This is a genomic window from Acidianus manzaensis (assembly GCF_002116695.1).
Taxonomy (GTDB): Archaea; Thermoproteota; Thermoprotei_A; order Sulfolobales; family Sulfolobaceae; genus Acidianus; species Acidianus manzaensis.
Genome location: NZ_CP020477.1, coordinates 1,068,874 through 1,184,216 on the forward strand (window position 1 = coordinate 1,068,874; position 115,343 = coordinate 1,184,216).

97 protein-coding genes and 1 pseudogene (2 of these 98 only partly in view) are annotated in these 115,343 nt (G+C 30.7%); 56 read left to right on the forward strand and 42 right to left on the reverse strand.

The window, feature by feature from the left end:
- The 5 genes from B6F84_RS05040 to B6F84_RS05060 all read left to right on the forward strand — a co-directional run.
- Positions 1–1,372, forward strand: partial view of an ABC transporter substrate-binding protein gene (locus tag B6F84_RS05040; RefSeq protein WP_236749072.1) — the 3' portion only. The gene continues 596 nt to the left of window position 1, outside the view; 1,372 of the gene's 1,968 nt are visible here — the last part of the coding sequence; its start codon lies off the left edge, out of view; its stop codon occupies positions 1,370–1,372.
- Between the two features lie 225 nt (positions 1,373–1,597).
- Positions 1,598–2,464 carry an ABC transporter permease gene (locus B6F84_RS05045; RefSeq protein ID WP_148691227.1) on the forward strand — a complete coding sequence of 289 codons (867 nt, stop codon included), beginning with the start codon at positions 1,598–1,600 and terminating at the stop codon, positions 2,462–2,464.
- Entirely contained in the window at positions 2,461–2,949 is a 489-nt protein-coding gene (locus tag B6F84_RS05050) for a hypothetical protein (protein ID WP_148691228.1), read from the forward strand. Before B6F84_RS05045 ends, B6F84_RS05050 begins: the two co-directional genes overlap by 4 nt.
- Positions 2,946–3,431 (forward strand): hypothetical protein, encoded by a 486-nt coding sequence (locus B6F84_RS05055; protein ID WP_148691229.1) that lies wholly within the window; start codon positions 2,946–2,948, stop codon positions 3,429–3,431. Before B6F84_RS05050 ends, B6F84_RS05055 begins: the two co-directional genes overlap by 4 nt.
- Positions 3,428–4,426 (forward strand): MupG family TIM beta-alpha barrel fold protein, encoded by a 999-nt coding sequence (locus B6F84_RS05060; protein ID WP_148691230.1) that lies wholly within the window; start codon positions 3,428–3,430, stop codon positions 4,424–4,426. The genes B6F84_RS05055 and B6F84_RS05060 overlap by 4 nt, the downstream gene beginning before the upstream one ends.
- Here the strand turns inward: B6F84_RS05060 and B6F84_RS05065 are convergent.
- Together B6F84_RS05065 and B6F84_RS05070 are read right to left on the reverse strand one after the other, a co-directional pair.
- Positions 4,419–6,971, reverse strand: a complete 2,553-nt coding sequence (locus B6F84_RS05065) for a GH116 family glycosyl hydrolase (protein ID WP_148691231.1) — start codon at positions 6,969–6,971, stop codon at positions 4,419–4,421. The two genes, B6F84_RS05060 and B6F84_RS05065, sit on opposite strands and share 8 nt — an antisense overlap.
- 31 nt (positions 6,972–7,002) lie before the next feature.
- Positions 7,003–8,115: an MFS transporter gene (locus B6F84_RS05070; RefSeq protein ID WP_148691232.1), complete on the reverse strand. Its 1,113-nt coding sequence runs from the start codon at positions 8,113–8,115 to the stop codon at positions 7,003–7,005.
- A 203-nt stretch (positions 8,116–8,318) separates the two neighbouring features.
- Between B6F84_RS05070 and B6F84_RS05075 the strand changes: the two genes are divergently transcribed.
- Together B6F84_RS05075 and B6F84_RS05080 are read left to right on the forward strand one after the other, a co-directional pair.
- Entirely contained in the window at positions 8,319–11,177 is a 2,859-nt protein-coding gene (locus tag B6F84_RS05075; protein WP_148691233.1) for an alpha-mannosidase, read from the forward strand.
- Positions 11,178–11,460: 283 nt separating this feature from the next.
- Positions 11,461–12,942 carry an APC family permease gene (locus tag B6F84_RS05080; RefSeq protein ID WP_148691234.1) on the forward strand — a complete coding sequence of 494 codons (1,482 nt, stop codon included), beginning with the start codon at positions 11,461–11,463 and terminating at the stop codon, positions 12,940–12,942.
- A gap of 24 nt (positions 12,943–12,966) precedes the next feature.
- On the opposite strand, the gene B6F84_RS05085 is transcribed toward B6F84_RS05080, so the two are convergent.
- Entirely contained in the window at positions 12,967–13,929 is a 963-nt protein-coding gene (locus B6F84_RS05085) for a glycoside hydrolase family 43 protein (protein WP_148691235.1), read from the reverse strand.
- A gap of 258 nt (positions 13,930–14,187) precedes the next feature.
- On the opposite strand from B6F84_RS05085, the gene B6F84_RS05090 reads away from it, so the two are divergent.
- Entirely contained in the window at positions 14,188–15,576 is a 1,389-nt protein-coding gene (locus B6F84_RS05090; protein WP_148691236.1) for an MFS transporter, read from the forward strand.
- An 86-nt stretch (positions 15,577–15,662) separates the two neighbouring features.
- A complete protein-coding gene (locus B6F84_RS05095) occupies positions 15,663–16,898 on the forward strand; it encodes a metal-dependent hydrolase family protein (RefSeq protein ID WP_148691237.1) in 1,236 nt (411 codons plus the stop codon).
- Here the strand turns inward: B6F84_RS05095 and B6F84_RS05100 are convergent.
- A complete protein-coding gene (locus B6F84_RS05100) occupies positions 16,889–18,019 on the reverse strand; it encodes an MFS transporter (protein ID WP_148691238.1) in 1,131 nt (376 codons plus the stop codon). The two genes, B6F84_RS05095 and B6F84_RS05100, sit on opposite strands and share 10 nt — an antisense overlap.
- Before the next feature lie 720 nt (positions 18,020–18,739).
- Between B6F84_RS05100 and malA the strand changes: the two genes are divergently transcribed.
- Together malA and B6F84_RS05110 are read left to right on the forward strand one after the other, a co-directional pair.
- Positions 18,740–20,776: an alpha-glucosidase MalA gene (gene malA, locus B6F84_RS05105; RefSeq protein ID WP_148691239.1), complete on the forward strand. Its 2,037-nt coding sequence runs from the start codon at positions 18,740–18,742 to the stop codon at positions 20,774–20,776.
- A complete protein-coding gene (locus B6F84_RS05110) occupies positions 20,773–22,737 on the forward strand; it encodes a GH116 family glycosyl hydrolase (RefSeq protein ID WP_148691240.1) in 1,965 nt (654 codons plus the stop codon). The genes malA and B6F84_RS05110 overlap by 4 nt, the downstream gene beginning before the upstream one ends.
- Here B6F84_RS05110 and nagA read toward each other — a convergent pair.
- Positions 22,710–23,816 carry an N-acetylglucosamine-6-phosphate deacetylase gene (gene nagA, locus B6F84_RS05115; protein WP_236749076.1) on the reverse strand — a complete coding sequence of 369 codons (1,107 nt, stop codon included), beginning with the start codon at positions 23,814–23,816 and terminating at the stop codon, positions 22,710–22,712. The two genes, B6F84_RS05110 and nagA, sit on opposite strands and share 28 nt — an antisense overlap.
- A gap of 33 nt (positions 23,817–23,849) precedes the next feature.
- Here nagA and glmS point away from each other — a divergent pair, with 33 nt between their 5' ends.
- The 8 genes from glmS (at position 23,850) to B6F84_RS05155 (ending at position 35,832) form a co-directional block, all read left to right on the forward strand.
- Entirely contained in the window at positions 23,850–25,616 is a 1,767-nt protein-coding gene (gene glmS / locus B6F84_RS05120; RefSeq protein ID WP_148691242.1) for a glutamine--fructose-6-phosphate transaminase (isomerizing), read from the forward strand.
- A gap of 1,145 nt (positions 25,617–26,761) precedes the next feature.
- A complete protein-coding gene (locus B6F84_RS05125) occupies positions 26,762–27,838 on the forward strand; it encodes a hypothetical protein (protein WP_148691243.1) in 1,077 nt (358 codons plus the stop codon).
- Positions 27,839–27,979: 141 nt separating this feature from the next.
- On the forward strand, positions 27,980–30,487 hold the full coding sequence (locus B6F84_RS05130; protein ID WP_148691244.1) for an ABC transporter substrate-binding protein: 2,508 nt from the start codon (positions 27,980–27,982) through the stop codon (positions 30,485–30,487).
- A 96-nt stretch (positions 30,488–30,583) separates the two neighbouring features.
- On the forward strand, positions 30,584–31,597 hold the full coding sequence (locus tag B6F84_RS05135; protein ID WP_148691245.1) for an ABC transporter permease: 1,014 nt from the start codon (positions 30,584–30,586) through the stop codon (positions 31,595–31,597).
- Positions 31,598–33,223, forward strand: a complete 1,626-nt coding sequence (locus B6F84_RS05140; RefSeq protein WP_148691246.1) for an ABC transporter permease — start codon at positions 31,598–31,600, stop codon at positions 33,221–33,223.
- Positions 33,220–34,179 carry an ABC transporter ATP-binding protein gene (locus B6F84_RS05145; protein WP_148691247.1) on the forward strand — a complete coding sequence of 320 codons (960 nt, stop codon included), beginning with the start codon at positions 33,220–33,222 and terminating at the stop codon, positions 34,177–34,179. The genes B6F84_RS05140 and B6F84_RS05145 overlap by 4 nt, the downstream gene beginning before the upstream one ends.
- Positions 34,176–35,144: an ABC transporter ATP-binding protein gene (locus B6F84_RS05150; RefSeq protein ID WP_148691248.1), complete on the forward strand. Its 969-nt coding sequence runs from the start codon at positions 34,176–34,178 to the stop codon at positions 35,142–35,144. The genes B6F84_RS05145 and B6F84_RS05150 overlap by 4 nt, the downstream gene beginning before the upstream one ends.
- A gap of 94 nt (positions 35,145–35,238) precedes the next feature.
- Positions 35,239–35,832 carry a hypothetical protein gene (locus tag B6F84_RS05155; protein ID WP_148691249.1) on the forward strand — a complete coding sequence of 198 codons (594 nt, stop codon included), beginning with the start codon at positions 35,239–35,241 and terminating at the stop codon, positions 35,830–35,832.
- Positions 35,833–35,859: 27 nt separating this feature from the next.
- Here the strand turns inward: B6F84_RS05155 and B6F84_RS05160 are convergent, their stop codons facing one another.
- The 5 genes from B6F84_RS05160 to B6F84_RS05180 all read right to left on the reverse strand — a co-directional run bounded on the left by B6F84_RS05160 (position 35,860) and on the right by B6F84_RS05180 (position 41,115).
- The gene (locus B6F84_RS05160; protein WP_148691250.1) at positions 35,860–36,333 is read right to left on the reverse strand and encodes a GNAT family N-acetyltransferase; all 474 of its coding nucleotides are present in this window, start codon (positions 36,331–36,333) and stop codon (positions 35,860–35,862) included.
- Positions 36,321–37,604 (reverse strand): NAD(P)-dependent malic enzyme, encoded by a 1,284-nt coding sequence (locus tag B6F84_RS05165; protein ID WP_148691251.1) that lies wholly within the window; start codon positions 37,602–37,604, stop codon positions 36,321–36,323. Before B6F84_RS05165 ends, B6F84_RS05160 begins: the two co-directional genes overlap by 13 nt.
- 101 nt (positions 37,605–37,705) lie before the next feature.
- Positions 37,706–39,037, reverse strand: coding sequence for an APC family permease (locus B6F84_RS05170; RefSeq protein WP_148691252.1), 1,332 nt, complete (start codon positions 39,035–39,037; stop codon positions 37,706–37,708).
- Positions 39,038–39,454: 417 nt separating this feature from the next.
- Positions 39,455–40,249 carry a hypothetical protein gene (locus B6F84_RS05175; RefSeq protein ID WP_148691253.1) on the reverse strand — a complete coding sequence of 265 codons (795 nt, stop codon included), beginning with the start codon at positions 40,247–40,249 and terminating at the stop codon, positions 39,455–39,457.
- Positions 40,237–41,115, reverse strand: a complete 879-nt coding sequence (locus tag B6F84_RS05180) for an aldo/keto reductase (RefSeq protein ID WP_148691254.1) — start codon at positions 41,113–41,115, stop codon at positions 40,237–40,239. Before B6F84_RS05180 ends, B6F84_RS05175 begins: the two co-directional genes overlap by 13 nt.
- Before the next feature lie 187 nt (positions 41,116–41,302).
- Between B6F84_RS05180 and pyk the strand changes: the two genes are divergently transcribed.
- Positions 41,303–42,622 (forward strand): pyruvate kinase, encoded by a 1,320-nt coding sequence (gene pyk / locus B6F84_RS05185; RefSeq protein ID WP_148691255.1) that lies wholly within the window; start codon positions 41,303–41,305, stop codon positions 42,620–42,622.
- Between the two features lie 133 nt (positions 42,623–42,755).
- Complete coding sequence (locus B6F84_RS05190; protein WP_148691256.1) at positions 42,756–43,556, forward strand: XdhC family protein; 801 nt, start codon at positions 42,756–42,758, stop codon at positions 43,554–43,556.
- Here B6F84_RS05190 and B6F84_RS05195 read toward each other — a convergent pair.
- The 4 genes from B6F84_RS05195 to B6F84_RS05210 form a co-directional block, all read right to left on the reverse strand.
- Positions 43,548–43,997, reverse strand: a complete 450-nt coding sequence (locus B6F84_RS05195; protein WP_148691257.1) for a hypothetical protein — start codon at positions 43,995–43,997, stop codon at positions 43,548–43,550. The two genes, B6F84_RS05190 and B6F84_RS05195, sit on opposite strands and share 9 nt — an antisense overlap.
- Positions 43,998–44,972, reverse strand: coding sequence for an iron-containing alcohol dehydrogenase (locus B6F84_RS05200; protein ID WP_148691258.1), 975 nt, complete (start codon positions 44,970–44,972; stop codon positions 43,998–44,000).
- A 75-nt stretch (positions 44,973–45,047) separates the two neighbouring features.
- The gene (locus tag B6F84_RS05205; RefSeq protein ID WP_148691259.1) at positions 45,048–46,247 is read right to left on the reverse strand and encodes an RNA-guided endonuclease InsQ/TnpB family protein; all 1,200 of its coding nucleotides are present in this window, start codon (positions 46,245–46,247) and stop codon (positions 45,048–45,050) included.
- Positions 46,248–46,260: 13 nt separating this feature from the next.
- Complete coding sequence (locus B6F84_RS05210; protein WP_236749079.1) at positions 46,261–46,539, reverse strand: transposase; 279 nt, start codon at positions 46,537–46,539, stop codon at positions 46,261–46,263.
- Positions 46,540–46,885: 346 nt separating this feature from the next.
- Here B6F84_RS05210 and B6F84_RS05215 point away from each other — a divergent pair, with 346 nt between their 5' ends.
- Together B6F84_RS05215 and B6F84_RS05220 are read left to right on the forward strand one after the other, a co-directional pair.
- Positions 46,886–47,740 (forward strand): DUF973 family protein, encoded by an 855-nt coding sequence (locus tag B6F84_RS05215; protein ID WP_148691260.1) that lies wholly within the window; start codon positions 46,886–46,888, stop codon positions 47,738–47,740.
- 361 nt (positions 47,741–48,101) lie between these two features.
- On the forward strand, positions 48,102–49,235 hold the full coding sequence (locus tag B6F84_RS05220) for an MFS transporter (protein WP_187152759.1): 1,134 nt from the start codon (positions 48,102–48,104) through the stop codon (positions 49,233–49,235).
- 68 nt (positions 49,236–49,303) lie between these two features.
- On the opposite strand, the gene B6F84_RS05225 is transcribed toward B6F84_RS05220, so the two are convergent.
- The 5 genes from B6F84_RS05225 to B6F84_RS05245 form a co-directional block, all read right to left on the reverse strand.
- On the reverse strand, positions 49,304–50,992 hold the full coding sequence (locus B6F84_RS05225; RefSeq protein WP_148691262.1) for an MFS transporter: 1,689 nt from the start codon (positions 50,990–50,992) through the stop codon (positions 49,304–49,306).
- 113 nt (positions 50,993–51,105) lie between these two features.
- On the reverse strand, positions 51,106–51,525 hold the full coding sequence (locus B6F84_RS05230; protein ID WP_148691263.1) for a hypothetical protein: 420 nt from the start codon (positions 51,523–51,525) through the stop codon (positions 51,106–51,108).
- Between the two features lie 100 nt (positions 51,526–51,625).
- Positions 51,626–52,045, reverse strand: coding sequence for a Zn-ribbon domain-containing OB-fold protein (locus B6F84_RS05235; protein WP_148691264.1), 420 nt, complete (start codon positions 52,043–52,045; stop codon positions 51,626–51,628).
- Positions 52,035–53,234 (reverse strand): thiolase domain-containing protein, encoded by a 1,200-nt coding sequence (locus tag B6F84_RS05240; protein WP_148691265.1) that lies wholly within the window; start codon positions 53,232–53,234, stop codon positions 52,035–52,037. The genes B6F84_RS05235 and B6F84_RS05240 overlap by 11 nt, the downstream gene beginning before the upstream one ends.
- Positions 53,235–53,301: 67 nt before the next feature.
- Positions 53,302–54,963, reverse strand: coding sequence for an oxidoreductase (locus B6F84_RS05245; RefSeq protein WP_148691266.1), 1,662 nt, complete (start codon positions 54,961–54,963; stop codon positions 53,302–53,304).
- Positions 54,964–55,136: 173 nt separating this feature from the next.
- On the opposite strand from B6F84_RS05245, the gene B6F84_RS05250 reads away from it, so the two are divergent.
- From B6F84_RS05250 to B6F84_RS05270, 5 genes are all read left to right on the forward strand, one after another.
- Complete coding sequence (locus B6F84_RS05250; protein WP_148691267.1) at positions 55,137–55,847, forward strand: MupG family TIM beta-alpha barrel fold protein; 711 nt, start codon at positions 55,137–55,139, stop codon at positions 55,845–55,847.
- A 107-nt stretch (positions 55,848–55,954) separates the two neighbouring features.
- Positions 55,955–56,248, forward strand: coding sequence for a helix-turn-helix domain-containing protein (locus B6F84_RS05255; protein WP_148691268.1), 294 nt, complete (start codon positions 55,955–55,957; stop codon positions 56,246–56,248).
- A 134-nt stretch (positions 56,249–56,382) separates the two neighbouring features.
- Positions 56,383–58,443 (forward strand): xanthine dehydrogenase family protein molybdopterin-binding subunit, encoded by a 2,061-nt coding sequence (locus B6F84_RS05260; RefSeq protein ID WP_148691269.1) that lies wholly within the window; start codon positions 56,383–56,385, stop codon positions 58,441–58,443.
- A gap of 90 nt (positions 58,444–58,533) precedes the next feature.
- Positions 58,534–59,223 carry a hypothetical protein gene (locus tag B6F84_RS05265; RefSeq protein ID WP_148691270.1) on the forward strand — a complete coding sequence of 230 codons (690 nt, stop codon included), beginning with the start codon at positions 58,534–58,536 and terminating at the stop codon, positions 59,221–59,223.
- Positions 59,224–59,476: 253 nt separating this feature from the next.
- Positions 59,477–60,412, forward strand: a complete 936-nt coding sequence (locus tag B6F84_RS05270; protein ID WP_148691271.1) for a PEP/pyruvate-binding domain-containing protein — start codon at positions 59,477–59,479, stop codon at positions 60,410–60,412.
- Positions 60,413–60,419: 7 nt separating this feature from the next.
- Here the strand turns inward: B6F84_RS05270 and B6F84_RS05275 are convergent, their stop codons facing one another.
- Complete coding sequence (locus tag B6F84_RS05275) at positions 60,420–60,752, reverse strand: hypothetical protein (RefSeq protein WP_148691272.1); 333 nt, start codon at positions 60,750–60,752, stop codon at positions 60,420–60,422.
- A 317-nt stretch (positions 60,753–61,069) separates the two neighbouring features.
- Positions 61,070–61,750: a peroxiredoxin gene (locus tag B6F84_RS05280; protein WP_236749082.1), complete on the reverse strand. Its 681-nt coding sequence runs from the start codon at positions 61,748–61,750 to the stop codon at positions 61,070–61,072.
- A gap of 177 nt (positions 61,751–61,927) precedes the next feature.
- Between B6F84_RS05280 and B6F84_RS05285 the strand changes: the two genes are divergently transcribed.
- The 4 genes from B6F84_RS05285 (at position 61,928) to B6F84_RS05300 (ending at position 66,947) form a co-directional block, all read left to right on the forward strand.
- On the forward strand, positions 61,928–63,169 hold the full coding sequence (locus B6F84_RS05285) for an NAD(P)/FAD-dependent oxidoreductase (RefSeq protein WP_148692847.1): 1,242 nt from the start codon (positions 61,928–61,930) through the stop codon (positions 63,167–63,169).
- Positions 63,170–63,272: 103 nt separating this feature from the next.
- Positions 63,273–64,808 (forward strand): long-chain-fatty-acid--CoA ligase, encoded by a 1,536-nt coding sequence (locus B6F84_RS05290; RefSeq protein WP_148691273.1) that lies wholly within the window; start codon positions 63,273–63,275, stop codon positions 64,806–64,808.
- Between the two features lie 5 nt (positions 64,809–64,813).
- Entirely contained in the window at positions 64,814–65,581 is a 768-nt protein-coding gene (locus tag B6F84_RS05295; protein WP_236749084.1) for an SDR family NAD(P)-dependent oxidoreductase, read from the forward strand.
- A 163-nt stretch (positions 65,582–65,744) separates the two neighbouring features.
- Positions 65,745–66,947: an MFS transporter gene (locus B6F84_RS05300; RefSeq protein WP_148691274.1), complete on the forward strand. Its 1,203-nt coding sequence runs from the start codon at positions 65,745–65,747 to the stop codon at positions 66,945–66,947.
- 34 nt (positions 66,948–66,981) lie between these two features.
- Here B6F84_RS05300 and B6F84_RS05305 read toward each other — a convergent pair whose 3' ends face one another.
- Positions 66,982–67,527, reverse strand: a complete 546-nt coding sequence (locus tag B6F84_RS05305) for a hypothetical protein (RefSeq protein WP_148691275.1) — start codon at positions 67,525–67,527, stop codon at positions 66,982–66,984.
- Between the two features lie 163 nt (positions 67,528–67,690).
- Here B6F84_RS05305 and B6F84_RS05310 point away from each other — a divergent pair, with 163 nt between their 5' ends.
- Together B6F84_RS05310 and B6F84_RS05315 are read left to right on the forward strand one after the other, a co-directional pair.
- Positions 67,691–68,119, forward strand: coding sequence for a ribbon-helix-helix protein, CopG family (locus B6F84_RS05310; protein WP_222703220.1), 429 nt, complete (start codon positions 67,691–67,693; stop codon positions 68,117–68,119).
- Positions 68,120–68,385: 266 nt separating this feature from the next.
- Positions 68,386–69,792: a 4-hydroxyphenylacetate 3-hydroxylase N-terminal domain-containing protein gene (locus tag B6F84_RS05315; protein WP_148691276.1), complete on the forward strand. Its 1,407-nt coding sequence runs from the start codon at positions 68,386–68,388 to the stop codon at positions 69,790–69,792.
- A 334-nt stretch (positions 69,793–70,126) separates the two neighbouring features.
- On the opposite strand, the gene B6F84_RS05320 is transcribed toward B6F84_RS05315, so the two are convergent.
- Positions 70,127–70,426, reverse strand: a complete 300-nt coding sequence (locus B6F84_RS05320) for a DUF6955 family protein (RefSeq protein ID WP_148691277.1) — start codon at positions 70,424–70,426, stop codon at positions 70,127–70,129.
- A 1-nt stretch (position 70,427) separates the two neighbouring features.
- Entirely contained in the window at positions 70,428–71,660 is a 1,233-nt protein-coding gene (sat, locus tag B6F84_RS05325) for a sulfate adenylyltransferase (protein ID WP_148691278.1), read from the reverse strand.
- A 101-nt stretch (positions 71,661–71,761) separates the two neighbouring features.
- On the opposite strand from sat, the gene B6F84_RS05330 reads away from it, so the two are divergent.
- The 4 genes and pseudogenes from B6F84_RS05330 to B6F84_RS14215 form a co-directional block, all read left to right on the forward strand.
- On the forward strand, positions 71,762–72,484 hold the full coding sequence (locus B6F84_RS05330; RefSeq protein ID WP_148691279.1) for a phosphoadenylyl-sulfate reductase: 723 nt from the start codon (positions 71,762–71,764) through the stop codon (positions 72,482–72,484).
- Positions 72,485–72,486: 2 nt separating this feature from the next.
- Positions 72,487–74,367 carry a nitrite/sulfite reductase gene (locus tag B6F84_RS05335; protein WP_148691280.1) on the forward strand — a complete coding sequence of 627 codons (1,881 nt, stop codon included), beginning with the start codon at positions 72,487–72,489 and terminating at the stop codon, positions 74,365–74,367.
- A gap of 10 nt (positions 74,368–74,377) precedes the next feature.
- Positions 74,378–75,049 (forward strand): uroporphyrinogen-III C-methyltransferase, encoded by a 672-nt coding sequence (cobA, locus tag B6F84_RS05340; RefSeq protein WP_187152760.1) that lies wholly within the window; start codon positions 74,378–74,380, stop codon positions 75,047–75,049.
- Positions 75,050–75,166: 117 nt separating this feature from the next.
- Positions 75,167–75,307, forward strand: a pseudogene (locus B6F84_RS14215) (sulfurtransferase); the annotation flags it as partial.
- Between the two features lie 180 nt (positions 75,308–75,487).
- On the opposite strand, the gene B6F84_RS05350 reads toward B6F84_RS14215, so the two are convergent.
- Together B6F84_RS05350 and B6F84_RS05355 are read right to left on the reverse strand one after the other, a co-directional pair.
- Entirely contained in the window at positions 75,488–77,119 is a 1,632-nt protein-coding gene (locus B6F84_RS05350; RefSeq protein ID WP_148691282.1) for an acyl-CoA dehydrogenase family protein, read from the reverse strand.
- Between the two features lie 20 nt (positions 77,120–77,139).
- A complete protein-coding gene (locus tag B6F84_RS05355; RefSeq protein WP_148691283.1) occupies positions 77,140–78,624 on the reverse strand; it encodes an AMP-binding protein in 1,485 nt (494 codons plus the stop codon).
- 519 nt (positions 78,625–79,143) lie between these two features.
- Here B6F84_RS05355 and B6F84_RS05360 point away from each other — a divergent pair.
- Positions 79,144–79,596, forward strand: coding sequence for a peroxiredoxin (locus B6F84_RS05360; RefSeq protein WP_148691284.1), 453 nt, complete (start codon positions 79,144–79,146; stop codon positions 79,594–79,596).
- Here B6F84_RS05360 and B6F84_RS05365 read toward each other — a convergent pair.
- Both B6F84_RS05365 and B6F84_RS05370 read right to left on the reverse strand, forming a co-directional pair.
- Positions 79,591–80,211, reverse strand: coding sequence for a helix-turn-helix domain-containing protein (locus B6F84_RS05365; RefSeq protein WP_148691285.1), 621 nt, complete (start codon positions 80,209–80,211; stop codon positions 79,591–79,593). The genes B6F84_RS05360 and B6F84_RS05365 overlap by 6 nt on opposite strands.
- Before the next feature lie 227 nt (positions 80,212–80,438).
- Positions 80,439–81,350, reverse strand: coding sequence for an aldo/keto reductase (locus tag B6F84_RS05370; RefSeq protein WP_148691286.1), 912 nt, complete (start codon positions 81,348–81,350; stop codon positions 80,439–80,441).
- A 147-nt stretch (positions 81,351–81,497) separates the two neighbouring features.
- On the opposite strand from B6F84_RS05370, the gene B6F84_RS05375 reads away from it, so the two are divergent.
- The 4 genes from B6F84_RS05375 (at position 81,498) to B6F84_RS05390 (ending at position 85,622) form a co-directional block, all read left to right on the forward strand.
- A complete protein-coding gene (locus B6F84_RS05375; protein WP_148691287.1) occupies positions 81,498–81,971 on the forward strand; it encodes a flavin reductase family protein in 474 nt (157 codons plus the stop codon).
- A 356-nt stretch (positions 81,972–82,327) separates the two neighbouring features.
- Positions 82,328–83,275, forward strand: a complete 948-nt coding sequence (hpaD, locus tag B6F84_RS05380) for a 3,4-dihydroxyphenylacetate 2,3-dioxygenase (protein WP_148691288.1) — start codon at positions 82,328–82,330, stop codon at positions 83,273–83,275.
- Complete coding sequence (locus B6F84_RS05385; RefSeq protein ID WP_148691289.1) at positions 83,272–84,747, forward strand: 4-hydroxyphenylacetate 3-hydroxylase family protein; 1,476 nt, start codon at positions 83,272–83,274, stop codon at positions 84,745–84,747. Before hpaD ends, B6F84_RS05385 begins: the two co-directional genes overlap by 4 nt.
- An 11-nt stretch (positions 84,748–84,758) precedes the next feature.
- Entirely contained in the window at positions 84,759–85,622 is an 864-nt protein-coding gene (locus tag B6F84_RS05390) for a fumarylacetoacetate hydrolase family protein (RefSeq protein WP_148691290.1), read from the forward strand.
- Between the two features lie 50 nt (positions 85,623–85,672).
- On the opposite strand, the gene B6F84_RS05395 is transcribed toward B6F84_RS05390, so the two are convergent.
- Positions 85,673–87,040, reverse strand: a complete 1,368-nt coding sequence (locus B6F84_RS05395) for an MFS transporter (protein WP_148691291.1) — start codon at positions 87,038–87,040, stop codon at positions 85,673–85,675.
- Between the two features lie 747 nt (positions 87,041–87,787).
- Here B6F84_RS05395 and B6F84_RS05400 point away from each other — a divergent pair.
- Together B6F84_RS05400 and B6F84_RS05405 are read left to right on the forward strand one after the other, a co-directional pair.
- Complete coding sequence (locus tag B6F84_RS05400) at positions 87,788–88,621, forward strand: DMT family transporter (protein ID WP_148691292.1); 834 nt, start codon at positions 87,788–87,790, stop codon at positions 88,619–88,621.
- 139 nt (positions 88,622–88,760) lie between these two features.
- Positions 88,761–89,711 (forward strand): alcohol dehydrogenase catalytic domain-containing protein, encoded by a 951-nt coding sequence (locus tag B6F84_RS05405; protein ID WP_187152770.1) that lies wholly within the window; start codon positions 88,761–88,763, stop codon positions 89,709–89,711.
- A gap of 43 nt (positions 89,712–89,754) precedes the next feature.
- Here the strand turns inward: B6F84_RS05405 and B6F84_RS05410 are convergent, their stop codons facing one another.
- From B6F84_RS05410 to B6F84_RS05440, 7 genes are all read right to left on the reverse strand, one after another.
- Positions 89,755–90,285 (reverse strand): nicotinamide-nucleotide adenylyltransferase, encoded by a 531-nt coding sequence (locus tag B6F84_RS05410; protein ID WP_148691293.1) that lies wholly within the window; start codon positions 90,283–90,285, stop codon positions 89,755–89,757.
- A gap of 678 nt (positions 90,286–90,963) precedes the next feature.
- Positions 90,964–91,539: a DUF998 domain-containing protein gene (locus B6F84_RS05415; RefSeq protein WP_148691294.1), complete on the reverse strand. Its 576-nt coding sequence runs from the start codon at positions 91,537–91,539 to the stop codon at positions 90,964–90,966.
- Between the two features lie 101 nt (positions 91,540–91,640).
- Complete coding sequence (locus B6F84_RS05420) at positions 91,641–92,228, reverse strand: TetR/AcrR family transcriptional regulator (protein WP_148691295.1); 588 nt, start codon at positions 92,226–92,228, stop codon at positions 91,641–91,643.
- A 221-nt stretch (positions 92,229–92,449) separates the two neighbouring features.
- Positions 92,450–92,854, reverse strand: coding sequence for an SRPBCC domain-containing protein (locus tag B6F84_RS05425; protein ID WP_148691296.1), 405 nt, complete (start codon positions 92,852–92,854; stop codon positions 92,450–92,452).
- Positions 92,855–92,960: 106 nt separating this feature from the next.
- A complete protein-coding gene (locus B6F84_RS05430; protein WP_148691297.1) occupies positions 92,961–94,568 on the reverse strand; it encodes a long-chain-fatty-acid--CoA ligase in 1,608 nt (535 codons plus the stop codon).
- 203 nt (positions 94,569–94,771) lie between these two features.
- Positions 94,772–95,698, reverse strand: a complete 927-nt coding sequence (locus B6F84_RS05435; RefSeq protein ID WP_148691298.1) for an MBL fold metallo-hydrolase — start codon at positions 95,696–95,698, stop codon at positions 94,772–94,774.
- A 149-nt stretch (positions 95,699–95,847) separates the two neighbouring features.
- Positions 95,848–97,827, reverse strand: a complete 1,980-nt coding sequence (locus B6F84_RS05440) for a 3-hydroxyacyl-CoA dehydrogenase/enoyl-CoA hydratase family protein (protein WP_148691299.1) — start codon at positions 97,825–97,827, stop codon at positions 95,848–95,850.
- Positions 97,828–97,980: 153 nt separating this feature from the next.
- Between B6F84_RS05440 and B6F84_RS05445 the strand changes: the two genes are divergently transcribed.
- The 3 genes from B6F84_RS05445 (at position 97,981) to B6F84_RS05455 (ending at position 101,726) form a co-directional block, all read left to right on the forward strand.
- Positions 97,981–98,889: an alpha/beta hydrolase gene (locus B6F84_RS05445; RefSeq protein WP_148691300.1), complete on the forward strand. Its 909-nt coding sequence runs from the start codon at positions 97,981–97,983 to the stop codon at positions 98,887–98,889.
- A 287-nt stretch (positions 98,890–99,176) separates the two neighbouring features.
- On the forward strand, positions 99,177–100,364 hold the full coding sequence (locus tag B6F84_RS05450) for an acetyl-CoA C-acetyltransferase (protein WP_148691301.1): 1,188 nt from the start codon (positions 99,177–99,179) through the stop codon (positions 100,362–100,364).
- Positions 100,365–100,523: 159 nt separating this feature from the next.
- Positions 100,524–101,726 (forward strand): acyl-CoA dehydrogenase family protein, encoded by a 1,203-nt coding sequence (locus tag B6F84_RS05455; RefSeq protein WP_148691302.1) that lies wholly within the window; start codon positions 100,524–100,526, stop codon positions 101,724–101,726.
- Between the two features lie 383 nt (positions 101,727–102,109).
- Here B6F84_RS05455 and B6F84_RS05460 read toward each other — a convergent pair whose 3' ends face one another.
- Positions 102,110–102,595 (reverse strand): MaoC family dehydratase, encoded by a 486-nt coding sequence (locus B6F84_RS05460; protein ID WP_148691303.1) that lies wholly within the window; start codon positions 102,593–102,595, stop codon positions 102,110–102,112.
- A 106-nt stretch (positions 102,596–102,701) separates the two neighbouring features.
- On the opposite strand from B6F84_RS05460, the gene B6F84_RS05465 reads away from it, so the two are divergent.
- Complete coding sequence (locus B6F84_RS05465; protein ID WP_148691304.1) at positions 102,702–104,102, forward strand: carboxypeptidase M32; 1,401 nt, start codon at positions 102,702–102,704, stop codon at positions 104,100–104,102.
- Positions 104,103–104,272: 170 nt separating this feature from the next.
- Here B6F84_RS05465 and B6F84_RS05470 read toward each other — a convergent pair whose 3' ends face one another.
- A complete protein-coding gene (locus B6F84_RS05470) occupies positions 104,273–105,679 on the reverse strand; it encodes an aldehyde dehydrogenase family protein (protein ID WP_187152771.1) in 1,407 nt (468 codons plus the stop codon).
- Between the two features lie 127 nt (positions 105,680–105,806).
- Complete coding sequence (locus B6F84_RS05475) at positions 105,807–107,132, reverse strand: ATP-binding protein (protein ID WP_148691306.1); 1,326 nt, start codon at positions 107,130–107,132, stop codon at positions 105,807–105,809.
- Positions 107,133–107,387: 255 nt separating this feature from the next.
- Here B6F84_RS05475 and B6F84_RS05480 point away from each other — a divergent pair, with 255 nt between their 5' ends.
- Positions 107,388–108,284, forward strand: coding sequence for a fumarylacetoacetate hydrolase family protein (locus B6F84_RS05480; protein ID WP_148691307.1), 897 nt, complete (start codon positions 107,388–107,390; stop codon positions 108,282–108,284).
- Positions 108,285–108,297: 13 nt separating this feature from the next.
- Here the strand turns inward: B6F84_RS05480 and B6F84_RS05485 are convergent, their stop codons facing one another.
- Positions 108,298–109,881 carry a thiamine pyrophosphate-binding protein gene (locus B6F84_RS05485; RefSeq protein WP_148691308.1) on the reverse strand — a complete coding sequence of 528 codons (1,584 nt, stop codon included), beginning with the start codon at positions 109,879–109,881 and terminating at the stop codon, positions 108,298–108,300.
- Positions 109,882–110,003: 122 nt separating this feature from the next.
- Between B6F84_RS05485 and fabG the strand changes: the two genes are divergently transcribed.
- From fabG to B6F84_RS05505, 5 genes are read left to right on the forward strand one after another with little or no spacing between them, the layout of a single operon-like run.
- On the forward strand, positions 110,004–110,735 hold the full coding sequence (gene fabG, locus B6F84_RS05490; RefSeq protein ID WP_148691309.1) for a 3-oxoacyl-ACP reductase FabG: 732 nt from the start codon (positions 110,004–110,006) through the stop codon (positions 110,733–110,735).
- Positions 110,732–112,261 (forward strand): AMP-binding protein, encoded by a 1,530-nt coding sequence (locus B6F84_RS05495; protein ID WP_148691310.1) that lies wholly within the window; start codon positions 110,732–110,734, stop codon positions 112,259–112,261. The genes fabG and B6F84_RS05495 overlap by 4 nt, the downstream gene beginning before the upstream one ends.
- Positions 112,251–112,406 (forward strand): hypothetical protein, encoded by a 156-nt coding sequence (locus B6F84_RS13835; protein WP_187152761.1) that lies wholly within the window; start codon positions 112,251–112,253, stop codon positions 112,404–112,406. The genes B6F84_RS05495 and B6F84_RS13835 overlap by 11 nt, the downstream gene beginning before the upstream one ends.
- Positions 112,407–112,425: 19 nt before the next feature.
- Entirely contained in the window at positions 112,426–113,583 is a 1,158-nt protein-coding gene (locus tag B6F84_RS05500; RefSeq protein WP_148691311.1) for a thiolase family protein, read from the forward strand.
- A complete protein-coding gene (locus B6F84_RS05505; RefSeq protein WP_148691312.1) occupies positions 113,580–113,930 on the forward strand; it encodes a Zn-ribbon domain-containing OB-fold protein in 351 nt (116 codons plus the stop codon). The genes B6F84_RS05500 and B6F84_RS05505 overlap by 4 nt, the downstream gene beginning before the upstream one ends.
- Positions 113,931–113,934: 4 nt before the next feature.
- On the opposite strand, the gene B6F84_RS05510 is transcribed toward B6F84_RS05505, so the two are convergent.
- Positions 113,935–114,246, reverse strand: a complete 312-nt coding sequence (locus B6F84_RS05510; RefSeq protein ID WP_148691313.1) for a muconolactone Delta-isomerase — start codon at positions 114,244–114,246, stop codon at positions 113,935–113,937.
- Positions 114,247–114,504: 258 nt separating this feature from the next.
- Between B6F84_RS05510 and B6F84_RS05515 the strand changes: the two genes are divergently transcribed.
- Complete coding sequence (locus tag B6F84_RS05515; RefSeq protein ID WP_148691314.1) at positions 114,505–115,065, forward strand: class I SAM-dependent methyltransferase; 561 nt, start codon at positions 114,505–114,507, stop codon at positions 115,063–115,065.
- 226 nt (positions 115,066–115,291) lie between these two features.
- On the opposite strand, the gene B6F84_RS05520 is transcribed toward B6F84_RS05515, so the two are convergent.
- Positions 115,292–115,343: the final stretch of an enoyl-CoA hydratase/isomerase family protein gene (locus B6F84_RS05520; protein WP_148691315.1), read on the reverse strand. It continues 725 nt past the right edge of the window; the window shows 52 of its 777 coding nt (coding positions 726–777); its start codon lies beyond the right edge, outside the window; it ends in the stop codon at positions 115,292–115,294.

A 115,343-nucleotide genomic window follows, 5' to 3' on the forward strand; every position in this document is an offset into this window, starting at 1 on the left:
ATGGAAACCTATAGTAAGCCAGATAGAAGCTAACTTTACTAATTTACAAGATGGAAAGATAAGTCCTAAAGTATTTAGAAATGAAATACATAGTTTTAATCCTACATTGTATGGCCCAGTTTCCGCTTCATATAATGGACCTTTCTATGTAGCTGGTATAACGTCAAGTGAAATAGTATTAGATAAGAACCCATACTATCCTACTGCTAACAAAATACCGTGGAATCAAGTAATAATATATCAATATTCTAGCTCTGATGATTTATTAGCTGCGCTAAAGACTGGCCAGATAGATCTATTATATTCGGGTGCTACATCGCTTCCATCAGCAGACTTTTCAGCATTACCTAGTTATTATAAAACTGTATCAGTACCGAATCCAGGTGGATATGCTCTATATTTCAACTTTAAGAATCCTTGGCTGAGTAATGTTCTAGTTAGGCAAGCTATAGCATATGTACTAAATAGAACATCAATTGCATATGCAGGTGGAGTAAAATACAAACCAGTAGGTATTCCTAATGGAATTCCAGACTTTAGCTACTTTAAAGAGTTTATGACTCCAGCAGTTTCCAATCTTAATCCATATTCTACAAACTTAGCTGAGGCTACAAAATTGCTCGAAGAAGCTGGATTTACGCAGAAGGGTGGAGTTTGGTATACTCCTAACGGATCTCAATTTACTCTTAACATAGTAGATGTAATTTCCAATTCACCTGGTGTTGAAAATATGCTTACTGTTATTGAAGATGAATTAGATAGTTTTGGAATCCATACTACCTATTCGATATCTCTAACAGTGTCAGTAAACCATGAAATGTATGCTACTGGAAAAGGATATGATATTATACTTCAAGATTGGGGAGGATACTATCCTGGAACAGTAGATTGGGGATTACCGTTAAGTTATCTAGGTGGATATCCGTACAATGTCACTCAATGGGATCTTCTAGCTACGTTACCAAATGGTAGTGTATATAATTTAACTAAGCTATACGAAGAAACTACTGCACCAAATTCTACATCCCAATTAATCTCAGCCAATGATGAAATAGCTTATGCAATGAATTATTTCCTACCAATCTTACCATTAGTGGAACAAAGTTATACTATCACTTATAATACTAAGGCATTATCTGTCCCACCATCTACGTCGTCTTTCTGGGAAAATGCGTTATACGGAATAGGTGGTACTGGATTCTTGCAAGTAGGATTTAATTATGGTTATTTAACAACCCCAGTTACAACTACTCATACAACTACTCATACAACTACAACTACATCAATTTCTACAGCTGAATATGCTGCTATTGCTGTAGTAGTTATTATCATAATAGTAGCTGCTATATTATTATTAAGACGTAGAGGTTAAAGATAAAATTGTCTCCTTATAGACTTTTTTTGGCATTTGGATATATTTTTTTATTACTTTCTTTATTTTCACTTATATTTGACTATGAAGATGCTGGATTATTTTTAATTACATTAATTGTTTTATTTATTTCGTTATTTGCGATATTTTTTTCCATTTATAAAATAAGGAAAGAAATAAAAAAGGGAATAAGTTAATAAGGTTGTATTCAATATAGTATATTATATGAATATACTTAAGTATGTTAAGCTTATATGGGGAAATAATAAAAGTAGAATAGGTTTAGTCATTGTATTGCTTTATATATTTATGGGATTTATAGGTCCGTATTTCATACCAAATCCTATAGTTGTTAATGTTAATCCTTTAAATGCGTTCAAACCTCCAGATTTAACTAATTTTTATTATATATTAGGTACTGGACCTATAGGAGAGAGTATTTTAGGAAATATTGTATGGGGTGCTAAATATATATTAATTGTAACTTTCTTGGCTGGTCTCTTCGCTACTCTTATTGGAATTTTGGTGGGAATAACAGCAGGTTATATGGGAGGAATAATTGATACAGTGTTAATGAGTGTAAACGATATAGTTATGACTATGCCTTCTTTGGTTCTATTAATTATATTAGCAGATATGTTTAGAACTACAAATCCTTTCGTTATAGCTGGAATATTAAGCGTTACTGGCTGGACTGGATTAGCCAGAGCTATTAGATCTCAAGTACTTCTTCTTAAGTCAATGCCGTATATAGAAATGTCTAAAGTATTGGGATTAAGTAGCTTCCATACAATTTTTAAAGAAATTATACCTAATCTTGGATCTTATATAGCAATACATTTTATCTTTAACGTAGAAGGTGCAGTTTATGCTGCTGTTGGTTTGTACTTCCTTGGCGTTTTACCAGTAAATCCTAATAATTGGGGATATTTAATAGATCAAGCACTAGCAATGGGTGCTATATATCAAGCTAATGATATATGGTTTTTGCTATTTCCATCATTAGCTGTGATCCTATATATGCTAGGTCTTATATTATTTAGCTATGGTATTGATGAAATTACTAACCCAAGATTAAGGGTAAGAACTTGAATATTCCTTTTTATGTTTACAAAGATATTAGTATTGATGGATTTTTTATAGATAAAATTTCAGCACCAGAAGATAGAATATATCTTATTACAACTCCATGTAAAAATGATGAGAAAAATGGGTTAGCTCCTTTGCCTATACAAAAGGTTTTAGAATTATTAAAAGAAGGATATTCAAATCTTCATTTGGAAAGAAAGCCATTAAGTGCTATTGATATAGCTGAAACGTTTTATAATCAATCCTCCTACATCAGAAGAAGGGAGAATGAAATCAGAATTAATCTATTAACTAAGATGTACATGAATTTATACAATAACCTATTTAAAAAGATAAATTCTGAATATAAGTTAGCATGGTATAAAGTAGAATTAAAAGAGAGCAATACAATCTATATCTGTGAAAGTATGAATAAGTCTTACACTCTTCTTTATTCTAAGGATAAAATATTTAAGAAGAATTTTGATATGTATCTAGGATTAAAATGAACAAGCAGATTATATTATCTTTAGTGATTATAGTTATTGGAGTACTATTATCAATTTTTACCTTTATTATTTCATCTGAAGTACTTTATTCTACGCATGTAAGTGAGAGTTTAGGAGATTATAGCTCTGCTACAGTTAATATTCCGCACCAATATGGGGAAATAAAAATAACGGGTAATATAAATGGTTCTGTTAATTTATATTTATTGAATTATCCTACTGAAGTTAATCTAGGTAATTTTAGTGGAAGATTAGATTTATCTCATATCGATAATGGATATAATGAACTACTTTTTGTAAATAATCAAAATCCTTCTAGCTTAAAGTTAACAATATTGATTACTAATACAGCTTTTGCTACTGCTGGTTATACTCTTTCTTCTCTCGCATTAATCATTGGAGTAATTATTCTAATTTATGGTGTAAAATTGAGAACAGAAAAATCTAAAGCGTATAAAACACAGCATAGAAGGAGAAAATGAATAGGAGAATAGGATTTAGCATATTTCCTGGATGGAAAGAAATTAAAGAAAATCAAATTGAGTTAGTAAAGAAAGCTAGAAATTTAGGCTATTCAGACATATTTTTTGGTATAGGTCCAGGTACTCATTGGAAAACAGAAGTAATAGAAGCTTTTGAAATCGCAAAAGATATTTTGAAGTACGCAGAAGATTATTATACATTTGTCGATATAAATCCAGAAATTCTAAATAAAATAGGGTGTAATCCAAAGGATATTTCAAAGATTACTAAAATAGGATTCAAGGGAGTCAGAGTCGATTATGGATTCAATAAGGAGGAGATTGTAGAGATAAGTAAGCAAGCTAACGTAGAAATTAATCCGATGGAAATTTCTGAGGAAGAAATAAACTATATAATAAAAAATGCTGATCCTGAAAAAATTCAAGCTACTCATAATTACTATCCGGTCAAATATTCTGGTATGTCATTAGATTTTTTCGATAGAATTAATCGTAAGTTTAAAGAATATGGAATAAATATAGGAGCCTTCATATCACATCCTAAGTATAAGCTTAGAACTACGTTAGAAATGTTAAGAGACATTGAACCATTTGACTCATCTAATTTTTTGTTCAAATTTGTAGATAGAGTCATAATAGGAGATCCAATACCTGATGATAAATCATTAAATGATATCGCAAATATAGTTAAGAGTGAAATAACTCAAATAAGAATAAATTTATTAGCTCACGATGAGGAAGTAGAAAAATTCTTAACGTCAGATTTTATAGTTGATGAATACAAGGATATAGGAATAACTTGTCATGGAAGATACAAATATAATAAAAAATGCTTAACCAAAATATTTAAAAAAGGTGTTGCAATATCTGGAAACGATTTAATGGTATTTACTAAGAAAGGAGGTATAGGAGAGTTTTCGTTAATAGGCGAAATAGATGACATTAATCTTGAAATTTTAAGGAGAAGTAAAAAGATTAAAGTTATTCCTAAATGATTTCTAATACATCCCCCTCCTTCAAATTCAGATTAACTAACACTTGCATCCTATCATTCTCTTCCACCTTAAATTCTACATTAACCCCATTCAATTTAATTCCAGTAGGCTTATGTTTCAATTTTAACACATTTAATTTAAGATTCCCACTCACTACAGTAATTGTGATATTAGATCCATTTACACTAATTTTACCCCACGCAGAAGGCAACAACAAAATCCACGCTAACTGATTCACTGCAGGATCTATTGACAAGGAATTGCTAAACGCATCATACACTAAACCCTCAAATGCCGGAATTATCGTAACAGCTGAAAGTGGCCTAAGATAATGAGCTCCCCACTCTAAATGATTCCAGAAGTCTCCAGCCACTGTATATTTATCATAAATTTCTTTAAGCACTCTGACTCCCTCATTCACCATTTTTTCATATATCAAATGAGATGCTACATAAAATTCAACACCACTCCAAGGCGTATCCAACTGAATAGTAGCAGGAAGATTTAGAGCATTTTTATAATTACTTTGTAATGGCCTATACCCATCCGGGTACGCTCCATTAATTACTCCTTCCTCCTCCTTAAAGTTGTAATTCATTATAGACTTCAAAGTCCTTCTAATAGTTTCTTTGTCTAACAAGTTCATATCAAGTAAAGTCATATACCATTCTCCTATTAACTGAGACGCATTAGAAGCTTTATCCCTATATCCTGACAAGGGATCATACCATAGATCGAAATATTCTCCATTCCACAAGTATTTAATGAAAGTCTGCAAAGGTATATCATACTTATAATCTTTTTTCAATTTAAAAGAAGCTTCATTAATAGCGTTTAGAGAAGCCAACCATATTAATGATTCAAAAGATGTGAGTCCAAGCATAGTCCAATCATCGTAAGTTTGCATACTCATCGTAAGCATATCATATCCTAAAATAGGTAAAATATTATTTGATACTCCCCTTATAGAATCCTTAAATTCTTGAAGCAAGACTCTCATCCATTCTATTCCTGCCGGTAAACGATTATATATTAGTCCCTCATATGAATGAGTTCTTAGGATTGAATCTATGGAGTCTTTTGCTTTATCATAAATACTAGCTAAAAGTTCCTTGTCTCCTGTCATTTTTGATGTTAAATACCATAATAATACAAATTCAGGATTAAGATCATTTCTACTATATTCATCTACCTTCAGATTATCTGTAATAAAATGAGGTACTCTTCCTTTAGGATCTTTGCCTGTTTCTTTTACTATTTCTTTTACTGTATTAAGAAGTTTTTCAAAGTTAGTTGGTATTGATGGATCTTTGGATATTTTTTCCAAATATTTCTGTCTATTCTCATTTATAGCTAACGCATATATTATATAATCAAGTTTATTTTCATCTAAGATGTTTGATGCAGTATTTTTGATTATGTTTTTCGCAAATTCTGGAAATAAAACCAAAATTGAATACATAGAATAAAGTAGAACATCTATAGTATTGAGTGCAGTATGCAATGGACCATCTGTATAAGGATATTGGCCATTTTTTCTTACGTCTGCTGTGTTAAAATAACCTTCCCAGATTCCGAAAAATCCATCCTTTCCTAGCCAAGTAGATTTTATTAAAGTAGATAATTGAGATCCTACTAAATCTGATATCCAATTTTCAATACCTTGAGAAAAATACATCAAGTCATGGAATTGAGTTGTTTTCGTCTCTAAGTAATTTAAATTTGAGCTAACGTAATCAACCACGTCTGCACAACTGGAAAAGAAGTTTTCGTAATAATGTCCTATCTTCTTTCCATTTTCTAACAAGTGGTTTGGAAAGTACCAAGAAATAATTATTGTGACTTCTTTCCCTCTGGCACCTATTAAACCTATATTATCACCGCTTCTTACCGTGATTTTTCCTGTTTGTCTGAATTCACTCCATTCTTTTAAATTAGGGAATGAGGTTAATTTAGATGTGAATGGTTTTTCACCTATTATTTTTACGCATAAGTTTCCATTGTACCTAGGGTCTCTATCGCTTGTATTGCCAGAGAATATTATCATATCATCTCTAGTCTCTATTTTTCCGTTTTCAAAAGGATTTTTGATTCCGAAGATAAAGTCTGAGGGTTCGTCTGTACTGATTTTTAGTATTGCTGTTGGTAGGGATGAGTTTTTTATGTCGTGTGGGATGAATGGTGAGAAGGCTTTCATTTTTACGTTGAAGGAGTCTTTGAATGTTAGATAGGCTATTGGTGGTTCGCCTATGTATTCTATTTCTTTTATTGGTTTTAACCATGGTACGTTATAAGGACTTGCTCCGTAATAATAGTCAAAAGATTGTAAAATTCTCGTTTTGCCTTCATTATTTTTAACTGCTATGAATGAATCAAGCTCATTAAGGTAGTAAGTGTATCTTAAGTCTTGTCTTTCTGCGTAGCTTCCGTTATTGAATATTGTCCATTCGTATAGTCTTCCGTCTGCTCTTATGTCAAAAGAGCCTGTTCCTATTCCTCCTAGTGGTACTCCAGAACCTAAAGTATACGAATATGTATATTTCATACTTCAACAATAGTATACTAATATAAATAACTTAATAACTAATCTCCTTTTTACCTCTAGAGAATATTATTGATGCTACAATTAATCCAGGCAAAATCGGGAATATCTGTTCTGGAAGTAAAGAATTACCTATTAATACTTCAATGAGAGAGAAAAATATTCTCCCAGAATTTAGGAATATTTGCCTATTTACTAGAAAATTTGTCAATAAACTTCTGTCCATATTACTCCAATTATAAACATCGATTACAGGATAAATTAATGGAGAAGTAACATAAAATGTAACTAAATATATTAAAGGAAAGAAAAATACTGATATACTAGCTATTGTAATAGCTAAAGAGGAAGTAAAAACTAGTTTAAATTTATTAACTCTATCTATCAGTCTTTGTCTTATTATGTATATTGATAATAGTGAGATCCCAGTTAATATATATGTTATGATAGCAAAATTTGTATAAGATCTAGCGATTTGATATATAAAAATTGTATTTAAATTAGATAAAACATAATTTACACCGCTTACAATAGTTAGGGAAGTCATAGTATATTTATAGGATTTATTCTCGTTAAAGATCTTAAAACTTCTTTTTAAGTTAAATTTATTATCTATATTTGTATTTTCTACTAATAGAACAACAAATATCAAAGTTATTGATGTAATAGAAAACAATATTCCGTATCCAAACTGATGGAAAATAGATAATATACCACCATAAACTAAAGGAGATACTATACTGCTAATAAATCCTAAGTATGAGCTCTTATTAAAAAAACTCATTTTTTCTGGTATTTTATAAAATATAACATCCCAAGCAAACCAATAGCATCCTTGAGCTATTCCATAAAGCATTCCAAGGAAGAGAGTATAATGAAATGCATTAATGTTCAGTAATAAAAGAGTCAAGTAAAATACTATATAGAGACCTATTCCTATCTTATAAAAAGTAAGTATTTTTCTATATATATTAGTTATATACCCTACAAAAATATATCCTAATAAAATGAATACAGATGTAAATAAAATGAAACTCAAAGAATAATAAATTGATGAAGTAACATAAATATATAGACTAAGCAAAGGTGATGAAAAACTATTAGCCAAACCAAATATCCAGGAAGCGATAAGGAAATTTTTCCTCATATAGGCAATGAGCTACTCTATAATCAAATAAGCTTTACTAATACTAGTTAAATACCCAAAATTTTTTTGACTACAAATCATATATCTTGGAATAGCTTGCAATAGAACGTTGATTTTTCCATGCATTTATTATCTTAATTATCAATAGACATCTAATTTTAAACCGAAGCTGTTTTATCCTTATTACTTAATATAGATATGAAATGAGAAACGAGAAAGAAATAAATCAGAGATTATCATATGTTTTAGCTAATTCTTTTAATAATATACAATATTTATCTTGGAATAATCAAAAATTACATATAAATAACGATAAAGAAAATTCATTCCTAATGATTTTTGACTATAAAGGTTCAGGATTAGTGAAAATAAATTCCAAACCATTTTTTGCATTAGATGGATTTCATAATTATTTTCAATTGCCAAAAGGAGATCTAGAAATCACAATAGAAATGTCTCCTTTTAGAGCATTTGGAGAAAAAGTAAAAATTGAATATGGCACTCCAGTGAAATTTAATAGAAACGATTCAGCATACTTACTTTGGATTTACGGAATAACTACTTTAGAATTAGCTAAGGAATCGTCTAATTATTTAAAAGAAGAATTACTACAGATTTTGAGCGAAACCCTAAGACTGGCTCCATTTGTAACCGTATCTAGAGATCAATTATTCTTAGCTAGCAAGTACTGGAATAATTTTCCCTCGTATCTATTGGATTTCTCAGAAGGAATGGACCAAAAGGAAGGAAACGAAGATTTTACAGAAGCATTAAATTATTTGAGAGATAAAATTTCTGAGTTAGGGCCTAAAATTGGATCAGTATATGCAATTGCTCATGCACACATGGATACTGCGTGGTTATGGAATTTTGACGAAACTAGAAGGAAAGTAGCTAGAACTTTTTCCACAGTTCTTGAACTCATGGATAAATACAATTTTACTTATATGCAAAGTATGGCTTTATATTATGATTGGATAAAACAAGATTATCCAGAATTATTTGAAAAAATAAAAGAAAAAATAAATGAAGGAAAATGGCTACTAGGAGCTGGATGGGTAGAGTTTGATGCTAATGTACCATCTGGAGAATCATTAGCCAGACAACTTCTATATTCTCAAGAATTTTATTTGGAGAACTTCGGAAAGACTGCTGAAATATTATGGTTACCTGATACTTTTGGATTTTCAGCACAATTACCTCAGCTCATGAAATTATCTGGAATAAAAACATTTGCTACTCACAAAGTTTTCTGGAATGATACCAACAAGTTCCCTTACTCTTTATTCAATTGGATAGGAACTGATGGAACTAAGATTCCTTCTATTGCGTTTGGAAATGGAGATGGAGGATACAATTCCACTTTTACAGTACATAGTATATTAGAGCAATGGAATAATTGGAAAGATAAAGATCAACCAATGCTATATTCTTATGGTTATGGAGATGGAGGTGGAGGACCAACAGAAGAAATGCTAATAAGATCTAAGGTAATAGATGAATTTCCATATTTACCTAAAATAAATTATGGTTTTCCTAAAATTTCTCCAAAAAATGATTGGTATGGAGAATTATACTTGGAAACACATAGAGGAGTTCTAACTTCTCACTCTAAGATGAAATACTTACATAGGAGAGCTGAATTTTCATTGCGTGAAGCAGAAATATGGTCAAGTATTGCTGGGAATTATGATGAAGAAAAAATAAAATCACTATGGAAAATATTGCTCAAAGATGAATTTCACGATGTACTTCCAGGATCAGCAATAAATGATGTATATAAGACAGTTTATCCTGAATTACAGTATATCGTAGACGAAAGTAAAAAAATTACTAAAGAATCAATAAGAAAAATTTTAGGAGAAGGAGAAAATTGTTACGTATTTAATTCTTTATCTTGGGACAGGGAAGACTACATAGTAGTAAATGAAAAGATGGAAGGCTCACAAAAGGTAGATCAAGGATATTTAATTAGAGTAAAAGTTCCCTCTATAGGTTATTCTTCTTGCATTCCTGAAACGGACGGAGAAGTTAAAGTAAATGGATTAGAAATTGAAAATGAATACTTAAAAATCTCATTAAATTCTGAAGGAGAAATAATTTCCTTGATAGATAAGGAGAACAATAGAGAAATAATGATGGAGGAAGGTAACAAGCTAGTTTTCTACGAGAATATTCCAGGATGGGCTGATGCTTGGGATATTGAGTCATCTTTTAAGGAAACTTCCTTTGAATTAAAGGCATACAAATATGAAGTTATAGAGAATGGTCCACTAAGAGCAGGAGTAAGATTCCATTATAAATTTAGAAATTCAGAAATAATTCAGGAAGTTTATGTTTATGCAAAAAGCAGAAGAATTGATTTTAGAATTATTACAACTATTCCAGATAGAGAATTATTGCTTAAGGAATGGTTTAATTTTAATTTAAACGTTACTGAAGCTACTTTTGAAATTCCTTACGGTGTTATTAAGAGACAGACGATAAAGAACACATCATGGGATCAAGCAAGGTTCGAAGTACCCATGCAAAAGTGGTTAGATATATCAGAAGATGATTATGGAGTAGGTATACTTAATAATGGAAAATATGGAGTTTCAGTAGAAAATGGTAAAGTAGGAATTTCTATATCCAAAACGCCAATTTATCCTGATTACGAGACAGATAAAGAAACAAATGAAACAATAATTTCAATTTATCCCCATAAAGGAAATTGGAAAGATGCAAAAGTATATAGAAAGGCTTACGAATTAAATTCGCCTCTAATTGTAGAAAAGGGTAAAGCATTAGACAAATCTAAGAGCTTTGTAAAAGTTAATAAAGATAATATAATTATAGAAAGCATTAAGAAATCTGAGGATAATCAAGGAATAATTGTAAGAGCATATAACATTCTCAACTCTAAAGGAAAAGCTGAAATAGAATTATGGTTCTCTCCAAGATCAGCAATATCTACTGACATCTTAGAATTAAATGATGTTAAAAGGGTGATAGATACTATTAATAATAAAATAATATTTAACTACTCTAATTATGAAATAATAACTCTCAAGATAACGTAATTTTTTATCTAGCGGTATATAACTTACTACAAAAGTTTATATCCTTACTGTTATACTTAGGTTTATCTATTATAGTATAAGTTTTATTTATACTTGAAATTTAAGATTAGATCCAGTTTATTTATATAACAAAATAAAATTGATGATATAAAGAATACAGAATGATACATCTGACCTTCTCCCTTCCCTAAAAGGCTTGCCCGTTCTTTTGTCAATATTAAAACTCTAACATTTAGAGATGAGTCATAAAAAATAAAAATTAGAGTATTCCATTAATAATTTAATGGATAACCCAGATAAACTTAATAAAAACTCTATTTCACTTTTTGGATTAGCTTTTATAACAATAGCTGGTGTTTTACCTATTATAGCTCCGATAGAAGTAGCTGCATTCATAAGTAACGCTCAAGGTGCTGCAATATGGCCTGTTATTCTTGGTTATCTTCTTTTCTTAGCAGTATCTTTACCTATTTTAGAATATACTAGAATAGCCCCATTTACTGGAGGTTATTATGGATTGGCTGAAATAGGATTTGGAAAAGCTGTAGGAAAATTTACTGCGTTATGTAATTATCTATTTTACAATGCATGGCAAATGGCTAATGCATTCTTTATAGGCTGGCTGATAGTTGATACCTTATATATACTTTATGGCATTTTATTACCATATTATGGATGGATAATACTCTTAGTTTTTACCCTATTAGCTACATTTCTAATAACAATACAACATCCTAAAAATTTAAGTAAGATACTAAGTATTTCTATTTTATTTACATTAATAATAGTCGTCATCTCAGCTGTATATGTAATATCTAGATCTCCTTTTAATTCAACCTATTATTTAACTCCATCCAGTAGTCCGTCAGGATTTACAGGAATTGCATTAGCTACAGCTATAGTAGGATTTTATACTTTTACTGGTTATGCATCTCCATTATTTTATAGTGAAGAAACAGTAGAATCAAGAAAAAACGTGTGGAAAGCAATATATTTAGGCTTAACTATTTCAGCAATAGTTATAGCATTAGTAACTTATTCTGAAGTAGCTTCAGTTCCGCTTTCAAATCTTTCGTCAGTAGGATCTTCATCTATGCCACAACTAGTTAGTTGGATTAGATATATTCCTAGTATAGTACTATTAATAATAAATATCATCATAGGCGCAGTTTCATTAATAGCTTTCGGTGGAGGAAGTGGAGCTCAGGCTAGGTTATTATGGTCTATGAGTAGGGACAATTTCATAAAGAATTCCTGGATAAATAAACTAGATAATAATAGAGTTCCTAGAAATGCAGCACTATTAAATTTAGTATTAGCAATAATAATAGTCCTAGTTGCTTCATCTTTAATGATATATTTTTATGGATATAATGCTAATACTGTAGAATTATCTTTCTATGTAGCTGGAACTCTATCTACAATATTATGGTATTTTCATCACTTCATACCAGAAATGGGATTATATGCTTTCTTAAGGAAACATAAAGAGTTTAAATTCTCCAAATTAAGAAAGATAATTTCAGGTCTAGTAGTACCTATAGCAGGAATAGCTTTCTTTATATATACATTTTATGAAGGAATTATAGGAGATTTTGTACAGCCATATCTAACGGCAGTGGTTATAGGAGCTATACTGATATTATTTTCTATTATTTATACACTATATAAGAGAAATAAAGGAGAATTAGGAGAAAGTGTAGTACTTTATAATATTTCAGAAAATAAAGGTGATATTATAGATAGTATTAAAGCAGAAAAATAAATTAAAAAAATATTTATTTTTTTATTATTTTCTTTTACTGATATATAATAGAACTCTGTCCATTTCGTTATCGGTTCCGACATTTTTCGAATATATTGGATCTATAGCTTCAATTACTATATCCCATCTAGAGTTATTCTCGTCATAAATTACATTACAGTAATTATGTATAGGAAAATCTTGTCTCTCATATTTTGAATCACTTTTCCATTCCGTTATAAATACTTCTTCTAAATTATTGCTTTTTAGATCAATAATATAGGATCCAAAATATTTTGTTACATGTGCGTTCTTATAGAATGTTGTTACAGTACCTATAAACATTGGTCCATATACAGAAGAATAGATATTTCCATTTAACAAAAAAGCTGGGGAAGGATCTTGCTTAACTCCATTTATTGTAGGTAATCCTAGTTTTTTCCAGCTTATTCCATTTTTGCTCACTAATAATTCAGTATATACTTTGTTGTCATTTAACTTTCTAGCTTTACACAATCCTATATACATACCATCTAGAACTTCAATACTACAATCTCTAGCTTCTGCACTATCATACTCTTGATCATTATTTATTACAATTCCTTTACTTTTCCATTCTCCTTTAATATCATCAGATGTTAAAAGAACAGTAACCCATTTTTGAAGGCGCGAATCTATATTTACCGAAGCATAAAGATAATATTTGCCAGTAAGAGGATCTATTATTAATTGAGTATTTTCTATACTATCAACTTCTATTCCAATTTCAGAAGAAATTTCTTCCTTAGAGATAAATCTGTATAATGAAAAATCATTACCGTTATTTGAATGGAAAAATTCTATTCCATATCCCCTTTTTTCAACGTTTCTAGGCCTAGACGTTAACCAATAATCCTTATCATCTATAAGTAATTTACCAGCTCCTCTCCAACTACCTTGAGTTAAAATAGGAGGATCTAGCAAAACCTTATAAAAAACTTTATTTCTAAATATCTCTTGAGGATTCATAAGTATACATAGAAGTTTAATATTAAAGACTTATTCAGACTTCACTTACCAGATTTTATAAATTTTTCCAATAATACATTATACTTAGGCGTTAAATAAATAAAAAACCTTAGGAGATTAACTTACCTCTAATCTATAAAAATCCTAGGAGATCTTCTAACATACAGGAATAGATATTGAAATATAATTGTAAAAATATCCCATAACTTCAATATAATTATAGTTAAGTATTTAAACTTATATATGTTTTAATATAATATGAGTTACAAAAGGGCTTACTTTCCATTTATAGATAGATCTAATGCTACTAATCTATTTAGATTAATTGCAATTTCAGGAGCTTTAGGCGGATTTGCTGCTGGATACGACTTAGGTGTTATAGGGGATGCCCTTAATGTTATATCAATTAAGTTAACTACTGCAGAAATTGGTGTTGCTGCTTCAGGTTTATTGCTAGGATCAATATTTAGTTCACTTCTAGCAGGAGATATTTCAGATAGATTAGGTAGAAAATGGATCTTGGTATTTGATGCTATAGTCTTTACAATAACGCCAATTCTCCTTGCAATAGCTACTTTTAACTTTCTTACATTCTTGACCTGGAGAGTAATAGAAGGATTTGCATTGGGTATGGATAATGTACTATCAGGAATCTTCATTGGAGAGATGGTACCTACGCCTAAGAGGAATAGTTACGTTGCAACCCAACAATTAATGACAGTAATTGCTCAATTTGGGGCATTCTGGATTGGCTATAGTTTAACACCATTAAAAGCTTGGCAGCTAATGTTTGCCATAGGTGCAATTCCTGCTTTTATAATATTAATCTTGAGAATAAAAATACCAGAAAGCCCAAGATGGTTAGTTTCAAAGGGTAGGCTTAATGAAGCTAAAAATGTCTTAGTAAAATATTTTCATGTAGATGTAGATGAGACTGATTTCAATAATGTCTCAAATAATATAATTTCTGAGCTAAAAAATAAAGTAGGTTGGAAAGATTTATTCTCGTCTAAGTTCATGAAGTATGCATTCATAGCTATATTAGCAGGACTTTTTATGCAATTCAGCGGAATTAACGCATTTGTATTCTATTCTCCGGAAATTTTTGTTAACTTAGGATATACAAAAGTACAAGCAGCATTTATTAGTGGATGGTCTACTGGAGTAGCACTATTATGGCCAGTTATTCCAGCTCAATTTTATCTAATAAACAGAATTGGAACCAGAAAAGCTTTCCTAATAGGTTCAGCTGGTATGTCTATTTCTGGTATTATAGGCTCTATATTTTTATTATTACTAAAAGGAGTAAATCTAGGTATAGCAACTATAGTTACGTTATTTGTATTTATATTTTTCTTTGAAGCAGGATATGGTGTAGCATTATGGTCATTTGGTCCAGAAATATTTCCTACTGCAATCAGAGGAAGAGGAACCTCTCTTTTCATGACAGCAGATTCTATAGCTGGAACAATAGTAACTGCTACTTTTCCCTCTATGTTAGCATCCATAGGATTAGCATATAGTATAGATTTTTATGCTATAATAACGTTAATAGCATTCATCTTTTTCCTAAAATTCATTCCTAATATGAAAGGAAAACCATTACTTGAAGGAACAGAGACTCCAGAAGAAGGAATAAAAAGTTAATTTTCAATATTTTTATTGTTATATTCTATTAAAACTCAAAATAGTAAAGTATAAATTTTTTCACATGGTAGTTATTACGAGTTAAATTGTTTGATTTAGGAATAAAGAATGGTAATGTATTTAGCGGAAAAGACAATCTAGGAAAAACTAATATATATGTAAATAATGGTAAAATAGTTAAAATATCGAAAGAAAATCTAGAAGTTAGACAAGAAATAGATGCAAAAGATATGTTTGTAATGCCTGGTTTAATAGATTCGCATATACATCTATCAGGAATTAAAGGGGGAAGCTTACTGAAAATTATGTTTGAAAAACCAGAGTACAGAATCTTAAGAGCTTCCAAATGGTTAGAAAAATTATTATTAGCAGGATTCACTACTGTAAGAGATTGCGGAGATCCAATATCTATTTCATTAGCTAAGGGAGTAAAGGATGGAATTATTATAGGACCTAATATAATAGCAGCAGGAAGACCTATTACTCAAACTTTTGGTCATGGAGAAATAAGTCATGATATTCCATTAGAATTTTCTGAGGTTCTAGGATTCTCTGAAATATGTGATGGAGTTGAATCATGTATACATAGTGCTAGAAAAGTTTTAAGAGAAGGCTCTGATTTTATAAAAATCTTTGCTACAGGCGGAGTTCTATCTCAAAGAGATAGACCTGAAAATCCTCAATTAACGTATGAAGAGATTAAAAGCATAGTAAATGAGGCTGAAAAAATAGGTACTTATGTAGCTGCCCATGCTCATGGAGATAAAGGAGCTAGAATAGCAATAGAAGCTGGAATTAAAACACTTGAACATGGAACCATGCTAAAAGATGATACAATGAAATTGATGATAGAAAAAGATGTTAGCTTAACTCCTACATTAACAATTCAAGAAGTTATTTACAAATATGGCAAGCAAATAGGTGTAGATGAATGGGGTTTAGAAAAGATTACCGAAGTTAGAAATAGCATATCATCAGTAGTAAAAAAAGCTAAGGAATATGGAATTAGAATAATAACTGGAACGGATTTAGGTTTTGAAACTGGATTATCAGATATCGATATTGGAAAAAATTGGGTAGAACTAACTCTTCTAGTAGAAAGAGGAGGCTTAACACCTAAAGAAGCTTTACAAGCAGCAACATATAATTCTGCACTATCATTAAGAATAAATTCAGGACTAATAGATACGGATAGAAATGCAGATATTATCATAATAGATGGAGATCCAGAAGAAAATATAAGTGATATAGCTAAAATAGATCATGTTATCAAAAATGGAAATATTATAGTAGAAAAAGGAAAAATAATAAATTATTCATAGATTTTTTTACCTCTTACGAATATGGAAATTAATAATGCGATGAAGTTAGGTAATGCTATTGCTAACATTCCTGCTATCTCAAATCCATACGAAGATATAAAACTCCCCATTATTGGTCCACCTACTATAGCCCCAATATTAAAAGTCAAGAACATGAAGCCAGTTACTGATCCAACTACCTCATCTGGAACTAAATCTTGAGATAATGCTATTACACTAACTATTAGACCACCATATCCAGCTCCCCATGCTATTGTCAATAATATCATCGTCAAGTATCCGGAATATCCAACAAACAATCCTATAGAGGATAAAGTTAATATTATACTACTAATTATCAAGCTTAATTTTCTACTTATCTTATCACTTAATAGTGCTATTGGGAGTAAGAATACTAATTCTCCTAATCCATTCATTGAAGCTATTATTGTAGATTCTGATTGGCTTAATTTCAATCCAAAGAGCAGGTAATCAGAATAGTATCCTAGAAATCCAAATAGAGCTATACCAAAGGATAATATAACTAAACTTAAAAGCAATGTATTTGTATTTATGATTCTCTTTAGATTTATTGATTCTTTCTTTTCTTCTCTGTAATTAACAGGAACAAAATAGAAAAATAGAGCTAAACTAATTATAGAAAGAATTCCAGAAATCAGAAAAGGAAAACTAAATTTTGGTAAAAACGGCGAAATGACATATGGAGCAACAAAAAGGCCTATTCCAAACGCTACGCTATTAGCCCCTATTCTTAATGCCCTTGTAGTATTAAGCAAATCACCCGCAAATGCTGCAGTAGCTGGCTGAAATATACCTATTCCTACACCAACTAAGAATCTGTATATTAGTAACTCTGTCTCATTTGATACATATCCAGTTAAAATAGTAAATATAGTAAATAGAGCTACAGCGGTTACAATCACATATTTTGGTGATACTTTATCAAACAAATATCCTCCTATAAAGCTAAAAATTGCTATTCCTGCGGCATATAATGAGGCAGTAATACCTATATATGAGGAACTAATATGAAGATAATTTACAATGTATGGAGAGGCAAAAAAATATAATTCAGAATCATAGGCTTCAAGGAACCAAGGTAATAAAGCTAATATTATCATTAAAATATAAAATTTTCTATTATTTTTAACTAGTTTTTTTACAGATTCCTCCCTCAAAATCTCACAAAGATCTAATATAATAAGATATTAATAATATATTTTTTGTAAAAAAATGAGTTAATTTAAACTTAGATAGTAAACATTAAAATTATTATATCTTAAAACATCTGATTTAAATATTAAAAATGTATAAGTAATCACTCTATTCAAATTTTTTAATAATCTGAGTTATTTACTACATTGAGGTTATTATTTTTAAAGAGAGTAAATTGAAGCTCTATCGATTATTTGATAATACTCATAGAGTATATTACTGGTTTCACAAAAATTTTATATCAAGTATAGGTCAAATCAATTATTATCCTACTAATGTGTATTTGAAATCAACAAAAGTAGATATTTCCATATAAAAACTTGCCTAATTTATAAATAAGATATTATGTCTTCAATCTATTTAACTAAGAACTGCTTTAGGTTAATTAAGCTACTTGATTCCAAATCTAATTAAGCTTGATCTGATATAATATATAGTAGATTTTAAACAACTAAAATCTATGAATTTTTGAGTTTAGTATAAAAAATGTAATATCTAGAGTTAGTTTTTTTATAAAAAATATACTAATATTGATATTTTATGCTAATTCTTCTATAAAAAACTTATAAAAATCTACAGAATATCAAGCCAATTTACTTTAAAATTAAGCTATCTCATAGAAATCTATGAAAGTCGAAGTAGAGGAGAACGGAAAAGGTACATACAAGATTAAAATAAACGATCCATTTCCTGCAGTAGACTTTCAGTTTCAAGGCAAGCCAATAAATAAAACATTATCTGACTTTTCTCTTTCAATTTCGGAAGATTTTCACTTTGTCTATTTGGAGAAACCCTTAGGTTTAAAGGAACATGTAGTAGGCCTAGGTGAAAAAGCAACAGAATTAGACAGAAGAAGATTTAGATACACAATGTATAATATAGATGCAGGACCATACTTTAGATTCCAAGATCCGCTTTACGTTAATATACCATTCTTCATTTCTATTGAAAATAAAGCCACAGGCTACTTCATAAATTCTGCATCGAAACTTATAATTGACGTAGGATTTGAAGATTACTCCAAGATAAAGATAAAAATACCGCATAAAGATGTAGAAATTTACGTATTTGAAGGACCTACAATAGAAAACGTATTAGAAAGATTTACAGACTTAACAGGAAAACCTTATTTACCTCCAGAATGGGCTTTCGGATACATGATCTCAAGATATAGTTATTATCCTCAAGATAGAATAATAGAGCTTTTGGACGAAATGAAAAAACAAGGCTTCAAAGTGTCAGCAGTATTTCTAGACATAGACTTTATGGATTCATTTAAACTATTTACTTGGAATAAAGAAAGATTTCCAGATCCTAAAAAATTCATAGAAGAATTACACAAAAGAGGAGTAAAATTAATTACAATAGTAGACCATAGCGTAAGAGCAGATCAGAATTACGAAACATTCTTATCAGGTCTCGGAAAATACTGTGAAACAGATAAAGGAGACATATTCGTAGGAAAACTATGGCCAGGCTCATCAGTTTATCCAGACTTTTTCAGAGAAGAAACTAGAAATTGGTGGAAAGAAAAAATAGCAAGCTGGTTATCTCAAGGAATAGACGGAATATGGCTAGACATGAACGAACCTACAGACTTCACAAAAGTCCTCGAAATACGCGACATTTTTAAAGATTTACCAGTGCAAACTAAAGACGATAGAATTTACAGAGCATTTCCTAGCAATGTGACACATTTAATTAAAGGAAAAAGAGTACATCATGAACTAGTAAGAAACGCGTACCCATTGTATGAAGCTATGGCCACATATCAAGGATTTAAGGAAGCAGGAAGAGACGAAATCTTCATTTTGAGTAGGAGTGGATACGCTGGTATTCAGAGTTACGCTACTATTTGGACTGGTGATAATACTCCATGCTGGGAAGACTTAAAACTTCAATTGCAATTAGTTTTAGGCCTTTCAATTTCTGGCGTTTCAAACGTTGGGATTGATATTGGTGCATTTCAAGGAAGAGGATTAAGAGAAATTGATAACTCGCCAGAATTATTAACTAGGTATTTCCAGTTAGCTCTCTTCTTCCCCTTTTTTAGAACACATAAGGCAACTGATGGAATAGACACTGAACCCATTTATTTACCAGATTATTATAAGGAAAAAGTTAAAGAAGTGATAAACTTAAGGTATAAATTCCTTCCTTATCTGTATGCAGTAGCTGAGGAATCTCACGAATTAGGTCACCCAATACTTAGGCCATTGTTTTATGAATTCCAAAATGACGAGAACACTTATAGAATTGAAGATGAATATATGGTAGGAAAATCTATCCTTTATGCCCCAGTAATTTCTCCAGGTCAAGAAAAGAGAAAAGTGTACTTACCTAAAGGAAAATGGTTAGACTATTGGAGCAAGGAAGTAATAGAAGGTGGATGGATAGATTCAGTTAATGATTTGCCAATTTATATTAGAGAGAATTCAATCATACCTCTCTCTAACGGAGATCTTATAGTTTTTGGAGAAGCTAAAATCAAGTATAAAGGAAATATAATTGAAAGTAATGATAGGAAAATAAACTTTTCAAAACCTTTCTACATCAGACAGTTAATTTATGTAGGAGAATATGAAAAAATTCTAGTTAATGGAAAAGAAGAAAAAGAAGGAATAGAAATAAACGAAGAAGTTAAGGAGGTAGAAATCCAATGAAGATTCCGAAAAATTATGGTATTCCCATTGGTTCAATAGGTAATGGAAAAATAGATTTTTTTGAAGATTTGAGCATAGGAAATGTAACGATAAGGAATAATTGGAGTACACCTTTAGAAATAGTAAGAGGATTTCATATTGTCGATTTATCTACAAACACATTTTTACAAGCAAATCCTTCTAAACACTCTGAAACTAGTTTTAAAACAAAAATACCAGAAAGTATTGAAGCAGATGCACTATTTCCTAAGGTAACCTACAAAACTAAAAATCCAGATTTTAATATAACAATTTATTCTCCTTTCATTCCTAAGGATCTAAAAGACTCTTCACTGCCATTAATCATTTTTGAAATAGAAGGAGAAGGAATAATCGCAATCTCTTTTCCTAATATAGTAGGAAGTAGACGATGGGGACGATATAATATAAAAATAGAAGATGAAATTAATGGAGTTCTGATGAAAAATTCTAAGGCACTACAATCTGATCCAGCTTATGGAGAATTATTCTTAGGATGCGAAGGATGTTATTCATTTGTAGGCTATAGACATTGGATACCTAATATAAAGGAAGGAATGATAGAAGATACTAGTGTTTTTAATTTAGATTATCTAAGAGAAAATAGTAAATTAAAGGAATATAAAATACCTCAATTTGCAAGAGAGGAAATATCAGGTATAGTTTGGAAAGAAGTAAAAGGAAAAGAAAAGTTCTATTTAAGCTGGTATTTCAATGGTAGACCTCATTATTATCCATATGGTCATTATTATGAAAACTGGTTTGACAATGCAGTTGATATTGTTAAATATGCTAATAAAAAGAATTTAGGAATAGAACTAGAAGAAGGGGAAGATTGGTTAACACAAGCTACTAGGAACTCACTTTACGTTTTAACTTACAGCTGGCTAACAAAAGACGGAAGATTTGCAATCTATGAGGATCCTAAAATTAGTCTACTTATGAATACTATAGGATCTATGACATGGGATGGCGCATCTTTCGCTCTTTTAGACTATTTCCCTGATTTGACGAAAGAAATGGATGAATATTTTGCAAGGTATATAGTTAAAGGCGAAGTTCCCCACGATATAGGAGAAGAAAGCATAGAAAATCCAATATATGGAGCATCATACCCGTATTCATGGAATGATCTAGGTCCAACTTGGATACTAATGATATATAGAGATTACAAATTCACAAATGACCTTCCTTTTCTTGCTAGAAATTACGATAAAATGAAAGAAGTTATAGACTGGTTAATTCAAAAAGATAAAGATAATGACGGAATACCAGACTCTCAAGGAGGTTACGATAATTCGTATGATGGAACGTACATGTATGGAACTTCATCCTATATAGGATTTCTATTTGCTTCAGCTCTTAAGGCATTTATAAAGGCATCAGAAATACTAGGAAAAGATCATTCTAAGTACGATAAAATCTTGGAAAAAGCTAAGCAATCATTACTAGAACTATGGAACGGAAAATACTTTATTTCATGGAAAGCTTCTGGAAATAAGAAAAAGGAAGAGTGCCTAAACTCACAAATATTAGGAGAATTTTGGTCTGATATTTTAGAATTAGGAAATATAGTAGATGAAAACATGGTAAAAACTACATTGGAATCAATATATAAATTAAATGCTAAAGCCTCTCCTTACTGTCTAGTAAATTCTGTAACTCAGGAAGGAAAAATAGATGAAACAACAGACCAAATGAAATCATGCTGGCCAAGAATTACATTTGCTGTAGCATCTCACATGATATTAAAAGGAATGAAAAAAGAAGGATTAGAAATAGCGGAAAAAGAGTGGAATACATTGAGTAAATATCCTTGGAATCAACCTTCAAAAATAAACGCTTATGATGGAAGCCAATTTGGATTACCATACTATATTGGAAGTCTTGCAATATATTTAGTGAAAAAGGCACTTCAAATAACTTCTTCCCCATTAACGTAAACCTTTTTTACATTCATTTTTTCATCCAAAACAACTAGATCAGCCCTTTTTCCTACTTCTATCACTCCCCTATCCTCTAAACCTATTGATTTTGCAGGATTATACGAACACATCAAACTAGCGTTCTGCAATCCTACAATATTAGCTAAATTTCTAAAAGCTCTATCCATAGTTAATGTACTTCCAGCTAACTTACCATTTGACGTCATAGCAATTCCATTCTTTACAGTAATCCTAGTCTTACCTAGTGAATATTCTCCATCACCTAAGTCAGTAGCACTTATAGCATCAGTTATAGCTACAAACCTATTTACTCCAAATTGACTAATAAGAAATCTAATTACTTCCTTGTTTATATGAATAAAATCTGATATAATCTCTATATATCTAGAATAATTTAAACTAGCAAGAATAATACCAGGATCTCTATGATGAAATTCTTTCATACCATTAAATAAATGAGTAGTTCTGTTAGCTCCTAAAAGGAAAGCCCTAACTCCAGTCTCATAATCAGCATCAGTATGTCCGATTGACGGATAAATCCCAAGATTCCACAGCTTACTAACAAAATCTAAATCCTTTTCTGGGGCGATAGTTATAGTCCTTAGTTTTCCCTTACTATACTGGAAACATTCCTTAACCTCATTTATATCTGGAACTCTTATATATCTAACGTCTTGAGCTCCTGCATGTTTCTCACTAATAAAAGGTCCTTCTAAATGAATACCTTCTATAGATAAATCTGTAATTTCTCCTATAGCTTTACACGCTTCAATAAGATTTTCTTTAGGCATTGTAACAGTAGTAGGAAGAAAAGTAGTAACACCATGTTCCAATAGAGATTTTTTCATACCAAAAGCATTTTTAATAAAATCATCCTTATTATCCCAAGAAGTATAATCATATCCCCTTATTCCATGAATATGAATGTCTATAAATCCTGGAACTACAGCCAATCCATCTAAATTTTCTCCATAATCATTACCTTCGTAAATTCTCTTTATTCTTCCATTTTCAATTTCTATATTACCCTGAATTTCTCTATACGGAGTTATAATTCTACCGTTAACCAACTTCACAACATTTAAGATTGAAAAGAAAGTAAAAAACATATGGGAGGAATTTTTGGATTCGTATGCAAAGATCCAGCAGACGTTTCAACAATAAATGCTGGACTAAAAAGATTAATATACAGAGGTTACGATAGTGCAGGAATAGCGTATTTAAAAGATAGCTCACTTGTAGTAAAAAAGATTCTAGGTAATATTTCTAAGAACGAAATTAAAATAGACGACAAATCCAGAATAGCCTTAGGACAAACCAGATACGCTAGCAGGGGATGGCCAACCATAGAAAATGCGCATCCATTATTAGACTGCAAAGAGAACATTGCAGTAGTAATGGATGGTGTAATTGATGAATACGAAAAGATTAGAGAAGAATTACAAAAACAAGGACATAGGTTTATCTCAACCACAGATACAGAAATATTATCGCATATTCTAGAAAATTCAAATAATTACGTAGAAAAGGCTATTGACATTTTAAAAAACGTAAAGGGAATTTACTCTTTCGCGTTCATTGTAAGAGGAATAGATAGTATATTTACAGCAAACTCCGGACAACCAATCATTATAGGAATATCATCTACATCAGAATGCAAATATATATCAAGCGATATTCCATCACTAAACGGCTTTGCCGAAAACGCCATAATAGTACCTGAAAACTCAGTAGCACAAATATCTGCAACAGAAATAAAAATCGTAGATATTAATAATAATGAAATAAAACCTGAAATAAAAAGAGTAAAATATAAAGAAGAAATAGCCGAAAAAGGTGGCTTCTCACATTTTATGTTAAAAGAAATTTACGATATTCCTTCAGCTCTAATTAACTCCTACACCTCACTAATGGAAAAATATCTCACTCTAGCCTCAATGATAGTTTATGGCGCAAAAAACGTTTACGTAATAGGAAATGGAACTAGCTTACATGCTGGATTAATATCTTCTTACTATTTCTCAGAAATAGGATTAAATATCAACGTAGTAAGTGCAGCAGAATTTCCTTACTATGCTCTTGATAATATCTCAACAGGATCAGTGATAATTGCAATAAGTCAAAGTGGAGAAACTACTGACGTCATAAGAAGCGTAAAAATAGCAAAACAAAGAGGAGCAGTAATCTTAGGAATAACAAATTCAGTAGGATCAAGATTAGCTTTAGAATCTAACGTTTATCTTCCAATAACTGCAGGACCAGAAATGGCAGTTCCAGCTACAAAAACATTTACGTCAACTATAGTAGTACTCAAGACCCTAGCTACGTACACCGCATTACATTCAGGTAAAAAAGACAAAAAAGACATAGAAGAATTAAGAAATAATATAGAAGAACTATCAAAACAAGTTTCCATAAAATTGCCAGAAATGGAAAAACAAGCTGAAAATATAGCAGAAAAAATAGAAAAAGAAAGCTTATACGTGTCAAGTAGCGGAATAAACTATCCAATAGCATTAGAAGGAGCATTAAAATTCAAAGAAGCATCAATGACTCACGCCGAAGGAATGCAATTAGGAGAACTACTACACGGACCAATAGTACTTACAAATAAAGGATATCCAATAATTTTAATTAAACCAGCAGAAGAACAAACAGAAGACCTATACAATAAAATAGTAAAATCAATAAAAGATAGAGGAAGTATGATAATTACAATTTCAAACGAAGGAGATATAACTACAGTGAACACTACAAGGGATTTAACTCCAATAAGCAACATTATACCATTACAGTTACTAGCATACAAATTAGGAGTAAAGAAAGGTTTGCCTATAGATACACCTCCAGGATTAGTAAAAGCAGTAATAATATAATTTTTTTACATTTGATCAAAATTAATAAACTGATACCTTATATTAAACTATTTTTAACAGATTTAAAATCGTTTAAGTTAATATCACTAACCTGCCTGCTATATCTTAACGCTAATTTAAAGAAAAAGATAAAAATAGCTTTCCTTATGAATTATATTTACAGAATGCAATCTGCTTATGTAATAATGCTAACCGATAATTCTATCCATTAATCTTTTACTGAGGACATATAGTTTAGCTCTACGTGCATTCCCATATCTTTTAACAACGATGGTTCTATACACAACATTTCTAATAAGAATAATAATAGTGTGTAGCATTTTGAATACTTAACGCTTATTCTGCGAATAGCTCTAATTAAGAGAAGGTATTAATTTTCAGATCTTCATAGACTAAGAATATAATAATTATTTCGAAAATCTTATTTATGTTTATATTCTCTATATTAAATAGAGAATAATGGCATATAGACTTCCAGAGAGATTAAAAACCACATTACGCTATTTAACTTCTTACACAAATTAATGAGAACACATAACTCGTCTAATATATACGCGATGTAGTGTTTTTCCTTAATTTTTAGTATATATCTTGATTGTCTTTTTTATTATTTTAATTATTTTATTCTCTTGTTCTTTTTATACTCCTTAATATCAAAATATATTATAAGTTATAGGATATTTTTATTACCATATTAATTATATTTTAAAGGTCAATATTGATCGTTATAAAAACTCAGCCTAGACAGATCCAACGCACTAGAACTCTAGATTTCCAGAAATCTTGGAATATTTTGTTTAATATAAAAGAGGTCTAATTCCCTAATATATTTTTCATAAATACATTGTAAGTATAGAGCAGTTTTTAAAAGTTGACTAAACTACATTGTCCTAGATTGTAATTTTATTCAATCTAAAACAACTAATAATTCTAAGTTTTTAACAATAACAAACTTTTTCTTATAGGAATACTCGAATCTACTATGATTTATTTAACAATCAATATCATAACTCTATTCTATTTATTTTGATTAAATTTAGGATAAATTTAATCTGTAAAGTATGATAGAAAAATAATATAAAGTCAAAACATACTGTATAAATTTAATAGAAAATCTTATAAAAGAGTGTAAATTACACTACATTATGAAATCAAATCTAATACCCGTGTTATTATTCGTAGTAATAATAATAGCGGTAGCAGCTATAGGAGCTGTATTAAACTCAGAAATTTCATCTGCAAATTCAAAATATTCTACTATATATACAGACTATAAAACTTTAAATTCCTCGTATTTTACATTACTATCTGAATATAATACTTTATCTAATGAATATAAAGAACTTCTATCAAATTATTCATATGCGGTAACAGATCACAACGATTTACTTAGCATTTTAAATAGTGTGAACTCCACAGATACAACTAATCTTGAAATGGAAAAGGGAATAGGTAGTGGATGGGAATCAATGGAATATCTTCAGTCTGGCAATATTAATTCACTTGAAACCTTATTAGCATCTAATGTAACAGGCTTCTTAAGTAAAGGAACAACAAATGGAACATTTAGCAGTAAAACTATAGGTGCTATGTTTTCAGAATTCTATGGGTATCCAGTAATAAGTAGTAGTTTTCCGCAAATTTATATTTCTTCATCAGGAAATATAACATATGGAGTAGCATTATTCCAATATCATGACATCAATACTTCCAATGCACTAGTAAATTCTTACGGAGTAATGGAAGAATCACTAATCCAAATATCTCCTGGCATATGGAAGATTGATCATATCTATATATATAATATCTTAAATAGCTCAACCTTCTCTTTGGCTGAATCAGGATTTAATTATTTAAATTCAATAAGCGAGTTAGACGTAGCAGGGGTAAACCAGTATATTATAGGACAATTACCTAGCTATGTATATATAGGCTTTAGTTCTTATGAAGGAAATTATACACCAACACAATTTGATTCAGTTCTCTCTACAGTAAAGTCATTCACCATAACACCATTCTACTTTAACATTTCAGTAGTTTCAAATAGTATAGAAATTACCTATTATGCAAATATTTCAATAGGAAATTCTACTACATATACAGCAAGTATAAACTTAAGTGCAGAACTCCAACCAGATGGTCTACCAGAGGTAACATCAACAGTAATGACAGCTATTCCATACTCCACAGTAGAAAACAATATAGATACAATATTTAGTTAACAAACATATAACAAAATCTTTTCTTTTTTTAAATTTCTAATATAAAGTTTATAAGTGAAAACCTAGAAATATTTTTAAGTTATTATATTAACAGTAACTGGGTTAAGAAAAGTTTATAAATGAAGATCTAAAAAATAACATATGCATACACTATTAAAAACCATATTAGTAGTATCTATGCTACTTATTGTAGTAGGCTTAGTAACAGACATAACAACACAAGCAAGCGGAGTACTAATAGCACCACACTCAACACTACACGTACTACCAGCAACATACTACACACTATACGGACCATACATACAAAACCTAAACTACTTATGGCAATACACAACAACACTACCAATGTACGAAGCACTACTAAACGGACAAGTACAAGTACTCAACAGCCTACCAACAACAGAACTATCACAATCACAAATAGCAAGCCTCAAAAACAACCCAAACCTATACCTATACGATAGCCAAACATTCAGCTTCATATTCCTACAATTCAACTTCAAATACTACCCAGAAAACAACACATACTTCAGATGGGCAATATCAGACATATTAAACCCATCATCAGTAGAATCACAAATACTAGAAGGAGGACTACTAGGAGCAACAATACCATTCTACATAAACCCATCAGTATACCCATCATACATAAACTCAACAACACTAACAGAGCTATCCAACATCTATAACGCCCACGAATCATACAACATACAAAGAGCAAAAACATACTTACAAGACGCAGGACTAGTATACAACCCAAGCCTAGGAGAATGGACATACTCAAACGGAACACCACTAAAAATAACAATATACATACAAGAAGGATTCTACAACTGCCCAGCATGGGAATCAATAATAGAAGCAGGAGCACAACAAGTAGGACTACAAAACAACATACAATTCATACCATACGCAGCGTCACAACTATCAACAATACTACAAGAACAAACTTACGACATAATAAACTTCGGATGGGAAGGCCTTACTGCAGTTGTCCCAGACTATTACTTTATATTTGGTCCTGATGCACCTTTTGTCGCTGATAATGATTTTGTTAATTCTACAATTAATGCTCAACTAACTCAAGCATATACTGCGGACCCAACATTTTCACAAGTAGTAAATAACTTCCAAAATGCTTTAGTAGAATTACAGTACACTGAACCATACGTAATATTAGGATGGAATACGTGTCCAGAACCAGTATACACTAACAACTATTATGGATACGTAAGCTCATTAGGAGACGGAATAACTAACTTCCAAGACGTTCACGAAGGATTCACATCTAACGGAACTCTAAACTACGTAATAGGAACATATGACTTCGCACCACCAAACTTCAACATATATTTCGAGAATTTCTACTCTTCAGAACTAATATGGGAAGTCTATTGGTATCCTTCTACACTAACTTCGTTACCATCTAATCCTACTTTATTTAACACTCCTTATATTGCTAATTATACTGTAATTCATATTCCAAATGCTACTGTAAATGGTCATCTGATAATTAATGGAACTGAAATAGTATACAATTTTGTACACAATGCTACTTGGCTAAATGGAATGCCAGTAACAGCATTAGACTACAACTTCACAATATGGTACTTAGATATGGGAGGATTCTCTAGCAACCCATACAACCCATCACAAGACACAGTATTCATAGGAGACTACTGCGGAGAACCAGTATACATAAACTACACGGCAGAAGCATCAGACCCATCACCAATATGGTTCGATGCTATGCCTAATTTAGTTACTACAATAGTTCCTTCTAATAATCCATACCAAATACAAATATACTTCAACACAACAAGCTACTTCCTATTAGCTGATTCAGACGAAATTATTTTGCCTCCTTACTTGTTTGTTAATATTAATCCTTTAGAGCTAGCTCCTAATAGTGTTGGTCAGTATACTTATCATGTTACTGAGTTGGGTGAAGTGCCTGGTGGGTTCCCGTTCTATCCTTATTCTTATAATGCTAGTACTGGTATTACTTTAAGGACTTATGCTGGGTATTTCCAGTTTAATCCTTTAGCTAATTTGATTAATGTTTCTGCTGGTAGTAGTTATACTTTGACTGTTAATATGACTCAGATTGTTTCTGCTCCTTACTTGTATAATGGTAAGCCTACTGGTCCTTATGAGGTTCCTATAAGTAATGCTTCTGGTGTTATTGAGATTATGCCTTATGGTAGTAGTAAGGTTATTGAGACTATTCCTTTAACTCATGTGAGTGGTAGTATTTATCAAGCTACAATATCGACTTCTGGGTTGTCTCCTAATACTCCTTATACTATATTTGTTAACGCTACTTATTCAGCTCCTATAACTATTAATGGTTCTGCTTTATCGACTGGAGGAACGCATACTATGATGACTACAAGGTACTTCTATAGGTGGTACTCAATATATCCTTACTCACCTACTGTTATCCCAGTGAAAGTTATTAATGCTACTCAACCTTTAAAGGAAGTGTCATTCCCGTCTGCTCCTGCTCCAGTAACTACTAACGTGACTAAGGTTGTTCCACCCAGTGCAGTAGTTCCTAGCAATGCTTCTACTCTAGATATTTCAATGATCGCAATAACTGTAATTTTAAGTTTAATAGGAGTAGTAGTAGTATTGAAATTTAAATAAAAGTTAATTTTTTCTCTTTTCTTTAAATTAGTTTTAAGATCTGATGCAGATTTTATTGAATAAGTTTTTTAAGCTATTGCTATACATATAATTCACATGTCTTTATTATCTTATGCACTAAAGAGACTTGCAGAGAGAATTATTTTATTGGTTGTATTTACTATTTTTATGTGGTTTCTAGTATTAGGCTTTGAGCAAATAATTGGGATTAATCCAGCTACTGTTTTTGTTTCTCCTGGAGAGTTTCTTCATGCTAAGAATCCATTATTAGCTTATCATATAGCTTTGCATGAAGTAGAAAAAGATTTGGGTTTAAATTATCCTCTGTATTCCCAATTCGTTATATATCTAGAGCATATGTTTACTTTAAATTTAGGCACTTGTATTGCTGGACATTTTGCTGGAGAGTCCATATCCAAAATTCTAATAGATGGATTTCCTTATACTGCTCTTCTTACTATTCCTCCTCTTGTGTTCCAAACTATTTTAGCTATATATTTAGGATCTATAGCTGCTATAAAGAAAAATACTAAGACAGATACTTTCATATCAAATTATATGATTATCCAATATAATATACCAGTATTCGCAATAACTATAATATTCTGGGTTATTTTTGCTGTTATCTATAAAGTATATCCGCTTTCAGATTTGCCTTACTTAAGTCATTTGAATAATATTCTCTTGGATTTAAAGATATTTTCTATTCCATGGATTATCCAAACCTTGGTATATGGATTTCCTACCAGGGGAATTTTGATGAGAAATTCCATGGCTGAAAACTTAGAGTCTGATTTTATTAGATATGAAAGGTTAGCTGGATTGAGAGAAAAAATTCTAAGAACTGATGCTAGAAGGGTTTCTATTATTCCCGTTGTAGTAAGGACAGCTATTGATGTAGCATTTGTGTTAAGTGGAGATTTATTTATAGAGGAATATTTCGGAATACCGGGTTGGGGATATATTTTATATCAATCTGCGATAAGTGATGAGATAGTTTTAATCTTAGGATCTACATTTTTATTAACTTTATATGCTCTAATCTTATTATATTTTGTGGATATTTTTGAAGCCATTATTGATCCAAGAGCTAGAAAGAGCGTGAAATAAATGATTAAGCCTCCCAAGATTTTAAAAGATCTTTCAAAAAGATGGCAGTTCTGGATTTCATTAATTTTATTTTTAATTGTAGTAATTCCAGTTTTAGCTGGTACTGCAATTACTTCACACGTTAATCCTTATACTGAAAAAGGATACTATATGGCTGCTCCTTATGCTGTACCGAGTTGGTCTACAATCTTTTATGGTAATCTTCCTCCAGATATTAATTTGCCATCTTCTTATTCTCTTATAGCTGCTAAATCTCCAGCCGTCATATCTTATTGGAATTTAAAAAATGAGACTATAAACGGAGACCGAGTAATAATTACATGGAGTAATTTTGGACCTTCGAATGAAAGTAATTATATTTCTGAAGGCTTTACTTATGGTAATACTGGGTCTGGCAGTATGAAAATTATGATTACAGGAAATAATCCAATTAATATCACACTTTATCATACATTTGATTATGATTATAAATTGCCTACTTCTAATAATTTTTATACTATGCAACTAAGTTTGTATTATAGAAATAATACAAATACAAATTTTGTGATAAATGGTTACTTAACTAATCCTAAAGATTATACTGTATTCCTCTTCTCTCATGGTACTGAAATTCCTACTAATGCTCTTTTGTCTAATTTTGCAAATTATTATTTTAATCCAGTAAATAAATATATGGTTACGCCTAATCAATGGAACTATGAGATTATAGAAAGTAATGCTCCTTCATTTACACCATTTTATTATACTCTTTCACAAAATGAATCTTCTTTTGCTTCAATTTATCTTATAAAAGACGTTTTTAATACTACTGGAGTATATAATGTAAGTTATGTAATAGAATATATCCCGGGCCAAAGTAATAGTAGTTTGACTTTGTATTTATCAGATATTCATTTTGAGTTTTTAGGGAGTGTTTATGGATTACTTGGAACAGATAATAATGGCGCATCCGTTTTTACTGAATTTGTACAAGGTGGAATTTTTGATCTTGAATTAGCTTTAATTACTGGCTTAGTTATAGTAGGTATTGGAGCAATATTAGGTATATTAGCAGCGTATTTTGGAGGATTAGCAGATTATTCTTTAGTATCAATAACCGATTTCTTTTTACTTTTGCCGGGTCTAATATTCTTAATAATTTTAGAGACTTTGTTAGGCATATATTTTCCTACTACTGTAGCTAAATTTAGACCAGAAATATTAGCTGGAATAATAGCGGTATTATCTTGGTCGCCTACAGCTAGAATATTGAGAGGTGAAACTTTTGTAGTTAAATCTCAACAATTTGTTGAAGCATCTAAAACTTTAGGATTAAGTAATTTCCAGATATTAAGAAAGCATATATTTCCACATCTAATGCCAATAATATTTGCGCAATTGATTATAGATATTCCAGCAGTAATTTTTATAGAAAGTACCTTAGATTTTCTAGGACTAGGAATTACTAGCTTTCCTACATGGGGAAATATGCTGGGATATGCTACAGATTATATGGTAGGGGCTCCTTACTATGCATGGTGGTGGTGGATTCCACCATTTATAGCCTTAGCTTTAATTGGAATTTCATTATTTTATTTAGGAGAATCAGTTTTGGAAAGATATAGAAGGACTGGTGGTGCATATTGAGTCTTAATGTAAGGAATTTAGAAGTAACTTATGTATTAAATAAATTTACTAACGTTTATGCTATAAACAATATATCGTTTGACCTTGAACCCGGAGATGTAATAGGTATTATTGGAGAAACAGGATCTGGAAAGACAACCATAGCTAATGCGATAATGAGAGCTCTCCCAGAATCAGCTATTGTTAATGGTAGTATACTTTTAGATAATTTAGATTTATTAAAAATGAATTATAAAGAATTTAGAAAAAAGATAGCTTGGGAAAAGATTTCTATAATACCTCAATATTCTATGAATTCTTTAAATCCCATAAAGAGGGTTGGAGTTCAACTAGTTAGGATTCTTCAAGAACATGAAGATATTAGTAATGAAGATGCTATAAATAAAATTTTAGATTTATTTAAGCAAGTAAACTTGAGTGAAGATATTTTATTTAAATATCCTGATGAATTATCTGGTGGGCAAAAACAAAGAGTTGTAATAGTATCTGCTTTACTGTTAAATCCTGAATTAGTAATTGCTGATGAACCTACTACTGCCTTAGATGTAATAAATCAAGCTAGAGTCATAAACTTACTTAAGGAGAAAGTCATTAATCAGAATAGAATTGTAATATATATTACTCATGATATAGCAGTTGTTGCAGGCTTAGCTAATAAAATCATGACATTGTATGGCGGTAAAATTATGGAAATTGGTGATATAAAAGAAATATTTAAAGAGCCATTAAATCCATATACAAAAGGATTATTAGCATCTGTACCAGATATAGAAAATGGCAAGCCTAAGGCAATAAGTTATATTCCAGGCGATCCAATAAATCAGACTATTAAACCTAAAGGATGCCCATTTTATTCTAGATGTAGTTTAGCTATGGATGTATGTAAGGAAAGTTTCCCTGAAGGTGTTAAAATAGGAAATAGAATAGTATACTGCCATGCGGTGAGTAAAAAATGAGTGAAAGTATTGTTAGGACAGAAGATTTATGGGTAGAGTACCCAATAAGCAGAGGGCTGTTTAAGAGTGTAAAAATATATGCAGTAAATGGCGTAACAATTGACATTAAAAAGGGGGAAATAGTAGGAGTTATAGGAGAATCTGGTTCTGGAAAGACTACACTGGGAAAAGCAATCCTGAAATTAGTAGATATAACCCAAGGTAAGATATATTGGGGTGATAAAGATGTCAGTAGATGGAGTAATAGAAAATTAAGGAAATTAAGGAGATATTACCAAATGATTCAACAGGATCCTTATAGTTCTTTGGATTCTAGAATGAAGATCTATGATATTATAGCAGAAGGTTTAAGAGTAAATAAGCTGGTTCATAGTAAAGAAGAAGAGAGGGAAATCATATATAATGCATTAAAGGACGTAAAACTTAATCCTCCTGAAGTTTTTTTTGATAAGTTACCTACTGAATTATCTGGTGGGCAAAGGCAAAGAGTTGTAATAGCTAGGGCCATAGTAATGAAGCCAAAATTTATAGTGGCTGACGAGCCTATTTCTATGTTAGATGCATCAACTAGAGGGCAAGTCTTAGAAATAATTAGAAATATTAAAAATGAGACTGGAACATCTTTTATGTTTATAACTCATGATATAGCTTTAGGTAGTTATATTTCTGAGAGATTAGCAGTAATGTATACTGGAACATTAGTAGAAATTGCTGGCTCAGAAGATATAATTAAAAAACCTTTACATCCTTATACACAAGCTTTAATTGAAGCTGTACCAAAGGCTAATCCAGAGGCTGGAATTCCAAAAGTCAATATTAAAGGTGAACAAGAACCACTATTTGAAAAACCTAAGGGTTGCGTATTTTATGATAGATGTCCATTTGCTATGAATGTTTGCAAAGAAAAAATACCTTCTCTTAAAGATATGGGGAATAATCATTATGTGGCGTGCCATCTTTATTAGTTTTCTGACATTATTATTAATATTAAATTTTTCCGGCGATCAATTATATCATTATCAAGTAAACATAAACTTTCAATTAAATTTAAGTGCTAAAGTGATTATACAAAAATTATCCAATAATACTTATAATATAAGTGTTTTAGAGAAATATAATAGGCAAAATTCTACATTGGACTCTATAGCTAGCGAATTAGGAGAGCATATAATAACCAGCTTTGAAGGAAGTTATTATTATATTATAGAATATTTCAATAATAACACTATAGCTATAATATATCATTTGAAAAATAATTCTGTAATCCTTATTCCATTTTACTTTCCATTTCAAGCTAAATCAAATAACATAACTTTTATTGTAAAAGAATATAATTCATCAAATGAGCTTTCATTAAATTATACCACTACTGCTGAAATTATAGCATCGTCCAATTATATTAATATCACTTATAATAAGTTAAATTTCATACCTTATTACTTTATAATTTCAAATATGTCATATAAAAATGATATTTTACATTATTATTCTGAAAGAACAAGTTTGCTGATAAATGGTACTCCAGCATTTATTCAAGTAAGTATGAAAAACCTACCAACTAGCAATAATTATGATAAATACATAATATTATCTGGAATAATAGTTATTTTAGTAGCATCTACCATATTAGTAATAAGAAAGAAGATAAAATGATAATTACAAAATAATATTAAAAATTAGTTATTTTTTCTCTATTTTTCGCACATATTTGGAATATATTTCTCTAAATCCCATCTTTTTATAGAATGATGCAGCTATCAAGTTTCTAGATGGAAAATTTGCTGAAAGTAATTGTATTCCTCTATCATTTAGTTGTTTTTCTATGTATTCTACTATAAGTTGTCCTACTCCTTGTCTCCTATATGAGGGATAAACGTAAAATTCTTCTATCATTGCTTCTTCTTCTGGTTCGTAAAATATTCTATCGTATATTATTACTCTGGATGCTCCTACTATTTTATCCTTATCTTCTGCTATTACTATAATTTCATTATGGTTTTCTAAACTTTTTTCCACATTTTTTCTTACCTTCTCCTCTAAATCATTGGGTACTGAAAGTAATGGATCGAATTCGCTGTTTAACCTATACATTCTGCTAAAGAAGTCTACTATTTCATTTATGTCTTCCTTTGTGCCTTTTCTTACTGTGACCATGTTGATATCACCATGCTCATAATTTTTCTGCTTCTCAATATTTTATCCTTAGCTAATTCTTTGAATTCTTCTTTACTTTTATTAACTCTCGATAAACCTAATTCTACTGCTTTATAAGCTACTGCTGATGCTACTTCATAATAAACTTCCCATTCGTCCATTCTTGGAATAATATAATTTTCATTTATGCCTTTATCTCTTGCAAATTTAGCTAAAGCTTCAGATGCTGCTATTATCATTTCGTCTGTTATTGCTTTTGCTCTACTATCAAGAACTCCCCTAAAAATTGCTGGAAAAATTAGAGAATTATTAACTTGATTGGGAAAATCACTTCTGCCAGTAGCTACTATTTTTGCTCCGGCTTTTTTAGCATCGTCTGGGCTTATTTCTGGAATTGGATTAGCTAGAGCGAAAACTATTGGATCTTTATTCATTAGTGATATCCATTCTGCTCTTATTATATCCGGACCAGGTTTAGATGCAGCTATTACTACGTCTGCTTTTGAGAATGCGTCTTTTATTTCTTTATTTTCTTCTTTATTTGTTTTTACTGCTAGTTCGTATTTCCACTTATTATGAAGCATTAGGTGATCTATATCTTCTCTTCCAGAATATAATGGACCTTTACTGTCAATTACAACCATATTTTCGTACTTGAAACCGTATTTTGCTAATATTCTTGCGGTAGCTATATTTGATGCTCCGCTACCAAAAATAACTATTTTGCTTTCTTCAGGAACTTTATTTACCAACCTTAATGCATTGATTAATGCTGCTAATATAGCTCCTGCTGTTCCTTGTTGATCATCGTGCCAAACTGGAATATTTGATATTGCTTGTAACTTTTCTAAAATATAAAAGCACTTGGGTGATTCTATATCTTCTAGATTGATTCCTCCAAAAGATGGTTCTACTGATTTTATAACATTGATAAAATCGTCTGCACTCTTAACTTTTATAGTTAAAGGTATTGCGTCTACACCACCTAAGTATTTGAAAAGGAGTGATTTTCCCTCCATTACTGGCATTGCAGCTTCTGGCCCTATGTTTCCTAGTCCTAATACTCTAGTTCCATCTGAAACTATTGCAATTAAATTTCCTCTACTAGTTAACTCGAAACTTTCGTTAGGATTTTGTTTTATTGCCTTTGATACTTCTGCTACGCCTGGAGTATAAATTAGAGAAAAATCATCGTATGATGAAATTGGTACTTTAGGATAAATTTCTATTTTTCCTTTAAACTTTCTTGATAGATCTATAGGATCTTTCATGACAAATTATTATCTTAATAAGGGTATTTAAATCATTGACTCTAAAATTTTTAAAAATTACAATAATTTCATTTATATTAGTAAAATATTTATTAATGTTATCATTTCTCTTCTTCCTCTTCTTCACTCATAGTTATTATTTCTGTCACTAGAAATCCCAAGATTATGAAAGCCATAAATATATACACTATAACTGGAGTTGTTGTAGCTATAGTCTGTATTAAATCCCACCCTACAAAGCCTACAGCGCCTAATGAAAGTGCTATTTCTGGAATTCTCTTCTTTATTCTTTTTAAGGAAATTTTAAAGAGTGAAAAGTCTGAAGCTGCATGAACGAATAATGTTGCCATTACTGCTATTTCACCAACATATTCAAATGCTAAATAAGGTCTAACTCCAGTTATGAAAAGAGCGGAAATAATTGATAGAGCATAAAGTACTATTGCTACTAGTGAGGCATATATTGGACCTCTATTTTCTTCAAATTTAGCTAATATTTTTGGCAAAAATCCATTAGTAGCCATTGCATATGCAGTTCTTGATGTAGCTAACATAAAAGATAATGTAGCTAATATTCCATCATTTGCTGCAGCAAATAATACAAAAATTAAAGTTATGATTCCAAATCTGTCTTCTATTAAAGTTAGTAAATTTGTATTAGAGGGGACTAAATGGTAAAAGAGAAGATGATCTCCTATAGCGTAAACGTCAAATGCAGCTAACAAACCTCCAATTAATATTACTGCAGTAATAGCATAAGGTACTGTCTTTTTAGGATTTTTTACTTCTCCAGATAATGGGGTAATTGAACCATATCCAGTTGGAATGCTTGATCCAAAAAGAATAGCTAAAGCTAATAATCCAGCAGAAATATGATAGTTAAATGGATCATAAAATGTAAAATGCGTGGATTTCAAGAATAATAAGGCTAGAATTGTCATTATTCCTATTTCCATTAAACTAGCTACTACTGCGTATTTTGCTGATGGTTTAATTCCTGATATTATAAATATTGACGATACTGCTAAAATTACTAAGGCGATTATCCAAGGGTTAATGGGAAATATACTAGATAATACAAAGGTAGCTCCTAAAACATATGCTGATCCATAAAGAGTTGAATAAACTAAGTATATCCAACCAGTCTCAAATCCAAGTCTTTTCGTTAAAGAATAATATGCATAAGTGTAATATCCTCCAGCTTTGGTATATCTTGTTGATAATTTATATACTACTAAACCGTTAAAAAGTACTAAGATCGTACCTAATATTATAGCTATTGGTGCAAAATATCCTCCATATAAAAAAGCTGCTACTCCATAAGTTAAGATGCTAAGAAAAGGAGCTTGTCCTCCTAGACTTATGAAAATCAAATCTCTTAATCCAATAACTCTCTTTGGTTCTTGATAATGCTCTGCCTTTTCTTTACTCATCAGTTATTAGCTCTAATAACCTAGATATTAAAACTGACTTGAATTTTTCTGTTAATATATGATCATGTTTATAAATCTGTTGAATATATATTTTTGGTTCGAAAATTAAACACTATATATAGTATTTACAAAAACATAGCCATAACTATAATTTATTATTAAATAATCTTTTGATACTGAATATATTGGATATTTTAGTTGTATTAAATAAGTTTCTTAGATTTAAACTGAAAAGAGATATATTAAAATAATTGGCTATTCATTTGTACGCAAACGTTTCTCGCTAATCAGTTTTGCTAAGTAAAAAGATGTTCGTGATTTAATATAAAATCTTAAAAAGTCAAAGATTGATTTGCTTTCAGCATTAATGAATTAGCTGTTTACAATTTGTGTATTTATAATCTTTTTATGCAAGATCTATAATCTAGATATTCTTCTTGTTTCAGGTATTTCCTTTATAATTTGATTTTTTATCTCTTTAAGTATATCTATTTCGTATACTGAGGTAGAGGAATATAGAATTCTTCTATCATCTAATTTCGCAATGTTAGTTGATCCAAAAGTAGATTTAGGTAATTCTATATTTACATTTTTCCAATTATATCCATCTCCTATATAGATTGGGGTTCTCGATAGTGCGGAGGCTACAATTAGATTGCCAAGATCTTCTAGTGCATGAAAATATCCTTTTTGTACTTTTCTGAATGTCTCTAAATCTTTTGTTATATATATTCCATCAGCGCATGCTATCAATAATGAATCTCCTTTTTTAAGTAAATTATGCATGTCATTTGAGAATTTTATGGGACGAAGATTAGTTATATTGTCTCCTACTAATAAATTTCCTTCCTCTACTGTAGCAATTATTTTACCTTTGAAGTTTATGATGTCTGTAATGTGTGGTGGACCATGTGGAAAATACCAATTCATTTCATTTGCATATTTTGTGAGATCTAGGACCAAGTTTTCTTTCTCATATATTTTTGGTCCTTCTACTAGTGCAAATATTTTTCCTTCATACTTCCATAATCTCCAGCATCCTTCTTCAACTATTTTTTTATCATTTATAATGAAACCGTCAGTGGGAGAGCATATATATAGTTCTTTATCTATAATTGCGTCTTGAATTTCAAAATCGCAACAAACTTTGCTTATTTCTCCTTTCTCATTTGTTTTATATAATCCGTTTTTTGTAGATATTAGGAACTCCATGGTCTCAAACTCTTTACTCTACTTTCAATTTTATGTATGAAGTAGTTTTTGGTTTTAAAATGCTGGTCTATTGCATTCCAATCTTCATTTGATAATCTCCATCCCATTGATTTTGCATCCTCAATTACATGCTCTTTACTGGATGCTTTTACTATAGGGATTAAGTTATTTATTGAAATATACCAATTTAACGCTACTTGAATTGCAGATTTTTCATATTTCTTTCCTATACTATCTAAAAATGTATTATTGTTAAATATTCCGTTTTCTAATGGAGTATATGCTAAATAAAGTAAGTTATTTTTCTTTATGAATGGTATTACATCTTTTTCATCCTCTCTTGAGATTAAACTATAATGATTTTCTACTGCACTAATCTCATATTTTCTAGAGCATTCATATATTTTTTGTATTTTAGGATAATCAAAATTACTTACTCCATAATACCTTATAACGCCATCATCCACTAGTTTTTCAAATGCGCGTATTGTGTCACAGATAGGTACTCTTGAAGGAAAATGTAGAAGATATAGGTCTATATATGTTCCAAGCCTTCTACTGCTTTCTTTGGCAGATTTTATAGTATCATCAAATGACGCATGATTTGGCCATACTTTTGAAATGATAAATAGCTCGTCTCTATGAAAGTCTTTTATAACTTCACCTATTAGCTCTTCAGCATGACCATTTCCGTACATTTCTGCTGTATCTAATGTGGTAATTCCATTTTCAATTGCTGTTCTTATAGCTTCTTTCCATTGATTATCTTTTCCATGACTCGAATACCAATATCCACCTCCTATTCTCCACGTTCCAAATGCTAAAGCTGAAATGGTAAAATATTTAAACTTCTTTAGATCTATCATTATCGTTATATTTGTTTTTCTTGTTTAATAAGTTATTCTTCAATATTTAGATACTAAGAATTTTTTATCTAATTTAGAAGCATAGATAACTTTCTTGAATAAATTTAAGATTTTGTTCTTTATTCCAACTATTTTTTTATAATCTTATATGCGGTTAGCTTATATTTGTAAAGTATAAACTTAGAATATGGAAGTTAAAAAAAGGAACACTAAGATAATAACAACTATCGGTCCATCATGTGAAAATGTTATTGATGAAGTATTACGTTATTCTGACGTAGTAAGAATTAATTTAGCTCATTCTTTTCAATCAGTTGAAAAATATGTTAACATGATTGAAGGTAAAGTTCCAATTCTCATGGATTTACCTGGCTCTAAATTAAGAATAAAAAATACTAATGAAATTAATGTAAAGAAAGGGGAGATAGTTAAATTTGGGAAGGATTTGAAAGTAGATGACGAATTCTATCGTCTTGTAGAGAATGAAGATATAGTAACAATAGGAGATGGAGACGTAAAATTGAAAATAAGAAAAACTGATAATAATATAATAGGTATTGCTTTGAATTCTGGAATAATTTACCCGAGAAGAGGATTGTCAATCCCTAAAGAATTACCGTATGGAGTTACAGAAGAGGATATTAAAATTCTAGAAAAAGTTAGTAAGCTAGAGCCAGATTTTATAGGTATTTCGTTTGTAACTTCTAAAGAAGATATAAGGAAAATTAGAGACATTCTAGGTAGTAAAGTTTGGATTGTGTCAAAAATTGAAAGAAAAGAGTCATTGAATAATCTAAAGGAAATAGGAAGAGAGTCAGATGCGTTGATGATTGCTAGAGGAGATCTAGGCTTAGAAGTTGGATTACCTAACTTACCTTTTGTTCAGAAATATATTATAAAAGTAGGAGATAGTATTGGAAAACCAGTCATTTTAGCTACTCAAGTTTTAGAATCTATGATTAGTTCTCCAATACCTGAAAGAGCAGAGGTTACTGATATATCAAATTCGATACATTACGGAGTCGACGCTATATTATTAAGTGATGAAACTGCTATAGGAAATTTTCCATTACAAGTACTCAAAATGTTGGATATGCTAATAAAAGGAATTGAAAGTCAATACACTTCTATGAAATTGCCAAATAAGATCTCTAATGTAATGGATTCAATTTACTTTTCTACTATTACTGCTTTAAAACTCAGTAAAGCTAGACTTATTGTAATTTACTCTCCATCAGGAAAAGGTGCAATACGTTTATCAAAATTAAAACCTAAAGTACCTATTTTAGCTTTAGTTGACAAAGAATTAGAGAGAAAGCTTAGTTTATGTTATGGGATTTATACTGTAAAAATAGATAAAAAATTTGAAAATACTGACGATATAATTAAAAATTCTAGGATGCTTGCTATAGATCTTGGATTGGCAAAGAAGAATGATTATATTATAATTACTACTGAAGATTCCTCTAGTATAGGGAATCTTTTAAAAATAGAAAAAATAATATAAGATATTTTATTACGTCTTAAATAAAGTAAAATATGATAAAATATTACATTTTAAAAGGAGATTTTTACTACTATTTATATTTAAGCGAACATATTTGAGAAATATTTATTAAGGTTCATGAGAAAAAAATAGCATGAGCTCATGCGAAATATTTCCTTTAATTTCTAAGTTAAGTGCAGAAGGAAAGAGATTTGTTATCGTTTCAATTTTTGAAGGAAATAAATTAGAGAGAACAATAGTAGATGAAAATGGCGTATTATTAGGTTCTTTAAATCCTGAAATTCTTAGCTTGGCTTTAAAGGCTTTAGAGAGTGGTCAAGTAATTACCAAGGAAATCAATAGCAAAAGAATAGTAATTGAACCAGTAGAACCTAGACCATCAATAATTATTGTAGGATCAGGAATTATAGCCAAACAACTAGCTAAAATCGGATTAGCCTTAGGTTATTATATAGGAGTAATAGGAAATGGAGATGTAAAAGAAGAAGATTTTAATGGAGTTCACGCAATTTCAAATAGTTTAGAAATTCTAAACGAAATGATAACAGAAGATTCCATAGTAATAGTAGCTAATGAAGGAGGTAAACCATACGATATTGACGCGTTATATATTGCATTTAATAAAAAAGCTAAATTTATAGGACTTATGGCTAGTCAAAAGAGAGCTGCATTAATGATTTCTTTACTAATTAAAAGAGGAATTAGCTTGGAAGAAATAAAATCTAGATTTTACTCTCCTTTAGGGTTAGATATAGGCTCAAAAACTGCTGAAGAAGTTGCATTAAGCATTTTATCAGAAGTCGTATCATTCATTAGAGGTGGAACTGGAAAACATTTAAGAGAGGTTAAGAATCCTTATTTACTTTTGGATGATGCAATGGCAGGAAAGATTGAAGATAAATGTATGTTTGTCCCAAAAAGTCTATCAGACTGATTCTACATCTTTTTTCCATTTTCTCCAATCTCCGAATTTCTTATCATATTCGGGACATCCTCTCCTCCAATTCATTCCATTAATCCAGTTTACATTTACGAATATATCGTAAAATTTCTTCTCTTTCATTTCTGGATTCACCTTAACGTACTGCTCTATCTTACGTACGAAATCTAACATCTCTTTTTCTGAATCAAAATAAAATATTATTACTCCATAGGATAGAAGGCTTAGCGGAAATGAGAAGATACCGTATTTGCCTGCAACATTTTTTATTATATCTAGATTTAAAAACTCTTCTAAAGATATTTTAAGGTTTTTTATTGGAATTCCTAGCTTATAACAGTGTAATGAATTAACATGTTGAATTCCTTTTTGATAGTTTAACCAGCATTCTTCACATTTTCCCCAATCTTTTCCAATAGGTTTCCAATTGAGCATTCAATATACCTCCTCTAGAAACTGGGTTGCAATTTTTTCGTCTATTTTTATAGGATTTCCGCTATTATTTGTGAACTGAATAAATATATCTATATATTTCAATGCTTCTTCAAAAATAGTATATTCTGATAAACGTTTAATAATATTGAGGGATTTCAGAAAATTATAAATAAACTGATATAATGGCTCATCGTTTTCTATAGCTTTTATTTTTTGTTTAGATGCTTGATAATTTATTTTGATTGCTTCTGGAAGTGATATACAAGAAGTTATGCCATGAGGAATGTTAAATCTAGGACCATAAACATAACCAAACATATGACTCATTCCCATTTTTACGTATCTCATAGTAAGAGAAGATAACCATTCTCCTATTTGACAATCTAATCTAGCTTGTATGGAATCTATTTTCGGTAAACAATCTATTAATTTTCTATATCCTTCTATTGCTAATGAATCTGAGAACAAGTTTGAATAATTAGAGTATAATGCTTCTATAGCGTGATCTAATGCTCTAATGCCTGAAGAAAGGAGTAACCATTTAGGAGTTTCTAATGTTGTATAAGGATCCAGAATTACTACATCTGCTTCTTTTCCCTCTTTACTTGTTTTTGTCCCTTCTACAGTAAATCCTGCATTCTTAGTATGTTCCGAACCAGAAAGAGTAGTAGGTATTGCGATAAAATATTTTGGATTAGCTAATTTTATTCCATCAATTATACTCCCTCCTCCCAATCCAATAACTATTTCGTATCTTTGAATAAAATTGGATAATTTCTTAACGTCATCTTCTGGTGTATGTTGTTTTGGACCTTCTATTACATCTGCCTCAACCAGATTCAGTATCTTATCGAGAATCTTACTTTTTAAAAGACTTCTACTGGTTACTACTAATGCCTTCTTATGAAGATTAGCTAACCATTCTATTGAGTTCTCTCCATAAATTACTTTACTTTTAGGATAATCTATTTCCATAAAATATTACTAGTTTTCTACTAACATAAACTTATTTAGTGAACTACTCCGCCATTACGACGAAGCATCCCCACCTCACGATGAGGATTTCCTGCTTCTCAGGGGAAACTTACTATACACCACCTCATGAAAGGTGACGTACAGCAGAGGTTCCCCCTCCACAGGCAGAAAGGCAGTCCCAACCCCATCCCTCAAAATATTTAGAGAAGCATTATAATCACGATCAACCGTAAAACCACAATTAGGACAACAAAATACCCTATCAGACAAACTCAGTTTCACTTTGTACCCGCATCGAGAACACGTTTGTGACGTATACGCTGGATCTACCTCCACCACCTTCCTACCAGCTCTTACAGCCTTGTAGAAAAGTTGGTAGAGAAAAGACGAAAACTTAGAATAAAGAATATGCTTCCTCAACCTACCAAAAGAATCTAACACCATCCTTTGCGTATTTAACTCCTCAACAACTATCACATCATAATTTCTCACTAACCACGTTGTTACCTTGTGAATATAATCAGCAAGAGTATTCTCAAGCCTTTCATAAGCCTTAGCTAACTTCAGCCTAGCCTTTTCGCGATTCCTTGAACCCCTCTTCCTTCTCGATAACCTCCTCTGCAACAATTTAATCCTTTCCTCCCTCTTATCTAACAGTTTAGAATTCTCAATCACAACACCATCACTCGTTGTAACAAATTTCTCTACGCCCAAATCAACACCAACTACTTTGCCAGTCTTCTCGAGCGGTTGTTTTTCTTGCTCAACTTGAAATATTGCATACCACTTATCTGTTTTACTTCTCTTTATGATGACTCCTTTTATTTCTCCGCGTATTGGCCTATGCAAGAGTACTTTGATTTCTCCTATTTTTGACAGATAGAGTTTGTCCCCTTGTAGTTTGAATCCTGATTGATTGTACCAGATTATTTTGAATATCTTTTTATGTCTTAGTTTTCCTACTTTCTTTCCATTCTTCTTCAATTTTGATAAAGAGTTAATGTTGTACCAGAGTATGTTGTTTATCATTTGTAAAGCTTTTGAGTATACCTCATGTTTTTCTTTCATGTTCTTGAGTAATTTTTGTGTGTCTAGTTGTGTAACTTTTATTCCTTGTTTTTTCTTTTCTGTTATGTAATCCAATAACGAGTTGTATACTTTTGCTTCTGTTTCCATCGTCTTGGCGAGTTTTTGTTCTACCTCGGGTGTTGGATATATTCTATACTTATAAGATAAGGTTATAGTATTCTTATTCTTTTTCTTGGTTTTGAACATATTGTTTTAGCACCTAGAGTGTTACTTGTCCAGCTAGGAAGTATGAAGAACATAAGTGTCCTTTCCAGAGTTTTACTTCTGGGAAGTTTTTCTGTATTTCTCTTGATGTTATTGTTTTTATTGTGTTTATGTATCTTGGTATGTTTAGTGTTGGTTTTGCTTTGAATACCCTATGGAAGTGGTCTTTATGTATACTGATTTCAGTAACGTCAACTTCAAATGATTCAGTAATTTCGTATGTTAGTTTCTTTAGGAAGTCTATTGTTTTATCGTTGTCAAATGTTTTTTCCATGTTTTACTACTTATATTTATAGTAGAGTGAGTAGACTGAATGTGAATCTCCTAGAGTTTGTAACGCATATTTCATAAAATTTTTAATAACTATAAATAAAAACTTTCTATAAGGGGGCTATTCATCCCCAACTTCTGATGGGGACTTCCGCCCCATTAACACCCAGTAATGTTAAAATCACGATTTAATTCTATTTATTAGTATATCCTTAACTCTTTATTAAGATCATAGAGCTAGGAATCATAATAGTAACGTATTTTGTAATATAAGCTTAAAATAAAATATAATCGTATAAAAATTCTACTGATTAAGTAAGTTTTAAAGTTTTATTAAATAAGAATCACGTATGAGTATAAGTAATGATATAGAAGGGTTAAATAAATTAAAAGATGCGTCAATATGGCTTACAGTTATTACGTTAATATCTACTATAGGGATTTTATATAATTCTGCGGCTATTTTAAGTATTGTCTCGTTAATCTTACTTTTTATAAAAGGAATTCCATCATTGAGAGATACTTTTAATTCTTTTAGTGCTTCAGGTAAAGAAGTTAGTAGAGGAATTGGTGGATTAAAATATCTTCCTATAGGTTATATACTTCTGTTCATAGCTGGGATATTTTTGATTTTAGATACAATTTCTGTTTTGAGTATAAATTTGGTTGGAAGTATATTATTTAGTATTATAGGAATTCTCTTACTTATAGTTGGAATTATTGTGATATTTATTTCATATTTATTCATAGGTTTAACTTTATATGATATAGGGAATTTCTTTAGTAACGATCTAATAAAAATAGGAGGAATTTTATCTATAATTCCGGTAATAGATTTTGTCGGATGGATTCTAATATACTTAGGAGCAGATGATGCAATTAGAAATATTAATAGAAATCAGACTTATGTAGCCTCTTATCAACCTATATATCAAACTGGAAATGGAATACTTAGGTTTGATGGAAGCGCGTTTTTCTCTATTTATTCTTTAGTTCAAGGAGTTCAAATAAACAGTGCAATACTACAAGAAATAGGACTGAATTCTCTAGATATTCAACCTAAAATTCTAATTCATGGAACAAATAATATCTTTATAAAGTTTCCAGAAATAAGTAACATAATCCCTCCTAGACTATATACAATAGTCCTTAACTTGTCTAACGGTCAAATAGTTGTAGTTAAGGTTAACTTGATACAAGGATAATATTATCAGATATATTAAAATATAATTTGGTTTTTATTATAGAGATTAGTAAAAGGGGAAAAATTTTATCCACAGTTAGTATATTCTTGAAAAGAAGATAATTTTGTTTATAAATCCAATAACTGTATCGTTTTAGATATAAGTCTAGTAATTACTAAATTTATTGTAATCATTATGTTATAAAAATCATTGAAGTCCTCTACTTATATACTATATTCAGAATTGCATGATTGAAAGCACTAAGATTCATTATAAAATTTCACTATTGATAAAATTAAAGGATTTTTTAAAACTTCTGCAAAAGCTTTATATAAAGTCGGAATACCTATAAGTTTTTAATTTAATAGTAACTGAATAAATTGTGAGAAGTAAGTATACTACATTTGTAGTAATTCTATTTTTATTAACATTTTCTATTAGGCTAACTAATAATGCTATCTCAATTACTATACCCTTGATAAGCAAGTACGAATTAAATTTTCCGATTATCTTTTTAGGTATATTACTTTCAGCATTCTCTTTCACATCATTTCTTTCCAGTATCTTAAACTCTAAGCTTGAAGATAGAACAAGAACTAAAGTATTTAGAATTGCGTCTATAATCTATTTAATTAGTTTTATCTCATTTTATATTACTAATAGAGTATTAATCTGGATATTAGATTGTATAGCAGGATTTTCTATAGGTATTATATGGCCCAATTTAATTACTTACGCTGGATCAGTTGATGAAGAGATAAGAGAAAAAGTTATTGGGCTATATTCTGCCTTCCTTAGTCTATCATTAATAGTTGGCCCTGCAATAGAATCTTTCATTTTGCTAAAATATTCATTAAACGATATTTTTCTGTTTCTTTCTATTATTGCTGTAATCATTCCAATAGTATCGTTTAAGATTGAATTTAATGATCTTAATTTGACGCAGAATAAAAATAATGAGAGAATCATACGATCTCCTGCATTTATTATGACATTATTAAATAACATAATGTATGATATACCTTTTGGAATGATTAGCACGTTTGGAGGAATTTATGCTATTTCTCATTTTAATGCTAGTTATTCTTTAGCTGAGTTGATATATGCAATCTTCTTCATAATTTCATTTTTTACTAGATTGTTCTTTTCGTTCATAATAAGTAAAAATACAAATATAATAAAAATAATATCTTTTAATGCTATATTAACAGTTATTGGTCTCAGTTTAATTCTTTTATCTAATAGTATTATTTACTATATTCTTGCTTTAATAATACTGGGAATTCCACATGGTTTAACTTATTATTCTTCTTTAATTTTATTATCGAGAAATTTTAGCGAAAGAAATAGAGCAAATAGTTACTTTTCCGGGACATTATTAGGATTAGGAAGTGTTGGTCCATTCTTTTTATCTTCAATAGTTGAGGGATTAGGTATAAGAAATACTTTTCTCCTAATAACTTTTGGAGTTATCAGTATATTTACAGTTCTACTTTACCTTTATAGCAAAAAATAAATATATATATAGTAATTTATTGAATATCTTTTCCTAAAGTTTACAAAAACTATCTTTGAATAATATAATTATTTTTCATTACTTACAGTTGTATTTTGCATATCTCTTTCGTAAATTATGGTCTTACCTCTTAATGCTGAAGCTATAGCGGCTGAAAAAGCCATTGCAGATCCAGCATAAAATGCTATTTTTAAAGACTTCATAAAGGCTGGCGCTATAACTTTAGGGAACCAAAAGTTACCGGTTATAATTGATATAGCATGAGGTGAAATACTACTTACTACTGAAGAAGGTAATTGAGATAGTATAGCTGAAACAGGATTATAGCCTAAGAACGAAGCAAATATTGCTGCTGTTGGTGGTATTTTAGCCATAAAAGGAGCCAATTGTGGTGCTCCTGCCGCGTTTAGAGCTGAGGTTAATGTAGATGGTAAGAGCAAATAGAGTACTTCTATAACTATAGTAAAGAATATACCTATGCTTAAGGTGCTTCCAGTGTTAGTTAACATAGCTCTAATTCCTGAGGCTGAACCTCTATGTTGTGGTGGAGATGAGTTAATTAGAGCTGCCATATTTGGAGATACAAATAATCCATTTCCTATTCCCATGATAAATATTATAGATGCAAATATCGGATAGCTGAAATCATAAGGAAGGGTAGTAAGACCTAAAAATCCTGCTCCTAAAATTACTAACCCAGTTGTTGCTAATATTTTAGCACCGTATTTATCAGACAATCTTCCGGCTATTGACCCCATTATACCAAATCCTGCTAACAGTGGAAGTAAATATATTCCTGCCCAGAATGGTGTTACTGAATAACTATAACCATGAAGCGGTAACCATATAGCTTGTAATAATAATACTAACATTAATTGCAATCCTCCAAATGCTAACTGTGCTAAAAGTATGGCTATTGCTGAGGCTGAAAATGATCTTAGTTTAAATAATTCTAACCTAAACATTGGATCTGAAACTCTTCTCTCTAAGAACAGGAAACCACCTAAGAGGACAAGGCCAGATATTATGCTAGCTATTACATAAGGATTACCCCAACCCGTCACTTCTGAACCATAAGGTAATATGCCATATGTTATGCCAACTAAAATTAAGATTAGGGCTACAGCATACAACAAATTACCTGGTATATCTAACTTTTGATGCCTATTTGGTGGACTTAATTGCTTTAAGGATCTCAGTGACCATATTGTACCCAATATTCCTATAGGTACGCTAACTAAAAATACGTCCCTCCAGTAAATAGTTGCTAAAATTCCTCCCACAATTATTCCTGCTACTCCTCCAAAAATCCCTATAACTCCATTTAATCCTAATGCAAATCCCCTTTGATTAGGAGGAAAAGCCTCAGATAATATTGCTGCACTATTTGCCATTAAGAGTGAACCACCTATTGCTTGTACTACTCTATACGCTATTAATTGTAAGGCTGCTATACTTCCAGTACCTGGAGTTATATATAAAAGAATTGATCCAATGGTAAAAATTGCGAATCCTATGTTATACATTCTAACTCTACCATATATATCAGATAATCTACCGACATTTACTACAAGAATAGCTGATACTATACTATATCCAAAGAGAATCCATAATAAATATTGAAATGAATCAAATGGGTTAATATCTATACCTCTAAATATTGCTGGCAATGAAATTAATACTATATTAGCATTCATAAATGCCATAAATGCTCCAAGACTAGTATTAGATAATGCAATCCATTTATATTGAACCATAAAGTTAGATACTTAACTTTTAATTATTAAAGTTTACGCACGTAAAAGGAAAAATAGTCAAATATTACTTATATACAATATAATTGGAATAAACTTAAAAGTATTCTAGAAATTTACATAAATGTATTCGGTCTGCCAAATTTTTGAGATTCTTTCAAATAGATATCTCTTGGATCTGTTAGATCTAATGCTATTCTATATGCTATACTATTTTCTTTGAACTTATCTTGTACAATCTCTAAATCAATTCTTCTTACTTCTCTTTCATCAGCTATTCCAACTAAATGTAGGTATTCGTGAAGTATTACTACAAATAAGTATTCGTATTCGTAACCCATATTCTTAGCTCTCATATACTGTTGATAGTTTACATAAATGGTGTTATCATTAGCTTTAACATAAGCTAATATTGTAGGTGGTAAATAATTTACTACCATTACTTTAACTCCTTCTACTTCTTTACCAAGTTTATCTTTTACTACTCTTCTGATATCATTAAGTACTATATCTATTATAATGCCTTGTGATGGCATAGTTTAATCTCATTTTTTGCCTTTTTAAAACCTCCATGAAATTTAGTATAAAGAAAAAGAAAAGGTTTTAAGTTTCTTAATGATTTTAATAATCTAGGCATTAATTATCAATAAGTTGTAAATAATATGAATAATATCCTTCATCTCTTTTTTCTACTTTTAAATTAACTTTATCTCCTACTCTTAAATTATCCTTTTTCCCCTTTACCCATGCTAGTACATTGATTCCTTCTGGAAATGTAGCTACACCTACTATGTAGTCGGGATATTGTGAAAAGGATGCTGGTTTCACATAAATTATTGTATATGTTAGCAATTCGCCCTCATTTTTAATTTCTATCCAATCTAAATTGGAAATTCTGCATTTAGCACAGTCTTGTTTTGGAGGAAAATAGGTAGCACCACATTTAGGACATCTTGTAGCGAAAATTTTACCTTTTTCTAACTCCTCAGAGAAATGATGTATTTTATCATCTGGAATTTGATATTTTAGAGTTATTTGCCTTTTATCATCCCACATATTCAGGCCTCCTAGTAGATAAAATGGTTACGTAAGCATAGTGCCCAGTACCTCCAAGATTATGAGCTACAGCCATTCCATTTTTTATTTCAGCCTGCATATGCTTATTTGGAGCTCTATAAAGTAATTGTCTAGCTAACGTAACGTTCATACTTATTCCAGTAGCACCTATTGGATGCCCTTTTGCTTTCAAACCACCATCCACATTAACTGGAATTTTACCTCCTATGTAAGTTTGTTTTTCTCTAGCTAGATTTACACCTTCTCCTCTTTTGGCAAAACCTAAATCTTCATACGCAATAATTTCTGCTATAGTAAAACAATCATGTACTTCTGCCACGTCGAAATATTTCCACGCGTCTTCTTTTGATATTTTAGCTTTTTTATACGCAATCTCTGCGGCGTATCTAGTGGTTTCCATACTAGTGAAATCATTTCTTTTTGAAATGTTTGCTGGTCCCGATGCAACTCCTTGAGATAATATCCAAACTGGAGAATCTGTAATTTTCTTAGCAACGTCTTCTGAGGCTAAAATTATGGCTGCAGCACCATCAGTTATAGGAGAACAGTCTAAAAGTTTAAGAGGCCATGCTACTGGTTTAGAGTTTAAATATTCTTTCATTGTTATCTCTTTTTGTAAATGAGCATATGGATTTAGAGATCCGTAATGATGCGCCTTAATTGCAATTTCTCCTAGATCCTCTTCTTTCAATCCATATTTATTCATATAAGCTGTAGCATATAGTGCAAAATATCCTGGAAAAGTTAGTCCAAAATTCTCGAATTCCCAAAAATAATTTCCTGCTCTACCTAATAATTCTACTACTGTAGGAGTTTTAGATTGATGCATTTGTTCTACACCTATTGCCATAGCGATATCGACTTCACCAGATTTTACCGCTAAGTAAGCATCTCTTAATGCTGCGCTTCCTGTAGCGCATGCAGCTTCAACTCTCATTGTACCTTTAGGCGTAAGTTCAGAATATTCTCCCACAATTGGGGCAGGTAATTCTTCAGAGCTCCATAATCCCATATTGCCAACAGTGTAATACTCAATATCTTTTTGTTCTAGGTTAGCCTCCTCTAATGCTTGTTTTATTGCCTCCCATGCTAGTTCTTGCAAATTTACATCAGTCCTTACACCGAACTTACTATGTCCAGTTCCTATTATAGCTACATTACGTGTCATAAGTTAACTTTAGTTTTTAACTATTTATATTTTTATTTCAATATAAAAGTTCAATACGTAGAAAAGGTTAATGACTTAATTTATAAGTTTTACCTAACCAATAAGCTCTAGCTATTGAATCGCCAATAGAAGGCTGATTTTTCCTTATATCGTTGATAACTATATCTGCATTGATTTGATCTTTTATTATTTTTACTCCAAGTTCATTATATTTCTCTCTGAGTAAATAACTTCTATTTCTATCTAATCCTTTGAACGTGTTTTCTGTTACGTAAACTTCATTGTATTTAGCCCACTCAAACACATAGTCTTGATATGCATAGAGATTGGAATTTACTAAGATTTTTTCTCCTTTATATTCTTTGAATTCAGGTTGTCTTTCTTTAGGTATCGCATAAATTACGTTTTCTTTTTTATTATTATTATTCTGATCTACTTCTGAATTAAAATGAATTTTTACTCCAAGTCTATTCAGTTCTTTTTCATAATAATCAATTAATTTAAAGAATTCCGATTTTTTGTATGGATCTCTGATTTCATTGAACTGACCTCCCAATTTATTCTCTTTTTCATATAAATTTACTTGAAATCCTCTCATTGCTAATACTCTGGCAATTTCCATTCCCATTACTCCAGCACCTACTACGTTTACTTCTCCTTCACCTCTTTCTAAGCCAAATATTTCCCATCCTAATTCTGGATTCACATCACATCTTACTTCTCTTGTAGATAATAATCTGCAAAGTTGATTACATCTTATACATGGCCTTATTGGTAATCCATTCATTATTCTTAATGGCCATTCTGGTTCTGCTAAGATCTGTCTTGCTAATACGACTGCATCTACTACTTCTAATGCTTTTTCTGCATCTTCTAAAGTAAGTATAGATCCTGCTAATAACGTTGGCTTAGTTATTTTATTTCTTGCTATTTTAGCCTCTTCTAGATAGCTTAGTCTTTTGTAATAGAATGACGATGATCCACCTAAAGGACCGTCTCTTCCTGCAGAGAAATGAATGTAATCTAATTTGTCTTGTACTCTTAATAATATTTTATTTACTAATTCTGGATTTAATCCTTGCTGATCAAATTCAGTTACTGAAATTCTCATCCCAACAGGTATGCTAACTCTACTTTTCACTTCTTTGATTAGCTCGTCTAAAAAGACTACTCCATCTTTATATTTATCTTCTCTCTTATTTACTGCTGGAGATAAAAATTGAGCTATTAAATATCCATGAGCTCCATGAAGTTCTATTCCATCAAATCCTGCTTTCTCAGCTCTTTCTGACGCTGACGCGAAATCATCTATTACTCTATCTATGTCTTCTTCTGTCATTTCTCTTACTTCATCCATTAATGGAACTTTTGATGGAGCTATTGGAGTATTTCCCCAGATTAAACTCTTTCTAGTTTTTCTACCTACGTGAACTAATTGTACGAAGATCCTAGAATTATTATCATGTACTGCATCTGTTAACCTAGCAAATTTAGGTATTAGAGAATCGTCATAAAGACCTAATTCGTTAGGTGAACCTCTAGCATCTATTCTATTAACATATGTATATTCTGTAATAATAAGACCTACTGATGATCTCCTAACAAAGTACATTATATGTTCGTCTGTTGGATAGCCATCTGGTGAAGCTAGATTAGTTATCATTGGAGACATTACTATTCTATTCTTTATTTCTAGATCTCTAATGTAGAAAGGCTCAAATAGTTTCATAAATGAAGAAATACGTAAAAATAAATAAAGTTAGTTCAACATGACTATTTAAATGTTCAATTTAATATAAGATATATTCTTTAATATTTTTTAAATAGATATAAAGGAGGGAAGTTATAACTAGAATAATAGAATCAATATACTTTATTTACTTATAAATTAAATAATGTTTAATGGCATCAATAGGGTTTTCTGTTTTTCCAGGATGGAAAGAGATTTTTGAAAGACAAAAAGAAATGATAATAAAGGGAGAAAATTTAGGATACACTGAAATATTCTTTGGAATAGGAAGAGGAGTTCACACAAAGTCTACATTAGAAGCAGCTAGTAATGCAAAACAATTATTAAAAATTGCTAATAAATTAGGCTATTATTCATTTGTTGATATTAATCCAGATATTTTAAATGAATTAGGTGCAAGTCCTAGGAATATGGGAATTTTTAAGGAAATAGGATTTTCGGCAGTAAGAGTAGATTATGGATTTAAAATAGATGATATCTTGAAAATTCAAGATATAGGAATAGAAATTAATCCCTATGAATTTCCATTAGATAGATTGGAATATTTCTTAGATAAAATTGACGACCCAGAAAGAGTAAAAGCATGTCATAATTATTATCCTTCTAAAGGATCTGGAATAAGTCTTAAAGAATTAATAGAAAAGAGCAAACCATTTGTTGAACTAGACATTCCAGTTGCTGCTTTTATTTCAGTTCCTTCAGTAAAAAGTGATACTACAGTAGAAGAGTTAAGAGAAAAAGATCCATCTGAATCTGCTAAAATATTATTTGATACTGGCGTAATAAGCAGGGTATTAATAGGCGATGCAAATCCTACAGATGAAGAAATGGAAAAATTATCGTCAATAAAAATAACATTCTAAATCTTTAATTATTACTTATCTGATAAAAATTTATTTATAGAAATTTTATTTAGTAAAATTGTGGAAAGCTTTATTAGTCCGATATCGAATCCGATATTAGTGAGAAAATGTTTGGTAGATTAATTAGAATAGGTGGAATACAAATAATGGATAATCTAAAAAATGGACCAGTAAAAATTTCTCAAGTTAAAAATTCAGTATCATTATATGGTAGCGCATTTGATTTAGTATTAAGCGAATTAATGATCTCAGGATTAGTTAGGAAATTTGATAAAGATGGAGAAGAGTATATAGAATTAACTGAATTAGGTAGAAATATTATAAACTATGGACCTTATTATGGACCTTACGGAGGATATCACGGACATAAACATCATGAAATGTATCACGGATATTGGTAAATAACCAAGAATAAAAATAATATTTTTTATTATTTTTTATAATTATTATAAATAATGAACTATTCTGCTTAATAAAAATTATTAGTACATGTTTGAGAAGAGATTTTTATAGCATAGAAAATATAAAGAATACCATGCTCTTAAGAGAACTTTACAATGTAGTTTCAGGAAAGTCGAAATATATAGACGATATAGAGTTGAATGATATGTTATACCTTGGAGTAGTTAGATCTTCTTATGCACGAGCTAAAATTCAATCTATAACTGAGCCGTCTAATGTGATATTAACTTTGAGCTGGGATAAGGTAAAAACTTATATGCCCGTTCGTCCAGATCCAAGAGTTCAAAATTTAGTTAAAATGCCTGTGTTAGCAAATGGAAGTGTGAATTTTGTGGGACAGCCTATTTTAGCATTCATAGTGAAAGACAGATATGAAATAGAAGATAAGATTGATGAAGTAGGAATAGACTATGAACCATTGAAGCCAATAACTACAATTGACGAGGCTATAAAAAGTGAGGAAAAGATACACGAAAAGGGAAATATAGCGGTTGATCTAAATTTAGAAGGTGGAAAATTAGAACAAAAATACAATGCTGATATTGTAGTTGAAAGAGAATTAGAACAAGATAGAATAGTAGCTAATCCAATGGAACCTAAAGGAATTATTGCATATTATGATGGTGATATTCTCAACATAATAGGTAGCTTTCAGTCTTCTTTTAGGATTAAATCTGATTTGCAAGAAGCATTAGGAATTCCTGCAGATAAAATAATTGTAAAATCTGCACCAAATGTAGGAGGCGGATTTGGAAATAAGGTACCTGCTCATCCAGAATATGTTCTAGCAAGCTTAGCTTCAATGATACTAAAGAAGCCAATTAAATGGATTGAGACTAGAAAAGAGCATCTTACTAATCCTACTCAAGGTAGAGGGGTTAAATCTAAAGTTAAACTTTACGCTAAAAACGATGGAACTATTCTAGGAGTAGAAGGAGAAGTTTATAATGATTTAGGAGCTTACGCTTATACAATAAATACAAATACTCCTGCATTTATTGCTAGCTCAATTAATGGTCCTTATAAGATGTCTTTTATGAAAATAAGAGCAATAGGCGTGTACACTAATAAACCGCCAACTGGTCCATATAGAGGTGCTGGAAGACCGGAGGCTACACTAATTATTGAAACATTGGTAGAGGATTTAGCTGAAAAATTAGGAATGGATCCAGTGAATTTAAGGAGAAAAAATATAATAGAAAATGGATTTACAACCCCTCTAGGAACTAAGATAGATAATGCAGGTTATTTAGAGTTACTTAATAGAGGAGAAAAAGTGTATAGAGAATTAAAAGAGAAATATAAAGGAAAAGGCGTGTCGTTGATTGCATTTACGGAGATCGTTTCTGCTGCTCCAGGAGAAGGAGCTAAAATAAGGATAGGAAAAGGAAAAATTCAATTATTTGTAGGATCTGGACCACATGGCCAAACCCATCATTCCACATTTTCGCTTTTAGCTTCTGAAGTATTAGGTTATCCTGCAGATAAGATTGAAGTCATAACTAATGATACTGAAAATCTAAAAGAAGGGATTGGTAGTTTCGGTAGTAGAACAGCAGCTGCTGCTGGTTCTGCAGTAATATTAGCTTGCCAAGGAATACTAAATGAATTGGAAAAAAGAAGAATTAGTCTATTAGATGCAATTAATTCAGATGAGATTATAGAATATGAGACATTTTCTAAAACAGAAAATATCTTTACTCCGGGAGTATATGTTGCTGTTGTAGATATAGACGAGCTTTACGTTCCAAAGGTAATAGAATGCTATTCTATAGATGATGTTGGAAGAGCGTTAATTCCTGACGAAGTAGAAGCTCAGATAACTGGAGGTGTACTACAAGGGATTTCTCAAGTATATTTAGAAGGAGCTTTATATGATGAAAATGGTTCTCCTATTTATGGAAGCATATCAGATGCGGGAGTGCCTACTGCAATAGATGCTTCATATAAGCTTAATGTAGAATATATAGAAACTCCTAGTAATTTGCCTAGCAAGGCAAGGGGTATAGGAGAAGCAGGTACTACTGGTGCGTTAAGTGCTACTTTCATAGCATTAGAAAAAAGAATAAACAAGAAATTAAATAAAACTCCAATATCTCCTTCTATATTGGCAAAAATAATAGAAAATGCTTAAAATCTATTCAAATAAACATGTTTTTAATTAGATTAATCTAGATTATAAGTGGATAAATTTATTTATTTAAGAGTATAAATGTAAAAATGAATGGTATCCTATACTTATTGTGTAGAACAAAATGGTGATAAGGTTTATTTAACGCCTGGTAAAGAATGTCATGGAGTATATTATATTTTTGAATATACTAAAGATATGCAGTTATTAGTATCTAGATGTATAAATCATAATTGTATGCCAATAGATGATATAAGTACAATTAATCTTAAATTTAAAGATGAACCTGAATATTTAAATGAGATATTAAGCAAAATTAATAATATTAGACAATTTCTAAATAAATATAATATAAAAATATACTTTTTATTAAAGGATACTAGCGTTCTAGAAGCTATATATTCCCCTTTAACCTATTATTATAAATATTTAGGTATTAATGATCCAGAGTTTAGGGATAAAGAATTAAATTATCTAAAAGAATGGAGTCAAAGATTATTGTTATTAGTCAAACTAGTTGAAAGTATAGGAGTTAAGAAATTTACTTCTCATTTAGATAGCTTAGATGGTAGATATGCTTTGTGGATAGGGAGTAATGATCCAGTAGTTTCATTTATAACTAATAATGACAAAGAAATAACACTTTGGTTATTATATAATGGCTGTGAAATATTTTTGAAAGAACAAAATATAGAAATATGCGTTGAAAAAGATAAACTTATATTTAACGGAAACAAATTTAACTTTGAAAATATGGATACTATTTTACATAAAATATTATAGAATAGCTCATTTTAGGATAGAAATAATAAAATACATGGTTATACATATCTAAATGTATAAACAAGACGATAGTGTGATTAAAAACTTAGAATAAAATATATTTAATATCTTTTAATCTGTTAACTTCTTTTGTATAGGTTATCGAACATTAATAAATAGTTATTAGTTCCTTACGTAAGAAAGAAGTTAAATGTAGTTTTATATAAAGTATTTACACAAACATTTTTTAAATCGATAATAATAATAGGTAATTATGAGCATTTATAAATTAAATCAAGTTTCATTAAATATGATAAACGAAGTAGGAAGAAAATCAGCATATTTAGGCGAAATGATGCATTCTGATATAAAAGTTCCTGATGGTATAGTAGTATCTCAATCAGTATTCAGATCGTATTTAGAGTATGTAAAACCAGAAATAGATAGAATATTATCAAAATCTAATTTGAAAGATTTGGAAAGTGCTAAAAACAGTTATGAGGAGATTAAAGATGTATTTTTATCAGTACCACTAGACAAAGAAATACAGCAAGAAATAGATAAAAACTTATCTCCTCTAAAATCTGAATATTTTGCAGTAAGGCCTACTGTAACATCTTCGATAAATGGACCAAGCTTTGCAGGAGAGCTAGAAACATATCTTTTTGTTCCAAAAAGTGAAATTTCATCTTATATTAGATTAGCTTGGGCTAGTTATTTCAATCCAAGAAGTATAGCCTATAGAATCTTATATGGAGAAAACATACCGATAGCAGTGTTAATTCAAGAAATGGTAAATCCATTAAGTGCGGGTACTGTATTTACTTTACATCCTGTAGAATTCGATACCCAGAAAGTCCTTATAGAATCTTCTTGGGGATTAGGAGAAGCAGTAACTAAGGGCATAGTAACGCCAGATGAATTTATACTAACAAAGAATGAAAGACTTGTAAGAGAAAAAAGAATATCTAAAAAAGATGTAAAATTAGTTTATGATTTTTCTTCTAAGAAAGTTAGAGAAGTGGAATTAGATGATGAAGAAGCTTTAAAGCCTAGTATTTCTGATAGAGATGCAATAAAAATAGGAAATATAGCATTAAAAATCGAAGATATGCTTAAAAAACCCGTTAACATTGAGTGGGCAATTTCTAATGGAGAATTATATATTTTAGAAGTAAGAGGTATTAAAGCATCATACGAAATAAGTTAAAAAAATTTTAAAATGAAACTATTTCATATCCTTCCTTTACAAAGTGTGCTACTCTTTCACCTGCAGGCATTAGCGAAATACCTAAGTTTTCTAGATTAGGCTTTATTTTCATATTCTCTGCTACTCCTACACATGCAGAGTCTATAATCTTATTTTGCAGCATTTCTTGGAACATGGTCTTTAATTCTCCATCTAATTGAGTTAATCTCTTTTGACTAGGGCCAAAAAATATTACTTTTGTATCATCATATCTTTTATTCTTAAAACTATAATAGCTCATTCTCATACCTAAATCGAATTTCATATCGTCTGACATTATTAGGAATAGAACTTTAGACATAGTATTATTTATGTTAAACAAGGATATATAGTTTGTTATCTAAGGTTAATGTTACTAAATATTAATAATTAGATCAGAATCAAAAAAATTATATATTACCATAGATTTTATAGTGCAGAATTCATCTATATAATTCTGGATTCTTTCCACTTTAGATTAGCTCATTGTAGAGTTTACGTCATCATAGAATCAAGCAACGCAGAAACTCTTCGTCCATGCGATTTATAAAGATTGGAGCATTAACAAGCGAAGCCTTTGTCTCTACAAAAACAAGAATCTAAAATTTGAAAAAAGGATTATATTATAAAAAAAGATTGTTATACTCTTTGATTTTCAGGTAACTCTTCATATTTCTTATAAGCTAAGTACCAGGATTTTGAGTTTGGTAGCTTTAGCCTTAGTTGTGCCTCATCTAATGTAGTAGGAGTAGGTAAAATCACATCGTCTCCAGGCTCCCAGTTCACTGGCAAAGATACTTTAGCCTTATAGTTAACTAATGCTGCCTTAGTTATTCTTAATAACTCATCTATTTTTCTTCCATATTCTATAGGATAATATGCCATAAATCTAATTATTCCTTCAGGATTAACTAAAAATACTGCTCTTATAGTAACTCCAGATGCTTCATCTACTATATCTAGGAGTCTAGCTAATTTTTTATCTGGATCTGCAATTAATGGGAAAGGAATTTCTACGTTAAATCTTTGCTGAATGTCGTTAAGCCAAGCTATATGCGAGTAGATACTGTCGACGCTCATTCCTACTAATTCTACGTTAAGCTTTTTGAACTCATCATATGCTTTAGCAAAAGCTACGAATTCGGTAGTGCATACTGGAGTAAAATCTGCTGGATGAGCAAATAGGAATAGCCATTTTCCTTTTCCAAATATATCTTTGTAGAAATCTATAGGTCCTTTAGTAGTTAATACTTGTGTATCTGGAAACTTTTGATAAAGTTTCATTTTTATCCCTAAATAAACATAAGCCTTTAGATTCATAAATCTTACCATTTACGCAAATCTTGCATACTTTATTAATTTCTTAAATAATAAAAATTAGATATAAACTTAAAATCAAAGATACCATTTTATATCATATTTATACATTTATCTTTATGGTAAGGATCAAAATTAAGTAAGAATATAGCTTTATAAAAATCCAAAACTAATTATATGATCATGACCAAAAACACACGGTACCTAATAATAGGTAGCGGTATAGCTGGATATAACGCTTTGAAAGAACTAATGAATTTAGATCCAAAATCCAAAATAACCATGATTACTTCTGATAAATATTATCCTTACGATAGACCTCCACTATCAAAAGACTATTTAAGAGGAAAAATAGAAAGGCCAGCATTATTCTTCGAAAATGAAGACTTTTATAAGAAAGATAATCTAGAAATATTATTAAATACTACAGTAGTAAAAATAAATAATGATAATACAGCTGAACTAAATAATAAAGATTATATTGCATTTGAAAAAGCTCTAATAGCTACTGGCGGTAGACCAAGAAAGCTAGGAATAAATGGGGAAAATACAGAAAAAGTGTATTATCTTAGAACTTTAGATGACTGTGATAAGATAAAAAATGAAGCAAAAAATTCTAAAAATGTAATAATTGTAGGAGGGGGATTTATAGGAATAGAAGTTGCTTCAAGCTTAACGTCATTAGGAATAAAGACTACGGTAATTGAAGTAATGCCATATATATGGAATACATTCGTTGATGAGAAGATTTCAAAATTTATTCAACAGTATTTCGAAAATCATGGTGTATCGTTCATATTAAATGATGGAGTAAAAGAAATAGGTAATAAAAACAATAAAAAAGAAGTTATTACTAATTCTGGTAAAAAATTAGAGTCAGATTTTGTATTAATAGCAGTTGGAATAACTCCTAATGTTGATCTAGCCCAAAATAGTAACATAGAAGTGAATAATGGCATATTAGCAAACGAATATTTACAGACTAACAAAAAGAACGTATTCGTAGCTGGAGATGTAGCTAACATTCTAGATCCCATAACTGGAAAGAGGAGAAGAATTGAACACTGGAATAATGCAGAATACACAGGAAAATTAGCATCTAGAAATATGACTGGAAAAAATGATAAATATAACTTTTTATCCTCCGTTTGGTCTGATATATTCGATTTACATATAGAGTCAGCAGGAGATACAAGAGATTATGACGAGTATATAATAAGAGGCAAGTACGACTTAGATAACCCTTCATTTAACGTTATCTATCTAAAAGGTGGTTTAGTAAGGGGCTATTTAGCAATAAATAGAGACTTCTCAGAATTATCTATTCTCAATACAATAATATCTGAGAAAATAGACATTTCTAATAAGAAACAAGAGCTTCTTGATGAGACTTTTGACATAAATAAATTATTAAATAAATAGAGTATATCACTATATAAATATTATTTTATTAATATAGAAATTTTTCTCTATATTGTTAAGATTAAATATAAAGTTAATAAAGCTTATTACAAAATAAAATATTATGAAGTCAACTATAATGGATTTTGACTTAACAATACATGATATTTTTTGGAGAATTGAAAAATTATATAAAGAAAAAGAGATTGTATCTAGACTTAAAGATAACGAAATAGTAAGATATACTTATCTAGATTTCTCTAAAAGAGTTAGAAAATTAGCCAATTTCTTAAAAAAATACGAAATAAAAAATAACGTTGTAGGATCAATTGCATGGAATACCCACAGACACTTAGAACTATATTTTGCAGTACCAATGCTTGGTGGAGTACTACATACTATTAACGTAAGATTTCACCCTACAGAAATGGAATATGTGATAAATTTTGCCAAAGATAAGATAGTTTTTTATGACGAAGAAATTCCAAAATCACTGGAAGAAAATACTAATGCTACTTTTATTTCAATGAATACAATAGATAACATAGTAAAAGAAGAGACTGAAATAGGAGAATTTGAAGATGTAAATGAAAAAGATGGTGCAATAATGTGCTTTACTTCTGGAACAACTGGACATCCTAAAGGAGTAATTTATTCTCATAGAAGCGTATTTATACACTCTCTAACTCTACTTTCATTAATAAAAGAAAACGATATAGTAATGCCTGTTGTCCCCATGTTTCACATTTCAGCCTGGGATGTTCCATTTGCTACCATGATGACAGGAAGCAAGCTAGTATTACCTGGAATCAAACCGTCTTCGGCTGATCTAGCTAATCTAATTGAAAAAGAAAGAGTAACGTTAACTGTAGGCGCACCAACAGTATGGATTTCATTCTTAGATTACTTAAGAAATAATAAATATGACATTTCCAGTTTAAGGTATATAATAACTGGAGGAGCAGAACCACCTAAAGGAATGGTAAAAGAATTCCTTGAGAAATACGGAGTAAGTGTTATTCATGCTTGGGGAATGACTGAAACTGAAGCTATCACCACAATAAATACAAGCAAAAACATTGAAGAGATATCGAAACAAGGTATTTCATTGCCTAGTATAGAATATACCTTAATCACTCCAGATGGGAAAGAAGGACAATGGGACGGGAAAACAATAGGTGAACTAATAATAAGAGGTTCATGGGTTATTAATGAATATTACAATGATGAAAAAAGAACTAATGAAAGTTTCGTTGAGATTAACGGTAAGAAATGGTTAAAAACAGGAGATCTAGTTGTAATATCTAAAGATGGTAATATAAAAATAGTTGATAGGACTAAAGACATTATAAAAAGCGGAGGAGAATGGATATCTTCTATCGATCTAGAAAATGCAATAATGAGTTATGAACCTGTATTGGAGGCAGTAGTAATAGGAGTAAAAGATGAAAAATGGGGAGAAAGACCTATAGCTATGGTAGTACTTAAGGATGAATATAAAAATAAAATTAGAGGAGACGATATACTTAATTATTTGCAATCATTAAATAAATTCCCTAAATGGTGGTTACCAGATAAGATACTTTTCGTGGATTCAATTCCTAAAACTAGCACAGGAAAACTTGATAAGAAAGTATTGAGAAATATTACAAGTAAGTGATAATAATGATAGAAAATTTATCTGGGAAAGTAGCAATAGTTACGGGCTCAAGTAGAGGAATAGGAAGAAGTATAGCAATAAGACTAGCCAAAGAAGGAGTAAAAGTAGTAGTCAATGGTAAGAAAAGAATAGAAGAAGCAAAAGAAACACTATCAAAAATTCAATCAGAAGGAGGAGATGGAATTATTACTATGGCTGATGTATCAACAAGAGATGGATGTAAACAATTAGTTAATAGTGCAATAGAAAATTTCGGAAAACTGAATATTCTTATTAATAATGCTGGATTAGGGCTTTTCTCCTTATTTTCTAATGCTGACGATAATTTGATAGATAAGCAGATTAATGTAACGTTAAAATCTTCAATTTATTGTACGCAAGAAGCATCAAAAGTTATTGATAAAAGCAAAGGCGGAGATATCATCTTCATGTCTTCTATAGCCGGGATATCGCCCGCTGTTGGTCTTTCCTTTTATGGAATTGCAAAAGCAGGTTTGATTTCGCTAACTAAGACTCTAGCTATAGAATTATCACCCATAAAAGTAAATTCTATTGCTCCAGGCGTAGTTAGAACAAAAATGGGAGAAAGCCTAATATCTTTATTTAAAGAACCAGAAGAAGAATGGGCTAAAAAAAGAACATTACTAGGAAGGATAGTAGAGCCAGATGAAATAGCAGAACTTATAGTTACAATTTTAAAAATACCAAGCATAACAGGACAGACATTTATCATAGATTCTGGACAGACATTGTTAGGAGCGTTAAGTGGATAAAGATTTTTATATTACTAACAAATATATAATATTCTATTTTCTTGATAATTAAAAATAAAATACTATTTCTTAATAAGCCTTTATTTTAGTATATCGACTATTTTGAATATAAAGGTAAAATAAGAAGTAAATTATTTAATCTTTGGGTTTCTAACATTTAATCGTGAATAGAAATACCTTTGACATAACTTTGCTTCTTATTTCTAGAATAACAAGAAGTATAACAGCAGGATTTATTTCAGTGGTAATAGGATTATATTTCTTACATATAGGCTTAAATTTAGTCCAAATTGGTATATTATTTGGAATAGGAGCGTTCGCTTCTCCTTTAATAGCTTTCTTCTTTTCTATTTACGCTGATATTAAAGGAAGAAAATTAACTCTTTTAATAACTTTAGCGTTTCTCCCAATAAGTATAGCAATTTTATTATTAACTAAGAATTTCTACTTATTGGGTCTTGCATCAGCATTAGGAGGATTTGGAATAGCTGGAGGATTAGTTGGAGGTGGAGTAGGAGCTACAGTAGCACCTATACAGACAGCTATACTGGCAGAAAAAACTGATAATAAGGAAAGAACAAGAATATATTCAATTTTTACATTGGCTTCTACTTATGCTGGAGCAGCAGGTGCATTATTTTCTCACATTCAGAATTATAATGAACTATTTATTATTGGATTTATTTTATCACTAATTTCTTTTATTGCATCAATACCTATTAGAACTCAAGCAATTATAAAGAAAAAGGAAGAAGTAGAGGTTAGGAAGAAAGATTTAGACGTAATCCGTAAATTTACTTATACTGGTATTTTCAACGGAATAGCACAAGGATTAATAACACCATTCATTCCAGTTATCTTTGAAAAATTCTATAATTTATCTCAAGGTGAAATAGGGAATATCGTATTTTTTGGAGGAATAGTATCAGCAACTATAATGTTCTTAACTCCGTATTTTACTGAACATCTAGGATTTGTAAAATTTATTATAATTACTAGAGCTATTTCGTCAATTCTAGTTTTAGCATTTCCATTTTTGAGAACTCCTTTACTAGCGGAGACAGACTATGTAATATTTACAACGTTCAGAGTATTTGCATTACCGTCACAACAGGCTTTGATGATGAATTTGATTAGTGAAAGAAGAAGAGCTACAGCTAGTGGAATAAATCAGACTGCAAGATTATTGCCTTCAGCATTATCAACATCAATATCTGGAGTACTATTAACTATAGGATTATCTATACCTTTCGTCTCATCCTTTGTAGTAAATATATTTAACCTTTTCTTATATTACAAATTCTTCTGGAACATTCCAGAGGCACAAGCTAAAAAGAAAGTAAGTTATATTCCTAGAGAAACATAATAGATTGCTATGGACTTTCTTCAACCTTCTAAAGCTAAATCGTTAATAATGCCATAACAAATATAATAGCTATTTGAAACACTGATTGAGATCCTGACACATATATGTTCCTCATACCTAGTTTTATCACTTTTTGAGTATCAGGCTTATCTTTTCTTAGCTCAAGAAATATTCTCACTTCATTTGGCATTATTATCCCAAATCCTTGTATTATTAAAATTATTACTATTATTCCTGCTATATCTATTAGTAAGTTCGATGGCGTAAATATTCCAAATTTCATTGCTATAAAAATACCTGCAGTTGTAGCTACAGCAGCTAACGATGGCATAAAAAATAGCATCATTGGTACTAATCTTTTAATTATTTCAGCTCTAACATTAGGTTCTAAAGACCTTAAAACTCTGCTCATTATCAGTCCCATGAATAAATCTATTCCTGTCCATGTTCCACCAGTGATGACATGAACATAGTCCAAAAATACAAAATTATTACTAATTTCTGCATACGCTAATGCGATAGGAGGAACTATAAGTGTTAAGATTGAATACGGAGTAATTAAAACTGTTTTTTGACTCATAGTTTAAACTTCCTTATACAGTTTAATAAATTAAAAATCCTTACTCTGTATATATTATTATTGTAATATTAAGAATAATATTTTCTCTATCAAAAATGTCCTTTAATAACTACGTATTCTCGTTTCAGCTAAACTTTATAAACTTTATAAACTAGATAACCTCATGGCAGTACTAATAAAAAATATGGATGAAGAATTATACAAACAACTAAAAGCTAAAGCTGCACTAATGGGTATTACTGTTTCTGAAGCCATACAATCTGCCATAAGATTATGGCTTAATTCCTTAGAAAGTATACCTAATGAAAACTATATTGTAATGAAGACTGACAAAAACGCAATAGAAGCATATGAAAGAGGAAAATATGTCCTTGTATGTGACGGAAAGTTCATAGGAAGTTTTGATAGTGAAGAAGAAGTAATCAATACTGCTAAAAGTTATAACAAATGTATGATAGGTAATATAACAATAGATGGTTATATTGAACATCCAATATTTGGTAGAGATATAAATCTAATAGGTAGAGAAGTTCTCAAAAGGATTAACATTAACATAAAAAAGGGAAAAGAAATCTGTATAGAAGACCCGTAAATTATAACTAACAAAACTTCTTAGAGCATAAGGGAATGTTCAGCCAGAACTATTCTTCAGGCTAGAGACTAAGATCCGCTCCATAGTATACATCTCTAACTCCTTTGAGTTTTTACACTTAATACATGTAAAAATATGTCTTATCTTCGAAAATCTGATGTTAGATTACATTTATAAATCAGTCCAATCATTTAAAATTTCTTAAAACTATTTTTATTAAGATTATATACGCAATACTTTTATCTTATGAGATTTTTAAGACTTATATGAGAGATAAGAATTCATATCTATCCTCATTAAACGATGGAAGAGAAGTTTATTATAGGGGAAAGAAAATTGAAGATTTAGTCAATCACGAAATTCTTAAGATTTCTGCTAATCATTCGGCAGGAATTTATGATTTAAAAGATAGAATATTTTATGATAATGAACTGAACAGTAATATAAGTAAATATTATAAAATACCTAGAAATAGTAATGATTTGTTAGATAGACATAATATGATTTTCAATCATACGTTAGAATTTAATGGCGTTTTTAACATTTCGCAAGCTATCGGAAGTGATGCATTATTTGCGTTAATGATAACCACAAAGAAGATTGATAAAAATAAAGGAACTAAATATTTTGAGAGAGTTAGAAAATTCTATGAATATGTAGCTAAAAATGATCTTACTTTAACTACTGCACAAACGGATGTAAAGGGTGATAGAAGTAAAAGGCCATCAGAGCAAGTAGATAAAGACATGTATGTAAGGATAGTTGAAAAAAGGAATGATGGGATAATAGTTAAAGGAGCTAAAGCACATACAACTCAATCCATCTTTGCTGATGAAATAATAGTCATACCAACTAGGGCAATGACAGAAAAGGATAGCGATTACGCAGTAGCTTTTGCTATTCCTACTAATACTAAAGGTGTAAAGATGATTGCAAGACCAATAGATGAAGTAGAGGGAAATTCATCATCTATTCTAAGTAGGCTTGATTTTGAAGTAGAAACTATAACTATTTTCGATAATGTTTTCGTACCATGGGATAGAGTATTCTTAGCCGGAGAATATGAGTTTGCGGGACTTTTAGCTAATCTTTTCGCTACATATCATAGATTTACTGCTATATCATATAGATCTGCAATGTCTGATTTGTTTATCGGTACTGGAAGCCTAATGGCTAAAGCTAATGGAATACAAGATTCTAGACATGTAAGGGAAGACTTACTTAATATGATCATGTACAAGGAGATTTTAAAAATGAGTGCAGTTTCCGCAGCTGTAAATCCAGTAATAGATGAAGGGATAGCTATTCCTAATTCTCTTTATACTAATGTAGGTAAACTATATACTAACTCGCATTTCCACGAACTTATCACAAGTCTTATAGATATCTCTGGTGGGATATTGGCTACAATGCCTTCTAAAGAGGATATTGAAAATGAAATAGAAAAACAATATATAGAAAAGTATTTGAGAGGTGCAATAGAAGGAAAAGATAGAATAAAATTAATAGATTTAGCTAAGGAATTATCTGCTAGCAATTTATCAGGATATTGGTTAACTACTATGATTCATGCAGAAGGTTCTATAGAAGCTAGTAAAATAGCACTATTAAGGAATTATAATTTACAGAATGCCGAAGAAATGATAATGAAAATATTAAAAAGTGAGAAATGAAAATATACTAAGAAATAATAATGTATCGTCTATAGGGAGTACTGGAGTGCAGTCATGAAAATTAGTATGTAATACGAATTAAAATTAAAGTCTCTCTAACTCTCTTGATATTTTCCAGCCACACTTGATTAAAGAGAGTAACAACACTAGAAAACATCTTACCCTTCATGATAATAAGCAAACTCAAACTATAATCAACCATACTAAAAATCCCAACATAATGGATGATATCCCTATCTTTAGAGACGTTAAGTGATTGTAATACTGAATGGATAATTAATAAACATAAAACGCGTTTTTAATCTGATAAGTTCTTATTTCTCACTCTCACTCATCATCTTAAGCGCTTAAATGTCTGTAAAGCATCTAATAATGCTTCTTTAGGATCTTTCCTTTTTTCTATTATTACTTTAAGAATCTCATTTTTGAAATGTTTGGGTAATAATTCAATAGACTTAGTAGTAGATGTATCTACTTTTACATTGGGGAATAACTTTACTATTTCATTTACAGTATTTTCCTCAACCTCTATTTCTATTCTTTTCATTCCTCCAAGAACGTCTTTAGCGTAATTGAGGCCTAATTCTTCCAATTTCTTAGTTACTTCCTCATTAAGCCAAATATAGATCTTCATTTCATTCCTCACCTAATTCAAATATTTTTTGTCTTTTTTCTAAGTACTCCTCAGTTACAAATGGACTTCCTAAACCATACTCCTTAGCCGTCTTCATTAAGATGTCATATACTTCTGGTCTCATCACTATCTTAGTTGGTTTTACTTCATCTAATATAACACTCCTCAATAGGCTACCACTAAATTCTTGTTTTTCATCCTTATGGTCACAGAGGATCTCGTTTTCTATGCTTCCACATTTAGGACAATAATAATTCTCTCTCAAAAAGATAGGTTTAATTAAAAGATCCCTTTCATCAATATTATCAAATATTTTGTGCGCTTCATATGGGGAATAATAGTTTCCAACTCCAGCATGATCCCTGCCAAACACATGATGTGTACAACCTAAATTGCTTCTAATTATTGTATGAAGAACGGCTTCTCGAGGTCCTGCATATCTCATATCCCATAAGGTGAACGAAAGAAGATGTACCTTTTTACTTATGTATCCGTACTTAGACAATGCATCGTGAGTTAAAAGTATCGCTTCATCAATGTAATCACCTATCCTCTTCTCCCCTATTACAACATTAACTAAAATTCCGGTCTTGGGTTCGTCTACTTTCTCATTTTCATTAGCAGCAAACCATGCGTACTTCATTAAATATTCATGGCCAGTATGAGGTACATTTCTGGTTTGGAATACTACTATTCTCTTCCAACCCTTCTTTTCGAAAACCTCTCTATGCATTCTTGGAGTTAGCCAGAAATTAGAATATGGAACATTGAATATAGGTTCGTTAATTAGCCAAATATCTCCGGCTAAGAATTTATCTGCATAATTTAATGTTCTTTTTACCCCAGGATGTTTAACATCCTTCGTCTTGTACACTCTTTCAGCCATTTTTACTTTATCATAACTAAAGATTTCCTTAACTTCCATAATGGCTAAAGGTTTACCTAAATAGGTTATTCCTATTATATCACCTTCTTTAGCGTTTATTTTACTAGTTAAGTCAAAGACGATGGGAATAGGCCACAGTATACTATTTGGCAATCTCATTTCATTTATGACTGAATCGACCTCATCATAGGTCATAAAACCCTTTAATGGTGAGAGAAAACCATAGGCAATACTTATTATTTCATGGGCAATCTGTCGCTTTACCTCAATTTTTTGCAACTCCCTAAATTCCCTAAATTTTCTCACTCTTTCAATTATTTCAACTCTTCCATGACCTATTAGGTTCATAATATTCTTACAATAAGGATAGGGCTTATATAATTTAGCTATTTGTGCAAATTTCGCATATATCAGAACTCTAAAGTATTAATCTTTATACAATTATTCTGATGTTGAACAAAGAGGAACTAAAAGCTTTAAATGACTATTTTGAGGAGAAGGAACCATTAGAAGTTTTAAAATGGGGAGTTGAGAAGTTTTATCCTAAAATAATTCTAGCTTGCAGTTTACAAGCAGAGGATCTAGTAATTTTGGATATGTTAAGTAAAATAGTAGAAAAACCAAGGATCTTCATAATAGATACCGGTAGACTGCATCAAGAAAGCTATGATCTGATAGATGAAATAGCCAAAAGATATAGTGTTGACATTAAGATATATTTTCCTGATTATAGAGAGGTTGAGGATCTAGTTAATAAATACGGAATCAATTTGTTTTATAAAAGTGTAGAATTTAGGAAAATGTGCTGTGAAATAAGGAAAGTTAGACCTGTTAAGAGAGCATTAGAAGGTATGAATGCTTGGATAACTGGATTAAGAAGGGAGCAGAACTTTACTAGAGGAGAAATTAAGAAAATTGAGATAGATGAGATAAATGGTGGAATAGTAAAACTAAATCCATTAGCAGACTGGACTTTAGAACAGGTATGGGATTACATAAAGAAGAACAACGTATCTTACAATAAACTTTACGATAAGGGATATAAGAGTATAGGCTGTGTACCTTGTACTAGACCCGTTAAACCGTGGGAGCATCCACGTGCAGGTAGGTGGTGGTGGGAGCAAAATAGTGATAAGGAGTGCGGTCTCCATTATAGAAAAGAGGTGAAGTAGACATGCCTATAGAGCCCAGTTTTAGAACAGATCCAAAGGACTACACTGAGGAGGAGAAAGCTAAACTAAAAGTTAAAGATTTAAAAGAAGACTCCATAGGCATTTATACTTCATTACATGATTTGTCTCATGATGATTTAGAAAAAGAAGTGTCACTAATAGCAAAAAGTTTCGGTATATACTTAGAATTTAATAGGGATAAAATGAAACTAAGTAACGTTAAAGAATGGATTTATATGATTAGGGTTCCTATCCCTGGAGGTGGTCCAATAAGGCCAGATCAATGGAAAATATTAGATGATATTTCTAATAAGTACACAATCTCAGACGCGTATACTGGCTATCCATTGCCGTCTCTAAAACTGACTACTAGGCAAGCAGTACAATTTCATCATGTAAAGAAAAAGGATCTAGTTAATGTTATAAGGGAAATAGCTCAGTCTGGTTTTTTGACCATTAATGGGTGTGGGGATAACGTAAGGAGCACCATTGCTTGTCCACTTTCCAAATATTATATTTTCGACTCGAACATGTTATCGATAAAAATAGCTAGGTACTTTAGATTACCTCCAGAACTTTTCATTCAAGTTTTTGAAATTCCAGTAATTGAAAATAGACCAAGTGAGGAGTCTTTTGAGTACCCGGATAACTTATTGCCTAGGAAGTTTAAAATAGGAATAGCGGGTGTAATAAGAACTGCTGACGGTAAGTATGTCATTGACAATTGTGTCGAAGTAAGGGCAAATGATATAGGTATAGTTCCAATAATAGAGGAGGATAAGGTGATAGGCTATCAAATATACGTTGGAGGATCAATGGGCGAGAATAACTCTTATCCTACATTTTCGGCCTTTGGGCTTCCCCTAGGTACTGTAAATAATGATGATGAGTTAATTAAGATATTAGATGCTATAGTTAGAATACAACAAGAATGGGGGGATAGAAAAAACAGACATTGGGCTAGGTTTAAATACCTCGTTTATAAGATGGGATTAAATTGGCTTAGAGAGAAGGTGAAAGAATACTCTGGATTTTCGCTAGGGAAAGTGAGGGAAATAGATCTAGGATATAGAGATCTACATTTAGGATGGACAGAATTAGGTAATAAATGGGCTTATGGGGTATTTGTTGAAAATGGGCGATTGATAAATGGTAAGAACGGTAAGATAAAGAGTATGATAAGATATATAGCTGATAATTTCAATAATGTCAGATTGTACATAACTCCGAATCAGCACCTACTTATTACTGATATAGAGGTGGAACAGAAGTATAAAATAGAGAAAATACTAAGTGAGTTCAATTATGGCTTAAGAGATGACAGACCATATTCTAAGTTGAGAGTTAATTCCATAGCATGTGTAGGTTTTCCAACATGTAAGATGTCATTTACGGATTCTGAAAGATTTCTCCCAAAATTGATTGATGAACTTGAAAGAAGAGGCTGGAGTGATGTTCCAATATCATTAGGTATCTCTGGATGTGTGGCACAATGTTCAAGACCAGCTACTCATCCAATAAGTTGGATAGGCAGTGGATATGAGTTATATATGTTAAAGTTAGGTGGGGGTAAGGATTCTTTAGGAGAACCGTTGATAGATTGGGAAGAGAATGCAATTTATCTCTATCAAGTGCCTGCAAACAGATTAGTTGACACAACGGAAGCTTTATTTGAGTTGTATGAGAAAAATAAGCATTTAGGCAGAAGTGCTGAGGAGGTATTTAAGAAGCTTGGAAATAAGAAAATAATTGAATGGCTAAAGAATAATGAGAAAACTAAGGATCTAATGAAGCCACACAGATTTGATAAGAAGATAGATGGTTATAGAGAATATCATGAACTTTTAAGGAATCGATTAAAGGAGGTGACTGAATATAGGTAAAGTTGTTTTAGTGGGAGCAGGTCCAGGAGACCCAGAGCTCATAACGTTAAAGGCAATTAAGTATTTACAAAGTGCTGACGTTATAATATATGACAAGCTTATACCTAGAGAGCTAATTAATTATGCTAAATCATCCTGCATTGTGAAGTACCTTATAAGTCATGACATGGAGGTTGAACTACTAAGGAAATATGCATTTGATTATAATTTAGTGGTTAGGCTAAAAAACGGTGATCCATACGTTTTTGGAAGAGGAGGTAACATTTGTTATGAGCTGTCTAAAGATGGTATAGATTGTGAAATAGTTCCTGGAGTTTCCTCTGTTAATTCCGTTCCAGCTTATGCTGGTATTCCACTAACTTTTAGTAATGTTTCAGATATGGTAACAGTTATAAGTGGAGTTACACAAGGAGGTAAACTCTTCGATTTCCAAAAAATTCCAAACTATGGTACATTAGTAGTTTTGATGGGAAGTAAAAGAGTGGAGGAAATAAGTAATGGATTAATGGTTAAGAGGGATCCCTCGGAAGAAGTTGCTATAATCGAGAAAGGGACATATCCGGATCAAAAAGTTCACCTAACTAATTTAAAAGAATTGCATAAATTTAACTTAACTTCTCCTTCAATGTTAGTTTTGGGTAAAGTGGTAAGATTTAGGCAATTACTGTGGAAGTTATCCTAAAAAATAAATATAGAAGACATCCTCTTCTTATTTTTAAACTTTTCGCTAGATGCCAAATTATACAATTCAATAGATATATAAATTACATAGTAGAATTGTATATTAGAGGTTGCAAAAATAAGCCAACATCAAGTGGTAATAGATAATAAGTGGTTAGTAGATCATTTAAGAGATCCAAATGTAAGGATTGTTGAGGTGGATTATGACCCAAATACTGCCTATAATGTGTTGCATATCCCTGGAGCGGTTTTAATAAGATGAAGAGAAGATTTGTTGATTATAGTTTAAGTTTGCTTATTGTCATGAAGGGTAAGGTGTTTTCTAGTATTGTTCCTTTAATCAAGTGCGGTTGGAAAATATTAGTAAAAGTAGGAAAATTTAATTTAGTTCGTATTACATACTAATTTTCATGACTGCAATCCAAAAGTCCCATCCTAATTATATTCCTCCATGAATCGATATAATTTCATTGTACTTGTCCGTAAGTTCTAACTCTTTCTTTTCAACATAAAGCCTATAGTATTGTTTTGAGACTAAATCATAAAGCTCATCACCACTTTGAAACGCTAAATTGTTAAGTAATATGGAGGATAATAAATTGCCTTGTTGCCTTAAGAAATCTTTAGAATAAAATTCCGCATCTCTTATAGAAAGTCCGGAAAACCATTTCATTAACTCTATCGCATTATTAAATAACTTTCTAGTGAAATTTTTATCATAAGATTCTTCTACTAAATAACTTAGATCCTCCAAATAAACCTCATGTGCCTTTTTCTTTATCATGCTCTCTAACATATCTAAAGCCTGTATGTTACTGGTTCCTTCCCATATGGGAGTTATTAATGCTTCTCTATGCCATCTCTGTATTGGAAATTCATCCAGAAATCCTATTCCACCAAATATTTCCATTGCTATCTGCGTAACTTTAGAGGAAATTTCAGCAGTTAAATTTTTGGCAACATGCGTTAAAAATCTAGCGTAATGATATTCCTTGCTATATGGTGGTCTCGAATTTATTGATTTCTGAAACTCATTAATGGCTTTATAAGCTAAAGCCATTCCCCCTTCTATGCTCACCTCCATCTCCAATAGGTCTCTTATCATCAATGGATATTCAATTACCTTTTTGCCAAAGGCTGATCTATTTCGTGCAAAGCCTAATGCTTCTAGATATGCCTTTCGTGCAATACCTAACGCTCCCATAGCATTTGAGAGCCTAGATACCGTTAGGTCTTCCATTATGTAGTATATTCCTTCACTTTCCTTTCCTATTAGATAAGCTTCTGAATTAGCAAGTTCAACTTCTCCCGTCGGAACGGAATTGGTTCCGCTCTTCTGCTTAAGCCTTCTGATGAAGTAATTTAATTTGCCACTTGAATCATATCTGGGAACTAAATATAAAGATAAACCTTTAGCTCCCTCCTTACCCTTTTCAGTCTTAGCCGAAACTAAGGAAACATCAGCTATACCTGCACCGCTCGCAAAATACTTATATCCACTTAATAAGTATTTCCCCTCACTTACCTTTATAGTTAACGTAGAGTTCACTCCTAAATCACTTCCTCCCTGAGGTTCAGTGAACCACGTTGCACCGAACTCTACCCTATTTCCAACTCCTATTAAGTTCTTATATCTTTCCTTAATTTCACCTTCACCGTATTTGTATAACGCATATGCTGTCTGAATAGTTATGGTTAAAATGCATGCCACTCCCGGATCTCCTATTAGATAAATTCCAGTATAATGATCATGCCACGTTCCATTATTAAACGGATACCTATTAACGCCATACTTTATTATCAGCTCATTCAATATGAATTTCTCAAAGGGGTCAATCCAAACGTAGTCAACTCTCTCTCCATTTGCGCTCCAATTGACTAATCTTGGCCGACTCTCTAAGTCTACTCTATATGCGGATTCATAAACCTCACTTCCCACAAACCTTCCTAATTCAGTGAAATCGTTCTTTAGGTTAGTATAGGTCTTTAGAAGATCCTTTAGTGGCTTATCAACTGAATAATGATTTAAACCGTAAGCGAACGAGATATCTTCTATACTTTTTAGGGGCATTTAACAAACCTCTATTATCCTTATTTGTCTAAACCGCTTCTTAAAGCCTTTTTGTCAATTTTCCCAGTTCCCGTTAAGGGAATGTTGTCTACAATGATTATATCATCTGGAATCCAGAAGTTATTTATTTTCCCATCTTGAGCTAGTTTCTTAAGATGATCCAATATTTTCTCTTTCGCTCCTTCGGTATCCTTTGATAGTTTAACGAAAGCTATGGGCCTTTCACCCCATTTTTCATCTTTCTTTGCAACTACTGCTACCAATGAGACAAAGGGAAGTTCTGATATAGCAGCTTCTAAAATGCTGGATGGTATCCATTCTCCTCCACTCTTTATTATATCTTTTAATCTATCTAAAATTACTATACCTCCATCTTCAACAATATAACCTATGTCTCCTGTTTTGAACCATCCATCTTCAGTGAACGATTCTAACGTTTTCTCCTTATCTTCAAAGTAACCATCTGGAATCCAAGGTGCTCTGAATAGGATTTCCCCAGGTTCATTTCTTGACCTAGAGTTTATCTTGAACTCTGCCATTGGTACTGGATGGGTAACCTTATGAGGTTCTAGTCTTCCACTTAATATTGACTCAGTCTCTATGGTTATTGACGCTGCTAGCATATCTGTACCCCCATATATCGCTGAAAAATGCATATCTAATTCCCTCATTTTCTTCACTAATCCGTCCGGAATTGGACTTCCACCAATCAACACTTTTAACCCCTTTTTATTTAGACCTGCGTCCAATAGCATTTGCATCATTGTGGGAACCACACTGATCCAGCTTACATTTTCCTTTTCTATAATTGTTAGTGCAGTCTTAGGGTCAAATCTTCCCTCATATACCAATTTCGCACCAAGCATAGGACCTATTATCAAAGACCCCCATGATAAGATATGATAAATGGGTATATGAGGGAACATCACGTCATTTTGACTTAACTTGGCCGGTGCATTGTAGTATGACAATTGATTTAATATCGCTAATGCTCCACTAATCATCTTTTCATGAGTGTACATCACTGCTTTGGGAACTCCAGTAGTTCCACTGGTAAATAATATAACTGCATTATCATGGGCATTACATAATGCCTTGCCTTTATCCTCAGTGAATTTCAGCTCATCAAAGGATATCGTTTGGAGATTAGTTCTCGATTTAACTAAGCTCGCATAATCTTTAAAAATATTATCATAAACAAGAAATTTTGAATGAGACTTATTTAATGTGTATAATAATTGTTCTGGGGGAAGTCTAATATTCACAGGATAAACAATAGCTCCCATTGAGGCTATCGAGTAGATTAATTCCACAAATTTTATAGTGTTAAGTCCTAAAATAGCAATAACATCTCCCTTACTTATACCTAAGGATTTTAAGTAAGTTATTAGACGTAGAGATTCTTCATAAACTTCTTCATACGTTTTCTTACTTTCAACGTCAACTATTTCCTTTCGGGGGAATAAGAAAGACGCTCTTCTCAATATGTAGTCAAAGGTTAACAAGATTCTTTCACATAATAAAATTCAAAATCTAGTATAAATACATTGTGTGTGTCCAACGGAACTGTTGGATTGCAGTCATGAAAATCTACAAATAATACGAGCTAAATTGGAAATGCATATAGTCTTCTATGTATCTTGCAATATTCGCTAAATTAATACTTGCATATTTATCCGAACTAACTTTTTGTGTATATAATATCTTTACGTTTTTTAATTTTTTGCGTATTATATACTAATTTTCATGACAGCATTCCAACAGTCTCTTTTAGATGTCTTCCAAATTTTTAATGGAGGCTAGATGAAAATATATTTTCTAAAAAATTAAGTACGTAAGTTCTATGTAATTAAAACTTTATTATTGGTTAATTAGTTAATGTAAAAGACAGTAGGAAAAACAATAGGTAAATTTAAGTACAGAACAGATATATTTATGTTCTCATACTATTGGAATAATATATTTTAGCTTTGTTAGTTTTATAATGAAAAACATTTAAATTAGAAAAAGATACATCCTAAATAATGCCAAAAGTAGGAGAAAAAGCTCCATTATTTGAATCTGTAACAGATTCGGGAGAGAAGTTTGCATTGTCAGATTTTATAGGAAAGCATAATATAGTTTTGTATTTCTATCCTAAAGATGATACTCCAGGTTGCACTAGAGAAGCTTGTGCATTTCGCGATAACTGGGATTTACTTAAAGGATATGATGTAGTAGTTGTTGGAGTAAGTTCTGATGATATTGATTCTCATAAGAAATTCAAACAAAAATATAACTTACCATTCATTCTAGTTTCTGATCCTGATAAAAAGATAAGGGAATTATACGATGCTAAGGGATTTATTTTACCTGATAGAGTAACATTCGTAATCGATAAACAAGGAATAATTAGGCATATATACAAATCTCAAATGAATCCAGAGAACCACGTTAAGGAGGCTTTAAAAACACTAGAAAAAATAAAGAATTCATAAGGTATTATTTTTTATTACAAATTTAGTTAGCTTTTTCTGAGCATTCCTTAAATGGTAAAGGAAAGTTACTTTGCTTAATCCTAGTTTTTCTGCCATTTCATCAGCTGAAATTCTTCTAGGATAATCTAAATATCCATACTCATAGGCCATTCCTAGAACTCTTGTTTCAGTCTTAGTTAATTTTGGTGATAAAAATAAATTGAAATCTGAAATCTGGATATCTGTTATCTTCCCTATGCTTTCTAGCTCTTTAAGAATTTCTCTGATATTTTTGCTATTAGTAACAAAACTCCATGTTTCTCTATTATTACTTATAGTATTTCCGAGTATTAGTACTTCCTTATCGTAAAGCAATCCTGCGATAGATCCTTTATACTCATTCAAAAAATCTACATATAAAGAATCTCTAAATTTATACGCATTTAAAACTTTCAATATACTATGATGAGATTTCATCCTATTTAATATTTCTTTGTCTCTAGTGTCAACTAATATCCTACTCCTAAGATAATTCTTATGAGGATATACTTCCAAGTTAACAGTATAGGCATCATAAGGCATATGCAAGGTCCAACAATCTTCATGTTCTACTGTTATGTATGCTTTCTTTAGCATAGTAGTATATTACTTTTTTAATCATTTAAACATTACTAGCGTAAATAAGATGAAATAAGAAATAACATTATTATGAAATTCTTCAGCCCAATAATATTTCATGATATAGTGAATAAAAGTCAGTTTATTAAAAAACTTACTAAATCTTACTAAATGAAATTAAAATAAAAATTCCTAACATTATATCTAATGTATATTAAAATGCATTAATGTTATATCAATATCTATTAGACAAAATAGTCTATCTTTATCTTCTTTACACTATCTTCTAGCTTACTTAGCTCCTCATTACTCAATTTCCATCCAATGCTGCCTAAGTTATCTTTAAGATGCGATTCTTTAGTTGTATTAAAAATGGGAAACACGTTATTCTTTATCAATAGCCAGTTTAGTACTATCTGAGCTGGAGTCTTACCCAATTCTTTAGCTATTCGTTCTATTTCTTCAATTAATGGCTGAATATTTTTAATATAAGCTTCTCTAGCCAATATATACCATCTATATTCGTTCTTTATCTCTTTCCTACCTACTAAATACCCTAATCCTAAAGAATCATAAGCTAAAAGAGAAATATCCTCATTGTTCATATATGGCAAGACTTCCTTTTCTACGTCTCTGAAAAGGATATTATAGTGAAGTTCATTAGCTGCCACGTCAGTCTTTGAGAGATATTCTCTGAACTCCCTTAATAAAGGTAATGAAAAATTACTTAAACCTATATACCTAGCTTTACCTTCCTTATATACTCTTTCCATTGCTTTTGCAGTTTCTCTAATTGGTACATAATGGTTAGGCCAGTGGACCAAATATAAATCTACATAGGATGTATCTAATCTTCTTAAGCTTCCTTCAATGGCTTTCAGTACATCATCATATCTAAGGTGGTCTATGGAAACTTTAGTTATAATAAATACTTCGTCTCTCTTAAATTTCTTTATAGCTTTACCTATTATGGTTTCTGACATTCCATTCCCATAAACTTCTGCAGTATCTATTGTGTTAACTCCTAATTCTATTGCTTTACGTATCATTTCAACTGCACTATTTTCGTCTATAATGGAAGAATTTCCGTATTCCCAAGAACCTAGAATTAATGGAGATATTTTTTCATCTGTCCAGCCTAATCTTTTTGTCTCCATAAATAACATTATTTAATTAATAATTTAAATTTTCCGTAAAACTAACTCTAAATCTAGTCAAGATTTATGCGATAGACTTATTAAAGATAATATAAAACCATTTTATAATAAATATTATATATAAGAAAACGAATAGAAGAAAATCATATGCAAGAAGAATTAAAAAACATAATGAGAAGATATCCATTAGGAGTTTCAATAGTTACCACGAAATGGAAAGACCTATTAGTAGGCCTAACAGTTAATACTTTTAATTCACTATCATTAGATCCTACTCTGATTGTATTTTTTGCTGATAAAACTAAAAGTAATGATATTCCATTCAAAGAAAGTAAGAATTTTCTGATTAATTTTACAGATAATATAGATGTTCTTAATATATTTGCCACTAAGCCATTTAAGGAGAGATTTAATATGGTAAAATATTCAGAAGATGACGAAGGACTTCCAATTTTAAATGATTCGTATGCTTATATAAAAGCTACTTTATATAACGCAATAGATATTGGAGATCATTCGGTGATAACAGGTAAAGTAAAAAATATTAAAATACTTAGAGAGCAATTCGATCCTATAGTCTATTATAATAGAAAATATTACAGAATAAATAATAACTTATGATTAATATAAAATTCCATGTTTTTATACATATGATTTTACTGGCGTAATAAGCTTATTCTATTTTACACATATTTTTAGATATTACTTTTTGTAGGTATTAACTGTTAAGTAGAAATATTCTTTCTTTATTATATATCTAGAAAAAGATAGGTATATTCGTTAAGCATGATTCACCTTTTTAATAGTTTGTGTACTATTTGATTACTTTACGTTAGTTCTACGAATTGTTCTAATTAAGAGAAGAACCTCAATTTTCAGATGCTCTACAAACTACCTTATTTAACTATAATTTGAAGCTCTATATCTAAAACATATTTGATATGAGGAATATTTACTTTTATTACGTAAAATTTATTATGATTGATGTTTTAAGACTATCTCACGTTGTAATAAGAGTAACTGACATAGAAAAAGCAAGATATTTTTACGTTGATCTTCTAGGGTTTGTAGAAACAGAAAAAGACGGAGATTGCATATATCTAAGAGGAGTAGAAGAAGGCCAGCATCATAGTCTAATCTTAAAAAAGGCTGATTCTCCAGGATTAGGATACATAGGTTTTAGAGTTAAAAGACCAGAGGAATTAGATAAAGCAAAGGAAGAATTAAAAAACATTGGTATAAAATATATTGAGCACAAAGAGAAGGGCGTAGAAGAAAGTCTACTTTTTGAATCTCCTCAAGGAATACCATTTCTTATTTATTATGATATGGAGTATGTAGGAGATCTAAGAATGAAATTCCATCTTCATAAAGGAGTATCACCTATTAGATTAGCTCACGTTAATTACATGGTTAATGATATAGAAAGTGAAGTAAAATTCCTAAAAGAATTCATGGGATATTATGAAACTGAATACTTTTTAGGGAAAGAAGGAAAGAGAGACGTAGTTTGGCTAACTAAGAGAGGAGATTCTCACGAAGTGGCTATAGCTAAAGGTGAAAAGAATACGCCTGGCTATCATCATCAAACTTACTACGTTCACGAGTTAAAGGACGTAGTAAAGTCAGCTGATATTTTAGCCTCCGCAGGATTGTGGGATAGTATAGAAAGAGGGCCAGGTAGACATGGTGTTACAGAAGGATATTACATGTATTTAAGAGACTTTGATAAAAACAGAATTGAGTTCTTTACTGAAGATTATATAGTTTTGGATCCAGATAAATGGAAGCCCATAGTTTGGACTTATGATCAGGTCAGATATAGAAGTGACTTTTGGGGAAGATCCATTCCTCAGTCTTGGTTGACTGAGTGGATGCCCGTGGAGGACATATTCACGGGTAAATTAAAGGGGTGGATTTCATGATAAGAAAAGGAGAAGACTATTTAAAAAGTATAAAGGTAAACCATCCAGTAACATATTATGAAGGAGAAATAGTAGAAGATGTAACTGAACATCCTGCATTCAAAATACCTGTACATACAGTAGCTAAATACTACGATCTGCACTGGGACGAAGAATACAAGAAATACTTAAGAGTTTATAATCCAGACGTAGGAGAAGAAACCAGTATATCATTTTTAAGACCAAGAAATAAGAACGATTTAGCTAAATTAAGGGATGGTCTAATAAAAATCTATGATTTTTACAGAGGATTTTTCGGAAGAAGCCCAGATTATTTAAACGTATGGAATACAGTATTTTATGCTCATGCAGAAGACTATTTTGGTAAAAACTTTGGATCAAAATTTATGGAGAATATGATAGAAATTTATAAAGAAGCTACAAAAAACGACTTATTCTATACTCATGCCATAGTAGCACCAATGTATGATAGATCAAGACCACCTTCCCAATGGGAAGATCCATATATTCAAGTTGGCATAGTTGAAGAAAAGCCAGAGGGAGTAATAGTTAGAGGAGCTTCAATGATAAGTACTGCTGGACCTTATGCAGAAATGCTATGGTATTTACCAAATATAAGAAGAGATACTGATCCTAGATATGCTCTATATTTTTCGATTCCAGCTAATACTAAAGGAGTAAAATTCTTGTCAAGAAGAGGATTCCAACCTAGAGAAGGTGGGGAATTCGAATATCCAATCTCATCTAAACTTGACGAAAGTGACGCAATATTAATTTTTGATAACGTACTTGTTCCTTGGGATAGAATAATATTTTTCAAAAAACCAGAATTAATAGAAGATTTAATGTGGCATACTGTAAATTTAAGAGGATGGTTTAATTGGCATTTTGTGATTCAACATTATTCTAGGTTAAAGTTCCTAGCCGGATTAGCAATGGCAATAACTGAAGCTGCAGGAACTAATGTATTTGTAAACGTTCAAGAAAAAATTGGAGAAATATTACTTTACGTTGCATTAAATGAAGCAGCCTTATACGCATCAGTAGATCATGCTGAAGAATTACCTAATATAACTAGACCTAATCCTTACATAGCAATTTCGGCAAGTAATTTTAATATGTATACTGTCCCTAGGGCTAATGAAATTCTTAGACTAATAGCTGCTGGATCATCAATTCCAATTCCTGCAGGAATAAAAGATTTTGAAAATCCAGAAGAAAGGAGGCTAATAGATAAGTATATGTCAATGAAAGGATTGAACGCATTAGATAGAATAAAACTATTTAATCTATTATGGGATGTTATAGGTTCAGAAACTGGAATGAGATATGAACAATACGATAGATTTAGCAGAGGAGATCCTACGCTTAGATGGGCACAAACGTATACTGAAGTATTCAAAGATAGAAAACATGAATTCGTTAAACTAGTTAAAGATATATTAGATCAAATGCCAAATCCAAAAGCGTAAGGAAAGATAAAATGAAATATTTATCTTTTTATATCGAAGGAAAAAGAAAATTGGGAATACTGAGTGATGACGAAAAATATGTTAACGCTATTCGAAACTTTTCAGATACTGAATCTAAGGGAGAAACATACAAAATAAATGAAATAATATTTGACGTTCCTATTACTCCATCAGCAATCTTTTGTACTTTAGTAAATACGCCAGCGATGTTAGGTACTAAAGATAAAAGTGAAGCTAAATCCATGATAACATCACCAAAATTTTTCCTTAAATTACCTACGTTAGTAGTAGCTAACAATCAACCTATAATAACTCCTAAAGATGCTATAAGACCAGAAGTAGAAATTGCAATAATAACTGGAGAAAAAAAGATTAAAAATGCAACTAAAAAAGATTTAGATAATATTTTAGGATATTCAGTATTTAATGATATAACATATCCGCCTGGATTAAAAGAAGATGGGTATTATGCGTATAGGAGAGATCCTATAGACGGTAAGGTAAAAAAGATTTTTGTTAGAGGATCGCACTTTAGAAATAAAGTAAGAGATACATTTGCTCCTTTTGGACCATGGATTGTTACACCAGATGAAATTAATGATGATATTAATTCGCTAACTATGAGAAGTTATTATAATAACGAATTAATTCAAGAAGGCTCATCAGAAGATTTTATTTTCTCTATTGAAGAAATAATAATAGAGTTATCTAAAATAGTGAGTATACCTCCTTATTCATTGATATCGTCTGGAAGTATAGGATATAAAAATGCTGAAGAAGTATCAGAATATTATTTGAAGCCAATTAACAATGGGAAGATAATAGCTGAAATAGAAAAGATAGGAAAATTAGAAAATTTCACCATAATTGAATAATACTATATAAATTCTTTTTTTATTATATAATAAAAAATGAGATGTTTCAATTATTTTACATTAGGTTGCTTTTCCTCCTTCTTTTCTTCTGGATTTTCCTCAATTAACTTAGTACCTAATGTTTCTGGACCTAAAAGCATTCCTATTCCTACCAATACTGCACCTATCATTAATAGCACCGCAGTAGAAAACCATATGTTAGTAGGAGTATCTATGCTCTTAAATAGATAATTATGCATTAATGGTACATAAATACTAAACCAACCTCCTATGAATATTCCTGACGAATATCCAAATCCAACACCTGAAGCCCTCATAGAAGCTTTGAATCTTTCTGATAAATAGATTGGTATAGCACCCCAAGGTCCTTGAGTTATTATGCCTATTAGTATTGAAGCTAATGCAGCTAGAGCATAATTACCTATCGTGGCAGAATGAATTAGTAAATAGTATACTGGAATAGCAACTATAAATGTTCCTACAGCCCACCATAGAGTTAATCTTCTCCTCCCTACATATTGAGATAATGCACCAAAAATTACTGCAGCTGCAAACGCACCATAAGTTCCATATGAATATATAGTATCAGCTTCACCTATTGGAAATATTGATGGAGCATGCTCTAAAATAGTAGGAACAAAGGCAAATAGTGAATAGGCAAAAAAGAACATTCCGGTCATGTAAAGCATTACTTGAAAGAAATCTCTTCTATATGGTTTTCTGAATAAATCTATTAGTGGAGTCTTTCTTACCATTTTCTTATCTTTAACATCTTGAAATACTGGAGTTTCCTTCATTGAAAGCCTAATTGCTAATGCTATCGCAGCAGGAGCTAAGGCCGTTAGAAATACATACCTCCAGGCGTAAGTTTCTACAGCATGCAGTCCGAAGAATGCTATAAAAGCTCCTTCAACTACCGCAGCTAAAGCTGCACCAAAAGAAAATCCTCCTTGTACAATACCGCTTATTAGACCTCTCCATTTATATGGAGTCCATTCCATAGCAAATGGATGTCCTGCCGAGTATTCTCCGCCAGCAAAAATACCTACAGCAATTCTTATTATAATAAATAAGATAAACGATAAAATACCTACTTGTGCATAAGTTGGCAGTGCTGACGTTACTGCACTAGATATTCCTAATCCTAATACAGTGATTATTAAATCTCCTCTTCTTCCTATTTTATCTCCTAGATTACCGAAAATAGCAGAACCTACTGGCCTAAATATTATAGTTAAAGAATAAGCTAAAATAACATCAAAAGCTGCTATTAAAGGAGATTGAGGTGGAAGCAAAACTGTAGCTAAAACTGGAGCAATAGTCAAAATCATAGTTAAATCATAAGAGTCTAACAAAAATCCTATGAATTGTGATGTTGTAGCTTTTGCAGAATCTGAAGTAAATTTTTGCGGTTCCATGCGTTAAATGAAAGAATTAAGTTATATAAAAATATTTATATTATATGTTTCTAAATAAAGTATAAGTATATACTATTTATAATTCAAAATAATATTTTGAAAAATCTTAAACATCATATCTGTTAATGATATAGAATCAACATTTAGTTTGACTTATACTCTCTAAAAAACTTTACATTATTTATGATAATTTATTAAAGATACAAGTTTAAAGATTTCCTTATTCCTAAATAATTTATATAAAAATTATATTATATATCAATATTGAGTAAAAATATCTTTATAGATCTCTAATTAGTACTTAACTTACAACTGAATAACTTTAATTAATACCTATCTATGTATATTTTACAATATTAGTAAATTTTTATTTACTTTTAGTGCATGTACATTTGAATATTTTATGCTGATTCTACGAACGGTTCTGATTTGGAGAAAAATCTCAATTTCTAGATGCTTTACAACCTAATTTACTTTAGAAATTAAACAAAGAATATTATTATTGTTTTATGTGAATTATACATGATACCAACAAAAAGAATTTAAAAAGTGGTTCGCTCTAGCTGTAAAGAGTTACGTTATAGAATTTTTTAATAAAAATATAAAACATGATTTAGGATAAATTTCTTAATAATTTTCGATTCGAATTGATGTAGTCTATTATTAAGTTTATTTTTAAATGTAATCGTTCTTTTACTTAATTATGGTTAATCAGCTTTATTTTAACTACGAAAATTATTCTTGCCTATGGAAAGTTTAGCTTTTAAGGCAATTAAATGGCTTGGACCATTAGCTATAGTCTGGGGATTAACTTATCCTCTCACTAAACTGATTGCAGAATCAGTATCACCTATAGTTATAACATGGGTAAGAATTGGTATAGCTGCAGTTTTCTTTCTTATTCTCTCTAATTTTAAATTTTCTATAGGAAAAAAGCAATTTATTAATGCAATATTTAATACTATACTTTTTATGCTATTCTTAAATGTAGGCACGTCTATTTCTTCTAATCCAGGTCTTGCTGCAGTAATGATATATACTCAACCTCTATTTGTAGTAATTATAGAAAAAATATTAGGAACTAATATATCAATGAGGGCATTATCTGGAGTGATTCTAGGGTTCGTAGGCATAGCATTATCAATTACATCAGTAAGCCTTGATCTTGGAGTTATAATAGCTCTAATAGGTGGAATAGTGTGGGCTATTGGAACTGTATATTACTCTAGGAATCTAGCTAAAGAGAATATAATAAAACTAAATGCTTTCATGAATATAGTAGCTTTCCCTTTTACATTAGTTTTAACTCCAGTCAATTACTATTTCACAGTAAGTTTATCTATTATAGGCTTATTAATATTGTTAGGTATTCTTGCTCAAGCTGTTGGTTATTATTTATGGTTTAATGCGATAAGAGATTTAGGAAGTATAAGAGCATCTACTGGTTCTTTAGTAGTTCCTGTCGCAGCATATATTTTAACTTTTGTCATATTGAGGATAGCTCCAACTCCACTAGAAATTTTAGGATCTATAATAACTCTTATCGGAATATATATAACTATAAGTTATAGAAAAATCTGATTATATTTATAATGCATTCAATGGAAAATTATACTTTAAATGAAATTTTACTTAATTTACAAAATTATATATTAAACATTAACTGACTAAATTTATAGCTAAGTTTAATATTTCTTTATTTAAGATCTAATTGATAGCGTTGAAAGCTGCAGTAGTTGAAGAATTCGGAAAACCTTTAGTAATAAAACAAATAGAAAAAATTGACAAAAATGAGAAAGATATAGACATAAAAATTAAAGCTAGTGGAATATGTGGTAGGGATATAGTTATATGGAAAGGTGGATTCAAAAATTTACATCCGCCATTGATTTTAGGTCACGAGATATTTGGAGAATATAACGGAAGACCAGTTGGAGTTTATGGTACTATTATATGTAAAAAATGTAAATATTGTAACTCAGAAAGGGAAAATCTATGCGAAAATAGTATATTTTTAGGTGAAGGAAGACCAGGCGGATATGCTGACGAAGTATATGTACCAGCGGATAACATATATTATCTTCCTGATGATAACTACAAAGCATATGCTGCATCCGTATGCCCATTAGCTACAGCAATACATGCTTCACGGTTAGCTAATATAAAAAGAGGTGATAAAGTACTTGTTACAGGTGCAGGAGGAGGAGTTGGTATTCATTTACTACAATATTTACGTTTATTAGGAGTTCAATTAGTATCTATAACATCAGAGTCAAAAAAGGAAATTGTAAGTAAATATTCTGATATTACCATTACTCAAAGGGATTTCTCTAAATTAATAAAAGACGTAGATGTTGTTATGGAATTAGTAGGAAATCAAACGATAAACGAAAGTCTAAGAGCATTAAGTAGAGATGGTACATTAATATTAATAGGAAATATAGAAGGAAGTGAAATCTCTTTAAAAAGGCCAGCATTAACTATAATGAGACAACAAAGAATTATAGGCTCAGCAGCATATACTAGACAAGAAGTACTAGAAGCAGTTAAGCTAATTCATGATCAGAAAATTATTCCATTCTATGAAACTTTTAGTCTGGAAGATGTAAATATAGCGATAGAGAAGTTAAATAATTCTAAGATAATAGGTAGAGCAGTACTTATTCCATAAGTTTACATTAGTTTAAAAAATAAATTGATTAACATATAAAAAATCAATAGTTCAAAATTTTATCACTTCTTGTTATTTCTTTTAGTCTTTCGTCTCCTTTTATGTTTATTATATATTTGTAAACTTTTTCTGGCACTAGGTTTTCCCAATTTTCTCCAGTTATAATCATTTTCCTAATTAATGTTGAATTATACTTTTCTCGATTAAATGCTGGAGGTTCCTCAACTTCTACCCCAGCCTCCTTAAAAAGTCTAAGAACTAAAGGATTCCTAGCAAAAACCTTCTCAAACTTAGGAGAATACAATTTAACATGATAAGCCCAAACACTATTCATCAAAACATCAGGAATAGGAATAATAAAATACTTACTAGAAGAAACACCAGCCTCCTCCAAACCCAACCTAATCATCTCAACCCTCTCACCAGCAGTAAAAGGATTAACCAAAGTATGACTCTCCTGACTACTACCAACAAGAATAACCAACTCATCAACCCTCTCCAAAGCCCACTTAACAACACTCAAATGACCTAAATGAAATGGCTGAAATCTCCCTGGGTATAACCCTCTAAGCAAACAACATCACCAAAATATCATACGTTTCCTATAGTTTTAAACTTTGTTTGGATTATCTTTTAAATTATTTAAGTGTAGCTCACCTAAATGTATCTTGTATTCAGATAAAAAACACTATCTTTACTATTCAATATATATGTGAAAATACAGCAAAACTTGTATTATTACTCCTTATTAGATTAATACTTAGAAATATATCGTTTAAAGTAGTTAGATTTTTAGGCTATGTTACTAAACTATTTTTAGATATAGTTGTTCATAAAAAGTGATTATCATAATTTCATTCTAAATTTAGCTATAGTATAGAGTTAAGTTATAGTATCTAAAGATTCTTAATCTAGAATGTGTAAGTTTTAATGAGAAAATTTATCGGATAAATAGTATCTAATAATAGTCCCTATATTATTTTTAGTCTTTTAGAAAGTTTAAGGAAGAATTTAGTTTTATGAATATTAAGAAAATATAATTAGTGAGAATGAAATTAAGCAAATAATATATTTATAGAGATAATTGAAAAATTTCCATATACTACATTAAACATTTAGCTAGTCAATTACAGTGCTATATACAAGATATTTCTAATTAATAGTGTATACTATTTGAATAATTTACGGTAGTTCACGGATTGTTATATTTTGGAGAAAAATCTTAATTTTAGATGCTCCATAAACTACCTAATTAATGTATTTTATTAAATGATATTCCATGTAAAATTACGCATATATCAATAATACTTATTCCAAATATTTCATCTTCGGCTACTGATTGCCAAGGGATAATAATAAAAAGTATCCATCCCAATATTATCAAACTTAACAATATAATCCCAATTTTTAGAAATATTCTGGTAAGAATTAAGGATATGGATATAACTATATATGATATTGAGGCTAAAATAAAGAACCATAATGAAACAAAATTATGGGGATATGTTCCTTCATGGTAAATTCCTATTAGTGCCAAAAACAATGCAGAAATCATAAAAAATGATCCTCCCACTATTTCTAATTTATTTCTAGAGTTATTAACTATTAAAATGGAAAATATAAGAATTATTAATGATGTAATAATAAGTCCTCCATTATATACTAATGGATCTGTAGGATATGGATGCCCATTTAGTGGCCCTCCTCCACCTAAATCGCTTAGTGCGTTATGCGTAATACTAAACCAGGGGTTTATCAACGCGGAAATTATAATTGTGATCCATGCAGAAAGTATACCTATAAGGCCTACTATCAAAATTTTATTCATTAAACTATATTTTATTTATGGAGTTAAATATGTTTATAGTGAGTCTAGAAGTTATAGAATTGTAGCTTATACTGATATATTTAAGAATTAAGTTCTATTAATTATCTTGGATGTAATAGATTATCTATTAAATATTGTATATCATTTTTTATTTTTTCATTAGGTCCACTATTATCCCATAATAAATATCTCTTACCTAATATTTCTCCTATTCCTATAAGGACATAAGCTAGTAGTTCCGGATCTACATTAATTATTTCTCCTTTTTTCATTGCTTCTTCAAGACCAATTTTATATCTATCGGCTAATTTAGTAAAAAACCATTGATATAGTTGTGGATCGTGGACTTCAGCTTCTATAATTACTCTATGATACTTTTTATTTGTATTAAACCACTCTAAATATTTCAAAATTCCTTTTTTCTCTATTTCTATTCTATTAGCGGAATCTATGGTATTAGATTTTAAATAATATCTCATATCCCTATTTATTGATTTTATTAACTCACTCAATACTTCATGCTTATCTTTGAAATAATAATAAAATAATCCATATGCTATATTGGCTTTTATTGCGATATCTTCTACTGTAGTGTTCATAAATCCTTTTTCTGCTATAGTTTCAAGAGACGCTTCTAAGATTCTTCTAACTGTTTCCTTTCCTTTTTTAGTTTTAGGCTCAGTTACCATGATTAAATAAATTAAATTAATCAAATTAAAATGTTATGCTAATGAAATAGTACTATAAATAATTGAGAAAAATTTACCTAATATTTTATATAGTAATAAAAAGTTACATAACTTTTAGTATGTAGATTATTTGCAAGTTAATGTTATTCTCTTCATAATGATTTGACTTTAAGCTCTCATTAAGTTTTAGATATACACTAGGCATATCTTCAGATTGTATTTCATGATTTGCTAGATATTTTTTTCTTTATGCATTCAGAGGTCTGATTCATCATTGTATTAATAGTAGAATCAAGTAATCCTCCAACCATTGATACTGCAGGTCCTTCAGCAGTATAGTCTGCATCTATAGAGCCTTGGTTATCTTGTATAGTTAATTTAGATGTTATATTTATTGTTACTCCTGGTCCATTTATTTTAATGAATGTTAAATACTGATTATTATTTGTTTGTTGAGTTAATTCTGCATCTACGGTAAATTGCATTGCACCTACAATGGCATTTAGCTTAAATTGGTTTCCGTTTATATCTTTGACATTTGGTATACAATTTATAAAATTACTAGAATTAGAATAGAAATCTTTTACTTTATTTTGATCTATACTAAACGTTTCTGTCTTTATCATACTTATTCAGATATATCTATATTAGACATAAATAAAAATCTTATCATAATAAAAGAGATATCAAAAAATTATATTATAAGAAAAAATAGAAATTATTATAAAACAATTACTTTATTTGATCTCTTAATGCTTTTTTATCTATTTTATTCGTAGATGTTAACGGCATAGTATTTATAAATATAAATCTATCTGGAATCCACCATTTCTGAATTCTTCCTTTGTTAGCTAAATCATTTAAGAAGGATCTTAATTCTTCTTCTTTAAGATCTCCTTTAGGTACAATAAATGCTACAGGCCTTTCTCCCCATTTTTCATCTTTTACACCTACTACGGCTACTTGCGATACTTTAGGATGTAAAGATATAACGTCTTCAAGTAATAAAGATGGTATGAATTCTCCTCCGCTTTTTATTGCATCCTTTTCTCTATCGACTATATGAAGATATCCTTTGTCGTCAATAAACCCTAAATCTCCAGTGTGTAACCATCCATCTTTCCACAGTGCTTCAGTTTTTTCTGGATCCTTATAGTACTCTTGAGTTAACCATGGAGATCTAACTACCACTTCACCTATCTCTCCTCTATTTTTCTCTTTTCCAGTTATTGGATCAAATATCTTTATTTTTACGAATGGTAAAGGAGCACCTGCAGTTATAGTTTCGTAGAATTTATTTTCATCATTATCATTTTCAACTAATGAATTATAGTATGATACCGTAATAACTGGGCATGTTTCAGATAGTCCATATCCGCAAAGTACTGTAATACCTAGTTCTTGAGCCTTTCTAGCTAATCCCTCTGGCAATGCAGATCCACCTATTGTTACTTTCCAATTCTTAAATACATTACTATATTTATTAGCATCAGGGTGAGAAATTAATAAGTATAGTATAGTAGGAACCATAGCTGAAAAAGTAACTTTTTCTCTATCCATTAATTTAAGAATTAAGCCGTAATCATATCTACCTGGCAATACATATTTTACGCCATTTAGCATAAACACGTAAGGATATCCCCAAGAATGCACATGAAACATTGGAACTAGAATAAGATACGTATCTTTAGTAGATAGATTTAATGGTGGCCTTCCACCTACTAATGAAACTCCTAAAGCATGTAAAACTAATTTTCTATGGGTGAACCACACACCTTTCGGTTCGCCTGTAGTACCTGAAGTAAAGAATAGAGTAGCCATCATATTTTCGTTTAGATTTTCTGGTTCACTAGGTTCATTGCTATCTACTAATTCCCAGAAGTCTATAACTGGAAGTGAACTCTTCACCTTTTCTTTATTATCATTATATGTTATTATTTTCATTCCTACTGGAATAAAATTTGCTGCTTTCTCTACCAGTGGTAAAAATTCATCCCTAACTATTAAATATTTGTCCTCTGCTTGTAGTACTGTTTTAAGAATTAATTCTGGGGGGTATCTAATATTTACAGTATGTAAAACTGCTCCTGACATTGGTACTGAATAATAAGCATGAAGATAGACGTCAGTATCCCAATCCATTACGCCTATCCTATCTCCTTGCTTTATGTTAATATTCTTCTTTAATCCTGATAATAATCTTTTTACGGAATCGGAAAAACTAGAGAATGTATATCTTCTAATGTCTCTATATACTATCTCTCTATTAGGAAATGTAGTTACGCCAGTCTCTAAAATATTATCTACAGTTAATTGATACTCAAAATATTTACTACTCATAAGATAACTTATGAAACTTATATTATTAAAATTTATTTAATATAATGCAGTATCTTCGTAACGTAAAAGATTTGACTTCAAACAAATATTCTTAACGATACTACTTCATTTTTATAGCTATATCTTATAAGGAGATTTAACGTTAGTTCTACTAAATAGGATTTAATATAGTTTAAATAGCACAAAAACTAAATCTATATGTATTATTTCAAAGTATAAAATATAACATTGCCTGCATCATGCATGCTTATAGTATTATTTTCTTGTAAATATTTAATATGGGCTAATGTTTCTCCTATAGCTAATTGTTTGTCTATGTTTCCAAGTTCTTGCCAAGGTTTATACCAAGAAATGTTAGTGGATATTTCATATGCGTTAGCCTTCCCTCTTTTCTGCAAGATATTTATTATTTCTTGAAGTCTTCTCTCATGATGTTTTTTAATTTCGTTTATCCTTTCCCTTATATTTGTAAATGGATCTCCATGTGCTGGATATACTTTCTCTACATCAAGTTCCATAATTCTTTCTAAACTTTCTATATATTCCTTGAGTGGATTATCATCAGGCCTTAGTAAAGATACGTTTGGAGTTATATGAGGCAAAATATGATCTCCACAGAATAGTAATTTCTCGTAGTAAAGGCAAGTATGACCTATAGTATGACCTGGAGTCCATATGAATTTTCCTTTCTTGTCCGATATTATTATTTCATCATTATCTTTAATCTCAGTAAATTTCACATTTTTTGTAATTTCTTTTATTCTATTTCTGTTTTGTAAAATAATTTCAGTATATTCTTTAGGAAATCCATTTTCAGAAAGAAATTTTCCTATAATATGATCATAATTATCATCAAAAATAAAATTTAAGAATTCTAACTCTTTTTCGTTAATTAGAATTTCTGCAGATTTTGCAAATAAACTCACTAGACCTATATGGTCAGGATGATAATGAGTTATTAGAACTCTCTTTGGACTTCCATATTTTTTCAAATATTCAGTTAAGGTAGAAATATCTTCCGGAGTTGGTAATCCGGTATCTATGAGCAAGAAATTCTTAATGTCTCCAAGTAGATAAGTGTTAACATGATTTAGAGAACCTTTAATAGGCAATCTTAGAGTATACAGCATTTGATATAATAGGTTAATTTACTTTTAAATCTTCTTCCTATGGTTATATTTAAGTAAAACTTTATTACGTTTTATATAAATAGTATTGAGAGAAAGAAAATAAAAAATACTTAGCTTAGTGATCCTTTTATTATATTGATAATAAAAAATCATTTACCCTTGAATTCAGGTTTCCTTTTACTAACAAATGCAGATACTCCTTCTTTAACATCTTCTGTGCTTAATAGTAATCCAAATAAACTAGATTCTAATTCTCCTCCTGTCCATATATTAGAATCATAGCCTAATTCGATAGCAATTTTAGCTGCTAGTAATGATAATGGAGATTTTTCTGCTATTCTTAATGCTATTCTTCTAACTTCTTCTTCGAAACTATTTTGCGGAACTACTAAATCTACTAGGCCTAACTCGTAAGCTTCTTTAGCATCTATCATATCTCCAGTATATATTAATAATTTTGCTCTTCCTTTTCCTATTAGCTTAGGTAGTCTTTGCGTTCCTCCTGCTCCAGGTATTAATCCTAAGTTTATTTCTGGTTGTCCTAATTTTGCATTTTCTGATGCTATTCTAATATCACATGCCATTGCCATTTCTAATCCTCCTCCCAATGTATAACCATTTAATGCAGCAATTACTGGCTTTGTATATAATGATATTTTATTGTAAAGATCTTTTAAGCTCCTTAATCTTATCATATCTATTGGCCTTAAAGAAAGGAACGATGTTATATCAGCTCCTGATGAAAATGCCCTTCCATTTCCAGTTATTATGACAACTCTTACGTTTTCATTTAATTCTAACTCATCTAAAATTTTATTCAATTCATTAATTAATTCCACGCTTAACGAGTTCAATTTATCTGGTCTATTAAGTATTATCCAAGCTAAAGGGGGCTCCAGTCTAAGAATTATTGTTGAATACTGTTTCTCCTCTACTTTTCCATAATCATAGAATCCTTTACCAGTCTTAACACCAAGCTCTTTATTATTTACCTTCTCTAATAACAAATTATCTACTTGGACGTTTAATCCTATCTTCCTTAATTCCTCTATCGAATTAACAATTTTATCTATTCCATACTCGTCGGCATATTGAAATATTCCTTTTGGAAAACCTAAGCCTAGCTTTACTCCTAAATCAATATCGTTTCTAGTAGCTATTCCTTCTCTTAATAATCTGGAAGCCTCGTTAACTCCCAAAGAGATTAATAATTCTGGCCTCATTTTTTCAGCATAATCCTTTGGAATATCTGGTTTAACATACTTGCCTTGAGGATACTCATAGAATCCTTTACCAGTCTTAACACCAAGCTCTTTACTTTCAAATTTTTTCTGAATAATGCTACATAACGGAATATTAGACGCAGATTTATCATACTCCTCAAAACTTTTTCCAACATAATAGGCAACATCTATTCCAGTGTAATCTAAAAGTTCGAATATTCCCATTGGGAAATTTAATTTATATCTAGCTACAGCGTCTATTGTAAAATAATCTGCAATTCCTTTTTCTACTAGAACACAAGCTACTCCATTTATTGCTGCTAGAATTCTGTTTACTATATATCCTGGCACATCTTTATTAATCATTATTGGCTGTTTTCCTAATTTTTTTGCTAACTCATATACTGTCTTTGCTGTATCGTCACTAGTTTTATCTCCTTTCATTACTTCTACTAATGGCATCAACACTGGAGGATTAAAGAAATGCATCCCTACTACTCTCTGAGGATTTTTAGCATTTTCAGCTATCTTTGATATAGGTAAACTACTAGTGTTTGTAGCTAATATTGCGTCAGATGATAGAATTTGACTAAGTTTTGAGAATATTTCTGCTTTTATTTCCATTTTTTCTGGAGATGCTTCTATTGCGAAATCTACATCTTTTATTATATCTGGAAATCCTACAATTGTGGTTATTCTTGACATTATGCTGTCTATACTTTCCTTTATTTCTCCTCTCTCTTGGAGCTTTGATAAACTCCATTTAATTTTTTCCATTGCATTTTTAAGCAAGTCTTCTGCTACATCGTTTAAATACACTTTATATCCAGCAATAGCTAATAATTCTGCTATTCCATGTCCCATAGTACCTGCTCCTACAACTAAAGCCTTCTGAATTTGTGGCATAAATTATATATCATGAATTTACTTAAAAAGATTTTTTAGTGAACTATAAAAAAGAAAATAGTAGAAAAATAAAATAAAGGTATTAGAATTTTTTCCAATATTAAGGAATCTTTTTATACTCGAAAAAATAAATTAAAACTAGGTGCTAATATTATGCCTCTAGATCCTAAAGTTAGGGAATTTTTAAGCTATTACTATAAGAATTTTCAGGAGATACACTCTTTCCAAGAGTTTAGAGAAAAAACTAATTCTCTACTAGCTAATTTAGCTCCTAAGGAAAAAATATATAAAACTGAAGATAAAACAATAAAAACTGAAGACGGATATAATTTACCTATAAGAATATATTACCCAAATGATAGAAAAGATTTACCAATAGTACTTCATTTCCATGGAGGTGCATGGATTTTAGGAAATATTGAGACCGAAGATGCTATATCTAGAGTTTTGGCAAACGCTTGCAATTGTATAGTTATTTCGGTAGATTACAGACTTGCTCCAGAATATAAATTTCCCACAGCCGTGAACGATTGTTTTACCGCAACTAAATGGGCATATGAAAATGCTGACAATTTAGGAAAAAGAAATATAGGAGTATTTGGAATAAGTGCAGGAGGAAACCTAGCTTCTGTTGTAGCATTACTTTCTAGAGATAAAGGTATTAAATTATCAGCTCAAGCATTAGTAGTACCTTTTGTTTATCCAGATCTAGCCTCAAAATCAATGAATGAATATAGTAAAGGATATTTCCTTGATATAAATGTACCAGTAGATAATTCAATTTCTTTATATATTAGAGACCAACACGATCTTCTTAATCCATTACTATCACCTTTAACAGCAGATAATCTAAGTAATTTACCACCAGCAATAGTTGTAACAGCAGAATATGATCCACTAAGAGATCAAGGCGAGGCATACGCTAGCCGATTAATCCAATCTAACGTAGATACAATAAGTATCAGAATAAATGGTGAGATTCATGCATTCATAGGATCTCCTAACGTATCTAGAAGAGTCACGCTTATGGTAGGAGCAGTACTAAAAGATTTACTGAAATAGAGAAAATTGACACACACATCGGTATTGAAAAAATTTCTTAATTCGTATAGAGAAGATATTTACCGATTAATGCTTCTATCACGTATTTTTATCAAAAAGATGAATTAATAACATAATATTTTTTTGATATACTAGTTAACTACTTTTATTTAATAAACAGTAAAACTATACTTAAATATTTCGTAGCTACAGATTAAGAATCTAACTTACAATGCTATAATTGCCATAAGTCTTTTATCTATTCTTATATACCTCTCTTACGCTAAAATATAATAGTGAAAAGTTTTATGATGGAAGATGTTTATATAGTAGACTTTCTAAGAACTCCATTTACTAGATTTAGTAGAAAAGATCCGCAAAAAGATCCATTCTACAATTTAAGGCCAGAAGAATTAGCTTCCCTAGTAATAAGAAAAATAATAGAAAAGAATGGAATTGATCCCAAAGATATAGACGAATTAATAACTGGATGTGCATTACAAGTAGGAGAACAATGGTCTTTTGGAGGTAGACATGAAGTATTCGCAAGTAGACTTCCATATACTATACCAGCTATGGCAGTAGATAGGCAATGTGCATCATCCATTACAACAGTTTCGTTAGGAGCTTCAGAGATAGCATCAGGGATGGCGGATATAGTTATTGCAGGAGGAGTAGAAAAAATGTCTAAAACTCCAATGTTTGATAATCCACATATCGAAATAAATACCAAATTTTTAACAGATCCTACTTATGCTGAATATGATCTAGGAAACGGATACGTAATGGGACTAACTGCAGAAAAATTAGCTGAAGAAGCAGGAATATCTAGAGAAGAAATGGATCAATTTTCACTACGTAGCCATAAATTGGCATATTTAGCTTATCAAAATGGATATTTTAAAAACGAAATCTTACCAATAGAAATAGACGTAGAAGGCAAAAAGATAACTTTAGATCAAGATCAGTCAATAAGACCAGATACAACTATAGAAAAACTATCTCAATTACCGCCAGCTTTTAAGCAGAATGGAAAAATTACTGCAGGAAATTCTGCACCATTGAATTCTGGTGCGTCTTACCTATTATTAATGTCTAAGAATGCAGTTCGAAAATACGGACTAACTCCAATGGCAAAAATTAGAAGTTATGGATTTGCAGGAGTTCCACCAGATGTTATGGGAAAGGGACCAGTACCAGCTTCAAAAAAGGCACTAGATAAAGCCAATTTAAATTCTTCACAAATTGACTTATGGGAAATAAATGAGGCATTTGCAGTCGTAGTACTTAATGCAATTAAAGAGTTAAAAATTGATGAAGATAAAATAAACAAAAGAGGAGGTGCAATAGCTATTGGCCATCCACTAGGAGCAACTGGGGCTAGAATTATTGGTACGTTAGCAAGACAGCTTTTAATAGAAGGAAAAGACTATGGAGTAGCTACTTTGTGCGTTGGAGGAGGACAAGGAGCATCAGTAGTTATAGAAAGAGTCTGATTTTTTATAAATTCCAAATCTTATGTTTAGTTAGCAGATTTATATAATTCAACATTTTTTGTCCTTAAAACTAGTCGCATTTAGAACAAGCATTTCAACATTATCCTTATTCGTAATATTTAGAAAAGATTTTAAATTAGATAAACATTACTAATAATTATGGTTCTACCATTTAGTAGTGTCGAAACATTCTCTATAAATATATCAGAAAAGCATGAGTTATTTAGAAGAGCAGTAAGGGAATTTATGGAAAGAGATATAGCAAGTTATGTAGAAAAGGGAGAAAAAGAAGGCAATATACCAGAAGAACTATTGCAAAAAGCAAGAGATTTAGGATTATTTGGAATTAACGTCCCAGAACAGTATGGAGGATCTGGTGGAGATGTACTAATGACTGCTATAGCCCAAGAAGAAATGTGCAGAATCTGGCCATCTTTTTCTGTAAGAGTAATGATAGGAGGACTTTATATGGCTCCGATTTTACTTTATGGAAATGAGGAGCAAAAGAAAAAATACGTAATACCAGTAGCAAAAGGTGAGAAAAAGGCAGCATTTGCAAATACTGAACCCGGAGCTGGTTCAGACGTAGCAGGAATTCAATCTACAGCAAAAAAGGTAAATGGAAAATATATACTTAATGGAAGGAAAATATTTATAACAAATGGAGGAGTTGCTGATTATTATGTAGTTACTGCTAGAACGTCGCCCCCAGAACCCAACGCAAGATGGAAAGGAATATCAATGTTTATAGTAGATAGAAATTGGAAAGGAGTAAAAGTAGTAGGCAGAATAGATACTACAGGCTTAAAGGCTTCAAATACTGCAGAATTATCTTTTGAAGATGTTGAAATCCCAGCCGAAAATTTAATTGGAGAAGAAGGACAAGGATTTAAATATGCCATGGCAACATTTGATAGAACTAGAGTAGGTGTAGCTGCACAAGCTTTAGGTGTAGCACAAGCAGCTTTAGAGAGAACAGTATCGTATTCAATGCAGAGAAAAGCATTCGAAACACCGTTAGTTGGATTTGAATTAGTACAAGAAAAAATTGCAGAATCGATGACCGAAGTAAATACTGCAAGACTATTAACTTACTGGGCTGCTTCATTATGGGATAGAGGATCAGAAAACGAGGCAATAATAGCATCATCAATGGCAAAGTTATTTACTACCGAAATAGCAGAAAAGGCAGTTATTAGAGCAATAACAGTACATGGAGGTTATGGAGTATCCACCTCTTTAGGTATAGAAAGGATGCTGAGAGATGTAGAAATCATGAAAATATATGAAGGAGCTAATGATATACAGAAATTAACTATTATAAAAGAATCCGCTAGAAGACTTTTAGGAATTAAACTATAATATTTATTTTGAAGTAATATTAAGTCGTTTTCTATATAAAGACTAAAACATTATCTTATGGAGAAAACAATAATATTTGAAAAACGATAGATAATGATTAATATGTTTTATTTTTTAAATGCTAGGCTTTTATTTTAAAAAAGTGATTTACGTTAAAAAGTTATAATATAGTATACATTTGTCACTGAAATATAGAAATGTATGTAACTTATTATATTATGTTATTTTTTATTGTACTCCATAAATTATATCTAGAAGAATCATTCGATATATGATGTTTAAATTCCAGCAAATATAAGTTAACTCCATTTAACAATTAACTGCATCATATAAAAACTATAAATATATTGATGATTACTCTGAATAAAAATATAATGAAAAAATTATCCTTTCCACGTGCTTCCTTTCTTCCTAACCATAAATACTCTATCGAATTCTATAATCTTCTCCCCTCTCTGATTATATCCGTATGTTCTAATTTTTACTATTCCAAAACCTAGTCTACTTTTAGACTCTCTAGCTTCTATTACTTCAGCTTCCGCATAAATGGTATCACCTGCAAATACAGGGGATTCAAACTTAACGTTATCTATACCTAACATAAATCCGTTTTGACTTGTCTCCTCAACTAATAGTCCTGCCACAATAGATAAGGTAAGAAAACCATTTACTACTAATCTGCCATTAAATGGTTCACCCTTGAAATATTTTTCTGTATAGTCTTTATTAAAATGAATCTGATTAGAATTATTAGTTAATAGAGTAAACCATATATTATCTACATCTGTTATAGTTCTACCAACTTTGCTTTTAAATTTTAATCCTACTTTCAAATCTTCAAAAAATGGACCTTCTGCACTTTCTGACATAATACATATTTTATATTCGTATTTATTTTAATTTATCGACTTATCATTTATTTTTAGTACTAACATATGTACTTAGCTTTTTATTTTCTTCTTTTGATTTACATACATGTATGAAGATATTTGGGCAATAGATCACGCATTAAACCTCTTGGAATGGGATATTCAAACCTACATGCCTCCTTCAGGAATAGAAGAAAGAGGAGAAGCAATAGCTAGATTATTTGCTTTAAAGAGAAAATTACTGTTAGGCATTAGAGGAGAAATCGAAAAAATCGAACCTAAAGATGACGTTGAGAAAGGAATAAAAAGAGTCTTAGAAAGGCAATATAAGTACTACGATGCAGTACCAGAAGAATTAGATATGAAACTTAATAAAATAACATCTGAAGCAACAGTAATTTGGAGAAATGCTAAGAATACTGGAAAGTTTAGTATATTTAAACCATATTTGGAACAAATAATAGATATAAACAGAGAAATAGCTCAAAGGTTAGGTTACAAAGATCATCCTTATAGTGCTCTACTTGATTTATATGAAGAAGGATTTACTGTAACAGACGCTGATAAAATATTTGCAGAATTATTACCAGGATTATCATCAATCTTAGACAGACTAGACAATAGATTTACCAAAAAATATCATTTTGAAGATGATAAATACGACGTATCTAAAATGAGTAAAGTAATGGAGAACATAGCTTATGAAGTATTAAAAATGCCTAAAGATAGATTTAGAATAGACTTATCTCCTCATCCTTTCACTACTTCTATGGATAGAGATGATGTAAGGATAACTTTAAGATATGAAGGATACGACTTCAAAAGAGCACTTTACTCCTTAGTTCATGAAAGTGGACATGCTATTTACGAACTACAAATAGATCGCAACTTAGAATACACTCCATTAGCTTCTTCTCCCTCTACAGGTATCCATGAATCTCAATCTAGATTTTTTGAAAATATAGTTGGAAGAAGCTACGATTTCATTAAATTAATATATCCTTATCTAGAAGTTAGTGATCCTATTGAAGACGTATACTACTACGTTAATACTGTTAAAAGACAACCAATAAGAGTTGATGCAGACGAAGTAACATATAATTTTCATATCGCCATAAGGTATGAGATCGAGAAAAAAGCAATAGAAGGAAGTCTAGAAGCTAATGAGTTTCCTTCAGTTTTTAATGAATTAATGGAGAAATACCTAGGAATAACACCTAAGAATGATGGAGAGGGCGTATTACAAGATGTACACTGGAGTCAAGGCTCTTTTGGTTATTTTCCTACTTACACGTTAGGGAATGTAATAGCTGGAATGGTTTATTACCATCTAAAGAATAGTATAGGATTTAACGTTAATAATATTGAAGGAATAAAGGATTGGTTAAGAGAAAAGATTCACAAGTATGGCGCAATATACTCACCTAAGGAATTGCAATTAAAATCCTTTGGAGAAGCGTATAATCCGTCTAGATTATTAGATTATATGAAAGAAAAATACCAATAATATTCTAAGGCAAAATTCTTTTTACATTTTTCTTAAATACTTGCTTTTGCTGATTATGCATAAGTAATACTCTTGGCTAATAATGAGAGTATAAGACATCATTTGAAAGAACATATAAAAATGAAGAATTTATGTTAATCTCTTAATTAATATAATATCCTTTTTCCTTATTATAATAATGTAATTCCAACTAGCTTATTTTCTGTCATCTCTAGCATGGTATCTCTAACTCCTTCTCTTCCTATTCCAGTTTTCTTAAATCCTCCAAATGGTAACGAATCCAATCTTAATCTTGTACTATCGTTTATAATTACTGCACCAAATTTTAATGCCTTACTAATCTTTAATGCTCTATTTAGATTATTTGTGAATATAGCAGATTGTAATCCGTATTCAGTGGAATTAGCTATACTAATTGCTTCTTCGTCGCTCTTAACTGTGATAATAGGTGCTATAGGACCAAATACTTCTGTTTTTAAACTAAGCATATCTAAGTTGGCATTAGGTATTATAGTTAATGGGAAGAAGTAACCATTTTTTAGTCCATCTACTACTTCCACTTTACCTCCTTTAATTTTAGCATCCTCTACTATTTTATTTAATTTTTCAATACTTTCTTCATTTATTACGGGTCCAACGTCAGTTGATTCATCCAATGGATCGCCTATTTTTAGAGCTTTAACTTTTTCATAAAAAGCCTTAGTAAACTTATCTGCTATTTCTTGTCTTACTATTATTCTTTTTCCAGCATTACAATTTTGTCCTGCATATTCAAATCTAGCTCTAACCGCTATACTAGAAGCTCTTTCAATATCCGCATCTTCTAAAACAATTATCGGATCTGATCCACCTAATTCCATTATTATTCTTTTACCTAATGATACTGCTTTTGAGGCTATATTTAAACCTGTTTGAGTTGAACCTGTTAATGTAATTAATCCTATAAGGGGATGTGTAATTATATCATCTCCAATTTCATTACTATAACCTGTAACTACTCTAACTGCACTGTCTGGAAGTCCTGCCTCACTTAATATCTTTTTCATTTCTAATGCTGCTAGAGGAGTGCTTATACTAGGTTTTACAACTACTGCATTTCCTACAGCTAATGCTGGAGCTACCTTATGCGCAAAAGAGTTTATAGGAAAATTAAATGGAAGTATTGCAGAAATTATTCCTATTGGTTCTCTAGTGCTGATCACTATTCTATTTTCATTACCTGGAGGGTATTCATATGCATCAACTCTGTAGTTATGACCTTCTAGTACTATTGATGCTTCCTCAGCTGTCTGCCTAAAAAGTCTAGATGCTCTCAGAACTTCTACTCTAGAATCTTTAATAGGTTTTCCAGCTTCCATCGCAAGAAGCTTTGCTAGATCTTCTTGTCTTTCCTCTAAAATTTCAGAAACTTTTCTTAATATTGCAGTTCTCTTATATAATGGCATTTTAGATATTTCTTCAAATCCTTTATAGGCTTCTTCAATCTCCTGCCTTACTTCTTCTTTGCTCATCCTTTTTACGGTACCTATAACTTTTAAATTAGATGGAGATCTTATCTCTATAACTTCAGACATAATATATTATTATGCTTTGAAAGTTTTAATAGATATTGCACAATATATGCATGTAATTTGTATATATACATGATTAACATTTGCTCGCTAATACTAAGTCAAGACCTAAAATATTCTTAACTTGTACATGCTATATTATTTCTGATGCTTCAATCGATTGAGGAACATCTAATAAACCTAAAAATATAGGTATCGGAATAACGTTCTTATCTATTTCTTCTTTTGATAAAAATATTATATCCTTTACCTTGCCTATAACTTTCTTAACAGATTTTCCGTATTTCACTTCAATTCCAATCAACTTTTCTCTATATTGTATAATAATATCAATTTCTCCATTTTTCTTAAAGTAAAATGTGGGGAAAATTCTAGCTAGATGAGAAACTACTATTGATTCTGCGAGTTTATTATCGTCTGGAATTTTAGTCATAGCCCAATCAGAAAATGCTCTATAAATAAATGGATCGACAAAATAAAACTTCCTTTCTCTCCTAGGTATAGGTTTTCCAGTATTAGGATCTATGCTCATGATTATATTAATGAGGAAAAGTTTTTCTAAAAGTTCTACATAGGAAATCGCAGTTTTAACATTACCTACTCCATAATCTTTAGATAACGTATGAAAACTGTATTCACTAGACGTTCTTTCTATAATTCCCCTTATAGTAGATTTGAAAAAAGACTCACTTCTTCTTAATTTATTAATATCTAATACAATGCTAGATATAAAATCTGAAATAGTACTATTGCTTACTTTACCAGAATTAAAATAATCTTTTATGGAATTAGGAAATCCTCCAGTAATTAAATAGATATCAAGCAATTCTTTGAGTTTTTGTCTATATTGTATATAATTTATTGCATGATTTATAGCATACTCTATATCTCCTTTTGGTATATTAATATTAAATAGTTCTATGAATTTTGAGAAAGATAGTGGATACATTATAAATATTTTACCATTTCCCCTTCTACCTGGAAAACTTTCTATTTCTCCTTTAGCTTTCATTGATAATGAGCCGGTAAGAATTAAAACATCATTCTTAAAGTCTCCCTTATCTATTCTATATTTTATTGCCCTATACCATTCTTTTGGAAAAGTAACTTCATCAAGAATTATAAAGGAATTCTGTATTGCCTCACTTTTCTTTATTTTTAAATATTCTTCAATAACTTGATCTAATTCTTTATAATCAGCTAGTTTATCACATGAAAAATAAAAAACCGATTTAGGATTTTTAACGGTATTAAGTAATTTCTCAACGAGGAGTATTAGCGCGGTAGTTTTACCAACTTGTCTGGGACCTAAAATTATATTAAGCGAAAATGGGACTAGCGGAATCTTTTGTATTATATCTGGAATCCACCTAACTTTAGACTCTTTATATTTTCTATAAGTTTCGTTTTCTTCAATTAAGTTCTTAGATCTCCACCACGGATTTTGCTCCTCAATCATTGTGTATTCTGATTCCACAAATACTTAAAAATCTTGTGTATTCTGATTCCACAAATACTTAAAAAGGTTTTAATGTTTGAATAATCTCTTGGTCAAAAACGAATTAAAATAAATTAAAGAAAAAAATTACTAATTCTTTTTAATTAAGTACAAGCATTAAACTTCATTCACGATTTAACGTTAAGACATTTTTAATAGCCTTATCACATAGCATTATAAAAAACGCTTATATATGGATAGTTAGTTAGAAACTTTATGAAACTGTTATTGTTTTCTGCTCAAAATGGCAGAAGAGTGGGATTATATCAAGATGGAAAAATAATTGATCTAGTTAAAGCCTATGAATATACTTATGATGCAAGTGCTCCAAACTGGTTTTATGATCTAAAAGAATTCATTGAAGGAGGAGAAGGCTCATTATTTCTAGTTAAAAAACTTCTATCTGATCTAAAATATAACGATGAGTTTATGTTAGATCCTAATCAGATTTTATACTATCCGCCTATTCCTAATCCAGAAAAAATTTTCCTAATGGCTGTAAACTATAAAACTCACGGTAATGAAACTAGTACTAACCCGCCTAAAGAACCTTATCTATTTACAAAATTTAATAACACTTTAGTTGGACACAATCAGCCAGTATTAATCCCTAAATCTTCACAAAAGGTAGATCACGAAATCGAGCTTGGCGTGGTAATAGGAAAAAAAGCTAAATACGTTAAGAATCCATTAGATTACGTTTTTGGTTACACTATTTTTAATGATATAAGCTTTAGAGATAAACAATTTCCTAGTGAAAATCCGTATGGAATGAGATGGGTTCATGGAAAAGGAATGGATACTGCATTACCTATGGGACCTTGGATAGTTACCAAGGACGAAATACCAAATCCTCATAATTTAAAACTCACCTTAAAAGTAAACGGAGAAATAAGACAAGAAGGATACACAGAAGATATGATATTTAAAATTGATCAGATTATAGAATATATTTCTAACGGTATCACACTTAAACCAGGAGATTTAATTTCTACTGGTACTCCATCTGGAGTGGGTTTAGCTACAGGTAAATATCTAAAAGAAGGGGATATAATAGAAGCTGAAATAAGTAATATAGGAGTTTTAAGGAATTATATGGTAAAAGAGAAATAAGAGATTTTTTCATCTATTTCCTTAACCTTGACGGTATACTATTAGGATCTACATGAACTCTTAACAGTGTAGGTTTCTTATGCGACCACTTTATTGCATCATCAATCACTTCTTTTAACTCATCTTTAGTCTTAGCTTCAAACGCTTTTACTCCAATACTATCTACAATTTTTGTATAATCTACTGAATATACATCGGTAGAGAATGTATTTCCATACCTAATTTTCTGATTTAATCTTAGAAAATGTTGTACTCCATCTTCTACTAGAACGCTTAAGAAACCAATATTATTCTCTACCGCAGTTATCAACTCATTAAAACAAGCTTGAAATCCAGCATCTCCTATTATGCTGACTACTTGCCTTTCTGGTGAAGCTATCTTAGTACCTATTCCTGCTGGAATAGCAGAGCCCATAGCATTAAAAATTAAGGAATTAAAATAAGAGTTTGGTTTATAAATCTTTATATCCATTGCCATGACTTGATTTGTACCTGCATCTGATATAACTATCCTGTCTTGGTCTAAATTAGAATCTAAAACTCTAGCAAGGAAATCATGACTAATCTTATCATTTTCATCTAATGATATAACATCTTCCTTCTTAGTTAGATAAGTACTCCATGTTATCTTTTCTAACTTCTCAGTAATTTCCTTTAGAAAAGCCTCTGCACTTGCTTTAATTCCAAGCTCACCTACGTTAAACACAGAAATATCTGGATCTACATGTAATATTTTTTCTGGTAGTTTAATACTCCACCGTCCAGTTTCTAAATCGTTAAATGAAGTACCAATAGCTATTAAACAATCTCCCGGTATTTCTTTCATACCAAATAGCGTACCCATAAATAATGGATGATTTTCTGGAATAGCACCCTTGCCTCTTATAGTAGTTATCACCGGTAAACCTAGTTTTTCTATATAATTTACAATGTTTGACCTAGAAGCACCATAACCTAATAGTAAAGTAGGCTTATTGCACGAACTTAAGAAATCTAAAGTTTCCTTAACCTCATCCTCTGTTGGATATATTAAAGATCTATTAATTTTACTGAATTTTACTTCTTTTTCTTCTCCTACTTCTATATCTAATAAATCTACAGGTATTTCTATGTAAACTGGGCCCATCTTATCTTCTAGAGCTATTCTAAAAGCTTTTTCAAACGTATTCGGAACGTCATTAGGAGAATATATTCTAAAAGAAGCTTTAGTTATCTGTCTAGCTATTTCCATTTGAGCATCAAAATAACCCATATCGTGAAGTTGCCTTTTATCTCTATATTTTAATTCCTTATTTAGAGAAATTAAAATTAAAGGAGAACCTTCTGAATAAGCTTGAGCAACTCCAGTGAGAGAATTCGTGAATCCTGGACCATTTACTGAGAAAAATATTCCTACATTATTTTTGATTCTAGCATAATAATCTGCCATTATGGTTCCCCCATATTCTAATCTAGGCATGAAATACCTCAACTTGCCGTTAGTAACTTTTTTCCTTAACTCTTCGTATAGACTTAATCCATGAGTTCCAGGTATTCCAAAAACATCATCAACTTGAGATGAAATATAATCAAGTAAAACTCCGGCCAAATTTTTCATAGATAAAACTATACACCGTAATTTATATAACATTCTTTAAATAACGACTTTATCCAAAATAGTTTTGGAAAACTAAAAGCAAATATATTATTTATAGCTGAAATTTATAATAAGTGAATAAAATGAGAACAGCTATCGTGACCGGAGCAGGTAGTGGGATAGGTTATGCAACTTCAGTAAAATTAGCAAACAAAGGGATTACTGTAATAATGGGAGATATTATAAAAGATATTGGAGAAAAAGCTAAAGAAGTAGAATCTTTATCTAAATCTAAAGTAATTGGATTAACCGTAGATGTATCAGATTGGAATTCTACTAAAGAATTTTATGAAGAAGCATTAAAAATTCTAGGTATAGATCACGTTGATATATTAGTAAATAATGCAGGAATAATTAGAGACGCGCTTTTCGTTAAAATGACACCAGAACAATGGGATCAAGTAATTAAAGTTCACTTGTATGGAACTTTCAATATGACAAAGCAGGTAATTGAAGGTATGATAAAATACAACTGGGGAAGGATAATTAATATGTCATCTGCTAGCTGGATGGGAAATATTGGCCAAGCTAATTATTCAGCAGCAAAAGCTGGTATTATAGGATTTACTAAAACTTTAGCTAGAGAACTTGGAAAATACAATATTACTGTAAACGCATTAGTTCCAGGATTTATAGATACACCAATGACAAGATCAGTACCAGAAAAAATTAGAAAAATAATAATAGATCGTATTCCATTAGGCAAAATTGGAAGCCCAGAAGATGTAGCAAACTTAATAGCATTTCTAGTATCGGATGAAGCATCGTACTTGACAGGAGATATAATAGAAGTAACTGGAGGATTAACGTTATGAATAGAGTTATTGGACAAACTATAGACGTAAATAATCCAATACCGCAATATGAAATTCTCAAATCCACTGCACAGAAGCATCCAGAGAATATTGCTATTAATTATTTTGGAAGAAAAATTACATACAAAGATTTACTCTTTTTTACAGATAATGTATCTTCTCAGTTAAAAATAGAGAAAGGAGATATCATAATTCTTTCGATGCAAAACATTCCCCAATTCGTCATTTTAGAATATGCAATATGGAAAAAAGGTGGTATAATATTGCCAGTTAATCCTTCTTATTCAGAAAGAGAGCTAGAATATCTAATTTCTGATTCTAATCCTAAATTTATGATAGCTTCTTGCGAATCTATAGTTAGCAATAAAGTTCCAGTAATTAGAACTAATCCAGAAACATTCAGCAAAATTCCTTCTGAATTAAAAGATAAATGGAAAATACTAGATTGCAAAGAAGAAATAGATTTTTCCAGATCTAAGGACAAAATAAAGGAAGAAAAAGTTTCATCTGAAGATCTAGCTCTCCTAATGTATACATCAGGAACTACGGGAAAACCTAAAGGAGTTCCCATTACTCATAAGAATATTTTTGCTTCGTCCATAATATATAATAAATGGTTCAAATTTTCAGAAGGAGATAAAGTTCTTGGTATTGCACCTTTCTTTCACGTAACAGGACAGATATTTCATATAACAACTGCAATATATTCTGGATCTGAGATTAACGCAACATTTAGATTTGAACCTAAATTAGCTCTTAAAGTAGTTGAAGAAAATAAAACAACCGTAACTATGAGCGTAGCCACTGCATATAGAGCAATGTTAAATGTATACAATAATGAAGATCTTAGTTCTATGAGATTATGGTCGTCTGGTGGAATGCCTATGCCAAAAGCTTTAGAACTAGAATGGAAAGAAAAAATTGGTCCTTGGATTTATATGGCATGGGGATTAACAGAAACAACATCGCCTGCTACTTTATGGCCATATCCATATGATGGAAAACTTCCTGTGGATCCAGAAACTGGAATAGTAAGTTCAGGAATTCCAGTATATTCTACGGAGATCTTATTAGGAGATGATGGAGAAGTCTTTGTAAAAGGACCTCAAGTAGTTTCTGGTTATTGGAAGATGGACAAATTCAAAGATGGATGGTTACCTACTGGAGATCTAGGAAAAATAATTGATGGATGGATTTACATAATTGACAGAAAGAAAGAAATAATTGATGCATCAGGATTTAAGATAATGCCTAGAGAAGTGGAAGAGGTTCTTTATATGTATCCTGCAGTTGATGAAGCTGTGGTAGTAGGACTTCCAGATGAGTATAGAGGAGAAACAGTAGTTGCATATGTTAAACTCAAAGATGGATATTATAATACTGAAGAAATTAAAAAAGATATAATCACTTTCTGTAGGAAATATCTAGCACCATATAAAGTTCCTAAGGAAATAAGATTTGTTAACGAAATTCCTAAAACTCCATCAGGAAAAATAATGAGGAGGGCATTTAGAAATGATAGCTGATGTTGGCACTAGATACTCTCTAGCTAATAAGTATCATTCAAGCATTGAAGAAAATCTAGCCTGTAATACGATAAGATTAGAAAACGGTGAATTTTTGCTATCAAGTAAATCAGAATTAGGCATATCTCTTAAAGAGGAGATATAGAAAAATATATGGTGAGAGAATGATCATTAATTTTGCAAGTAATATATTTAAGAAGTATGAAGGATCTACATTTGACTTATTAGGAAAAACTGTAAACGATGTTTTAGATAAATCTCTATTAGAATTAAAAGATATAGATGGCCTCTTTTTAACTCATCTATCAGGTACTTTCGACGGAAAATCGAATTTACATTTCATGTCATCTCAAATTTCATCTTTTCTAGGTATAAAACCAAAAATTATTGATACAATAGACTATGGAGGACCCTCTGCTCTTACAATGCTGTATAGATCCTATAAAATGATAAAATCTGGTGATATAAACAACGCATTATGCATAGTAGGTGGTAAAGGATCTTTCTTGAGGGATAATAAAGTAACAGCAGATAGTATAGATAAATTCTATCCTAACGTTAGCATAACTCCATTTGATGAAATCTTTAGAATTTACAATGACCTTAATCCTGTAACAGATTACGCATTAGTAGCTAACAGACACAAAAAACTCTTTGGTAGTACAGATGAACAAAGAGCACTAATAGCAGTAAAACAAAGAATAAATGCTATCGATAATAAGAAAGCAATGTATAGAAATCCATTAACATTAGACGACGTATTAAAATCTAAAATGATTAGTGAACCATTAAGATTATTAGAAATAGTATATCCTGTTGATGGGTTTCATGTATTCTTAGTGAGTAAAAAGAATGGGAAAGCAGACGTTAGATCTCTAGATATTTTGTTCTATAATGAGGCTCATTGGCCTCAAATGCCAACTGAATACTCTGATATTATATATACTCCCACAATAGAAAGCAGTAAAGGTGTAGAATTGACTAATATTGACGCTTATGAATTGTATGATTCCTTCACTATTACAGTACTACTAGAAATTGAAGACATAGGATTAGCCAAGAAAGGCGAAGGAGGAAAATTTGTCGAAAGTCACGATATTACGTATCAAGGGGATGTGCCAATAAATACTGGAGGTGGATCTTTAAATATGGGACAACCTGCATTCATGAGTGGAGGGGTTATACTTGAAGAAGCTTTATTACAATTAAATTCTATTGCTGAAGGACATCAAGTTAAAGATGCTAACAGAATTTTAATAAATGGAATTGGAGGATGGAATAGAGGGCATGCTGTAACTATGGTATTAGGTGAAGAAAAATGATTGACGAAATAATAAGAGTTTATAAGGAGTATTTTAATGAAGGAAAATTACCATATATACTATGTAAGAAATGCGGTACTACGTTTTACTATCCTAAGGAATTTTGTCCAAAATGTGGTTCTAGCAGTCTAGAAGTAAAAGTAAGCGAGGGAAGAGGAATAGTATTCTCTGTGACAAAATTTAACGATAAATCCGGAGAAGTAATATATGGCATTGTCCAGCTTAAAGAAGGCTTTAGAATGTATACTAACTTCTTGGATGCAGTAAATATAGATGATGAAGTTATAGTAACATTTAATAATAAAAAAGATAATCAACTCAAATTTCCATTATTTAAGAAAGCCTAATTTTTTACTCTATAAGTTTCTTTATTAATTCATAAAAATTCTCATATGGGTGTATTGGATAGACATCAATATCTACCGAATGACCCAATTCTTTCACTATCGGCAAATTTTCTAGTGTTTCATCAATTTCTTCGTGAGAATTAGCATCAAGAATAGCTATAACTTCCCTTTTACCACTTACTTTCCATAATCCCTTTATTTTTCCTGCTTTCACTGCAGGCATTGCTGTCTCAGCTTCCTTTTTCCATACTTCCATTAATTGTTTTTGCGATATACTTTGAGGTTGTTTAATTTTAAACCAGAGCAAATATAGCATGAAATAATATTATATATCTCTATTTTATCTTTTCATTAAAATATTTCTCAATTTTCATAAAGAATACTTTTAAGCTAAAAACGTTATCATATTAACTTTTTTTAGTTCAAAATAAATATTATAATATATATTATGTATTTTTTGGAGTACTATTAAAGTAAGTATTATATGCTCTCTAAAAATTTAATAGTAAGTCTCTAACAGACTCTTTTCATATAACTAAAAAGTTAATTACATAAGAAGCAGTATCAAATAATAATGGCAAAAGATAGATATATTAATCCAGTTGTACTTGATAACCCTCTTAGATCAATTTTCTCATCTAGAGAAAAAATTTTATCAAGATTTAGAGGATATTTAAAAGAAAATTATATAGCACTAGATCTAGGCTGTGGACCTGGCTTCTTTACTATAGATTTAAGTAAAATACTTAAAAATGGTATAGTATATGCAGTTGACCCAGATCCAAGAGCTATAAATAGATTAAATGAAAAAATTAAAAAATTATCAATTAATAATATAAAAACTTTTGTAGCTCCAGCACAGAAATTAAATTTCATTAAGGATAATTCTATAGATTTTATCTTTTCCAACTTAGTCTTATGTTGCCTAGTTGATCATGAGGGAGCAGTAAAGGAGATAATCAGAGTTTTGAACAAAGAGAAAGGAATTGCTTACATTAGCGTTACTAAAGGATTATTCGGAAAAGACGAAAGAGATGTTAGCCAAGAAGAATGGAAAAATATTCTTAGCAAGTTTAATGTCATTAAGCAGGGAAATTCCATAATGGAAAGATGGGCTATAATAAGTTTAGTCTAATCTAAATAGAGATAGTCCTCAGCTTTTATCATACTAAAACAAAATAAATAGTATAAGTTTATTTTTTTAAAATTATTTAATGCAAAAGAATTAAAGAATATTTACTATAGAATAATCATCGACGCATTCAATCCAAAATGAAATAAAATATAAATAATAATGAACATTTTTATATATAAAAGAATAATGAAATAACTTCTCTTATTTAATAAATATATCTCTTATGTCATTTTCCTGTAAATTGTGGTTTCCTTTTATCTAAGAACGATTGTATTCCT

Excerpts from the sequence above, each read along its gene's own strand:
- B6F84_RS05045 (WP_148691227.1), top strand. The coding sequence starts at position 1,598 with ATGAATATACTTAAGTATGTTAAGCTTATATGGGGAAATAATAAAAGT.
- B6F84_RS05055 (WP_148691229.1), top strand. The coding sequence starts at position 2,946 with ATGAACAAGCAGATTATATTATCTTTAGTGATTATAGTTATTGGAGTA.
- B6F84_RS05060 (WP_148691230.1), top strand. The coding sequence starts at position 3,428 with ATGAATAGGAGAATAGGATTTAGCATATTTCCTGGATGGAAAGAAATT.
- B6F84_RS05065 (WP_148691231.1), bottom strand. The coding sequence starts at position 6,971 with ATGAAATATACATATTCGTATACTTTAGGTTCTGGAGTACCACTAGGA.
- B6F84_RS05070 (WP_148691232.1), bottom strand. The coding sequence starts at position 8,115 with ATGAGGAAAAATTTCCTTATCGCTTCCTGGATATTTGGTTTGGCTAAT.
- B6F84_RS05075 (WP_148691233.1), top strand. The coding sequence starts at position 8,319 with ATGAGAAACGAGAAAGAAATAAATCAGAGATTATCATATGTTTTAGCT.
- B6F84_RS05080 (WP_148691234.1), top strand. The coding sequence starts at position 11,461 with ATGGATAACCCAGATAAACTTAATAAAAACTCTATTTCACTTTTTGGA.
- B6F84_RS05085 (WP_148691235.1), bottom strand. The coding sequence starts at position 13,929 with ATGAATCCTCAAGAGATATTTAGAAATAAAGTTTTTTATAAGGTTTTG.
- B6F84_RS05090 (WP_148691236.1), top strand. The coding sequence starts at position 14,188 with ATGAGTTACAAAAGGGCTTACTTTCCATTTATAGATAGATCTAATGCT.
- B6F84_RS05100 (WP_148691238.1), bottom strand. The coding sequence starts at position 18,019 with ATGATAATATTAGCTTTATTACCTTGGTTCCTTGAAGCCTATGATTCT.
- malA (WP_148691239.1), top strand. The coding sequence starts at position 18,740 with ATGAAAGTCGAAGTAGAGGAGAACGGAAAAGGTACATACAAGATTAAA.
- B6F84_RS05110 (WP_148691240.1), top strand. The coding sequence starts at position 20,773 with ATGAAGATTCCGAAAAATTATGGTATTCCCATTGGTTCAATAGGTAAT.
- glmS (WP_148691242.1), top strand. The coding sequence starts at position 23,850 with ATGGGAGGAATTTTTGGATTCGTATGCAAAGATCCAGCAGACGTTTCA.
- B6F84_RS05125 (WP_148691243.1), top strand. The coding sequence starts at position 26,762 with ATGAAATCAAATCTAATACCCGTGTTATTATTCGTAGTAATAATAATA.
- B6F84_RS05130 (WP_148691244.1), top strand. The coding sequence starts at position 27,980 with ATGCATACACTATTAAAAACCATATTAGTAGTATCTATGCTACTTATT.
- B6F84_RS05135 (WP_148691245.1), top strand. The coding sequence starts at position 30,584 with ATGTCTTTATTATCTTATGCACTAAAGAGACTTGCAGAGAGAATTATT.
- B6F84_RS05140 (WP_148691246.1), top strand. The coding sequence starts at position 31,598 with ATGATTAAGCCTCCCAAGATTTTAAAAGATCTTTCAAAAAGATGGCAG.
- B6F84_RS05150 (WP_148691248.1), top strand. The coding sequence starts at position 34,176 with ATGAGTGAAAGTATTGTTAGGACAGAAGATTTATGGGTAGAGTACCCA.
- B6F84_RS05160 (WP_148691250.1), bottom strand. The coding sequence starts at position 36,333 with ATGGTCACAGTAAGAAAAGGCACAAAGGAAGACATAAATGAAATAGTA.
- B6F84_RS05165 (WP_148691251.1), bottom strand. The coding sequence starts at position 37,604 with ATGAAAGATCCTATAGATCTATCAAGAAAGTTTAAAGGAAAAATAGAA.
- B6F84_RS05170 (WP_148691252.1), bottom strand. The coding sequence starts at position 39,037 with ATGAGTAAAGAAAAGGCAGAGCATTATCAAGAACCAAAGAGAGTTATT.
- B6F84_RS05175 (WP_148691253.1), bottom strand. The coding sequence starts at position 40,249 with ATGGAGTTCCTAATATCTACAAAAAACGGATTATATAAAACAAATGAG.
- B6F84_RS05180 (WP_148691254.1), bottom strand. The coding sequence starts at position 41,115 with ATGATAGATCTAAAGAAGTTTAAATATTTTACCATTTCAGCTTTAGCA.
- pyk (WP_148691255.1), top strand. The coding sequence starts at position 41,303 with ATGGAAGTTAAAAAAAGGAACACTAAGATAATAACAACTATCGGTCCA.
- B6F84_RS05190 (WP_148691256.1), top strand. The coding sequence starts at position 42,756 with ATGAGCTCATGCGAAATATTTCCTTTAATTTCTAAGTTAAGTGCAGAA.
- B6F84_RS05195 (WP_148691257.1), bottom strand. The coding sequence starts at position 43,997 with ATGCTCAATTGGAAACCTATTGGAAAAGATTGGGGAAAATGTGAAGAA.
- B6F84_RS05200 (WP_148691258.1), bottom strand. The coding sequence starts at position 44,972 with ATGGAAATAGATTATCCTAAAAGTAAAGTAATTTATGGAGAGAACTCA.
- B6F84_RS05205 (WP_148691259.1), bottom strand. The coding sequence starts at position 46,247 with ATGTTCAAAACCAAGAAAAAGAATAAGAATACTATAACCTTATCTTAT.
- B6F84_RS05210 (WP_236749079.1), bottom strand. The coding sequence starts at position 46,539 with ATGGAAAAAACATTTGACAACGATAAAACAATAGACTTCCTAAAGAAA.
- B6F84_RS05215 (WP_148691260.1), top strand. The coding sequence starts at position 46,886 with ATGAGTATAAGTAATGATATAGAAGGGTTAAATAAATTAAAAGATGCG.
- B6F84_RS05225 (WP_148691262.1), bottom strand. The coding sequence starts at position 50,992 with ATGGTTCAATATAAATGGATTGCATTATCTAATACTAGTCTTGGAGCA.
- B6F84_RS05230 (WP_148691263.1), bottom strand. The coding sequence starts at position 51,525 with ATGCCATCACAAGGCATTATAATAGATATAGTACTTAATGATATCAGA.
- B6F84_RS05235 (WP_148691264.1), bottom strand. The coding sequence starts at position 52,045 with ATGTGGGATGATAAAAGGCAAATAACTCTAAAATATCAAATTCCAGAT.
- B6F84_RS05240 (WP_148691265.1), bottom strand. The coding sequence starts at position 53,234 with ATGACACGTAATGTAGCTATAATAGGAACTGGACATAGTAAGTTCGGT.
- B6F84_RS05245 (WP_148691266.1), bottom strand. The coding sequence starts at position 54,963 with ATGAAACTATTTGAGCCTTTCTACATTAGAGATCTAGAAATAAAGAAT.
- B6F84_RS05250 (WP_148691267.1), top strand. The coding sequence starts at position 55,137 with ATGGCATCAATAGGGTTTTCTGTTTTTCCAGGATGGAAAGAGATTTTT.
- B6F84_RS05255 (WP_148691268.1), top strand. The coding sequence starts at position 55,955 with ATGTTTGGTAGATTAATTAGAATAGGTGGAATACAAATAATGGATAAT.
- B6F84_RS05260 (WP_148691269.1), top strand. The coding sequence starts at position 56,383 with ATGCTCTTAAGAGAACTTTACAATGTAGTTTCAGGAAAGTCGAAATAT.
- B6F84_RS05265 (WP_148691270.1), top strand. The coding sequence starts at position 58,534 with ATGGTATCCTATACTTATTGTGTAGAACAAAATGGTGATAAGGTTTAT.
- B6F84_RS05270 (WP_148691271.1), top strand. The coding sequence starts at position 59,477 with ATGAGCATTTATAAATTAAATCAAGTTTCATTAAATATGATAAACGAA.
- B6F84_RS05275 (WP_148691272.1), bottom strand. The coding sequence starts at position 60,752 with ATGTCTAAAGTTCTATTCCTAATAATGTCAGACGATATGAAATTCGAT.
- B6F84_RS05280 (WP_236749082.1), bottom strand. The coding sequence starts at position 61,750 with ATGAATCTAAAGGCTTATGTTTATTTAGGGATAAAAATGAAACTTTAT.
- B6F84_RS05290 (WP_148691273.1), top strand. The coding sequence starts at position 63,273 with ATGAAGTCAACTATAATGGATTTTGACTTAACAATACATGATATTTTT.
- B6F84_RS05295 (WP_236749084.1), top strand. The coding sequence starts at position 64,814 with ATGATAGAAAATTTATCTGGGAAAGTAGCAATAGTTACGGGCTCAAGT.
- B6F84_RS05305 (WP_148691275.1), bottom strand. The coding sequence starts at position 67,527 with ATGAGTCAAAAAACAGTTTTAATTACTCCGTATTCAATCTTAACACTT.
- B6F84_RS05310 (WP_222703220.1), top strand. The coding sequence starts at position 67,691 with ATGGCAGTACTAATAAAAAATATGGATGAAGAATTATACAAACAACTA.
- B6F84_RS05315 (WP_148691276.1), top strand. The coding sequence starts at position 68,386 with ATGAGAGATAAGAATTCATATCTATCCTCATTAAACGATGGAAGAGAA.
- B6F84_RS05320 (WP_148691277.1), bottom strand. The coding sequence starts at position 70,426 with ATGAAGATCTATATTTGGCTTAATGAGGAAGTAACTAAGAAATTGGAA.
- sat (WP_148691278.1), bottom strand. The coding sequence starts at position 71,660 with ATGAACCTAATAGGTCATGGAAGAGTTGAAATAATTGAAAGAGTGAGA.
- B6F84_RS05330 (WP_148691279.1), top strand. The coding sequence starts at position 71,762 with ATGTTGAACAAAGAGGAACTAAAAGCTTTAAATGACTATTTTGAGGAG.
- B6F84_RS05335 (WP_148691280.1), top strand. The coding sequence starts at position 72,487 with ATGCCTATAGAGCCCAGTTTTAGAACAGATCCAAAGGACTACACTGAG.
- B6F84_RS05350 (WP_148691282.1), bottom strand. The coding sequence starts at position 77,119 with ATGCCCCTAAAAAGTATAGAAGATATCTCGTTCGCTTACGGTTTAAAT.
- B6F84_RS05360 (WP_148691284.1), top strand. The coding sequence starts at position 79,144 with ATGCCAAAAGTAGGAGAAAAAGCTCCATTATTTGAATCTGTAACAGAT.
- B6F84_RS05365 (WP_148691285.1), bottom strand. The coding sequence starts at position 80,211 with ATGCTAAAGAAAGCATACATAACAGTAGAACATGAAGATTGTTGGACC.
- B6F84_RS05370 (WP_148691286.1), bottom strand. The coding sequence starts at position 81,350 with ATGGAGACAAAAAGATTAGGCTGGACAGATGAAAAAATATCTCCATTA.
- B6F84_RS05375 (WP_148691287.1), top strand. The coding sequence starts at position 81,498 with ATGCAAGAAGAATTAAAAAACATAATGAGAAGATATCCATTAGGAGTT.
- hpaD (WP_148691288.1), top strand. The coding sequence starts at position 82,328 with ATGATTGATGTTTTAAGACTATCTCACGTTGTAATAAGAGTAACTGAC.
- B6F84_RS05385 (WP_148691289.1), top strand. The coding sequence starts at position 83,272 with ATGATAAGAAAAGGAGAAGACTATTTAAAAAGTATAAAGGTAAACCAT.
- B6F84_RS05390 (WP_148691290.1), top strand. The coding sequence starts at position 84,759 with ATGAAATATTTATCTTTTTATATCGAAGGAAAAAGAAAATTGGGAATA.
- B6F84_RS05395 (WP_148691291.1), bottom strand. The coding sequence starts at position 87,040 with ATGGAACCGCAAAAATTTACTTCAGATTCTGCAAAAGCTACAACATCA.
- B6F84_RS05400 (WP_148691292.1), top strand. The coding sequence starts at position 87,788 with ATGGAAAGTTTAGCTTTTAAGGCAATTAAATGGCTTGGACCATTAGCT.
- B6F84_RS05415 (WP_148691294.1), bottom strand. The coding sequence starts at position 91,539 with ATGAATAAAATTTTGATAGTAGGCCTTATAGGTATACTTTCTGCATGG.
- B6F84_RS05420 (WP_148691295.1), bottom strand. The coding sequence starts at position 92,228 with ATGGTAACTGAGCCTAAAACTAAAAAAGGAAAGGAAACAGTTAGAAGA.
- B6F84_RS05425 (WP_148691296.1), bottom strand. The coding sequence starts at position 92,854 with ATGATAAAGACAGAAACGTTTAGTATAGATCAAAATAAAGTAAAAGAT.
- B6F84_RS05430 (WP_148691297.1), bottom strand. The coding sequence starts at position 94,568 with ATGAGTAGTAAATATTTTGAGTATCAATTAACTGTAGATAATATTTTA.
- B6F84_RS05435 (WP_148691298.1), bottom strand. The coding sequence starts at position 95,698 with ATGCTGTATACTCTAAGATTGCCTATTAAAGGTTCTCTAAATCATGTT.
- B6F84_RS05440 (WP_148691299.1), bottom strand. The coding sequence starts at position 97,827 with ATGCCACAAATTCAGAAGGCTTTAGTTGTAGGAGCAGGTACTATGGGA.
- B6F84_RS05445 (WP_148691300.1), top strand. The coding sequence starts at position 97,981 with ATGCCTCTAGATCCTAAAGTTAGGGAATTTTTAAGCTATTACTATAAG.
- B6F84_RS05450 (WP_148691301.1), top strand. The coding sequence starts at position 99,177 with ATGATGGAAGATGTTTATATAGTAGACTTTCTAAGAACTCCATTTACT.
- B6F84_RS05455 (WP_148691302.1), top strand. The coding sequence starts at position 100,524 with ATGGTTCTACCATTTAGTAGTGTCGAAACATTCTCTATAAATATATCA.
- B6F84_RS05460 (WP_148691303.1), bottom strand. The coding sequence starts at position 102,595 with ATGTCAGAAAGTGCAGAAGGTCCATTTTTTGAAGATTTGAAAGTAGGA.
- B6F84_RS05465 (WP_148691304.1), top strand. The coding sequence starts at position 102,702 with ATGTATGAAGATATTTGGGCAATAGATCACGCATTAAACCTCTTGGAA.
- B6F84_RS05475 (WP_148691306.1), bottom strand. The coding sequence starts at position 107,132 with ATGATTGAGGAGCAAAATCCGTGGTGGAGATCTAAGAACTTAATTGAA.
- B6F84_RS05480 (WP_148691307.1), top strand. The coding sequence starts at position 107,388 with ATGAAACTGTTATTGTTTTCTGCTCAAAATGGCAGAAGAGTGGGATTA.
- B6F84_RS05485 (WP_148691308.1), bottom strand. The coding sequence starts at position 109,881 with ATGAAAAATTTGGCCGGAGTTTTACTTGATTATATTTCATCTCAAGTT.
- fabG (WP_148691309.1), top strand. The coding sequence starts at position 110,004 with ATGAGAACAGCTATCGTGACCGGAGCAGGTAGTGGGATAGGTTATGCA.
- B6F84_RS05495 (WP_148691310.1), top strand. The coding sequence starts at position 110,732 with ATGAATAGAGTTATTGGACAAACTATAGACGTAAATAATCCAATACCG.
- B6F84_RS13835 (WP_187152761.1), top strand. The coding sequence starts at position 112,251 with ATGATAGCTGATGTTGGCACTAGATACTCTCTAGCTAATAAGTATCAT.
- B6F84_RS05500 (WP_148691311.1), top strand. The coding sequence starts at position 112,426 with ATGATCATTAATTTTGCAAGTAATATATTTAAGAAGTATGAAGGATCT.
- B6F84_RS05505 (WP_148691312.1), top strand. The coding sequence starts at position 113,580 with ATGATTGACGAAATAATAAGAGTTTATAAGGAGTATTTTAATGAAGGA.
- B6F84_RS05510 (WP_148691313.1), bottom strand. The coding sequence starts at position 114,246 with ATGCTATATTTGCTCTGGTTTAAAATTAAACAACCTCAAAGTATATCG.
- B6F84_RS05515 (WP_148691314.1), top strand. The coding sequence starts at position 114,505 with ATGGCAAAAGATAGATATATTAATCCAGTTGTACTTGATAACCCTCTT.